The sequence below is a fragment of the Streptomyces sp. NPDC090088 genome, from assembly GCF_044747345.1.
Taxonomy (GTDB): domain Bacteria; phylum Actinomycetota; class Actinomycetes; order Streptomycetales; family Streptomycetaceae; genus Streptomyces.
This window is the reverse complement of sequence record NZ_JBIVDZ010000011.1, coordinates 112961-228303: the sequence shown is the minus strand read 5'-3', so window position 1 is coordinate 228303 and position 115343 is coordinate 112961. Positions and strand designations below refer to the sequence as shown.

The window sequence follows — 115343 nt, the reverse complement described above, 5'->3', positions numbered from 1 at the left end:
GGCCACCGCCACCAGGATCAGGGTGAGCGCCGCCGCCAGGGTGTCGAGGGCGACCACGGCGTCACTGCCGTTCACCGACTTCGTGTCGGTCGCCGTGACGTCGAGGGACTTGAGCGCCGCGTTCAGGCGGGTCACGTACGTCTTCGTGTCGGTGCCCGGCACGAGCCGCACGGCGTGCTCGGAGGGGTGCAGGTCCGGGGCGGCCGTCCGGAGGGTCGCCAGGTCCGTGAAGACCCGCATGCCCTGCTGTCCCGTGTCGAAGACCTCGCCGACGATCCGGATCCGCACCGGCGAGCCGTCCACGGTGAGGGTGACCGTGTCGCCCACGGCGGCTCCGCTCGCGGTGAGGAACGGGGTCGGCACCACCGCCTCGCCCGCGGCCCGGATCCAGCGGCCGGAGACCATCACGAAACCGCCCCAGGAGGCGTCTCCCTCGTAGGCGACCACCGGGACGCTCCCCGTCACCCCGGAGACCTTGGCCTCGGTCGTGGCGCTGCCGTACTGGTCGCGGGTGCCCGGCCGCGCGGCGATCGCGGCCCGCACGGCGGCGGCCCGGGCGGCCGTCACCCGTGGCACGCCCGGTCCGACGGGCACCGGACCCGCCGGCCGGCCGGAGCCCACGGTCACCTCGGCCGCGTTGTGGTTCTTGGCCGCGATCACCTCGCCCAGGGACGCGGCCATCCCGACGGCGAAGGTGACCGCCGCCGTGCCGAAGGCGATCGCCGCGACCATCGCGGCGGCGCGGGCGGGCCGGTGGAAGGGGCGGGCCAGACCGAGGCCGACCGGCCGGGGCACCGGCAGCCGTGCCGCCAGCCGGGCCGCGGTACGGCCCCGGCCCGGTGCCGGGGTGCGGCCCACGTTCAGCGCGTCCACCGTGCGCAGCCGCCCGGCCCGCCAGGCGCCGGCGCACGCCGTGCCCGCGACCACGCCCAGCACCCCGGCGGCGACGCCCAGATCGACCCCGGCGGAGACCCCGAGCCCGACCGAGCCGTACACGGACGAGGTCTCCGCCAGCAGCGGCGCGGCCAGCAGCTGTCCGCCGAGCACGCCCAGCCCGGTACCGATCGCGGCCGGTGCCAACGCCTGCGCCATGTAGGCCCGGACGACCTGGCCCGGGGTGCAGCCGACCGCCTTGAGCGTGCCGATCCGCCGCAGCCCGGTGCCCACCGCGCCGGCGACCACGTTCCCGACGACCAGCGCCGACATCACCAGGCCCAGCACCCCGAAGGCGACCAGGAACGGCACGTACAGCGCGGTCTCGCGCGTGGCGAACTCCCGTACGGAGAGCCAGGACCGGGCCCCCGAGAGCGCGTTCTTCGGCACGGTCGCCGTCACCGCCGCGCGGTCCCGGGCGACCTCGGCCTTCGTGGCCGCGTGGGCGAAGCGGTAGAGCATCTGGTAGCCGTCGGCGCGACCGGACCGGGTGAGCCCGGCGATCTGCGCGGGCACCACCCACGCGTCGGCGGTACGGCTCACCGAGCGGGCCGTGCCGACCACGGTGAGCGTCGGGCCGCCCGGCAGGTCCGGGAAGGCCAGCCGCTGCCCGAGCCGCACGGGCGGTCCGTCCGGGTCCGAGGCGAGCACGATCTCACCGGTCCGCCGCGGCCACCGGCCCGAGGTCACCGCGAGCCGGTCCACCGCACCGCCGGGATCCGCCCGCCCGACGACCGACAGCGCGCCCGCCTGCTCCGGCGTGACGGTCGTCGTCGGGAAGGGGCCGGACGACCCCGTCACCCCGGACGCGTGGGTGGAGGCGGCGAGTTGGGCCGTGGAGGCCCGGCGCGCGTCGAACTGCGCGGTGAGCTGGGCTCCCCGCTGGCGGGCGAACGCCTTGTCGAAGGGCGCCCGCGAGGCCACCAGCAGCGCACCGGCCAGCACGGACGCCGTCACCGCGAGCAGCGTGGCCAGCGCGATGACCAGCGTCTGGGTACGGCGCCGGGCCATGCCCGACCGCACCACCCGGACCAGGACACTCATCGGACCGCCTCCGTCGTGACATCGCTCTGCGCCGTGTGGTCGGTCTGGGTGGTGGTGTGGGGCTGCGTCGTGTGGTCGGTCTGGGCGGGGGCGTCGGTCTGCGTCGTGGCATCGGTGGTGATGCCGCCGTCGGCGAGGTGGACCGTGCGCCGGGTGCAGGCCCGGGCGAGGTCGTGGTCGTGGGTGACCAGGACCAGGGTCTGGCCGTCGGCGTTCAGCTCCCTGAGGAGCCGGGCGACCTCGGTGCCGGACGCGGAGTCCAGGGCGCCGGTCGGCTCGTCGGCCAGCAGCAGCGCGGGGCGGTTCATCAACGCCCTTGCCACCGCGACGCGTTGGCGCTGACCGCCGGAGAGCCGGCCCGGATGGGCCGCCGCCTGGGCCGCGATGCCCAGCGACTCCAGCAGCTCGTCCGCCCGGCGGCGGGCCTCACGCCGTCCCGCCCCGGCGAGCCGGGCGGGCAGCACGAGGTTGTCGGCGACGGTCAGGTCGTCCAGCAGGTGGAAGAACTGGAACACCATCCCGACCTTCGCCCGCCGGTAGCGGGCCGCGCCCGCCTCGCCCAGCCGGTCCACCCGTACGCCGTCCACGGTCACCGTGCCCTCGTCCGGCCGGTCCAGGCCCGCGACCAGGTTCAGCAGCGTCGACTTGCCACTCCCGGAAGGCCCCAGGACCGCGACGGCCTCCCCGGGCGCCACGGTCAGGGTCACGTCCAGCAGGGCGGGCGGTCCGGCGTCGTAACGCCTGGTCACGTCCCGTAGTTCGATCAGCGGTGTCGTCATGGGTGGGTCTCCGTCCCTCGGTGGCCGCCGACGCTAGGGAACGGGGCGGGGCGGGCACGACGGGCGCGGGGTGTAATCGCCGTACCGCGTCGGGGGTAAGGGCGGCCGGGTCATCCCTGAGATGTAGTCGAGGGAGGGATGCCCGAGGGCCGGGCAGCGTCGAGAATGGGGCGATGACGACGACACGGGCGCCCGGCCCGCCGGCACGACTGCGCGCGCCGGCCGGACCGGACGGTCCCGCGCCCGCGCCCACCCCGCGGTCCCGGCTCTTCGACGCCGCTCTCGCCCTGGTCGTCCTCGTCGCCGAGATCGACTACGCGGTGGACCCGGACCCGCCGACCGGGCGGCACGGCACGACGGGCCTGGTCTGTCTGGTCCTCCTCGCCTCCGTGCCGCTCGCCTGGCGCCGCCGCTACCCGCTGGCCGTGCTCTGGATCGTGCTGGCGGCCAACATGCTCACCCCCGCGGACGTCACCCGGCTCACCTTCTACGCCTGTGTCATCGCCGCCTACAGCGCGGCCGCCTTCAGCCCCCACCGGACGGCGGCGATCGCCACGCTCGCGCTGGCCGTGCTGCTCACCTTCACGATCGGGAGGGCGGTCCCGCACACCCCCTTCGGTGTCGAACCCACCGTCCCCACCCAGTACGTGCCGCTGATGATCTCCGCCCCCCTGGTGGTGGTCACCGTCGGACTGCGGACCTGGAAGGTGCGGGCGGCCGAGAGCCGGGTCCGGCTGGCGGAGGTGGAGCAGCGCCAGGCCGAGGCGCTGCGCGGTGCCGTGGCCCACGAACGGGCCCGGATCGCACGGGAGTTGCACGACGTCGTGACGCACAACGTCAGCGTGATGGTCATCCAGGCAGGAGCCGCCCGCAAGATCATGGACGCCGAGCCCGAACAGGCCCGCGAGGCGCTGCTCGCCGTGGAGGCGGGCGGCCGTACGGCGCTGGGGGAGCTGCGGCAGGTGATGGGACTGCTCACGATGGACGACGACCCGGACGACCCCGGCGAGGGCGAACTGGAGCCGCAGCCCGGTCTGGAGCGGCTCGGGCCGCTGATCGACCGCACCCGCGGCACCGGCACACCGGTCGAGCTCACGGTGTCGGGGACGGTCCGGCCGCTGCCCGCAGGAGTCGAGCTGACCGCCTACCGCGTGGTCCAGGAGGCGCTGACCAACGCCCTGAAGCACGCCGGGGGTTCGAGCGCCGTCGTGCGGGTCGACTACGGTGAGCGTGAACTGCGCGTCGAGGTCACCGACTCCGGCGGCACCCCGGGACCGGCCGCCGCGACGGGCAACGGGCGCGGACTGGTCGGGCTGCGCGAGCGACTCGCCGTGCACGGCGGCACCCTGAGCAACGGGCCACGCCCGCTGGGCGGTTACCGGGTCCGGGCCCTGATTCCCCTGGAGTGCGCGTGAGTTCACCGGACGGCTCGCCGTCGAGTCCGCCGCGGGTCGTCGTCGCCGACGACCAGGCCCTGGTGCGCACCGGCTTCCGGCTGATCCTCACCGCCGACGGCATCGAGGTCGTCGGCGAGGCCACCGACGGCCACGAGGCGGTGGACGCGGTCCGGCGCACCCGGCCCGACGTCGTCCTCATGGACATCCGGATGCCCGAACTGGACGGTCTGGAGGCCACCCGCCGGATCCTCGCCACCCCCGACCCGCCACGGGTCCTGATGCTCACCACCTTCGACCTCGACCGGTACGTGTACGCGGCGCTGTCCGCCGGTGCCAGCGGCTTCCTGCTGAAGGACGTCACACCCGAGCACCTCACCGCCGCCGTCCGCACGGTCCGGGACGGCGACGCGCTGCTGGCCCCCGCCATCACCCGACGCCTCGTGGAACGCTTCGCCCGGGCCGGCGCCGACTCCGCCGCCCTGCACCGCGACCTCGCCCACCTCACCCCGCGCGAACTCGACGTCCTGCGACTGCTCGCCCAAGGGCTCTCCAACGCCGAACTCGCCGCCCGCCTCCACCTCTCCGAGGCCACCGTCAAGACGCATGTCTCCCGCGTCCTCGGCAAACTCTCGCTGCGCGACCGTGCCCAGGCCGTGGTCGTCGCCTACGAGACCGGACTGGTCACCCCGGGCAGCCGGTAAGGGCCGTTCCTGACAAGGCAGTTGTGTCAGAAGTGTTGACCCGCCCTCTGGAAACGTTTTAACTTCCCCTCACCCAGCACCCCTTGGTGAGGAGGCTCCGTGGCAGCGATGCTGCGTGAGCGTCCGGGTAGGGCGGCCGTCGGGCAGACGCGCCGCCGCTCACCGGGCGTTCGGAACGACCGAAAAGGTTTTCAGAGACGCCGCAGCGGGATCCTGATCCTGCTCATGCTCCCGGGGCTCGCCTACTTCCTGGTGTTCCACTACGGCGCGCTGCTCGGCAACGTCATCGCCTTCAAGGAGTACGTGCCCTTCGACGGCCTCTGGGGCAGCCCCTGGGTCGGACTCGGCAACTTCCGGCGGATGTTCGGCGACCCCGCGTTCTGGGACGCGGTCCTCAACACGGTCTGGATCGCGCTGCTCCAGCTCGTCTTCTACTTCCCCGTGCCGCTCGCCCTCGCCCTGCTGCTGCACAGCCTCACCTGGTCGACCGTGCGCCGGTTCGTGCAGTCGGTGGCCTATCTGCCGCACTTCATCTCCTGGGTGATCGTCGTCGCCCTGTTCCAGCAACTCCTCGGCGACACCGGCATGCTGAACGGCTACCTCGGTGACGCCGGGCTGCACGCCGTCGACGTCATCGGCAACCCGGACGCCTTCCGGCCGCTCGTCGTCGCCCAGGTGATCTGGAAGGACGCCGGCTGGGGCACGATCATCTTCCTCGCCGCGCTCACCCAGGTCGACGAGCAGCAGTACGAGGCCGCCGCGATCGACGGCGCCGGCCCCTGGCGGCGCTTCTGGCACGTCACCCTGCCCGCCGTCCGGCCCGTGGTCGTGCTGCTGCTGATCATGCGCCTCGGCGACATCCTCTCCGTCGGCTTCGAGCAGATGCTGCTCCAGCGGGACGCGGTCGGACCGCGGGCCGCCGAGGTCCTGGACACCTTCGTCTACTACCAGGGCATCGTCGGCGGCGACTACGGATACGCGGCCGCCGCGGGCCTGTTCAAGGGCCTGATCGGCGCCCTGCTCGTCTACGCGGCCAACAAGGTCGCCCACCGGCTCGGCGAACAGGGGGTCTACATATGAGCGCCCAGGCGTACCGGCCCGGCTGGGCGGAGAAGCCGAAGCCCCTCACCCAGGCGGGCAAGGCGGTGGCCCTGACGGCCGTCGTACTGCTGGTGTGCGTGCCGTTCCTGGTCATCGTGTCGACCTCGCTGGCCTCCCAGCGCGAGGTCGTGGCGAACGGCGGCTGGGTGCTGTGGCCGGAGCACCCCACCCTCAAGGCCTACCGGGACATCCTCGACGGCGGCATCGTCACCCACGCACTCGGGGTGAGCGCCGGAGTCACCGTCGTAGGCACCCTGCTCAGCCTCGTCTGCACGGTCACCCTCGCCTACGCCCTGTCCCGGCCCGGCGCCGCCGGCGGCCGCCCGGTGCTGCTGCTCGTCCTGTTCACCTTCCTCTTCCCGCCCGGGATGATCCCGGGCTTCCTGCTGGTCAAGGACCTCGGCCTGCTCGACAACTACGGCTCGCTGGTCCTGCCGGTCCTGGTCAACGTCTTCAACCTGGTCGTCCTGCGCGGCTTCTTCCAGGGCATCCCGGCGGAGCTGTACGAGGCGGCCCGCCTGGACGGCGCCGGCGACCTGCGCATCCTGTGGTCCGTCGTGCTGCCGCTGTCGAAGGCGGCCCTCGCGGTCGTCGGCCTGTTCTACGCGGTCGCCTACTGGAACTCCTGGTTCTACGCCTCCCTCTACCTGGAGAGCGACCACTGGCCGCTGCAACAGGTGCTGCGCACCTACGTCGTGGCCGGCTCCGGGCTCACCGACCAGACCATGGGCGACGGCACGGTGAACGCCCCGCAGACCATCCAGATGGCGGTCCTGGTGATCGCCACCGTGCCGATCCTCGCCGTCTACCCCTTCCTGCAGAAGTACTTCACCAAGGGCGTGCTCACCGGCGCCGTCAAGAGCTGATCCACCGTCAACAGCGCTCCAGGAAAGGTCACTCGCCATGCCCAGCCTGTCCAGACGCGCCCTGCTGCGTACCGTGGCCGCGGGTGGCGCCGCCGCCTGTGCCCCCGGTCTGCTGACCGCCTGCTCCACCGCCCCGGACAACGGTGACGTCTCCAACGCGGGCAGGAAACTCGCCCCCTGGCCCGCCCACGTGACCGCCGCCGGACCGAAACCCGACCTCGCCCCCACCAGCGCGGGCGTCCAGGCCGGATACCTCACCTACCCCGCCGACCTGACCACCTCGGTCAAGCGCACCCCGGGCGACGGCTCCACGGTCCGCGTCATGTCGGTCACCTTCGGCACCCCGCCCAAGAGCGCCTCGCGGAACCGGTACTGGCAGGCGGTCGAGAAGGCCCTCGGCGTCAAGATCGAGTTCACGGTGATCCCGCAGGCCGACTACCAGAAGAAGATGGCCACCGTCATGGCCGGCGACCCCGACTCGCTGCCCGACATCCTCAACGTCTTCTCCGGCTTCGCGCTGCCCCGCGAGGCCCAGTTCGTCCAGCGCAGGGCCGAGGACCTCACCCCGTACCTCTCCGGCGCGGCCGTCCGCGACTACCCCAACCTGGCCGGCATCCCCACCGAGGCCTGGCGGGACATGGGCCGTATCGGCGGCCGGATCTACGGCATCCCGCTCGAACGCCCGCTGCCCGGCTCGACGCTCTGGCTCAACCAGGGGATGTTCACCGACGCCGGGATGACGGACGGCTGGACCTCCGAGGACTTCGCCGCCGTCGCCGCGAAGGCCACCCACGGCAGGACGTACGCCCTCGGCGCCGCCGCCGGCTCCCTGTTCGGCAACGCCGTGCACGCCGCCGCCCACAACGCCCCCAACACCTGGGCGGTCGACACCAAGGGCGACTTCCACCCCAGCCTCACCGACGAACGCTACAAGGCGGCCGTCGCCTACCAGGCCGCCCTGCGCAAGAGCGGCGACTACCACCCCGACGCCACCTCGATCTCCTCCGCCGACCTCGGCACCCTCTTCCTCAACGGCACCGTCGGCTCCCTCCAGGACGGCTTCGGCGCCTACCAGAGCCGCTACCCCGACTCCAAGGGCCTGCTGACCCCGGCACCCGCCCTGCCGTACAGCGTCGGCGGCACCCCCGGCGGCATCGTCGCCGCCCGCCGCTCCTTCGGCTACACGATCCTCAAGACGGCGAAGAAGGAACGCATCGAGATGCTGCTCAGGGTCCTCGACCACCTCGCCGCCCCCTTCGGCACCAAGGAGTGGGAGCTGAGCCATTACGGCCTCGAAGGCGTCCACTTCACCCGCGGCACGGACGGCTCGCCCGAGCCCACCAGGCTCGGCGAGGTCGAGAACGTCACCAACCTGCCCTTCCGCTACCTCGCCGAAGGCCCCCAGGTGCTGTTCGTACCCGGAATGCCCGACGCGGTACGGGCGCTGCACGACTGGCAGACCAAGGTCGTACCGGTCGCCGTCCGCAACGCCGCGTACGGCCTCAAGTCCGCCACCGAGACCGCCCAGGGCACCACGCTCAAGGCGCTGATGGACGACGCGATCACGGCCGTCGTCGCCGGCCGCGCCTCGATGTCCGACTACGACACCGCCGTGGCCCGATGGCGGGCCCGGGGCGGCGACAGAATGGCCGAGGAGTACGCCAGGGAGTACGCCGCCAACAGCTGAGGCGGCGGTACGACAGGGCCGGGGACGAGGGGAACGGGAGCGGCATGACGACGGCAAAGGGGCGGGTCACGATCCGCGAGGTCGCCGAACGGGCGGGGGTGTCCGTGGCCACCGTCTCGCGGGTGCTCAGCGGCAACTATCCGGTCCCGCCCGCCACCCGCGCCCGGGTGCTGCGCGCCGCCCGCGCGCTCGACTACGTCGCCAACGCGCACGCGCGGGCCCTGGTGGGCGGCGGCCGGAAGACGGTCGCCGTCGTCCTGCGTCAGGTCACCAGCCCCTTCTACGCGCAGGTCGCCGAGGGCGTCGAGGCGGAGGCCGCCGCCCACGGCTGGCTCTGCCTGGTCGGCACGACCGGCGGCGACCCGCAGCGCGAGATGGAGTTCGTGCAGCTGATGCGGGAGGAGGGGGCGCGGCTGGTGATCCTCGTCGGCGGGGTCGTCGAGGACGACGCGTACCGGGAGCGTGTGGCGCGGTACGCGGAGGCGCTGGACGCGGCGGGGTCCCGGCTGGTGCTGTGCGGCCGCCCCGCGCCGGTTCCTGAAATACCGGCCCTCGTCGTCGAGTTCGACAACGAGGCGGGGGCGCGGGCCATCACCGGGCATCTGCTGTCGGCCGGGCACCGGCGGATCGTGTTCCTCGGGGGCCTGCCCGGCAACACGGCGCTGGACGCGCGGGTCGCCGGGTACCGGGCGGCCCTTGCCGAGTACGGGCTGCCGGAGGAGGCGGCGTACGTGGTCGACTGCGGGCTGGGGCGGACCGCCGGGTTGCGGGCGATGACCGAACTCCTCAAGGGAGAGCGGAAGTTCACGGCAGTGGTCGCGGGGGACGACATGGTGGCGGCGGGGGCGCTGCGGGCGATCGCCGACGCCGGGTTGCGGGTGCCGGAGGACATGTCCGTGGTCGGGTACAACGACATACCGCTGGCCGAGGACTTCAGTCCGCCGCTGACGACGGTGCGGACACCGGCGGAGGAACTGGGGCGGGCCGCGGTGCGGTTCGCCTTGCGGGATGCGGAAGAGGTGGCCGGGGCGCGGCACTTGCTCGGTACGCACATCGTGGTGCGGGGGAGTGTCGCTGCCGTGGAGAGGCCGTTGTGAGGGTGCGGGTGGGTGGGGGCTGGTCGCGCCCACGCGGCGGAGCCGCATATTGACGCAGCCCCGCGTCCCTGAAGGGGCGCACAACAAGCCGTTGGTTGAAGGAGGAGCCCTATTGCTGCCGCCGTCTGACCATGTTCTGTCGCCTATTACCGGCTGGACCCGCGCTCACTGGGAGGCCATGGCCGATCGACTTCTGGACGGTCTGCTCCCTTACGCCTCGCCGAAGTTCGCCCAGTACCGGCTGCCCGGCCGGGCCAGTCACTCCGGGGAGTGGTCCGACGGGCTCGAAGGGTTCGCGCGGTCGTTTCTGCTCGCCGCCTTTCGGATCGCGGGGTCCGGAGGTGAGGTCGGGCCCGCGCTTGTCGAGCGGTACGCGGCAGGGCTGGGCGCCGGTACCGATCCACGGCATCCCGAGCGCTGGCCGCCGATCACCGACCGGGGGCAGCCGATGGTCGAGGCGGCCTCCGTCGCCGTGGCGCTGCACGAGTCGCGGGTGTGGGTGTGGGATCGGCTGGACGAGCGGGTGCGGGAGCAGGTCGTCGCGTGGCTGTCGGGTTTCGTGGGTGCTGTGGTCAACGACTCCAACTGGCGGCTGTTCCAGGTGATCGTCGAGGAGTTCCTCGCGTCCGTCGGCGCGCCGTACCGGCGGGGCGAGATCGATGCGGGGCTGGCGCGGCTGGACGACTGGTACCGGGGCGGGGGCTGGTACACCGACGGGGACGGGCGGAAGTTCGACTACTACAACGCCTGGGCGCTGCACCTGTATCCGGTGCTGTGGGCGCGGATCGCGGGGGAGCGGGCGGACCCGGGGACCGTGGCCCGGCATCGTGCGCGGCTGCGTGAGTTCCTCGGGGTCCATCAGTACTTCTTCGGCGGCGACGGGGCCCCGGTCCATCAGGGGCGTTCGCTCACGTACCGGTTCGCCGCCGCCGCTCCGCTGTGGGCCGGTGCCCTCGCCGACGCCACCCCGCTGCCGCCGGGGCGTACCCGACGGCTGGCCTCGGGCGCCCTGCGGCACTTCGCCGAGCGCGGGGTGCCCGACGAGCGGGGGCTGCTGACGCTCGGCTGGTACCGGCCCTTCCTCCCCGTCGCCCAGAGCTACTCGGGCCCGGCCTCCCCGTACTGGGCGAGCAAGGCCTTCCTCGGTCTTCTGCTGCCCGCCGGCCATCCCGTGTGGACGGCGCCCGAGGAGCCCGCCCCGATCGACACGGCGGACGTGTCCGTGGCCCTGCCCGCACCGGGCTGGCTGCTGCACGGCACGGCCGCCGACGGGATCGTACGGCTCGTCAACCACGGGACGGACCGGCTGCCGCCACCGCCCGCCGAGGGCGAGGACAGCCCGCACTACGCGAAGTTCGGCTACTCCAGCGCGACGGCGCCGCAGACTCCGGCGGGCCCCGACAACCACATCGCCCTGCTCGCGGGGGACGTTCCCAGCCGACGGGGGCGTATCCGTCCGCTGTACGCCGAGGGGCGGGCGGCCGCCTCCTGGCACGCGCCGGCCGGGGGCCGGGTCAGCACGGCCAGTGTGGTGCACGGTCCGTGGGAGGTGCGGGTGCATCGGGTCGAGGCGGCCGCCGGGACGGTCGTACGGGTGGGGGGCTGGGCGATCGCCGACGACACGGCGGCTCTGGAGACGGAGTGCGGGGACGACTGGGCGCTGGCCCGGCGCGCGGACGGACTGACCACGGTCCTCGCCGTCCTGCTCGGGCCGCCCGGCAGCAGCTCGGCGGTCGAGCGGGCCCGTGGCCGCGATGCCTTCGGCGAGCACTCCGCCACCCCGGTGCTCGCCGTCCCCCATCCCGGCGGCACCCTGCTGCTGGCCACGCTCGTCGTCCTCACCGCGGATCCGGCCGTCCACGGGGACCCGTACGCCCTGCGCACCGGCACCCGTGTGACGCCGACGGCCGAGGGCGGGGCGGAGATTTGCCTCCCGGACGGGACGGTATCGCTGCTCGCGCCCCTACCCTGAAACCGGGGGACGGGGGCGGGGGCCGGATGCAGTTCATCGAGGTGACCGGGCTGGCGGGGGTGCGCTCCGCCGTCATCCGGTTCCGGCGGCCGGGCTCGGGGCTGGAGTTCCTGCTCTTCCCGATGATCCATCTGGGTGAGGCCCGGTTCTACCGGGAGGTCACCTCCCGGCTGCGGGAGCGCTGCGACCTGGTGGTCGCGGAGGGGGTGGGGGAGGGGTCGCCGGGCGCGGACGCGCTGGTGGCCTCGTACGCCCGGCTGGACGGGCACGAGCGGCTCGGGCTCGTCGTCCAGGACATCGACTTCGACTCCCTCGGGGTGCCCGTGATCAACCCCGACATGAGCGGGGCGGAGTTCGAACGGGGCTTCCGGCGGCTGCCGTTGCAGGAGCGGGTGGTGCTGGCCGCGGTGGTGCCCGCGATGGTGGCCGGCATGCGGATGTTCGGCACCCGGCGCTATCTCGCCCGCCATCTGACGACCGAGGATCTGCTGACCGATGCGGAGGAGGCGGCGCAGGACGCCCTGCCCGGTCTGGACGACCTGGTGCTGCGCCGCAGGGACCGGCTGCTCACCCGGGCCCTGACCGACGCCCACCGGGCCTGGGAGGAGCGGTCCGGAGGCTTCACCGTCGGCGTCGTCTACGGCGCCGAGCACATGCGGGCCGCGTCCCGCACCCTGACCGAGCTGGGCTACCACGCGGCGGACGCCGAATGGCTCACCGTGTTCCTGGTGGAGCCGCCGGTTTCCGGGTGACCTCGGATTCCTCCCGCACACCCATTGACCTGAGCATGCCCGCATCCCTAGCCTCCGTCTCCATACGTAGATGAAGTCTCTGTATGCAGGCGTCGTTCAGGCATGTGGACGTGACGCCCAGTTCAAAGGGGAACTGGCTTGCCTCTGGTCGTCGTAGGGATCAGCGTCCTGGTCCTGCTCTTCCTCATGACGAAGCTCCGGCTGAACGGCTTCGTCGCGCTGCTGCTCGTCGCCGTCGGAGTGGCCGTGGTCCGGGGGATCTCGCTGGAGAAGATCCCGGACACCCTCTCGGAGGGCATCGGCGGTCAGATCGGTGACACGATGCTCACCATCGGCCTCGGCGCCATGCTCGGCCGGGTGATGGGCGACTCCGGCGCGGCCCAGCGCATCGCCGGCCGACTGCTCGCGCTCAGCGGCCCGCGCGGGGTGCAGGCGGCCATGGTGGTCACGGCCATGATCATCGGTGTCACGATGTTCTACGAGGCCGCGTTCGTCATCATCGTCCCGGTCGCCTTCACCCTCGTCCGGGTCACCCGGTCGAACCTGCTCTGGGTCGGCCTGCCGATGTCCATCGCCCTCTCCACCATGCACAGCTTCCTGCCCCCGCACCCGGGCCCGACCGCGGTCGCCGCCACCTTCCACGCCTCCGCCGGACTCACCCTGTTCTACGGCCTGTTCATCGCCGTCCCGGTCGGCGCGCTGATCGCCCTGGTGTGGCCCCGGCTGCCGTTCGTGCGGGCGATGAACCCCGAGGCGCCCAAGGGGCTGGTGAGCGAGCGCGTCTTCGAGGACGAGGAGATGCCCGGCACCGGCTGGTCACTGGCGATCGCCCTGCTGCCCGTCGTCCTGATCGCGGGAGCGGCGATCACCGACCTCGCCACCTCCGCCGACACCCCGGCGATCCACCTCGTCGACTTCGTGGGCTCCGCCCCGGTCGCCCTGCTGCTCACCCTGCTCGTCTCGATGTGGGCCTTCGGGCCGCGCGTCGGACGCACCATGGAGGAGGTCGCCCGCTCCTGCCGCGAGGCCGCGGCGGCGATGGCGATGATCCTGCTGGTCATCGGGGCCGGCGGCGCGTTCAAGCAGGTGCTCGTCGACGGCGGGATCTCGGACTACATCAAGGACTTCACCGACGGCTGGTCCATATCGCCGATCATCCTGGCCTGGCTGATCGCCGCCATTCTGCGGGTCGCGCTCGGTTCGGCCACCGTCGCCGTGGTCACCGCCTCCGGTGTCGTCCTGCCGCTGCTCGCGGGCAGCGGGGTCCATCCTGAACTCATGGTCCTCGCCGTCTCCTGCGGCTCGATCGCCTTCTCCCACGTCAACGACCCGGGCTTCTGGATGTTCAAGGAGTACTTCAACCTGTCGGTCCTGGACGCCATCAAGGCCCGTACCACCTACACGACCGTGCTCGCGGTCCTGGGCCTGGGCGGCGTCCTGCTCATGGAACAGATCCTCGACGCCCTCGGCGTGTAAGCCCCGTCTCCCCTCTCCGGTAAGGACGTTCGCCCATGACCCAGCCCGTCGTCACCCGCTTCTCCGTGTACCCGGTGGCGGGCCGGGACTCCATGCTGCTCAACCTCTCCGGCGCCCACGCCCCGTACTTCACCCGCAATGTGGTGGTCGTCGAGGACTCCGAGGGGCGGACGGGGCTCGGCGAGGTGCCGGGCGGGGAGGCGATCACGCGCACCCTGCGGGACGCGGAGCCCCTGGTGCTCGGTGCCCGACCGGGCGACCACAAGCGGGTGTTGCGGGCGATGGGCGAGGCGTTCGGCGGCCGGGACGCGGGCGGACGCGGCGAGCAGACCTTCGACCTGCGCACCACCGTGCACGCCGTCACCGCCGTCGAGTCCGCCCTGCTCGACCTGCTCGGGCAGCATCTGGAGGTGCCCGTCGCCGCCCTGCTCGGCGACGGCAAGCAGCGCGACTCGGTCCGCGTCCTCGGCTATCTCTTCTACGTCGGCGACCCCGACCGCACCGACCTGGACTACCTGCGCGAACCCGGCGCCGACGTGGAGTGGTACCGGATCCGTCGCGAGCAGGCGCTCACCCCGGAGGCGATCGTCCGGCAGGCGGAGGCGGCCTACGGCCACTACGGCTTCCGGGACTTCAAGCTCAAGGGCGGGGTCCTGGCCGGCGCCGAGGAGGTCAAGGCCGTACAAGCGCTGAAGGAACGGTTCCCCGAGGCCCGGATCACCCTCGACCCGAACGGCGCCTGGTCGCTGCGGGAGGCCGTCGAGCTGTGCCGGCCGCTGCTCGGCACGCTCGCCTACGCCGAGGACCCCTGCGGAGCCGAGGACGGCTACTCCGGGCGGGAGATCCTCGCCGAGTTCCGCCGGGCCACCGGGCTGCCCACCGCGACCAACATGATCGCCACCGACTGGCGGCAGCTCACCCACGCGCTCGCCCTGCAGTCGGTGTCGATCCCGCTCGCGGACCCGCACTTCTGGACCCTGAGCGGATCGGTGCGGGTGGCCCAGCTCTGCCACGAGACGGGGCTGACCTGGGGCTGCCACTCCAACAACCACTTCGACATCTCGCTGGCCATGATGGCCCACTGCGGGGCCGCCGCCCCCGGCGAGTACAACGCCCTGGACACCCACTGGATCTGGCAGGAGGGCCGGGAGCGGCTCACCGCCGAGCCCCCGAGGATCGTCGGCGGCGAGGTCGCCGTCACCGACGCCCCCGGGCTCGGCATCCGCCTCGACCGGGACCGGCTGCTCGCCGCCCATGCCCTCCACGAGGAACTCGGTCTCGGCGCGGGCCGGGACGACGCGGCCGGGATGCGGTACCTCGTGGAGGGCTGGAGCTTCGACGCCAAGCGGCCCTGTCTGGTGCGGTGAGCCGCCGGGCCGACGGCTGACCCCGTCAGGCGTCCTGTACGGCCGGGGCCTTCTCCCGGGTGGTGTGTCCCGCCGCCCTGAGGGTCGGCGTCTGCCGGGGAGCGCGCAGCAGGACCACCGCGACCAGGGCGGCCAGCAGGGTGAGGCTGCCCGCCGTGACCAGGCACAGCCGCATGCCGTCGAGGAAGGAGTCGCCCAGCGCGCCCATCGCCTGGCCGGTACGGGCCCCCAGGTCCAGGTCGGCGACCGCGCCGAGACCGTCCGACTGCGCGGTCGTGACGATACGGTCCTGGGTCGCGCCGGTGACACCCGCCTCGGTGAGGTGGCCGGGGAGCGCCTCGATCGCCCGGGTGCTGAGCAGCGCGCCCAGCACGGCCGGGCCGAGGGCGCCGCCGACCTGCCGGAAGGCGTTGTTCCCGGCCGCCGCCATGCCGGCCAGCTGGTACGGCACGGAGGCCACCGCGGTCGCCGTCATGGGCGTCATCACGAAGCCCATGCCCAGGCCGAGCAGCGCGAGCCGCCAGGCCGCCGAGGCGAAGGAGGTGTCGGCGGCAAGGCCGGTCAGCGCGAACTGGGAGGCGGCGACGAGCAGCAGCCCGCCGGTGATCATCACGCGCGCGGAGATCCGGTGCATCAGGCGTCCGGCGGGGCCGCCGACCAGCAGGGCCGCCCCGGTGACGGTCAGCAGCCGCCACCCGGCCTCCAGGGTGTCCAGCCGCTGCACCATGCCGAAGTAGAGGCTGAGGACGAAGAAGAACCCGATCATCGCCAGGAAGCTGATCATCGCGACCAGCGTGGTGGCGGTGAAGGCCGGGCTGCGGAACAGGCTCAGGTCCAGCATCGGGCTGTCGCTGCGCCGCTCCACCAGCACGAAGGCGACACCCGCGACCACGGCCGTGAACAGCGCCACCATCACCTTGACGTCGGTGAACGAGTCCGCGCCGCCCTCGATCACGCCGTACACCAGCGCGGTGACCGCGAGCGTGGCGGTGAGCTGGCCCGGCCAGTCCAGCCGGCGGCCGTGCGGAGCCCGGGAGTCGGTCAGCCGCCGGGCCGCGACGGCGACGGCGAGCAGCGCGACGGGGACGGACGGCAGATAGATCCAGCGCCAGGAGAAGTGCGCGACGACCACGCCGGCGATCATCGGCCCGACCGCCAGGGCCGCCATCAGACAGGTGGCCCATATGCCGATGTACTTGCCGCGCTCCCGGTGGTCCGGCACCGCGTGGCTGATCAGCGCCAGGGTCGTGGGCAGCAGCGCCGCCGCGCCGATCCCGGCCAGCGCCTGCCCGGCCCAGACGACCTCGATCGAGTGCGCGCACAGGGCGGTGACCGCGCCCGCCGCCGAGAACAGCAGCCCGGCCTGGAACACCTTCTTGCGCCCGTGGACGTCGCCGAAGACGCCGGCGGTCAGGATGAACGCGGCCATGGGCAGCACGAACGCGTCCTGCACCCACGACAGTTGCGCCGTCGAGGCGTTCAGCGCCGCCTGCAGGGCGGGCAGGCTCACGGAGACGGTGGTGACAGGAAGATAGGCGACGAAGACGCCCAGGCAGGCCATGACGATGGTGGCCGCCCGCCGCTCGACCGGCGCGCTCGCCGGTGTCGTCACGTTCACGGAGATTCTCCTTCGCGGCGCACCGCACCGCGGTCGAGGCCATCGGAGAACCCGGTGGCCTGTGTCGTACGGGCCGCCGAGGGGAAACCCGCCGCCACAGCATCCGGCCTGCCCGCCCGCAACCGCCAACCAAGTACCCCTCCGACTGCAAAAGCCTCCAAATACACCCGTCCTCCGTGACACACTTCCGCCATGTTCGACCACGTGGACAGAAAGATCCTCCGTGCCCTGCAGTGCGCTCCCCGGCTGCCCTTCCGGAGGATCGGCGAGGTGGCCGGCGTCTCCGAGCAGACCGCGGCCCGCCGCTACCAGGCCCTGCGCCGCAGCGGCACCCTGCGCGTGCTGGGACTCGTCAACCCGCGGGTGTACGGCTCCGCGCAGTGGGTGGCCCGGATCCGCTGCCGCCCCGACCGGGTCGGCCCGCTCGCCGACGCCCTGGCCCGCCACCCCGACATCGCCTACGCCCATCTGGCCTCGGCCGGCTCCGAGATCTTCTGCGTGATCCGCGCGCCGCTCGACACGGAACGCGACGACTTCCTGTTCCGGCAGCTGCCCAGGTCGGGCTCGGTCCTGGACGTCAGCATCGATCTGCTGCTCCACGAGTACGGCGCTCCCGGCACCGCCGAGTGGACCGGCTACGGCGACAGCCTCGACGCCGAGCAGGTACGGCGGCTCACGGCGGAACGGCCCCCGCCCGCCGCCGCACCCCCGCCGGCCCCCACCCCCGAGGACGCCCCGCTGCTCGACGCCCTCGCCCAGGACGGCCGTACCACCCACACCCGGCTCGCCGAACTCACCGGCTGGTCGCTGTCCCGGGTGGCGCGCCGGCTGGAGTCGCTGGAGAGCTCCGGAACTCTTGAGTACGAGGTGGAACTGCTCCCCGAGAACCTGGGCCACCCCCTCAACGCCACCCTCTGGCTGCGGGTGGCCCCCGCCCTTCTGGAGCGGGTCGGCGAGGAGTTCGCGGGCCACGAGGAGGTGCCGTTCGCCGGGGCCGTCACCGGCGAGTACAACGTGATGGTCAGCGTCATCACCCGCGACCCCGACGACTTCTACCGCTATCTGACCACCCGTGTCGCCGCCACCCCGGGCATCGACGCCTACAGCGTCAGCATGCGGGTCCGCCCCCTCAAGAAGGCGGTCTCCCTCATCTCCCGGGGCCGGCTGGTGCCGGTGACACCCCTGTAGGCGGAGTCCCGGCCGATCGCGACGGACCGGGGGAAGCCACCGGAATTGCTTGAGCACGCTAATCTCGTGGGGTGACCGCCGAGGAGCCGCTGACCGCCCAGGAGCAACGCCTCTGGCGCGCCCTGATGCGTCTGATCGTCGCGCTGCCGCGGTCGCTGGACGACGACCTGCTGCGGTCCACGGGGCTGACACTCACCGAGTACGTCGTCCTGATGAACCTCTCCGAGGCCGAGAACCAGGAACTCCGCATGGCGGAACTCGCCTCGGCCACCGCCCTGTCCGCGAGCCGCATCACCCGCGTCGTGGACGCGCTGCAGAGCCGCGGTCAGGTCGTCAAGCGGCGCTACGAGGGCGACGCCCGCGGCAACGTGGCGACGCTCACCCCGGAAGGGCTGAAGCGCCTTCAGGACGCGTACCCCGTACACCTGGCGAGCGCCCGAGGGCGGGTCGTGGACCTGCTGGACGGGCGGTCGGTGCCGGCCATGGTGCGGCAGCTCGAAGCGGTGGTCGAGAAGCTCGACTGAGCACCACCGCCGGCATCGGCGGCCGTGCCGCCCGTTGTCAGGCCCGGCCGGATGCCACGGGCGGCGCGAAGGAGATGGTGCCCTGGGCGACCGCGCACACGCTCTCGGTGCCGTCCGCGCCCACGTCGGACACCTCGCAGCGGCAGACGGCGAGCGCCCGGCCGCGCCGGACCACCCGGGCCCGGGCCCGTAGGAGTTCGGCGCCCGCCGGGCGGACGTAGTCGATGGTGAACCCGGCCGTGAGAGGCCGGTTGCCGGGCTCGGTGCCGGAGGCGAAGGCCATCGCGTTCTCCGCCACATAGGCGATGACCCCGCCGTGGACGTATCCGTACTGCTGGCGCAGCTCCGGCCGGTTCGCCAGCTCCAGCGTCGCCTCGCCGCCGCCGAAGGCCGTCAGCCGCGTACCCACCAGGGCGCTGAAGGGCTGGGCCGCCAGGATCTGCTGGGCGAAGGCCATGTCGGGCATGTCGTCATCGGGCGTGTCGTTCACGCTCGCCACCCCACCGAGTATGCGGTTCATTACTGAATTCACTAGTGAAGTGAGAATGGCGCGCGGCCGTGGAGTCTGTCAAGATTCCGCCCATGTCCGAGCCCGACCAGCGTCTTTTCTTCCTGCTGCAACGTGCGGCGCACCAGATGCGCACCACCGCGGACCGGCGTCTGCTGTCCGTCGCCGGGATCACCACGGCCCAGCTCGGCGCCCTGCTGGCGCTCGCCGACGAGCCCGGGATCACCCAGCAACGGCTGGCGCAGGCCCTCCAGCAGCGCGAGTCCGGTATCACCGCGCTGGTGCGGCGGCTCTCGGAGGCCGGTCTCGTCACCCGGCGCAGGCACCCGGACGAGCACCGCGCGGTCGTCCTGGAACTGACCGAGCACGGGGTCGGCGTACTCGCCCTGGCCCGCCCCGAGATCGACCGGTTCAACGCCGAACTGCGCGCCCTGCTCGGCGCCGACGGCTTCACCGAGACCTCCGCGGCCCTGCACCGCCTGGCGCACTGGGAACCCTGAGGCGATGTCGCGGGCGGGGTCAGCGCCGGCGGCGCGCCTGTGCCAGCAGGGGCAGCAGGGAGAGGACGACGATCACGCCGACCAGCGGCAGCAGGTAGTGGTCGATGCCGGAGAACGACGACCCCAGGGCGTACCCCGCGAGGACGAAGCTCTGGGACCAGAGCACCCCGCCCACGATCTGCCACAGGGTGAACGTCCGCACGGGTACCCCGAGCGCCCCGGCCGCCGGGTGCAGCACCGTCCGCAGCAGCGGTACGAAGCGGCCGATCACCAGCGCCTTGCCGTATCCGTAGCGGGCCAGCAGCAGCTCCGCCCGGACGGCCGCCGCGCGCACCCGTGGCCGGGTGGTCCGGGCCAGCAGCGGACGGCCGCCGTGCCGTCCGATGAGATAGCCCACCTGCGCGCCCACGACGGCACCGACGGCCGCGCACACCAGCACCTGCCACAGCTCCAGCCGGGGTGCGCGGTCCGCGTTCGCCGCGCACAGCACACCGGCCGGGAAGAGCAGAGTGTCACCCGGCAGGAAGAAGCCGACGACCAGCAGCCCCGACTCGGCGAAGATCACCACCAGGACGGCCAGCGCCCCGAAGGCAGCGAGCAGCGAGGCGCTGTCCGTCGGATTGACGGCGATCACCGCCCTCGCCTCCATGGTCCTCGCCGGTCGCTTCCCTCAAGTGTCACGTGACACGGGGCTGGGCGCAGGCAGGAGCGAGGCAGGGGGCGACGGCGTCAGGCCGCGCTGTACCCGAGCTGGCGTCTCATGTAGGGGGTCATGAGGGTCTTGGCCTTGGCGATGGCGGTGGTCCGGGTGCCCAGCACCGCGCTCTCGCCGAGCGGTACCGGCAGCACGGTCACGCCGTCGGCCGGGCCGAAGGGCACGATCAGCGGGGTGCGGTGGACGGCCCGGTAGGAGCGCGGCTTCTTGCTGTGCCGTCCCGAACTGCGCAGGTAGGACGTGATGTTGTGGGCGGCGACCTCGGCCTGGGCGAGCGCGGCGGGGGTGACCTTGAGCTCGCTGACGTCGTTCACGTCGCCGACCGCGAACACGTCCGGGCGGCCCTCGACCCGGAGCGTCCGGTCGACCTTCACGTGCCCCGACCCGGTCAGCCACTCGCCGTGGCCCGCCAGGCGCAGCCACAGGGTGTTGGGGGTGGTGCCGGTCGCCCAGAACGAGAGGTCGGCGGCGAGGACGGAGCCGTGGGCGTCGCGGTAGGTGCCGAAGTCGTGGCCGGGGGACATGAAGGAGTCCAGCCGTACCGCCACCTCGTGGGACTCCAGCCAGGCCCGGGCCTTGCGGCCGGCCCGGGCGCTGCCCGTGGAGTGCAGCAGCTCCTGTCCGGAGTGCGCGAGGGTGACCCGGGCGTCCGGCCGGGCCAGCCGGATCTCGGCGCTCAGCTCGACACCGGAGGGGCCGCCGCCGACGACGAGGATGTGTTCGGCGACGGCGATGTTGTGCTGGTGCTCGGCGAAGGCCTTGGCGGCCTCGTCGGGGCTGGCGCCCACGAAGCGGGCCGGTTCGGGGTAGTCGGCGCCGGTGGCGATCACCAGTACGTCGTACGGCAGCCGTTCGCCCGTGGCCAGCACGGCCTGGCGCTCGACGGTGTCGACGCGCACCGCCTTGCCCACGGCGACGCGGCCGTTGGTGAGCAGCCTGTCGTAGGGGATGAACGGGGCCCCCGTCCACTCCGGGCGCACCCCCGCCCGCAGGGACGCGATGCGGTGGAAGAAGACCTCCTTGCGGTCCACGAGCGTGACATGAGCCGTCTCGTCCAGCTTCTTCGCCAGCCGTATGCCCGCGTAACCGCCGCCTATCACCACTACATTGCCGTCCCGCACAGCGACACTCCTGAGCCAGGGTGGGGGGAATGGCCGTGAGCCTAACACTTGAAACATCAAGCGTAGGGTGGGTTGTGTGAGAGTGCTGTAAAGAGCCACCCGCGCCGGGCGCGGACCGCCCCCGGACGGCCGCGGGCCCGGCACGGCCCCGAACTCGCCCGGGATCAGGGGGTGTTGAGCGCGGCGAGCGGCGGTGGGGGTGTCGACCGGGCGGTGTACAGCCGGCGGGTGACCTCGGTCAGGTCGGCGATGAACATCCCCGCGAGTTCGGCCGTGAACCCGGTGCGTACGACGAGACGCAGGACCGACACGTCCTGGCAGGGCGCGGGAAAGGTGTACGCGGGCAGGTGCCAGCCGCGGGCGCGCATGGCCTGGGAGACGTCGAAGACCGTCGGGCCCTCGGTGCCGGGTGCCAACCGGAAGGCGAAGGCGGGCAGTTCGGAGCCGTCCGTGACCAGCTCCCAGGGCGCGATGCGCTGGATGCGGGTGGCCAGCGCACGGGCCGTCGTACGGCTCTGGGCCGCCAGGTCCCGCAGCCCGTCGAAGCCGTACCGCAGGAAGCTGTAGTACTGCGCGACGACATGGGCGCCCGGCCGGGAGAAGTTGAGGGTGAAGCTGGGGGAGCGGCCGCCGAGGTAGTCGACCTCGAAGACCAGGTCGTCGGGGAGGGCCGCGGCGTCGCGCCACAGGGCCCAGCCGAGCCCGGGGAAGACATGGCCGTACTTGTGGCCCGAGGTGTTGATGGAGGCGACGCGTTCGAGCTGGAAGTCCCAGAGGAGGCCGGGGTCGAGGAACGGGGCCACCAGGGCGCCGGACGCGCCGTCGACATGCACGGGGATGTCGGTGCCGGTGGCGGCCTGGTAGCCGTCCAGGGCCAGGCAGATGTCGGCGACGGGCTCGTAGGAGCCGTCGAACGTGGACCCCAGGACGGTCACGACCCCGATCGTGTTGTCGTCGCAGTAGGCGGTGAGCGTGTCCGGCGTGAGGTGGTAGCGCCCGGGCTCCATCGGGACGTAACGCGGTTCCACCTCGAAGTAGTTGGCGAACTTCTTCCAGCACACCTGGACGTTCGCGCCCATCACCAGGTTGGGGCGCGCGGTGTCCTTGCCCTGGGCCCGCCGGCGGTCCTGCCAGCGGCGCTTGAGGGCGAGGCCGCCGAGCATGGCCGCCTCGCTCGACCCGGTGGTGGAGCAGCCGCGGACCTGCTCCGGGTACGGCGCGTGCCAGAGCCGCGCGAGCATCCGCACACAGCGCTCCTCCATCGCGGTGATCTGCGGGTACTCGGCGCGGTCCGCGAGGTTCTTCTCGGCGGTCTCCGCCATCAACTGCCGTGCCTGCGGCTCCATCCACGTGGTCACGAAGGTGGCGAGGTTGAGCCGTGCGTTGCCGTCGAGCATCAGCTCGTCGCGCACGCGGCGGCTGACCTGTTCGGGTGGCGACGAGGACTCGGGGAGTTCGTCGACCGGCAGCAGGAGATCGTCGACGGGCGGGCGGTCGGGCCCGGGGGGAGGGGTCGGGATGTCGAACTCGACAGCGGTCATGACGTCGGTATGCGGGATGGGCATGAGTGCCTCGATGCCTTTCTGGTACGTGCGGCCCCGTGCCCTTTGAAGCTAGATCGCTTTTCCGTCCGGCATCCGTGCAGATTCCACCGATCCAGTGATCGATTTGCGGACTGATGAACTGGATTTTCCCATCCACATACTGGCCGCTCCGGCTCGGCCGCACCCCGGCCCTCCTGCCCGGCCGCGCGTCACAGACTGCGGGCGGTGATGTCGCCGTAGGAGGTGGTCGCGGTGATGCGCAGGGCCGCGTCGGCGCCGTCGGCGTTCTTGAGGCCGTTGTCGATACGGCCGTGGCCGGTACCGGCGTCCAGCGCGGCCGAGACACCGCGGGCGGCGCCGACGGAGATGTCGCCGTGCCGGGTGTCCAGCGCGACGGTGCCCCGGACGGCCTCGGTGACGGTGAGGTCGCCCTTCAGGGTGCTGATCTCCGCGGCGCCGCCGAGGCGGCCCACCGTGATGTCGCCGGCCTGGACGGTGAGACGGGCGCCCGCGGTCTCGTCGAGCTTGACGGTGGCCTGCGCGCCCTCGAAGGCGACCTCGCCGAGCCGGCCGACACCCCTCAGCTCCGCGAGGGCCGCCTTCGCCTCGACCCGGGACCCGGTGGGCAACTGGACCGTCACCTCCACGGAGCCGGAGTCGCCGAGGATCCGGTTCTTCGCCTCCGGGGCCGTGATCCGCAGGACGCCGTCCCCGTAGACGACCTCGATCCGCTCCGCCGCCTTCACATCACGGCTCCGGGCCGCGTTCGAGGGCAGGACCTCGACCGTGGTGTCGGCCCGGTCGGCGGCGATGATCCGGATGTGCCCCGCGGGGATGTCGAGGACCGCGGAGACCGGGGTGGGCGTGTCGAACTTCTGCATGGTGCGCTCCTTCGTCTCGTTGTTTCTGACATGGGAAACGCTACGTTGCGTTCATGGTTTGAGCAATTGATTCGTCGCGTCAGATCGCCATCGCTGCAGGTGAAATGCGGAAATTCGTTGCACGAGCGTGAATCTAATGCAACGCGCACCCTCCTGTTTCATTGCAATGAGCTGAGGGTGATTGCTACGACCCACCCGTCGTGCGAGGGGCGAGGGGCCGTTGACAGGCCTCCGGATCGGCGCGACGGTGAGGGTTCCGCCGTGGCCCGAGACCGGAGGTCGCCCCTTGGCCGGTTCGTCAGCACCTCGTCCGGACAGCGACCTCGTCGCACGGGTACGTGAACTCCAGCCGCTCATCCGCTCGCACGCCCTGCGCGCGGAGCAGGGGCGGCGGGTGACGGGCGAGGTCGTCGAGGCCCTCGCCGGCGCCGGCCTCCACCGCATGAACGTCCCCCGCCATTACGGGGGTTACCAGAGTTCGTTACGGACCCAGGTCGACGCGCTGAGCGAGGTCTCCGCCGCGTGCGGCTCGGCCGGGTTCATGGCGTTGATCCAGGCCGGATGCGCGTTCATCGCGGCCCTGTTCCCCGACGAGGCCCAGGACGAGATCTTCACCGGTCCCGACGTCCGGGTCGGCGGCACGCTCATCCCGGGCGCGAAGGCCGTCGCGGTGGACGGCGGGTACGTGGTGAGCGGCAACTCCCCCTTCGCGACCGGGTGTCAGGACGCCGACTGGCATCTGCTGACGGCGCTGTCCGACACCGGGGACACCGGGGGAGGCCCGCCGGAGATGCTCTGGCTGGCCGTCCCCATGAGCGATCTGAAGGTGCTGGACGACTGGAACGTCACCGGCCTGGCCGGGAGCGGCAGCAACACCGTCGTCGCCCAGGACGTACACGTGCCCGCCCACCGCGTGCTGCCGCTGGGGCCGTTGCTGGCGGGTGCCTTCCCGTCCCGGCGCAACGGCGCCGACCCCTTCTACCGGATGCCGGTGCTGCTCCTGTTCTGCGCCTGGACGGCCGCGAACGCCCTCGGTCTGGCCCGGGCGGCCCTGACCGAGTTCGGCGAGCGCATCCACCGGCGGGGCATCACGTACACCTTCTACGAGCGCCAGCACGAGGCGCCGGTGACCCATCTCCAGTACGCCGAGGCCGAGATGAAGGTCTCCTCCGCGGAACTGCTCACCGCCGACTTCGTGGAGCTGATCGAGTCCAGGGCGGCCGACGGAACGCCGTACACGGCACAGGAACGCGCCCGGATGAGGGCGCAGTGCGGCTATCTGGTGCGGCTGTGCAAGGAGGCCGCCGACCTGATCGGGTCCGCATCGGGCGCCTCCTCCCTGCACCGCGAGGTGCCCGTGCAGCGGATCGTGCGGGACCTGAACGCCCTGAGCCTGCACTCGTTCGTCAACCCCACCGCCAATCTGGAGCTCTACGGCAGGGTGCTGTCGGGGCTGGACGCCGGGACGCCGTTCCTCTGAGGCCGCCCGGGGAACGCCGTCGAAGGGCCTCGCCCGCAGGATCAGGGCGCGTGGAGGGCCGACGGCCCGCACCGGCACCGGCCGGACGTCCCTGCCCGTGGACCGGCGGCCCGGTAACCACCGGCCGGGAACCGCGCCGCGGCGGGCCGCCGACAGCCGCGCGGCCGCCGGCTGCAAGTCCCCCGCGGGGCGCGGCCGCCCGACCGGGACCACGGGGGAGGGCGGTACGAGCCGGAAGCCGACCCCGACCCGAGGTCGCCGGGGGAGTACCCGGAGGAGTACGGCGAGCGAGGGCGGGCGGGCGGACCGGCCCCGGACCGCAGGATCCGGGGTCCCGGCCGATGCGGACGCCAGCGGACCGTGGTCCCGGCCGATGCGGACGATGCCGGGCGGCTGCGACGCCGTCAGCGCGTGACCACGGTCAGCCCCGCCGGCGCGGTCACGTCCACCGTCCCGTCGGCGGCGAGCGCGATGTCCAGCCGCTCTCCGCCGACTTGGAGTCCCGCCACGGTGAGCGGGGCATACCGGGCCGCGAAGGTGGGGGCCACGGTGACGGTGCCCGCGGGGACGTCCGCGTCCAGGCCGAGGGCGGCCTGGAGCACGAGGACCGAGGCAGCGGCGGCCCATGCCTGGGGGCGGCAGGAGGCCGGGTAGGGGGCGGGCCCGGGTCCGGCCTCGCTGCCGTGGCCGGCGAAGAGTTCGGGGAGCCGGGCGTCGAAGGCCACCGACGCGGTCAGCAGCCCGTTCGCCAGCGACCCGGCGACGTCCGGGAAACCGGCTCTGACCAGGCCGTGCACGGCGATCGCCGTGTCGTGCGGCCAGATGGAGCCCACGTGGTACCCGTACGGGTTGAAGCCGACCGCGTCGCTGCTCAGCGTCCGCAGCCCGTGGCCCGCGTCGAGGTCCGGTGCCGCGAGCCGGGCCGCCAGCAGCGCGCTCTCCCGCGCGTCCAGCAGACCGGTGCCCAGGAGGTGGCCGAAGCCGGAGGTGACCGAGTCGACCGGCTTGCCGTCGCCGTCCAGCGCGACCGCCGGGTACGGGCCCCGGTCGTCGGTCACCCAGAAGCGGTCGCGGAAGCGGGCGGCGAGCCGCTCCGCCCACTCCTCCCAGGCGTCCGCGCCCGGACGGCTGAAGGCGCGCAACAGGGCCGCTCCGCCCCGGGCGGCTTCGTAGGCGTACGCCTGGACCTCGCACAGCGCGATCGGCGCGTGGGCGCGGCTGCCGTCGCGGTAGCGGATGGAGTCGTCGGAGTCCTTCCAGCCCTGGTTCGTCAGGCCCTGTCCGGTCCGGTCGACGTACTTGAGGAAGCCGTCGCCGCCGGCCTCCGCCTGGGCGCCGAGCCAGCCGAGGGCCGCCTCGGCGTGCGGCAGCAACTCCTCGACCCGCGCCGGGTCGAGTCCCCAGCGCCAGGCGTCGTGGAGCAGCGTGATCCACAGCGCGGTGGCGTCCACCGTGCCGTAGTACACCGGCGGCAGCGAGCGCCGGTCCGAGAGCTGGAGGGTGCCGCGGCGGACTTCGTGCAGGATCTTGCCCGGCTGTTCCTCGGTCGCGGGATCGGTGCCGGTGCCCTGGCGGCGCGCGAGCGTGCGCAGGGTGCCGGCGGCCAGGTCGGTGCCGAGCGGGAGGAGCATCCGGGCGGCCCACAGCGAGTCCCGGCCGAACAGGGTCAGGAACCAGGGGGCGCCGGCGGCCAGGAACTGGTCGGGGCGGTCCGCGTGCGGTGACCGCGGGTCCGCCAGGCGCAGCCGGTCCAGGTCGCCGAGGGACTGGGCCAGCCATGCGTCGAAACCGCGGTCCGTGCTGCGCAGCGCGGGGACGCGCCAGGGCAGCCGACCGGCGGGCGGAGCGGGGAACTGGTCGCCGTCCGCGTAGCGGGCCGTGCAGGTCAGCGTCACGCTCCACGACGTACCGGGCGGGAGGTCGATGTCGTACGACAGCCGGCCCGCCGGCGCTTCGAGCGTGTCCGGCGCGGGCTCGCCGGCCAGCCGGACGGTGAAGTCGTCCCCGGTCCAGGACAGCCCGATGCCGTCGGCGTCCCGGGGCGGGGTCGCCTCCAGGGCCTGCCCCGACTTGACCTGCTCCATGGTGGCCAGGTCCGTGGCGGCGGTCACCGTCAGCCGGCAACGGACGTGCTCGCCGCCCGCGTTGGTGACCTCCAGGACCTCCTCGTACCGGCCGGCGGCCGTGCCCCGGCGGCGGTGCAGGGCGACGGCCGGATCGGGGGTCAGCTCGCCGAGGCCGCGCAGGACGGACCGGAACTCCGCGCGATCCGCGCCTCGGAAGCCTCCCGCGACGGGCGCCAGCCGGATGCCCTCGACGCTGACGTCGAGCCGGGACAGTGCCCTGCGGTCGCCGTGATAGAAGCCGTCCGCACCCTCGGCGACCTGCCCGCTCGCCCGCGAGATGACGAGGCTCGGCGCGTGCAGCGTGACGACCGCGTCCTGTAGGAACGGCTGCAACCCCGCGGCCGGGGACGTGGGTGCCGTGACCGAGCCGTCGGTGTCCTGGGTCTTGACAGTGGCGTCCAAGGAAGTAGAACCTCTCAGTGTTTTAGCGTTCCAAAAAAGCTAAGTGACTCTTCAGGGTCATGGCAATGGGTTTTGGAACGCTAAAACGAAGTCCTCACGTCCTCGTCCTGTCGGAGAGCCGCATGCCCCGCTCCAGCAACACCCCCTCGGCCAAGGGCGGCCCGGTGACCCTCGCGATGGTCGCCCGGCGGGCCGGTGTCTCGTCGCAGACCGTGTCGAACGCCATCAACTCGCCCGGCATGCTGCGGCCCGAGACCCTGGAGCGGGTCCGCCGCGTGATCGACGAGATGGGCTACCGGCCCAGCCGCGCCGCACAGACACTGCGCAGCGGATCCAGCAAGCTGATCGGCTACGGCATCCAGCCCACCCCGCCCGGCACCGCGGGCGCGGTCATGGACCGGTTCCTGCACGCGCTGTCCGAGGCGGCCGACGAGGCCGGCTACCGGATCCTGCTCTTCGCCTCCCCGACCGGCGGCCCGAGCCTGGAGGGCTACGAGGAGCTGCTGGCCCAGCACGAGGTCGACGGCTTCGTGCTCAGCGGCACCGAGCGGGGTGACCCGCGACAGGCGTGGCTGGCCCAACGGGACGTGCCGTTCGTCGGGTTCGGCCGGATGTGGTCCGGGCGGCCCGTCGGGGACTGGGTCGACGTCGACGGCGCCTCGGGCACGGACGCGGCGGTCGAGCACCTGGTCGCGCTCGGGCACCGGAAGATCGCCTTCCTGGGCTGGGGACGCGGTACCTCCGGCGCCGGCGACGACCGTGCCGAGGGATGGTCGCGGGCCATGCGCCGGCACGGACTGCCGACCCGCGGGCGCCGCGCGCAGAGCGTGAACGAGATCGACGCGGCCCGGGCCGCCGTGAAACCGCTCCTGGACGGGGGCGCGACCGCGGTGGTCGCGGCGAGCGACATGCTGGCGCTCGGCTGCTACCAGACACTGCGCGAACGCGGCGCCGTACCCGGCCGTGACGTGGCTGTCGTCGGCTTCGACGACTCGCCGACCGCCGAGATCCTCTCGCCCGCGCTGACCTCCGTCGCCCAGCCGCTGGAGGACGTCGGCCGGGAGTGCGTACGGCTGCTGCTGGCGCGGATCGCCACTCCCGAGGCACCGCCCGAGCGGCTCCTGCTGGAGCCGTCCCTGATCGTGCGCGACAGCGCCACGGCCTCCCCGTCGGCCGGCACGTAGAGCCGGCGCGCGGACCCGGTCCGTAGGGCCGGTCCGTAAGGGCCGGCGCGCAGACCCCGTGCGGTGGGCCGGTCCGTACCGGCCGGCGCGCAGACCCCGTGCGGTGGGCCGGTCCGTACCGGCCGGCGCGCAGACCCCCTCCGGTGGGCCGTGCCGTTCCGCCGCCCGGCCGGTGCCACCTTCCGAAACGTTTCTCCTCCTCCATCCCCACACCCCGGGCCCACGCCTTCGTGTGCCCGGGAGGAGCCGCAGGTACCACCCCGTCACCCTCGGAGGAAGCAATGCCCAACCGTTCGGCCGTCGCGGCCCTCGCCACCTGTGCGGCGCTGCTGGCCGCCACAGGCTGCTCGTCGAACTTCGACAACGACAAGAAGACCGCGCAGGACACCAGCTCCCGGCAGCACCTCACGGTGCTCATAGCCTCCTCGGGGGACGCGGAGACGAAGGCCGTGAAGGAGGCGGCGGCCGCGTACGCCGAGCAGTCCGGCAACACGGTCACCGTGGACGTCGCCAAGGACATCAACCAGCAGCTCGCCCAGTCCTTCGCCGGGCACAAGCCGCCGGACGCCTTCTACGTCGACTCCAGCCAGTTCGCCAACTACGCCCAGGGCGGCTCCCTCTACCCGTACGGCGACCAGATCAAGGACGCCGACGACTTCTCCGCCCAGCTGCGCGCCTCCTTCACCCGGGACGGGAAGCTGGTGTGCCTGCCCAAGGACACCTCCACCCTGGCCCTGGCCGTCAACGCGGACCTGTGGAAGAAGGCCGGGCTGACCGCGCGGGACTACCCGACCACCTGGGCCCAGCTGAAGACCGTCGCCGCCAGACTGACCGAGGGCGATGTCACCGGGCTGGTCGTCAACGGCGAGTACGCGCGCCTCGGGGCCTTCATGAGAGAGGCCGGCGGCTGGATCACCGACAGCGCCCAGAGCAAGATGACCGCCGACAGCACGCAGAACACCAAGGCCCTGGAGTACGTGCGGTCGCTGCTGAAGGCCGGCTCCCTCAAGTACGCCAACCAGGTCGACACCAACTGGGGCGGCGAGGCCCTCGGCAAGGGCAAGGCCGCCATGACGATCGAGGGCAACTGGCTCACCGGCGGCATGAAGGCCGACTACCCGGACGTGAAGTACACCGTGGTCCCGCTGCCCGCCGGACCGGCCGGCCAGGGCACCCTCGCCTTCAGCCAGTGCTGGGGCGTCGCCCAGGACAGCGCCCACCGCGAGGCGGCCGTCGACCTGGTCAAGTACCTCACCACCGGCACGCAGATGCTGAAGAACGCGGACGCCTTCGGCGTGATGCCCTCCCGCACCAGCGCCCTCGCCGAGTACGCGAAGAAGTACCCGTCCGCCAAGGCGTGGGCCGACGCCACCGGTTACGCGCAGGGCCCGGTGACCGTCGCCGGATTCGACAAGGTGCTCACCCAGTTCAACACCGACCTCGCCGCACTGGCCACCGGTGACCCGAAGAAGATCCTCGCCGACCTGCAGAGCAACGGCGAACAGGCCCTCACGAAGGGCGACTGAGCCGCCATGTTCCCCCGCACCTCACCGACCCCCCGCCCGGCCGTGCGCTCCCGCGCGGGCGGGGGTCCCCGAACGGCCGTCCCGCCGGGCGCACCTGACACGCCCGGCGGGACGGTCCCGGCCGCGGCGCCCCGCGCCCCGCACGCCCCGCGCGTGGGGCGCCGCGCCGAAGGAGCCTGGGGCTGGCTCTTCGTCAGCCCCATGGTGATCATCCTCGGGCTGTTCCTGGTGCTGCCGACCCTGATGGCCCTGTGGGTGAGCCTGCTGCACTGGGACGGCCAGTCCAACCCCTTCGGCGGCCAGGCGGACTTCGTCGGACTCGACAACTACCGCGCCCTGCTCACCCGCCCCGGCCTCGACCGCACCCTCTTCGCGACCTCCCTGCGCAACAACCTCTACTACGTCCTGCTGACCGTGCCGCTGCAGACGATCCTCGCGCTGGCCCTGGCGCTCATCGTCAACCAGCGGATGCTGCGCGGCCGCGGCGCCCTGCGCACCGCGTTCTTCTTCCCCTCGGTCACCAGCTCGATCGCGGTCTCCACGGTCTTCCTCTTCCTGTTCCAGGGCAGCGGCGCCGTCAACACCGCGCTCTCCTGGATCGGGATCAAGGGCCCGAACTGGTTCAACGACCCCCGGGGCGTGCTCTCCCTCGTCCTCGGCGGCCTCGGCGTCGTCGACACGAACCACCCCACGGGCGCCCTCGCCGACCACTCCTTCATGGGGCTGTCCTGGTTCGAGTGGCTGTCCGGACCGTCCGTCGCGATGTGCACGATCATCCTGCTCGCCGTGTGGACCACCTCCGGCACCTTCATGCTGATCTTCCTCGCCGCCCTCCAGGACATCCCGCGCGAGCTGGAGGAAGCCGCCGCCATCGAGGGCGTCAGCCGCTCCCAGATGCTCCGTCATGTGACCCTGCCCGCGCTGCGGCCGGTGCTCTTCCTCGTCCTCACCCTCGGCCTGATCGGCACCTGGCAGGTCTTCGACCAGGTCTACGTCATGAGCCAGGGCGCCCCCGGCAACACCACCCTCACCCCGGCCTTCCTCTCCTACTCCTCCGCCTTCGACGACGCCGACTTCGGGCAGGGCGCGGCCATCGCCTTCATCCTGCTCACGCTGATCCTGACCATGACCGCCGTACAGCGCTTCCTCTTCCGGGAGCGCGGCCCCCGCACCCGGAGGACCCGATGAGCGCCGACACCCAGGCCGCCGCCCGGTCGCAGGGACGCCCCGTGCTCGGCCGCTTCGCCCTGCCGCTGCGCGTCCTCGGCTACACGGCCGTGGCCGCGCTCGGCCTCCTGTACCTCGTGCCGTTCCTGATCCAGCTGGTCACCGGCTTCAAAACCGACCCGGACGCGGCCGCCCACCCCCTCGGCCTGCTCCCCACCACCCCCACGACAGCCGCCTACCAACGCCTGTTCGGCCTGGGCCAGGCGGACGACGGCGTCCCCTTCCTGCGCTGGCTCGGCAACTCGGCCTTCGTCGCCGTCGTGGTCACCGCCGCACGCGTCCTGTTCGACTCGATGGCCGGCTACGCGCTGGCCCGGCTGCGCTTCCCCGGCCGCACCCTGCTGTTCGGCTTCGTCCTCGCCGTGCTGGCGGTGCCGAACGTGGCCCTGCTGATCCCGCGCTTCCTGGTGCTCAACACCTTCGGGCTCTTCGACACCTACACCGGCATGATCCTGCCGCTCATGGTGGACGCGGCCGGCGTCTTCATCATGAAGCAGTTCTTCGAGTCCATCCCCAGGGAAGTGGAGGAGGCCGCACGCGTCGACGGCGCCGGCATCCTGCGCACCTTCTGGTCCGTCGTCCTGCCCATGGCCCGGCCCGCCCTGCTCACCCTGACCATCCTGTCCTTCCAGGGCTCGTGGAACGAGTTCACCCACTTCCTCGTGGCCACCCAGTCGAGCCAGTACGAGACCCTCACCACGGGCCTCGCCCGCCTCGTCTCCGGCGGCCTCGGCGGCGGCACCCAGTACCCCCTCAAACTGGCGGCGGCCCTGCTGGCGACCCTCCCCGTCGCCGCACTCTTCTTCTGCTTCCAGCGTTACTTCGTCCAGGGCGCCAACGCCGGGGCCGTCAAGGAGTAGACCGGCGCGCCGACGCACACATCCAGGCCCAACTACTGCTCCTCAGCAGGCAATTGACGCGATGGTCGGGGGCTGCTTCACTGGTCCGGTGGCTCAGCCACTGGACCAGTGAAGCAGCCGAACCACTCACCGAAGCCTGGGAGACCCTCCGTGGCCGTCGAGAGCATTCCGCGCCGAACCGTGGTCGACCTGCTGGAAGCACGGCTGCGTGACGACATCCTGAGCGGCACGCACGAGCCCGGATCCCTGCTGCCCCCCGAGCGGGAACTGGCCGCCGGGTACGGGGTCACCCGCACGACGTTGAAGCACGCGCTGACCCGGCTGGAACAGGCGGGACTGCTCAGCACCCGGCACGGCATCGGCACCCGCATCCTGGACTACCTGCGGGTCGGCGGCGCCGACCTGCTCCCGATGCTGGCCGCGCAGGACCCCACGTGGCTGCGGGAGGTCTTCGAGGTACGGCGCCAGATCGGCACCCTGATCGCCGGCCGCGCGGCCGACCGGCGCACGCAACGCCAGGCCCGGCGGCTGGAACACCTGCTGCGCCAGGTCGCGGACGGCCCGGACGCGGACGCGGTCCAGCTCGCCGACGTGGAAGTGCATCGCGAACTGGCGCGGGCCACCGGGAACCGGGTCTATCTGCTCCTCACGAACACGCTGTTCAACGCCTACCTTCCGGTACGGGCCGCACTGCGCGCGCCGTTCGAGGACGCGGCGCACGCGGCGGACCGGCTCGCGCCGGTGGTCCGCGCCGTCGTCGACAAGGACGCCGACGCGGCCCGGCGCGCTGCGGAGACGTACCTGGCCGGCACCGAGAAGATCATGCTCGGTTCGCTGGGCCGTCCGCGCGGGCGGGCGGCCGCCGACAGCTCCCGGTAGCGGGGCTTCCCGGCGCCCTCGACCCGATTCCTGTCTTGTCATGACTGTCTTGTCATGACTATGCCAAACCCCAGTGTCGAACCACAAGGAGCATGGTGAGCAGATCAAGGAAGAGACGCGGCCTCCTCATCGGCGTGATGCTGTCGGCGGTCATCGGCGGCACCGTCCAGCCCGCGATCGCCGCGCCCGTACGGGACGCGGGGGACCAGGTCACACCGTTCGGGCGGTCTCCGGTGCGGTCGGCCGAGCAGGAGATCGCACGGGCGCTGTCCGCCTCGCTGGCCGACCCGCGGTGGCGCGAGCAGGTCCGCGCCGCCGCGCTCGGCACCGGGGACGTGGACCTTCAGGCACTGACGGGCAGCACCGCCGCCGCGGAGGGCAGGAACCTGTTCGCCTCCGTCTCGGCCGCGGACCGCCGTATCGCGGGCCTCAAGGGCCTGCCCGCCTCGACCGGATCGCTGCTGCGCGTACGGCTGGCCGCACCGTCCATGCGGTCGCACCTGAACGCCGACGTCACCCCCTGGATCGCCGTCGCCGCGGCCGACGACGACGCCAGGAGCATCACGGCGTACGACCGCCAGGGCCGTGCCCACTCCGTGGACACCGCCCGCGTCCCCGACCGCCCGCTGTACATCCTGGACATCGACGTCACCAAGGCGCACCGGGCCGGTCTGAAGGTGCTGCGGAAGGCCTTCGCCGACAAGGGCCTGACCCCGCTTGTGAACTCTGCGAGCGCGGCGGGCTGGTGGGCGACCAAGGTCACGGCCGTCGAGGTCAACGACGACCAGGAGCCCTGGTTCAAGGGCGCCGCCGAGATGTTCTCCCTGGTGACCGGTTTCGGCCAGGACGGCACGGCGCGCGTCGACTCGGTGGACATGCCCTACCTGGACTACGACGGGACCGTCTACTACCCGAACCAGATCCTGGTCAACTGGTCGAACTACAAGTACAACCTGGCCGACGTCGTCATGATGGAGGACGACGACGGCACCAACTACCGTGCGCTGGCGCAGGCGATCACCACGGCGCTGCTCACCGTGACCGACCAGGGCGCCTACATCCCGCTGGTGAACGCGGTCCTGAGCGCGATCCCCGACAGCTGGTTCACCGACGACCCCGACTACGTGGAGTCCTGGTACACCCTCGCCCGGAATTCCTCGGGCCGGCTGAACGGGGCCTCGGGCAACGGCTGGATGACCGTCGAGCCCTACTTCGTCGAGGAGTTCTAGGCGAGGGGGTTCCGGACGAGGGGTTCCAGACCCCGCGGCGGACCGTCCGCATGCCCCGGCACCACGGCGCAGGGGGTGTCACGGGGAGCCTTCCGCGGGGCCGGTGCGCTGGTCGTGGGCCAGGGCGTGGGTGATCGCCGCGGTGCTCTCGTACAGGTCCCGGTACTGGGTGAACCGGCGGTCGTGGACCTCCGAGGTGGCGGGATCCGGCCGGACCACGGATTCGGCCGGATTCCAGACCGTGATGTCCGGCCGGCCGATCAGTCCGGCCGCTAGGAAGGCGGCACCGTAGCTCGCGCCGATCGTCGTGCGGGCGACGATCTGTTCGAGACCGGTGACATCGCTGACGATCTGGGGCCACAGCCCGCCCCGGGTGCCGCCGCCGACCGCGACGATCCGCCGGATGTCGGCACCGGCCGCGAGCATCGTCTCGACGTTGTGCCGGACACCGTGGGCGGTGGCCTCCAGCGCCGCCCGCATCAGATCGCCCCGGGTGTGACCCAGCGTCAGGCCGGCGATCACACCCCGGGCGTCCGGGTCCATGACGGGGGTGCGCTCCCCGGCGAAGTACGGCAGCATCACCAGGCCGTTCGCACCCGGGGGCGAGCCGGCCGCCTCGTCGAACAGCGTGCCGGGGCCGACGCCGCCGAAGAGACGGCCCAGCCAGTCGGTGACGGCTCCGGAGGTGGCCATGCCGCCGGCCAGGCAGCGGGTGCCGGGCAGGGCGCCGACCGTGGCCCACATCGAGGGGCTGGTCACGAGCCGGTCGACGGTGTTCACCAGGAACATCGTGGTGCCGTACATCAGCATCAGGTCGCCGACGCCGTGGCCGCCGACGCTGACGGCCTCGCTCCAGGCGTCGATCGTCCCCACGATGACCGGCGTCCCGGCCGGGATGCCCGCGACGGGCGCGTTCACTCGCCCGGCCTCCTCGCCCGGCCAGCGCAGCGGGGGGAGTTCGATGCCGGGGGCGACGCACTCGGCCCATTCGGGGATCCAGCGCTGCTCGTGGATGTCGAACAGCGGGGTGCACTGGCTGGCGGAATGCAGGTCCAGCACGTACGCGCCGGTCAGCCGGTGGGCGAGCCAGGAGGCGGGCATGAGGAGGCGGCGGGCGCGGGCCCACGCCTCGGGCTCCCGCTCGCGGATCCAGGCGAGTTTCGGCCCGACGGCCTGCGACGACAGGGCCGACCCGCACCTGAGGAAGATCGTCTCCGGCCCCAACTCCCGGTTCAGCCGCGCGATCTGCTCCTCGGCGCGGGTGTCCACGCCGTACAGCACCGCCGGACGCACCGGATCTCCCGCGTCGTCGACCAGGAGGGTGCACGGGCCCATGCCGCTGACGCCGACGGCCCGGACGGCGATGTCCTCGCGGTCGAGCAGTTCGGCCGCGAGCGAGACGAACTCGTCCCACCACGCCCGCGCGTCCATCTCCACATGCCCCGGCCGGGGGCGGTCGACCACGTGACCGCGTACGGCCTCGCCCAGGATGCGGCCGGCGGTGTCCACCACCACGCCCTTGGTGCTGGAGGTGCCGACGTCAACTCCGAAGACGACATCGATCATGTGCTGCCTCCTTCGGCGCCGGGTGCGCCACCGTGGGTTGTCGCTCACATCTGTACCGCGGACGAGGTTGCGGCAGTCGTTGACATGCCCCTGCCCTGTGGCTAGCTTCACCCACAGTTCCCGCTCTGCTCCCCGGGTGTCCGCGGCCCGGGGTCCCATCGAAGCGTTCGTATCTCAGGCACCTCGTCTCCACGGTTGGACAACGTTGTCAGTCTTTGGTGATCAAGACATCCGGGCGCGTCGTCCATCACCCGGGTTCGCGTCCTCGACGCCGGGACAACGTTGTCGGACCTCCACTTCCGAGTAGAGGAGCAAACCCCGTGATCACACGACTGTCGAGACCGCCCGGAACCATGGCGATCGGTCTCCTCGCGGCCGCGGCGCTCGCCGCGGCCGGGCTGTGCACCCCCGCCTGGGCGGCCGGGAAGGCCGCGCTCGTCACCTCACCGGCCACGCTGGTCAATCCGTTCATCGGGACGTCGAACCAGGCCGACGACTTCCCGGGCGCCGATGTCCCGTTCGGCATGGTGCAGTGGAGCCCGGACACACCGTCGCGTCCCGACGGCGGGGGCTACGAGTACAACGACTCGTCGATCACCGGTTTCAGCCTGACCCACATCGCCGGACCCGGTTGCGGCGCGGCCGGTGACATACCGGTGCTGCCCACGGTGGGAGCCGTGAACACCGGCGCCACGGACGCGTTCTCGCACGCGGACGAATCGGCGTCCGCCGGGTCGTACAAGGTCGCGCTGAACAACCAGGTGACCACCGAGCTGACCACCACGACCCGCAGCGGCATGGCCCGCTTCACCTTCCCCTCGACCAGCCAGGCCAACCTGATCTTCAAGTTGACGGGCAGTCAGAACGGCGCCAGTTCCACGCAGTTCACCAAGGTGTCGAGCACCGAGGTGAGCGGACAGGTGACCAGCGGCCGCTTCTGCGGCGCCGCGAACACCTACACCGTCTACTTCGACATGGTCTTCGACCAGCCGTTCGCCGCACAGGGCAGCTCGGTCGCCAAGGCGTCGAGCGCCGCCTCCTCGCCGTCGGCCAAGGCGTCGAAGAACGCCGCCGAGAAGCCCAACGCGCCCGTGCTGCACGGCAGGAGCCCCAGCGCCTCCGCCGCCCCCGCTGCCGCCGCCTCGAACGGCTACGTCACCTTCAACACCACGTCCAACCCGGTCGTCCAGGCCAAGGTCGGCATCTCCTACGTCTCGGTCGCGGGCGCCGTCGCCAACCGGAGCGCGGAGAACACCGGTTGGGACTTCGACGCGACCCGCACCGCCGCGCAGAACGCGTGGAACAGCGCGCTCGGCAAGGTGCAGATCGCCGGCGGGACGGCCGCCCAGCAGCAGACCTTCTACACCGCGCTCTACCACTCGCTGCTGCACCCGAACGTGATCAGTGACACCGACGGCCGGTACTACGGCTTCGACGGCAGGACCCACACCGTGGACGCCGGCCACAGCGCCGTCTACGCGAACTACTCCGGCTGGGACATCTACCGCTCGCAGGCCCAGCTCGAAGCCCTGGTCGCCCCCCAGGTCGCCTCGGACACCGCGCAGTCGATGGTCGACGACTACACGCAGACCGGGATCTTCCCCAAGTGGTCCGAGAACAACGGCGAGTCGTACGTCATGGTCGGCGACCCGGCGGACGCCATCCTCGCCGACTACTACGCCTTCGGCGCCCGCGACTTCGACACCGCGACCGCCCTGGCCGACATGGTCAAGCAGGCGAGCACGGCCAACAACGACCGCCCCGGCCTCGCCTATCTCAACTCGCCCGGATACATGCCGCACGACGGCAGCTACGGCTGCTGCAACTTCTACGGCCCGGTGGCCACCACCCTGGAGTACGACACGGCCGACTTCGCGATCTCCGCGCTGGCCGGGGCGCTCGGCGACACCGCGAACCAGAAGACCTACGCCAACCGCGCGCAGGACTGGCGCAACGTGCTCAACCCCGCCTCCGGATTCGTGGAGCCCCGCAATGCCAACGGCTCATGGACCGGCGGCTTCGATCCCACCAGCGGCACCGACATGGTCGAGGCCGACTCGTGGATCTACACCGGAATGGTCCCCTTCGACATCGGCGGCCTGGCGCACGCCAAGGGCGGCAACACCGCGATGAGCCACTACCTGGACATCGTGCTGCGCAGCTACACCGGCGCGAACGGCTACGCCTGGGTCGGCAACGAACCGAGCATCGAACTGCCCTGGGAGTACGACTACACGGGCCAGCCCTACAAGACGCAGGGCACCGTCCGGGCGATCCAGGACCAGATCTGGTCGAACACCCCGGGCGGCCTCGCCGACGGCAACGACGACCTCGGCGCGATGAGCGCCTGGTACGTGTGGTCGGCGCTCGGCATGTTCCCCGAGACACCCGGAACCTCCGATCTCGCCCTCGGCTCACCGCTGTTCACCCAGGCCGTGGTCACCCTCCCCTCGGGCAGGACACTCACGGTCAACGGCAACGGCGCCGCCGACAACGCGCCCTACGTCCAGTCGGCCGCGTGGAACGGCACGGCGTGGAACAACGCCTACGCCCCCACCACGGCGATCACGGCCGGCGGCACACTGGACTTCACCCTGGGCACCACCGCCAACACCTCATGGGCGACGGCGGCCGGCGCGGCACCGCCCTCGTACGCGGGGGACACCACGGCACCGGCCTCGCCCCGGATCGGTCCGCTCACCTCCGCGGTCGCCGCCACCCTGTGCGCCGACGACGCGTCCTCCGGCACCGCCGACGGCACCCATGTCCAGATCTGGGGCTGCAACAACACCTACGCCCAGGACTGGATCGTCGCCGGCGACGGAACGATCCGCGCCCTCGGCAAATGCCTGGACGCCGACCACAGCGGGACCACCAACGGCACACTGATCCAGCTGTGGACCTGCAACGGCACCGGCGCCCAGCAGTGGACCGCCGGCGTCAACGGATCCCTCGTCAACCCCCAGTCGAACCTGTGCCTCGACGACCCCAACTCCTCCACCACGAACGGCACCCAGCTCCAGCTGTACACCTGCAACGGCACGGCGGCCCAGAACTGGAAACTGCCGAGCTGAGCCGTCGGCGGGGGAGTGGACGCCCCCGCCGGAGGGTTCCCGTGGGCCCGGAGCGAGGCGGCCGGGACCCACGGGAACCTACAGAACCTTCCACAGCCGAGCGAGCCTGCTGCCGGATCCGTCAAGGACGGCCCCACCGGCACCGGCTCCTGGACCTTCGACGGCGGCGGCCGACGGGTTCGTAGGTCGCCGGGAGTAGGTCCCGCGCCTCAGGCGCGCCGCGCGCCGCCTGGCTAGGGTCGGTCGTCATGGAGACCACGGGAATCGTCCGTCGCCCGGCGCCGGAACGGATACGCGACGCGCTGGAGCGGCTCGTCACCGAGCGGGACGTATGGCTGTCGACGGCCCACCCCGATCACGGGCCGCACCAGGTGCCGCTGTGGTTCCTCTGGGACGGGCGGGCGGTGTGGCTGTGCACCGGCGCCACCTCGGTGACGGTGCGGAACCTCCGCACGGAGCCGCGGGTGCGCCTGGCCCTCCCGGACACCTTCGACGTGGTGCTGCTCCAGGGCGACGCCGAGTGCTTCCCGGACCAGGAGGTCCCCGCAGCCGCGGCGGCGGCCTTCGCCGACAAGTTCGGCTGGGACCCACGCGCGGAGGAGGGCTCCTTCGTCTACGTACGCGTGCTCCCGAGCACCGTGCGCGCATGGCGCGGCGAGCCGGAGCTGCGCGGGAGAGTCATCATGCGCGACGGAACCTGGCTGGACTGACGGCGGTACCGCGCCGACGGCACGCAAGCCGCGGCCGTTTCCGTGTGTCACCGCGAGCCGGTGGCCACCAGGGTCGCGGTGATGGGTTCGAGTTCGGTGATCAGTTCGTCGAGTTCGGCGGGGGACAGGGCGTCGTAGGGCGGGGTGGCGAGTTCGTCGGTGAGGGTCTCGACGCGTTGTCCGGTCGCGCGGCCGGCGTCGGTGAAGTGGCCCTCGGTGTCGATGAGTCCGCGTTCGCGCATGCCGTCCATGACCGCGGCCAGGCGCTCCTTCGGCAGGTGATGGATGCGTCCGAACGACTCCGGCGGGTGGATGCCCTGCCGCAGCGCGGAGAGCACGTGGGCCTCCGTGCCGCCGATCCGCGCGCCGACGAGAGCGGCGATGTGCCCGTCGCCGCGGTGCTCGCGCAGCATGGTGGCGGAATGCCACAGCCGGGCGACCGGGTCGCCCGGCACCGCGAGGGTGCGCATCCCCGCGTACATGACCCGGCCTTCGGTGGGGGCGCTCGTCGCGGCCTTGGTGGTCAGGTCGGCGGCGCGCACCAGGCCCGGGGAGCCGGCCAGTTCGTCGCCGAGGATGCGCCGCAGGGAGGCCGCGCTGCCCCGCTCCCGCGCGGCGACGGAGGCCTCGGGCGCAATCGTCTCCCAGGCGCTGGGGATGTGCCGTGCGGCTTCCCCGTCGGCGAAGTTGTAGAAGGCCGCGTGCACGACCTGCGCCGGTACCCGCCCCAGCGGCGCGGCACGGCTGGCGAAGTAGCCGTCCCAGTAGGTGCGGTGGCCGAGTGCGGCCAGTTCCTCGTTGCACTCGTCGGCGAGGAACGTGACCAGGCAGATCGGCTCCAGGAGCTCGAACATGCGACGGGCGATGTGAGTCGTCGGACGCGAGCGTGTCTTGTCCATCGGGTTCTCCCTTTGTCCGGTGTGCCGACTCGGACCGTCCGGCACACCGAAACTCATCGGCGGCCGGAAGTGGCTCGACGACGTGAGAGCGTCCCGGCCGCGACCGTCGGGGAGCATCCGGAGCATGGCGAGGCCGGGCGCCTGACCGGGGTTCGTCGGTCAGGCGCCCGGGTTGTCCGGACGGGTGGGGGCTACTTCTTGGTGACCGTCGCCACCCAGGTGATGAAGTTGGTCGTCGAGTCGCCGGTGCGCTCGGCCTGGGTGTGGCCCTGGGCCCAGACGGTGGCGAAGTCGACGTCGCGGATGCCGTAGTTCCGCAGGGCCAGCGCGATGTTGATCTCGGTGGTATTGGCGGTGTCGCCCTGCATGATGCCGGTGCGGATGCGCCAGTGGCGCGCCGGCTGCGAGCGGCGGTAGCCGTCGAAGGCGGGCGAGAGGAAGTACAGGGGGTTGTACGCGTCGGCCCGCCAGGCCATGTCCTTGCCGACGCTGTCCTTCTTGGCGAAGTCGCTGTCGTATGCCGAGGAGCCGTAGCCGGAGTCCCAGTCGGAGTACGTGGCGTACGTCGACTCGTTCGCCTTGATGACGTCACGGGTGAGCGGCGCGAAGTGCGCCGGGGCGTTCAGCCCCATGGCGAAGACACCGTTCTCGGTCTGCCCGCGGGAGTACCCGTCGAACGCGCCGACCGGCTTGTTCGCGTTCTTCTGGCTCTTGGCGAAGCCCGCCAGACCGGACACCGTGGCGGTGTTGGTCGTGGCGTCGTAGGTGACCCAGGTGCTGTCGGTGTTGAGGTAGGCGATGTAGTCGCCGACCGTCTCGTACGTGGTGGAGGATCCCGTCTGGCCCGATCCGGGCGGGCCGCCCATCGTGGTGATGGTGTACGGGAAGGTGTTGTCGGACAGGAAGTTGTTCAGCGAGGTGGTGATCACCTCGATCAGGTGGTCGTAGTAACTGCCGGCCAGGTGGATGCCGTCGCCGGACTCGGTCAGCTTCAGGTGCCTGCCGTGCTCGTCGCGCAGCCCCAGCCGGTTGACGTACGCGGGCCAGGCCTTCGCGAGGTCCGCCGAGTAGGCGCTGGTCCAGGTGCCGGACGCGCGCGTGCCGGTCGAGGCGAACTGGCCCATGTTCCACTCGTAGGACAGGTTGGCCTCGTGCAGGCTGGTGATCGGGCACCACGCCATGACGCCGGCGACCGCGTCGCTGAGGGGGCGGCCCTTGGCGTCCTCCATCGCCGCGCCGATCGTGCGCAGGTAGGGGTGGTACAGGGGACTGTCGCCGGACGCGCCCGCCACGGTGTCCTGGGCGCCGCCGCCGCTCATGCCGAACAGGACGATGTCGTCCGTGCTTCCGGGCAGCACGCCCCGGTTGTACCGGAGGAAGCGGACCGCGGCCTTGAGGTCGGTCACGCCCCAGGGGGCCGCGTCGGAGCGGGTGCTGGTCGAGGTGTCCCGGCCGCGCAGGCCCGGCCACACGTAGATGTGCCCGGCCTGCAGATACTGCGACACGCTGCTGTAGTTGTACGACGTGGCAGGCTTCTGCGCGGCGTAGCCGGGGGTGTTGACGGGGATCACGATCGGCGCCGTGCGGCCCGAGTACTCGCCGACGGTGCCCTTCGGGTCGACCGTCGCGGTGTACGTGGTCCCGTCGCTGTTCGCCGTGGCCCTCAGGTACGCGCCCGGCACGTAGATCGACAGGCTCTCGATGTCCGTCGCGGCCGGGGCGGTGACGTACACCTTCCCGATCTGGTAGTACACGTCGTTGGTCGCGTCGTACGACCAGGCGGTGGAATCGAACTCCAGCGAGTACGCCGAGGACGCGCTCGACGAACTGCTCGACGACGAGGTGTCGGCGACAGCCGCGCCTGCCGTGCCCTCGGCGATGCCGAACGCGGCTATGGCCGCGGCGCCTCGGACAACGGTTCTGCGGTTGATCTCCACCCGTGGACCTCCTTGTGCAGCGGGGTTATGTGGATCACAGCTGTGCCTGCGCACCGCCCGGGCGGCGCCGGGGGCAGGTCCGGCTGTGCGGCTCGTCCGAGTCCCCGACTGTAGGCGAGGCGCCGCATGATTGTTAACAATTTAGATGATGATTTTGTTAGAAGCTTGTCCCGGCTCTCGCTGGGCGGGCCGAGGATGTCCACGGCCCGCCCTGGCGTCAGCCGGTCATGTCGACCTCCTGGGCTGTGAGATGCGGTGCCTGTGCGGAGGGTTCGGGGTACGGGATCTTCTGGGCGAGTTTGTCGCCCTCGACGTCCAGGTCGGGCAGTAGCCGATCGAGCGGGCCGGGGATCCACCAGGCCCGCTCTCCGGCCAGGGCCATCGTGGCCGGGATGAAGGTCATGCGGATGACGAAGGCGTCGATGAGGATGCCCGCGGCCAGGGCGAATCCGGCCTGCTTGATCATGGGCTGGGCGTTGAAGACGAACCCGGCGAAGACCGAGACCATGATGGTGGCCGCGGCGACGACCACGGTTCCGGCCCGCGCGAAGCCGGTGACGGTGGCGTCGGACGGCGTGGCCCCGTGGAGGTGTGCCTCGCGCATCGAGGTGACCAGGAACATCTGGTAGTCCATGGCGAGCCCGTACAGAACACCCGTCACGATGATCGGCAGCAGACTGACGACGGGTGCGGTGGCGTCCAGTCCGATGAGGCTCTGCAGCCGGCCCCACTGGAAGACGGCCGTGGTGAGGCCGAAGGTGGCGCCGATGGTCAGCAGGAAGCCGAGCGTGGCCGTCACGGGGACCAGGAGGGAGCGGAAGACCAGAAGCAGGACGATCAGGGAGAGTCCCAGGACGGTCGCCACGTAGAGGGGCAGGACGTCGGCGAGCCGGTCGGAGACGTCGATCGCGAGCGCGGTGAAGCCGGTGATGCCCAGAACGGTCCCGGTGCTCTCGCCGATCCGGGCGCTCCTGTCCCGTACGGCCGTGACGAGGGCCTTGGTCGCTTCGTCGTTCGGACCGCTGTGCGGGACGAGCGTGAGGACGGCCGTGGTGCCGGAGCCGTTCATCCCGGCGAGTGACACCGAGGTCGCGCCGTCGGTGTCGCGCAGTGCGGAGGCGATCGTGGCGAGCGTGCCCGGAGACAGCGGGCGCCCTGCGACGGAGGAGTCGACGGCGATCATGAGCGGGCCGTTGTAGCCGGGGCCGAACGCGTCACTGACGAGCTCGTAGCTCTGGCGCTGAGCGGTGCCGGTGTTGTAGCTGGCCCCGGAAGGCAGCCCCATCCTCATGTCGGTGGCGGGGACCGCCAGGACCGCGGGGACGAGGAACGCCGCCGCCAGCGCCGGCCACCGGTGGCGGACCAGACGTGCTCCCCAACGGGCCGTCCGGGTCCGAGGGGCGGCGTCGGCGGCTTCCTCGGACGATCGCCGCTGCGCCCGGCGTCGTACCCGAGAGGGACAGATACGCTGCTTGACCAGCCCCAACAGCGCCGGCAGCAGGGTCAGGACCAACAGGACGGCGACCGCGATCGTGGCGGCCGCGACGATCGCCATCGTGCTGAGCAGGGTGATCCCGACGACCAGAAGTCCGGCGAGGGCGATGATGACGGTGCTGCCGGCGAAGAACACCGCGCTGCCCGCGGTGCCGATGGCGCGGCCGGTCGCTTCGTGCGGATCCAGGCCGTGTTCGAGGATCAGCCGGCGCTCCCGGCTGATGATGAACAGGGCGTAATCGATACCGACGGCCAGTCCCAGCATCAGTGCGAGGACCGCGGCGAGTGAGTGGATCTCGAAGACGGTGGAGAGGGTGAAGGCGCCGCCGACGCCCACCACGACCCCGATCAGGGCTATGACCAGAGGCAGGCCCGCCGCGGCGATCGACCCGAGGGTGATGAGCAGGACGACGGCGGCGACGCCGACGCCGACGATCTCTCCGGCCCCGATGATCTCCGGGATCTCCATCATCGAAGCCGACGGCAGGACCCGCAGACCACCGCGCGCGGCCTGCCGCTCGGCGGCCGCGACGGTGCTGTCGATGGTCCCGGAAGGCAGTTCGTAGGTCTGCTCGTCGAACTGGAACTGCATCAGGGCCGTCCTTCCGTCCGCGGAGACGGCGACTCCGGGCACTGCCCGACCCTGCACGGTCAGGGGCACGGGGGCCTTGCCGGACGCCGGCCCTCCCGCCGCCCCGGCCACTGCCCGCTGGGCCCGCAGAAGAGGGCTTTTCGCGCCCTTGGCCGCCTCCGCGGCGAGAGCCTTCCGGACGTCGATCACATGGTCATGGCGGTAGACGGAATCCACGGCCGCCAGGAGGGCGGCCTGGACGCGGCGGTCGTCGATCCGGGCGCCGTCGGCGGGCTCGAAGACCAGCATTCCCTGGCCCCCGGACGCTTCCGGCAGGGACCTGGCCAGATCGTCGATGACCTTCTGGGCCGGGGTGCCGTCGATGCGTACGTCGTTGCTCAGCCGGACCGGGCTGGTCGCGAGCACCCCCAGGACCACGGCGATCACGGTCAGCCAGCCCCCGATGAAGTACCAGGGCCTGCCGTAGGCGAGCCTTCCCAGCCGGTATAGCAGCACGGACATGCGTCTCTCCCATCCACACGTCTCCCGGACGGCCTCGGTGAGGCCGCGGAGTGTGTCGAGAGGGTACTATCAAAGCGATAGGTAACTATCAAAGCGAGGGGGTGCTACCGACGGAGGCGGAGACGGATAGCCTTCGTTCAGGGCAGGAAGGAGCCGTAGATGCGAGCAACCGAAGGCCGCGTTCCGAGGCGCAGGGTCGACGCTCGCTCCACCGCGGAGCGCATCACCGTCGCCGGGCGGGTCGTCCTCGGTGCGGGCGAGGGGTCACTGGAGCAGATCGCGGCCGAGGCCGGGGTGGGCATCGCCACGCTCTACCGGCACTTCCCCAACCGGGAGGCGATCGTTCGCGCCGTCCTGGAGGACATCCTCGAAACCGATCTGCTTCCCCTCATCGAGCGCGCCGCCGACTCCCCGCATCCCCGGCAGTCCCTCCATGGCATCGCCACCCGCCTGCTCGACCTGATCGCCGAGGAGAAAGGGCTGGTCACCTTCGCCAGCAACTTCACCGACGTGGCGGTGGACATCCTCCAGCGCTTCAGCGAGTCGTTGTACCCGCTGCTCCTGCGTGCGCAGGAGCAGGGTGAGGTCCGCCGCGACCTCACCCAGGACGACATCCCGCGCTTCCTCGTCATGGCCGTCGCCGGGCTCGCGATCCCCGGCTCCACGCCCGCGCTGCGGGCCCGCTTCACCGCCCTGCTCTTCGACTCCCTCAATCCCGCCAACGCGACCCCTCTTCCCCCGGTGGTTCCCGAGGAGGGCGACCTGCGCACCGCGGTCGGCAACATCGCACGCACCTGACCGGACGCGGCGGGAACCGGTCGTCGAGGCGTCAGCGCCCGGGTTCAGAGGCTGGTGAGCAGGTGCAGGCGCTCGGCGCTGGGTGAGCCCTGGTCGGCGTGGTAGACGACGAGGAGTTGCTGTGCCTCTGGCCTGAGGAGCTTCTCGTAGCGCAGTTCCAGCTGTCCGACCACGGGATGGTCGAACCGCGTGTAGCCGGCGGCGCGGCGGCGCACTTCCCGTCTGGCCCACAGCGTGCGGAAGCGTTCGCTGGCGACCGTCAGCTCGCCGATGGTCTCCAGGAGTTCGGGATCGGCGTCGTCGATGCCGAGGGTCGAGCGAAGTCCGGAGACGGCCTTGGCGGTCACGTCGTCCCACTGGGGATAGAGGCTGCGCATCTCGGGTTCGAGGAACACGGCTCGCAGGGGGTTGCTCCCCACGGCGAAGAACGGACACAGGGCCACGGCCAGGCGGTTGGCGGCGACGACGCGGCCGGCTGCCCCCTGGGCATAGGCGGGTGTGAGGGGCCAGCCGTCGAGCAGGGGCTGGAGGTCGGCCCGGCCCGTCGGGGAGCGGGGCCGGCGCCGCCGGGCCGGGGGCGTGGGGTGGGCGAGGCGGTGCAGGTAGGCGACGGCGTCGTCGTCGAGTTGCAGCGCCGCGGCCAGGCTTTCGAGGATCTGGTCGGAGGGGTGCTGGTTGCGGCCCTGCTCCAGGCGCAGGTAGTACTCGGGGCTGATGCCGGCGAGGTGGGCCACCTCCTCCCGGCGCAGCCCCGGGACACGGCGGCGCTCGCCGGCGGGCAGGCCGGCCTCCTGGGGGCTGAGCCGTTCCCGCCGGGCCCGCAGGAAGCCACCGAGGGTGTCCGCCACGTCGTTCATTCCTCGACGTTAGTCGGCGAGCAGGCCGAGCCGCACCAGACTGCGCGCACTCGCGACCACACTCTCCTCGTTCGAACGCGGTGCCCAGCCCAGCTGCTCACGGGCCTTGGCGTTGTCGGCCCGGCGGACCACGCCCAGCTGCGGCACCGTCTCGCGCAACCGCGGGCTGACCGTGGACAGCAGCCGCAGCAGCCACGCGGGGGCCGACCGGGTGGGGGCCTGCGCAGCCGCTTCGCCCAGCTCGGAGCGGAGGGCGAGCGCGATCTGCCCGAAGGAGACCGGCTCGCCTGCCAGCGCCAGGTACCGCTGCCCGGCGGCAGCCGGCGAGGTCATCGCCTTGATGTGCAGGTCGGCGACGTCCCGGACGTCGACGGTGTTGGTCCAGATCGGCGGCGCGGCGCGCATGGCACCGGTGAGCATCGCGTGGATGACGCGGATCGAGCTGGAGTAGTCGGGACCGAGGACCGGACCGAAGATCCCGACCGGGTTGACCGTGGTGAGTTCCAGACCGTTGCCCTCGGCGGCGATGAAATCCCACGCCGCGCGCTCGGCGACGGCCTTCGACTTGACGTACGGGGTCAGGTCGGGCCCGTCCGGGTTCGTCCAGTCGGCTTCCGTGAAGACCCGGTCCGTCGGGCCGTGGCCGTAGCCGACCGCGGCGAACGAGGACGTCAGGACCACTCGCCCGACGCCGGCGTCCCGCGCGGCCCGCAGCACCCGCAGCGCACCGTCGCGGGCCGGGACGATCAGTTCGTTCTCGTCCTTCGGACGGGAGCCGGGGAACGGCGAGGCGATGTGCAGAACATAGTCGGCCCCCGCCGCGGCCCGGTCCCAGCCGGCGTCGGACGCCAGGTCCGCCTCGACGTAGGAGACCCCCTCCCGCCCCGGCGCCTCGGCCGCGGAGAGCATCCTCTCGACGTCGGGCTGCCGCTTCGACGAGCGCAGCGTGGTCGTGACCTTGTGCCCCGACATCAGGAGCCGCGCGATCGTGTGGGAGCCCAGGAAGCCGGTCCCACCAGTGACGAGTACGTGTGCCATGACGGCAGGATCACCCTGCACGACCGCCCGGTTCCAGATCCCGCCGTTACTGGTACCCGCAGGGACAGGCATGACCGCCGTGTCGTCAGCGCCCCCGGCCGGCCATGCGGCCAAGCGGCACCGCGGCCGGCCTACTCTCACGGATCACCGACACGGCCGGGCTGGGGCATCAGGTCCGGATGCCGGGTCCCGCCGTTTCGCGCGGACTGGGGTGGCTGCCCGCGGTGGGGGTGCGGCCGAGTGGCCGGTGTGGCCGGTGTGGCCGGTGGCTCCCGACTGGCTGTGGCGGAACTCGCCGGGGGTGGTGCCGGTGTGGCGGGTGAAGAACTTGCCGAAGTTGGTGGGTTCGGAGAAGCCGAGGCGGCGGGCGATGACGGCGACGGGCTCGTCGGTGTGGGCGAGGAGCCGCTGGGCCTGGAGGGCGACCCGGGCGTCGATGGCCTCCTTGACGGACTGCCCGGTGGCGGCGCGGCAGGCGCGGGTGAGCGTCTTGACGGTGTAGCCCAGACGGTCGGCGTAGTCCTCGGCGCGCCGGGTGGTCGCGTAGGAGCGCTCCAGTTCGGCGCGGAAACGGGCGTGGACCTCGCCGCCGGTGTGCGGGTCGGCGCGCGTCCCCGGGTGGGGGAGCCGGTCGATGTGCAGCAGGAGTGCGGCGAGCAGCAGGCGCAGGATGTCGCGGGAGGATCCCCCGGGGCGGGTGTATTCGGCGTTCAGCCGGCTGAGGAGCGCGGCGGTGGTGGCGTGGTCGGCGCTGGTGCCCAGCTGGCGGCAGACGGGTCCGGACCAGTCGTCAGTGAGGTGGGCCGTGGCCGGGTTCGGCTCGGGGAAGGCCGGGGTGAACAGCACGTGGGTGCCGTTCATGCGGCCGGGCGCGGGGAACCGCTGCACCTGGCCGGGGCGGACCCAGAGCAGCGTGCCGGGCCGGCAGGGGTGGCTGACGAAGTCGACGGTGTGCTCGGCGCCGCCCTCGGTGATCAGGGTGAGGGAGTGGAAGTCGGCGCGGTGCACCCGTTGCAGGGTGCCGTCGGTGACCCGGCCGTGCAGCGCGGCCAGGTCGGTGATCTCGATACCGGGTACGGGAGCGTGCGGCGGATTGAACCCGAACCCGGGGATGGCCGATCCCGACGCCGGGGCGCCACTCCCGTCGCGCGCACTCATGTCCGACTTTGACCATGACACGTCTGCACCGTACCTCGTCTGCCAGCGGCTACGCGCGGACAGTGGAGTGCGGGGCGGTACAGCGGCCCCGTCCCACCACCAGGAGGCAGGAACACCATGAACGGCACGGTCACCGTCATCGACAAGGGCGCGGTGCGCGTCCACAGCTACATGGCCGGCGACGACAGCCTGAACGTCACCACCCAGCTGATCGAGACCCCCGCCCGCGTGATCGCGGTCGACGCCCAGTACGCCCTCGCCCACGCCGACGAGGTCGTCGCCTACGCCAGGGGCCTGGGCAAGCCGCTGGACCGGCTGATCATCACCCATGCCCATCCGGACCACTTCCACGGCGCCGCCCGGTTCGGCGTCCCGGTGCACGCGCTGGCCGCGGTGCGCGACCGGATCGCGGCCCAGGGCGACGGCCAGGACCCGGCGGGCACGCTCATCCCGGTCGCCGACATGACCCCCACCGTGGAGATCGTGCCGGGCACGGAGGTCATCGACGGCGTCCCGTTCGTCTTCGAGGACCGGCACGGCGGCGAGGCGGCCGACGAACTCGTGATCCGGTTGCCGGAACAGGGGGTGCTGGTCGCCCAGGACCTCGTCTACCACGCCACGCACCTGTTCCTCGGCAACAACGACATCGCCGGCTGGGCCAAGGCCGTGGACGCGCTCGCCGCCGACCCGTCGTACGACACCGTCCTGGCCGGTCACGGTCTGCCCGCCGGGCCCGAGGTCTTCGACGACATGCGCCGCTACCTCGCGGACGCGGCCGAACTGCTCGGCGACGACGGCGCGGCGTACAAGCGGGCCATGGTGGAGCGGTACCCCGCGTGGGGCGGCCCCTTCCTGATCGACATCGGCAACCAGTACCTCTTCGGCGCCACCGGCGCCTGACCCCGGCACCCGCAACGCCACGGAAACAGAGAGAGACCACGTGATGAGCAGGATCGTCGTGTTCGGAGCCGCGGGCAAGGCCGGCTCCCGGATCGTCGCCGAGGCCGCCGCCCGCGGCCACCGGGTCACCGCCGTGGCCCGCGACGTCGGCGCGCTGACCGCGCTTCCCGACGGGGTCCGCGCGGTCGCGGGCGACATCACCGACCGCCCCGCGGTCGCCGCCCTCGCCAAGGACGCCGACGTCCTGGTACTCACCGTCGGCGGCCCGGACGCCACCCTCTACACCGACGCCGTCGACGCCGCCACCTCCGCCGCCCGCGCCCTCGGCCCGGCCGGCCCGCGCATCATCCACATGGGCGGCGGCGCCAGCCTCCTCGACGACGACGGGGTGCGGTTCTACGACGGCCCCGGCTTCCCCGAGGAGTTCAAGCCGTACGCCATCGGCCAGATCCGCGCCCTGGACGCCTACCTCGCCCTCGACCAGTCGGTGACCTGGACGTATCTCTCCCCGCCCCCGGTCCACTTCGCCCCGGGCGAGCGCACCGGCAACTACCGCACCGGCCTCGACGCCCCCGTCACGGGAGACGACGGCCAGGCCCGCATCTCCTACGAGGACTACGCCGCCGCCCTCGTCGACGAGATCGACCACCCGCGCCACCTCAACCGCCGCTTCACGGTCGGCTACTGAGCCCCGCGCACGGTGCCGACGGGCAACGGCACGATCGACGGAGTTCCGCCGAGCACACCGGCACCGCCCAGCAGGCTCTCGCGGCAGGAGAGCAGCGCCCCGGATCCGTCGAGCGCGGGGCCGCCCTCGAAGGCGTCGGGGGACCGGACGGACACGGCAGTGCGGGCCGGGGTGCTCCCGGCCCGCGTTGCGTGGACGGACGTCAGCCGAGCAGCTTGCTCGCGAGAGTCGCGGCGTTGTACGAGCCCCAGCCGGTGGTGAAGTCCCAGCCGGTGGCCGCGGAGTAGGCGCCGTTGCTGCCACTGGTGATGTCGTGGAAGCCGGTGCCCGAGGCCGCGTAGAGGGCGGGGTTGGCGAAGCCGAGGTTGGCCTTGCCGGCCGCCGCGGCCTGCTGGTTGTAGAGGGCCGCGAACGCCGCCCACTCGGGCGCGGCGGCGCTGGTGCCGCCCACCGAGGACCACGAGCCCTGCGAGTAGATGGAGACGCCGGGGCTGGGGTTGGCGTGCGCCGAGACGTCCGGGACCTGGCGGTAGCCGCCGCCGGCGCTCTTCTGGACCGCGGTCTGCCAGCTCGGGATCTTGAAGACGGAGGACTTGCCGCCACCGCCGCCGGACCAGGCCACCTCCTTGCTGAAGGCGTTCGCGGAGGTGACGGTCAGCTTGGTGCCGCCGACGCCGGTCACGTAGGGGTCGCTGGCCGGGTAGTCGACGGAGGTGCCGCCGTCGCCCGCGTCGTCGGAGCCGTCGTCGCCGGAGGCCGCGTAGAAGCCGAGGCCCTGGGCCGCGCCCGCCTTGAAGACGGCGTCCACCGCGTTGATGTTGGAGGTGGTGCGGGCGCTCTCGGCGGCACCCCAGCTGATCGAGGTGGTCGCGATGCCGCTGTCGACGATGGCCTGGTAGGTGTCGACCTCGCCGGCGTCGGAGTTCGGGCCCTCGAAGACGGTCACGTTCGCCTTCGGGGCGATCGCGTGCAGGACCTCGATGTCCAGCTCCACCTCGACCTGGCCGTCACCGAGCGAGCCGGAACCGCCGTCGACCTTCTGCACGGTCGGGGTGGGCGAGCCCAGGCTGTAGTTGGTGTCGTACTTGGTGATGTTCGACTGCTGGAATCCGTCGAACTCCAGCAGCGCGATCTTCTGGCCGCTGCCGGTGTACGTGCCGGAGACGTTGTAACCGCCCTTGAGCTGGGCCGGGGTGTAGCCGCCGCCGGGGCCGTTGTGCGGGGAGACGGTCCGCGAGACGGCCTGGTGGTGCAGCTGGACCCGGTTGTTGAGACCGGCCACGTCGCTGACCAGGGAGGCGAGGGCGGCCGGCAGCGTCGGCGCGCTGTCGTTGGCGTAGAAGGAACGGCCCGACGCGGTGTCCTTCCAGGTCGACAGCTTGGTGCCGAAGGCCTTCTCCAGCTGTGCGGCGGTGCCGTTGGCGTCGACCAGCAGGTTGCCCGAGTGGACCTTGCCGACGGTGAGGCCCTGCGCGCGCAGGTAGTCCTTGAGCCGCTTCACCTCCGCGTCGGTCCGGCCGAACCGTGCCGCGAACTGGCTCTTCGTCAGGTAGTGGCCGTAGGAGGCCGAGTGCGGGTCGCTCACCTTCGCGACGAAGGTGTCGAGTGCCGAACCGCCTCTGGGGGTGAGGCTGATCGCCACGGCTATGCGCTTGCCGGCCGCGACCCTGCCGGTGCGGGCCGCGGACTGCTTCAGGCCGGGCAGGACGTCTCCGGCGACCGCGGCGCGGGCGGTGTGCGGGGCGTCGGACGCGTAGGCGGCGGGCACGGCCGCCGTGATCAGGGCCGGCACGGCGACCAGGCCGAGCAGCTTCAGGCGTGACTTCACTGAGGTCCTCCGGACCGTGGGGGGTGGGGAGTTGTCCCGGAAACGGGACGGCTTCACCGTAGGAACTCCGGCCCCGCCCCCATAAGCGGGGGAACCCTTGCGTCACGTGTTAACGGCTGATGACTCGTCAACGGCGTATGTCGAGAGCGCGACGGCTCTGCGTACGGCCGGCCGGAGCGACGGCCACCGCCTGCTCCGGCGCCTTGGCCTGGCCGTCGTCGCCGGAGTCGACGGCCGCCCCGGAGGCGATGACGGCGACCGCCATCGCGTGCGCGAGCGCGGTGCGGGAGCGGACGCCGATCTTGCGGTAGACCCGCGACAGGGTGCCCTCCACCGTCTTGACGCTGATGAACAGCTCGGCCGCGACCTCCCGGTTGGTGGCCCCGCCGCCGACCAGCTCGGCGATCCTGGCCTCGGCCGGGGTGAGTTCGGGCCCCGCCTCGCCGCTGCCGGAGTCGAGCCGGGCGAGTTCGTCACGCGCCCGCGCCGCCAGGGGAGTGGCACCGATCCGGGTGGCCGTCTCCAGCGCCTCGCCGAGGACCGTGCGGGCCGCGCTCCGGCGACGTGAGCGCCGCTCGACCGTGCCGAGCGCGATGAGGGTGCGCGACAGATCGACGGGGAGGGGGAGTCGGCGGAGCCGGTCGACGGCCGCCCGGAGCCGCTCCGCCCCCTCCTTCGCCCGGCCCGCCCCCGCCTCCAGCAGCCCCTGCGCCCGCTCCAGGGCCGCCACCGCACCGCCCGGCGTGTCACGGGACACCCGGTCACGGGCCTCGCGGAGCACCACCTCCGCCTCGTCCGTCTCGCCCAGCACGACGAGGGCCTCCGCCAGGTCGGCGTACCAGTGCAGCAAGGGCGGATCGGCGGCGCACATGGCCGTGCCCAGCTCCCTGACCCGCCGCAACGCCTCGACTGCGGCCGCCGCCCCGCGCCCGTCGCCGCCCAGCAGCTCCGCCTGCCCGAGCACCGCCAGCGCGCGCAGCAGGAACAGCCGGTCGCCGTCGGCCTCCGAGGCGCGTACCGCCTGCCCGGCCAGGTGCCGGGCCTCCTCGGCGGTGCCGCCCGCGGTCGCCGCGAGCGCCGCCGCGTACAGCGCCGGGGCCGACTCGGCCATCGTGTGCGAGCAGCGGGCCGCGGTGCGCAGGGCCTCGCGGCACAGCCCGGCGCGCACCTGGATGCGGGTCAGTGACACCAGGGTCGCCAGCAGCTCCTCGACCCCGGCGAACTCCCCGATGGCGGCCAGGAGTTCAGTGGTCTGCTGGTGGGCCTCGGTCACCCGGTCGGCGTCCAGGGCGAGGATCGCCCGCATCCGGATCAGCCGCCAGCTCTGCGGACCGCCGCCGGCGCCACCGGCCAGGGCGAGCGCCTCCTCCAACGCGGCGTCGGCGTCAACCGGTTCGCCCGCCAGGGACCGCACCCGGGCGAGCGTGGCGAGCGCCCCGATCCGGGTCTCCGTGTCACCCGCCACCGCCGCCTGCCGGACTGCCCGCCGGGCCCGTCGGGCCGCCTCGTCCAACTCCCCGCACAACAGGCCGCGTACGGCCGCCCAGTGGTGCAGCCACGCCTCGGCCTCCGGATCGCCGTCGGCGTCCCGCAGCCCGTCCTCGATCAGGGCCCGGGTGCCCTCCAGCGCCTGCCCCGCGTTCCGCAGCAGGACCAGCCGGGCCCGCACCCGTCGGCGCGCCGAGTCCGACTTCGCGAGGACGGTCGCGGCGGCCTCGCCCGCCTCCGCCGACTGCCCGGCGTCGCAGGCGAACTCGGCCGCCACCAGCAGTCGTTCGGCACGGTCCGCGGGCCGGTCGCCGGGGGTGCGGCGGGCGGCGAGCCCGGCCAGTTCACCGGCCGCCGCGAGGGCGCCGTCGCGGCGCGCGGACTCCGCCGCGGACATCAGGGTGCGGGCCGTCTCCTCGTCCTCGTGCGGGCGGGCGTAGGCGAGATGACGGGCCCGCTCCACGGGCTCGGTGACCACGCGGGCCAGCAGGGTGTGCGCCTGCCGGCGGCCGCTTTCGGGGGCGTCGGCGTGGACGGCGGCCCGCATGAGCGGATGCCGGAAGCGTACGGTCCCGTCGGTGTCGGCCGTCGCGACACCGAGCCGTTCGGCCTCCGCGAGGTGCGCGGCCGGGTCGGGGAGACCCGCGGCGCGCAGCAGGGTGAGCGTGGGGCGGTCGGCGGCGCTCGCGACGAGGAGGGTGTGCCGGACCGGCTCGGGCAGCGCGCGGGCCCGGTCCAGCAGCGGGGCGCGCAATCTCCGGGGTATGCGCAGCGCGCGGCCGGAGTCCGACGGTGGCGGGCCGAGCAGGGCGGCTCGGGCCAACTCCAGTGCGTACCACGGGTTTCCGGCAGCGGTGTCCTGGATCGCACGGAGGACCGCGGGCGGCAGGTCGGCGTCGACGCCGGTGCGCACGAGCCGGGCCACCTCGGCGTCCGTCAGCGGCGGCACCGGCAGTTCGACGGTGCCCGGCGGGCAGCTGCGCAGCCGCTGCGGCTGCTCGCCGTCGGCCACCCGTTCGGAGGCCACCGTCCGGACGTCCGGACCGTCCAGGCGGCGCAGGGCGAAGGCGAGGGCCTCGGCGGTCGGGTCGTCGAGCGCCTGGAGCCCGTCGACGACGAGCAGGAGCGGACCGGCGGCGGCCAGCGCGCGCAGCACCTCCAGGACGGCGAGCCGCACCGCGAGCAGGCTCCGGCCGTCCTCCGGTTCCGCGCCGCGCAGCAGGGCGGCCCGCAGCGCCGCCCTGGGCTCGGGTGCCAGGGCGTCGAGGCGGCTGTCCGGGACCCGTGAGAACAGGTCGACGAGTCCGGCGAACGGGAGCCGGGCGTCCTCGTCGGCGGGCGAGCAGCGCAGCACGGTGCCGGTCGCGTCGGCGGTCAGGGCCGCCACCAGCGTGGACTTGCCGATCCCGGCGGGACCGTGGAGGAGGACTCCCGGCCGGGACCGCAACTCGGCCCGGGCGGCGTCGAGCAGTTCGGGGCGCAAGGTCAGCGACCGCGCTCCCACGGCAGCCGCTCACCCTCTGCCCGGCGGTTTCCAGGACGTGCCTTCATGTGCTCATGACAACCTTGGCGGATTCCGGTTGTCAATGACCTTTGTCACGCCGGTGGGCCCTCGGCCCTCAGCCCTCGCCTCTAAGGGCTTGACCGACCGCTGGTCCGGGGAGTCAGGGCGGCGGTCCGGCATCCGGGCGTTGCTTGACGAACAGCGCGACCGACTGCTGAATTGGTCGCATGAACGCCCAGCAGCGCTTGGTCTCGCGCCCCCACATCGACCTCGGTCGGGTGTGGTCCGCGGCGTGTTGCGTCTGACTCGGCGACGGGCCGGCTGACCGGCCCCACCCTCCAGCGGCCCCCCGACGTGGGCCGCGTTCCCGCTTCGTGCGCTGTCGCCGCCCTGCCCGCACCGACCCGTCCGTGCGGCGAACCCGTCACTCACCCGTCCCGCGCGCACGGTCCCCTTGCCCTGCCCCGCGTGCGGTCTCCCGTGAAAGGCCACTCCCGTGCCCGTGGAATTCCTCGGCATCGCCGCCACCAACGACGGCTCAGAAACCACCGCCCGCTCCGGCGCCGCCTTCGACAAGGAGTACACGCTCCGCCTCGCACGCGCGCACGAGGACCACGGCTGGGACCGGGTGCTGTTCGCCTACGGCTCCGGATCCCCGGATCCCGCACCGGCCGCCGCGTACATCGCGAGCCGGTTGGACCGCCTCCAGATCCTCCTCGCCCACCGGCCGAACGTCTCCTACCCCACCTTCGCCGCCAAGACCTTCGCCACCCTCGACCAGATCAGCGAGGGCCGGCTGACGGTGCACTTCATCACCGGCGGGAACGACCACGAGCAGGGCCGCGAGGGTGACACCCTGACCAAGGACGAGCGCTACGCCCGGACCCTGGAGTACATCCGGATCGTCAAGAAGATCTGGACCACCCGCGAGCCCTTCGACCACGAGGGCGAGCACTACCGCTTCCACGACTTCGTCAGCGACGTCTTCCCTGTCCAACAGCCGCGCCCCGACGTCTCGTTCGGCGGCTCCTCACCGGCCGCCAACGCGGCCGGGGGCGCCGAGGCCGACATCTACTGCCTGTGGGGCGAGCCGCTGGCGAAGACCGCCGAGCAGATCGAGGTCGTGAAGGCCGCGGCGAAGGCGGCGGGGCGCACCGACGTACCGCGCTTCCAGGTGGCGTTCCGGCCGATCATCGCTCCGACGGAGGAACTGGCCTGGGAGAAGGCCCACCGCACGGTGGGCGCGATCAAGGCCCGCAAGGAGAAGGGCGAAGCGGTCGGCAAGCGCCACAACGGGCACGCCCAGCCGCAGAACACGGGCTCGCAGCGGCTGATCGCCATCGCCGAGGCGGGGGAGCGCTACGACCGTGCCCTGTGGACCCCGACCGCCGCGGCCACCGGCGGCGCGGGCAACTCCAACGCCCTGGTCGGCACCCCGGAGACCGTGGCCCGGGCGCTCCTCGACTACTACGACCTGGGCGTCGACATCCTCTCCGCCCGTGGCTACGACCTGCTGGGCGACGCGATCGACTTCGGCCGGTACGTGATCCCCATCGTCCGCGAGGAGGTCGCCAAGCGTGACGCCGGGCGCGCCGCCGACGTCACGCGGGATCTCGCGGCGGTGGACGGATGACCTCGGTCGTACCGCGGGCCTCGACCGAGCTGACGGTCGTTCACGTCACCGTCGGCGACCCACGGGTGGAACCGCTGCTGCGCGAGCTGGGCGAGGAGTACGCGGCCCGCTACGGCAGCGAAGCCCGTGCCGAACTCGCCCGGTACCCCGGCGAGGAGTTCACGACGTCCTACGGCGGCCTCCTGCTCCTGCTGCTCGAACGCGGTGAGCCGGTCGCGGGCGGCGCGTTCCGCCGGTACGACGAGGCCACCGCCGAACTCAAGCGGATCTGGACGCACTCCGCACACCGGCGGCGGGGTCTGGCCGGCCGTGTCGTCGCGGAACTGGAGAGCGAGGCGGGCCTCCGCGGCTACCGGCGGATCTACCTGACCACCGGGCCGCGCCAGCCGGAGGCCCGCGGCCTGTACCTCGCCACCGGCTACACCCCCCTGTTCGACACGGAGGCCGACCCGGAAACCATCGGCCCGCTCCCGTTCGAGAAGCACCTGAAGGCCGAACCCGACACCGGGTCAGGAGCGGGCCCCTGTTCCGTGGATGCCGTACCGGTCGCCGGCCACCCGGGACTGCCACAGGACCCACTCCAGAGCCAGTCGCGCCAGTGACCGGCCCTCGGCGCCGTGCGAGGTCGTCGAGGGCCCGTTGCGCGTGCGCGTGGCCGAGGAACACGGGTGGGGCGGCGCACCTGGCTGGTCGGCTCCGCCGCCGATGTCGTCGCCGCGCCGACCGTCAGGCGGTGGTCAGCCCCGGGTGGTGCCTGCTGACCACCGCGGGGTGGGCGCGGACCCAGCCCTTGAGCTCGTTCCAGCCGAACTCCGCGAACAGGGGGTTGTCCGGGTCGTCCGTCACACCGGCCGCGTCCGACGCGCCGGGGAAGGGGAGCGGGGCGATCCGGGCGTCGAGCCGGGGGTTGTAGAAAAACGGTGCGGAGAAGCGCTCGCGTGCTCCCGGAGGGGAGACCACACGGTGGTTGGTCGCCTTCAGGTAGCCGTTCGTCGCGACCTCCAGCAGCTCGCCCAGGTTCACCACGAACGCCCCCGGCAGATACGGCACGTCGATGAAGCCCTGCCCGTCCGGTGTCTCCACCTGGAGTCCGGGCACCTCGTCCGTGAGCAGCAGAGTCAGGAAGCCGTAGTCCTTGTGCACCCCGACACCCTGGTCGTCCCCCACCGGGGCCCGCCCCGGGTAGCGGATCAGTTTCAGGTGGTTGCGCGGGTGGCCGGAGAAGGCGTCGTCGTAGAAGTCCTCGGGACCGCCGACGGCCGCGAGCAGCTCGTGCAGCAGCCGGTGGGCGACCGCGCCGATCCGGTCCATCCACTCCAGCGCGACCTCCCGCAGCGCGGGCAGGGACTCGGGCCACTGGTTCGGCCCCTCCAGCCACCAGTAGGGCGGCTCGCCCGGGGCGGGCACGTGAGGGGGCAGCTCGTTGCTGATGTCGAGTTGGTCGCGCCAGTCGCGACGACCCTGGGTGTGCTCGTTGCCGATCCGCGTGTAGCCGCGGAAGTGCGGCGAGTTGAGGTTGTCGAGCGCGTGCCGGTCGGCCTCGGGCAGGGCGAAGAAGCCCTGGGCGGTAGCGAGCAGCCGGGCCTGTTCGGCGGAGGTGACGCCGTGCCCGACCAGCTGGAAGAAGCCGACGTCACGGGCGGCCCGGTGGAGCGCGTCACGGTCGGGGGCGGAGAGGTCGATCACCGGGAGGGCGGTGGGCTGGGGCATGGGCGGCGTTCCTTGCGTGTCGTGCGGGTACGGGGGAGGGGCCGGCGGTCGGTCTCGCGACGGCTCCTCGGCGGTCTGCCGTGGCGGCTCAGCGGTCTGCTGCGGCAGCTCAGTCGTCTGCCGCGGCGGCGGCGAGGCGGTCGGCCAGCTCCTTGATCTCGGCCGGGCCGACCCGGCAGCAGCCGCCGACGAGCACCGCGCCGGCGCGCAGCCAGGAGGGTGCCAGATCCGCGATCTCGTCCTGGGCGCCCCGCCAGCTCCGGGTTCCGGGGTCCCAGACGCCGCCGCCGTTCGGATAGACGACGCCGGGCAGCGCGGTGTTCAGGGCCAGCGCGGGGGCCGTGTCGGCGGCGGGGGCGCAGTTCACCCCCGTGGCGACGACGGCGTCGCTGCTCCGGGCGAGCGCGAAGGCCTCGGTCAGCGGCTGGCCCGCGCTGGTGGTCGTCCCGCGGATGCTGTACGAGAGCCAGGCGGGGATGCCCAGGCCGTCGAGGGCGTTCAGTACCGCCTCGGCCTCGCGCAGGTCCGGAATGGTCTCGACGGCGAAGACGTCGGGGGCGGCCTCCGCCAGGGCCTCCAGCCGGGGGCGGTGGAAGCGGGTCAGCTCGGCCACGGTGAGGCCGTAGCCGCCGCGGTATTCCGAGCCGTCGGCCAGCATCGCGCCGTACGGGCCCACGGACGCCGCGACCCAGGCCGTTCCGGCGGCGTTCTCGGCGGCCTCGCGGGCCAGGTGCACGCTGCGTCGCAGCAGGGCCGTGGTCTCGGTGCGGGAGATGCCCAGCCGGGCGAAACCGTCGTAGGTGGCCTGGTAGGAGGCCGTGATGGCGACCTGGGCGCCCGCGGCGAAGTAGGCGCGGTGGACGGCCGCGATCGCCTCGGGGTCGTCGCGCAGCAGGCGGGCGGACCAGAGGGCGCCGCTCAGGTCGTGGCCCTGGGCCTCCAACTCGTTGGACATGCCGCCGTCCAGAACGAGGGGGCCGGCGGACACGGCGTCGCGAAAGGTGGTCACAGCCGTCACAGCACTCACAGCACTCACAGCACTTTCGTCACGAAGTCGCGGGTTCGGGGGTGGTCGGGGGCCGACAGGACGCGGGCGGGCGGTCCGGACTCCAGGATCCGGCCGTCGTCGAAGAAGACGACCTCGTCGGCGACCTCGCGGGCGAAGCCCAGTTCGTGGGTGACGACGAGCATCGTCATGCCGTCGGCGGCGAGGCCCCGCATGACGTCCAGCACCTCCCCGACCAGCTCCGGGTCGAGCGCCGAGGTCGGCTCGTCGAACAGCATGAGCTTCGGTCGCATGGCCAGCGCGCGGGCGATGGCGACCCGTTGCTGCTGGCCGCCGGAGAGCTGGGCGGGATAGGCGTCGCGCCGGTCGGCCAGACCGACCCGGTCGAGGAGCGCCAGCGCCCCCTCGGTCACCTCGGCGCGGGGGCGGCCCGCGCCGACCGGTCCCTCGACGACGTTGGCGAGTGCCGTCAGGTGCGGGAAGAGATGGAAGCGCTGGAAGACCATGCCGATGTCACGGCGCTGCCGGGCCAGGTCACGGCGGCGCAGTGCGCGCAGCCCGTCCCGGTACGGCTCGTACCCGATCGGTGCGCCGTCCACCAGGATCCGGCCGCCGTCGGGCCGCTCCAGATGGTTCACGCACCGCAGGAAGGTCGACTTGCCCGACCCGGAGGGTCCGATCACGCAGGTGACCGTCCCGCGCGGCACGGACAGGTCGATCCCGCGCAGCACCTCCCGCCCGGCGAAGGACTTGCGGACACCGGTGGCCTCGATCATCATCGGCTGCCGCCCTTCGCGAAGTGACGTTCGAGGTAGTGCTGGCCGACGTTGAGCAGGGTCGTGACGGCCAGGTACCAGATGCTGGCGACGATCAGCAGCGGGATCGTCTGGTAGGTGCGGGCGTACACGATCTGCACGGAGTACAGGAGTTCGGCGTAGGCCAGCACGCTCACCAGGGAGGTCGTCTTGAGCATGGAGATGGTCTCGTTGCCGACCGGCGGGATGATCACCCGCATCGCCTGGGGCAGGACGATCCGGCGCAGCGTCCGGGCCCTGGACAGGCCCAGCGCGTCCGCCGCCTCCGTCTGCCCGTGGTCGACCGAGACGATCCCGGCCCGGATGATCTCGGCGAGGTAGGCCGCCTCGTTGAGACCGAGTCCGAGCAGGGCCGCGGCGAAGGTCGTGATGACGGAGTTCGCCGGGACGCTGCCGATCGCCGGCAGCAGGGGCAGGTGCAGCGACAGCGTCGGGTATAGCGCGGAGATGAACCCCCAGAACAGCAGCTGGACGAGCAGCGGCGTGCCCCGGAAGAGCCAGATGTACGCCCAACTGACGCTCCGCGCCACGGGGTTGTCCGACAGCCGCATGAGCGCCAGCGCGATACCGAGCACGAGCCCGATCGCCATGGCGGCGGCGGTGAGTTCCAGCGTGGTCAGCAGGCCGGTCATCACGGTCCGGCTGAACAGCCAGGCGCCGACCGTGTCCCAGCCGAAGCGCCGGTTGGTGATCAGCGACTGGACCAGGCTCGCGGCCAGGACCACGACGACGAGGGTCAGGACCCACCGGCCCGGCCTGCGGCGGCGGTAGACCGGCAACTCCTCGCTCATGAGGCCGCGTTGATCTCGAACGTGTCCAGGGCGCCGGACTCCAGGCCCCACTTGGCGAGGATCTGCTCGTAACCGCCGCTCGCCTTCAGGTCCTCCAACGCCGACTTGAGCAGCCCGGTCAGCTCGCTGTTCTTCGGTACGGCGATGCCGAAGGGCGCGTTGCCGTAGGAGTCGCCGGTGACCTCCAGCTTGCCGCCGGACCGCTTGGCGGCGTAGGCGGCGACCGGCGAGTCGGCCAGGGCGGCGTCGGCACGGCCGCTGGTGACGGCGAGGTTCACCCCGGTGCCGTCCGGGAAGGTGCTGACCTTGATCGGCGTCTTGCAGGTCTTGGCGCGGGCCGGCAGGTCCACGAGGGCCTGCGTGGACCCCTTGGCCACGGCGACGGTACGACCGCACAGCGAGTCGCCTCCGGGCTTGAGCGCCTTCGGATTGCCGGCCGGGACGATCAGGGACGTACCCGCGTCGAAGTAGGTGACGAAGTCGACGACCTTCTCCCGCTCGGCGGTGTCCGTGAAGGAGGAGACGCCGAGCTGGTACTTGCCCGACTGCAGGCCCGGCAGGATCGAGTCGAAGGGCACGTTCACGATGGTGACCTTGACGCCGAGGACCGTGCCGAGGGCCTTGTCGAGGTCGGCCTCGGCGCCGACGACCGTCTTGTTGTCGGAGGCGAAGAAGTCCATCGGCGGGTAGCTGACGTCACTGGCGACCGTGATCCCGCTCGCCTTCAACGCGGCCGGGACCTTGGCGGCGAGCGTGGCGTTCCTCGCGATCGGGGCGGCCGAGGACGAGGCACCGGACGGGGTGCCGGCGGAGGCGCCCGTCGGCTCGGAGGGGTCGGCGCAGCCCGCCAGAAGCAGCGTCGCGGAACCGAGGAGTACTAGCGGGCGCAGAGCGGACAAGACGAACTCCAGATGAGCCTGATATGCGAGGGATGGCTGGAGACTACCCGGCGATGCGTAATAGGCAAGTCCAGTTGCTCATCATGCACGCGCCTTGCAATGAACCTGCAATGTGCGCGCAACGACGGCGCGCGGCGATGCCGCGGCCCGGCGCTATGCTCGGCCCGCGATGACCACCGACAGCAGCCTCAAACGCGGCCTGGCCGTGCTCCGACTCTTCGCCGAGCACCCGTCGCAGGACCCGCGCGGCCACACCGCCGCCGAGGTCGCCGTGCTCCTGGGCCGCGAACGCAGCCAGGTCTCCCGCATCCTGCGGAGCCTGGAGACGGCCCGGTTCCTGCGCCGGGATCCCGCGTCGCTGCGCTACACCGTCGCCTGGGAGCTGTACGCCCGCGCCCAGCAGATCACCGAGGCACGGCTGCGCCGGGACGGCCGTACCGCGCTGGAGGGCGTCGCCGCCGACACGGGGGAGTGCGCCTACCTGGGCGTCCTGCGCGGTGCCAGTTCGGTGACGATCCTGGAGTCGATGCCGCCGGCGCTGTCCTCGTTCGTCTCCTGGGTGGGCCGCGCCTATCCCGCCTACTGCAGCGACGCCGGCCAGGCCCTGCTGTTCGACGCCGACGACACGGAGGTCGCGGCCGTCCTCGCCCGCACCGCCTTCGTCCGGCACGGCCCCAACACCCCGGCCGACCTGACCGACTTCCTGGCCCGGCTGGACGCGGCCCGCAAGCGGGGCTACTCGATCGTCGACCAGGAGGCCGAGCCCGGCCTGTACTCGCTGGCCGCTCCGGTCAGGGACTTCCGCGGGGAGATCGTCGCCGCCGTACAGGTCGTCGGCCCCCGCCACCGCCTGGAGCCGACGACGGCCGCCTGCGCGGACTCCGTGCTCCGCTGGAGCACCTGGCTGACCGCCGCGTTGTGCTCGACGGAGGCGGAGGCGGAGGCGGAGAGGGGGAGGGAGACGGAGGCGGAGACGGAGAGGGGGAGGGACACGGAGACGGACCAGGACTGAGCGTCCCTGGTTCAGCCGGGGCCCGCCGAGGTTCGCCGGGATCCACCGCGACCCGCCGGATCCCGCCGAGTTCGCCGGGATCCGCCGGTTCCCGCCGAGTTGGCCGGGGCCCGCCGCGACCCTGCCGGGCCCCCGTGGCCCGCCGGGAACCCCGGTTCCCGCCGAGTTCGCCGGTTCCCGCCGCGACCCGCCGGGCCCCTGGGACGTCCCCCGGGGTTCGCCGAGCCCCGTCGAGGCTCAGCCGAGAAGCGAGGCGAGTCGGGTCGCCGCGTCACCGATCGCGGTGATGATCTCGTCCCGGTCGTCCCTGGCCGCCGCGTGCGGCACGACCGCGCTGACCGCCGCCACGACGTCCCCGTGCGGATCCCGCACCGGCGCGGACACCTCCAGCACGTCCTCGTCGTACTCGCTCTCGCAGACCGCGACCCCGCGCCCGGCGTCCGCGGTGACCCGCGCCAGCAGATCGTCCACGGTCCGCGGCGCGTAGGGGCCGCCCGCCCCGATGAAGTCCTCGCCGCCGAGGAGCCGCGTGACCTCCTCGCGCGAGTGGTCGAAGAGCAGCGCCCGCCCCGCCCCGGTGCACCAGACCGGCGTCAGCCGCCCCGCCCGCGCCCAGGAGAACTCGGCCCAGGCCGCCAGCTCGGCCCGCACCGAGAGCACCATCGCCCCACAGAGCACGTCCACGTACGCGCACGCCCCGAACCGGACCACCAGCCCCCGCAACAGCGCCCGGCTCTCCACCCCCCACGGACCGGCCTCGGCCGCGACGGCCAGCAGATCCGCCCCGGCGCGGAACTCGTGCCCGTCCCGGGCGAGTGTTCCGGTGTCGACCAGATCCCGCAGCAGCCGCGACGCCTGTCCCTTGTCCAGCCCGCTCTCCTCCGCCAGCCGGACCACACCGGGCCCGCCTCGGCTGTCGAGCTCCCCGCGAACCACCCGCTCCACCAGCCCGAGCCCCCGGGGCAGTGCTCCCGTCGCCACGTCCATGCGCCGGATGCTACCGACGAAAGATCGTCGCCGCCCACGTCGTAGCCCTTCCCAGGCCGTCCCGTTCGCGACGCGAAGCAGCCGCCTGGCCGCCCGAAGGCCGGGACCGGGGAAGGTCCGCCGGGGACATCGCCGAGTCCCGCTTCCACGGCGGTGTGGGCCTGCTCTACGCCTCGATCGCCATCGGTTCTCTCACGGCCGGACTGTTCAGCGGGTGGATCGCGAAGGTACGCCGTCAGGGCGTCGCCCTGACGACGGCCGTGGCCGGCTGGGCGGCAGCGGTCGGCTTCGCGGGAACCACCCACTCGCTGTGGTGCACCGTCGTCCTGCTGGCCTGCGCCGGTGCCGCCGATCTCGTCAGCGCGGTCTACAGGGAGACCATCCTGCAGACCTGTGCTCCCGACTCCATGCGGGGGCGCCTGCAAGGCGTCTTCACCGTCGTCGTCGCGGGCGGCCCCCGGCTGGGCGATCTGCGCGCAGGAGCGATGGCCGCCACCGCGGGTCTGGGCACGGCCTGGTCGGGCAGTGCCTTCGTGTGCCTGGTCCTGGTCCTGGCCGTCGCAGTCCTGATGCGACCGTTCTGGCGCTATGACGCGACCTCGAAACGACGTTGCTCGTCGCCCTAGACCTCTGCAGCCGAGGAGGCTCGGCACGACGCTGGGACGCCACGGTGCCGGGGGACAGGCCCTTGGCGTGCCGGACGTTCCCGGCCGTCTGCCTTCCGGCCGCGGGATCGGTCCGCCCGGCGTCCCGAATGGCGAGACTCGCTTCAAGCGACGCCGGTCACAGGTAAGTCGAGTGCTTGGTGAAGGGCGTGCCTGGTTCCGCGCCGCCCGACTCGACGGGCGGGTGAAACCTCGCGGCAACAACCTATTGACATGACATTTGCCTGACGGCATGGTTCTCGACTTAGGGATACTTTTAAAGCGCTCTAAATCCAACCGCCGCCATCTGCGCCGGCCTCCACGACGGGGGCTTCGGCGCGCAGGGGAGCCAGCCTGATGTCATTCGAAGTGCTGACCATGGGCCGTGTGGGCGTGGATGTGTATCCGCTCCAGACCGGTGTGGGGCTGGCGGAGGTCACGTCGTTCGGCAAGTACCTGGGCGGGAGCCCCACCAACGTGGCGGTGGCTGCCGCCCGCTACGGCCGTTCGGCGGCGGTGATCACGAAGACGGGCCGGGACCCCTTCGGCGACTTCGTCCGCAGGGCCCTCGACGGCTACGGCGTGGACGCGCGGTTCGTCGGCACGTCGGACATCGCGCCGACCCCGGTGACGTTCTGCGAGATCTTCCCGCCGGACGACTTCCCGCTGTACTTCTACCGCCTGCCGAAGGCCCCGGACCTGGACATCCAGCCGGACGAGCTGGACCTGGCGGCGGTGCGCGAGGCTTCCGTGTTCTGGATGACGGGGACAGGGCTGAGCGAGGAGCCGAGCCGCGCGGCGACGCTCGCCGCGCTGGAGCACCGGGCCAAGTCCCGGACGACGGTCTTCGACCTGGACTGGCGGCCGATGCTGCTGGTCGGCCAACTCGGCACCATCGCGGCCCAGTTGCTGATCGGCGTGTTCTCGCTGGTGCTGCCCGCCGGCGATGGCCGCGCCTACGCCGTCCTCGCCATGACCGTCGTCTTCCTCGCCTTCCAGCAGGGCGCGATCTCCCCGGTGACCTGGCTGATGCTGTCCGAGATCTTCCCGCTGAAGCTGCGCGGCTTCGGACTCGGCATCGCGGCGTTCGCCCTGTGGATCACCAACTTCTGCATCGGGCTGGTGTTTCCCGTGCTGGTCGACGCGGTGGGTGTGTCCAGCACGTTCTTCCTGTTCGTGGCCGTGGGCCTCGTCGCCGTGGCCTTCGTGAAGCGGTGCGTGCCCGAGACGCGCGGACGCACGCTCGAAAACCTCGAACACGAGCTCAAAGCCCGCTACTCCTGATCCGTCCCTGTCCCCGCCCCCGCCTCCACCAGGAGTCGGGGGCTCTCGTCTCAAGAGTGAGGAACACCCATGACTGTGCGCGTAGGAGTGATCGGGGCCGGCTGGATCGGCCAGGAGCACATCCGCCGGCTCACCGAGTCCGTGACCGGCGCCCAGGTCACCGCCGTCACCGACATCGACGCGGCCCGGGCCGGGGAAGCAGCGGCGAGGGTCGGTGCCCAGGTGTTCGCGAGTGGCGCCGAGCTGATCGCGGCGGACGACGTGGACGCCGTACTCGTCACTTCCTGGGGGCCCACCCATGCCGAGCACGTGCTGAACGCGATCGCCGCCGGGAAGCCGGTGTTCTGCGAGAAGCCGCTCGCGACGACGGCGGAGGACTGTCTGCGCATCGTCGAGGCCGAGCAGGCGCACGGCCGGCGGCTGGTCCAGGTCGGTTTCATGCGCCGCTACGACGCCGGCTACCGCCGGATGAAGCAGGTCATCGAGGCGGGGACGATCGGCGAGCCGCTGGTCGTGCACTGCGCGCACCGCAATCCCACCGTGCCCGAGTCGTACCACACCGACATGGCCGCGCTCGATTCGGCGGTCCACGAGATCGATGTACTGCGCTGGCTTCTCGACGACGAGATCGTCTCGGCCCAGGTGGTCCTGCCGCGTTCCACGAGCAAGCGGTTCGAGCACCTGAAGGACCCGCAGATCATGCTCTTCGAGACCGCCAAGGGCGTCCGCATCAACCTGGAGGTCTTCGTCAACTGCCAGTACGGGTACGACATCCAGTGCGAGACGGTGGGCGAGGAGGGGCTCGTACGGCTGCCCGACCCGGCCGCGGTCGGCGTCCGCACCGCCGGTCGGCACAGCACCGGGGTGCTGACGGACTGGGTGGGCCGCTTCGTGGACGCCTTCGACACGGAGTTCCGCGAGTGGGTCGCGAACATCGCCGCCGGCCAGGAGCCCACCGGCCCCTCCGCATGGGACGGCTACGCCGCCACCGTCATCTCCAACGCGACGGTCGAGGCACGGCGATCGGGCGGCATCGTCACCACGGACATGAAGCCCCGGCCCGCTTTCTACGGTGGCACCGAGTAAGGCGGGTCCTCGGCCAGCCACCTCCGGTCGGCCGCCCGCTCGTGAGAGCGGGCGGCCGACCTTTGTGCTGCTCTGCCCTGTGCTGCTTTGCGGGTTCACACGCAGAGACGCGACGAGCAGGGGCCGGCCCCTGCTCGTCGCGTGCGGACGGACATGGTGTGAGGCACGGTCCGCGAACCGTGCCTCACACACTCAGACCTCGGCGTCGGCCTGGAGTTGCTCCAGTTCGGCTTCGAGCTCCGCCATGGCCTCGCCGCCGGCCATGAGGTCGGTGATCTGTTCGCGGGTGCGTTCGCCCTTGCGGAAGTCGTCGGCCTTCTGACCGCGGATGAGGACGGCGAAGTGGTCGCCGACCATCATGGCGTGGCGGACGTTGTGGGTGACGAGGATGACCGCGACGCCCTTGGCACGGGCCTGCATGACGATCCGCAGGACGTGCGCGGCCTCCTTGACGCCGAGGGCCGCGGTGGGTTCGTCGAGGATCAGCACGTTCGCGCCGAAGTACACGGCGCGGGCGATGGCCAGGGCCTGCCGCTCACCGCCGGACAGGCTGCCGACGAGGCGGTTGCCGTCGGTGACCCGCGTGATGCCCAGGGACTGCATCTCGCGGACGGCGATCTCGCCCGCGAGCTTCTTGTCGAAGAGCTTGAACGGGCCGAATCCCTTGGTGGGTTCGGCTCCGACGAAGAAGCAGCGGCCCACGCCCATCAGCGGGAAGGTGCCGCCGAACTGGTGCACCGTGGCGATGCCCTGGGCGCTCGCGTCGCGCGGGCTGTCGAACTCGACGGGCTTGCCGTCGATCTCGATGGTCCCGGAGGTCGGCTTGTGGAAGCCGGAGAGGATCTTGATGAGGGTCGACTTGCCGGCGCCGTTGTCGCCGAGCAGGCACAGCACCTTGCCGGCCTCGACTTCGAGGGAGATGTCCTGCAGCGCGTGCGTGCCCAGGAACGACTTGTCGACGTCGGTCAGGCGCAGAAGCGGGGTCGTCATGGTCAGGCCTTCTTCGCGGCGCGGGGCTTGTAGGACAGGGCGAGGCGGCGGAACGTGTTGTTCATCAGGACCGCGGCGAGGATGAGGATGCCGAGGATCAGGCTGGCCCAGTCCGAGTTCCAGCCGGTGTAGTAGATGCCCTGGTTGACGATCGCGAACGTCAGCGTGCCCAGGACGACGCCGAAGACGGAGCCGTAGCCGCCGGTGAGCAGGACGCCGCCGACGACCACGGCGATGATGGAGTTGAAGACGAAGGACTGGCCGTTGGCGACCTGCGCGCCGTTGTAGAGGACGGTCTGGATCACGCCGACGAGCGCGGCGCCGAAGCCGGACGCCATGTACAGGGCGATCTTGACGCGGTCGACGGGGATGCCGGTGGCGCGGGCGGACTCCTTGTCGCCGCCGATGGCGAAGATCCAGTTGCCGTACTTCATCAGCTGGAGGAGCACCGTGACCACGGCGGCGATGCCCAGCCACCAGAAGATCGCGACCTCGAACTGCCCGGCGACGAGCGTGCCGAACAGTGCCTTCGACAGCGGGTCGGGGCTGATCGGAACGCTGGTGGTACCGGTCGTCACCCGGGACAGGCCCAGAGTCAGGCCCGCCATGCCGGAGAGCGTGGCCAGGGTGATCACCAGGGAGGGCACGTTGGTGCGGGTGACCAGGATTCCGTTGAGGAGACCGACCAGCACGCCGAGTCCGAGCGCGAGGATGATCCCCACGATCATCGGGGCGCCCCAGTGACCGGAGACGATGGCCAGCGTCATCGAGCTGCCGGCGAGCACCGAGCCGACGGACACGTCGAGTTCGCCGGCGATCATCAGCAGCCCGACCGGGATGGCGATGATGCCGAGTTCGGCGGCGATGTTCAGCCAGCTGGCCGCGCCCGCCGGGGCGAGGAACTTCTCCCCGCCGAAGATCGCGAAGAAGACGAAGACGGTGATCGTTCCGATGAGCGCGCCCGCCTCGGGACGGTGCCGCAACTGCCCCAGCACGCTCTCGGACTGCTTCGGTGGGGCGACGGCGGGCTCTTTCGCGGCCGTCGTGTCAGGAAGTGAGGTTGTCATCGGAAGAAGTCACCTTCGGGAATCCGGTTGTGCTGCGGAGCAGGTTCGGGGGAGGGGTGCCGGGCCCGGGGAGAGGCCCGGCACCAGTGGGTGGGTCAGCGGACACCGGCCTTGGCGCCTGCGATCGCCTTGCCCACGTTGTCCTTGGTGACCAGCAGCGGGCCGGTCAGGATCGGGTTCTGGGGCGGGAGGACGCCGTAGGACAGGTACTGGTTGGCCATCGAGACGACGTAGAAGCCCTGGAGATAGGGCTGTTGGTCGATGGCGAACAGCTGGGTGCCGGCCTTGATCCGGTCGAGCTGGCTCTGCGAGAGGTCGAAGGTGCCCAGCTTGACCTTGCCGCCGACGTTGGCCTGCTTGATCGCGGAGGCCGCGCTGTCGGCGTCGCCGACGCCGATCGTGACCACGGCGTCGATGCTGCCGTCCTTCAGCAGCGCGCCCTTGATCGCCTGGGTGACGGCGGACGGGTTGCCGAAGTTGGAGGAGGGCAGGGGCAGTTGCTTCGACGAGGAGCCCTTGCTGGTCGCGCCGTCCTTGATGCCCTTGCAGCGGGCCTCCTGGTTGGCGGAGCCGGGCACGGTGTTGACGCAGAGGATGTTCTTGGCACCCTCCTCGGCGAACTTCACACCGCCGGCCTTGCCGGCCTCGTAGTCGTCCGAGCCGACGTACTTCACGGCGCCGACCTTGTTCGCCGCGGCGACGCCGCCCGAGTTGTAGATGAAGACCGTGATGCCCTTGGCGATGGCCTGCTTGATCGCGGAGTCCTGGTTCTCGGGCACCCAGTCCGGTACGAGGATCGCCGTCGGGTTCTGCGAGATCGCGGTCTGGGTGAGCTTGGCGACGTCGGGGCCGAGGTTGTCGTAGTTGGCCGGGCCGAGGTAAGTCACCGTGCCGCCACCGGCCTTGACCAGCTTCGTGGCGTCCTCGACGCCGCGCTTGACGGTGGAGAAGAACGGGTCGTCGGACTTGCCGCCGATGACGACGATGGAGACCTTGCCGGTCTTCGCGGTGGAGGTCGTGCCGCCGGCGGAGGCCGTCGCGTCTCCGGCGTCGCTCCCCGTGGCCTTGCCGCTGGCGCACCCGGTCAGCGCGGTGGCCGCCAGGGCGAGCAGGCTCACCGCGGTCAGACCACTTCTGGAGAGACGGCGGCCGGAGGGCCGCCTGGTCTGCGTGAGTTCCATGTGCGGGGGTGCTCCTTCGTGTGGTGCCGGGCGGTGCGTGAGCGGGGCCGGGCAAGGCAGGGCTCGGAGAGGTCCCGGCGTGCGAAGCGGCTCGCACGCGGGCCCGGGGAAGACCGGAAAGTCCGCGATACCTGGTGTTCTGCCTGGTCGGGCCGGACATGTCGGCAGTCCGTGCAAACGGCTCGTCGCGGGACGGGTGACGGATCCGCGATGTTTTAAATCGCTTTAAGCGGTGGCCAGAGCATGCTGGTGTTTCAGGCACGTGTCAAGGCTCTGCTCGCGAATGCGCGTCGTCCCGTTGTCCGGTCGGGAAAAGCTGTATTTGCCACATATTTCTGCCCCGGGCGCTCGCGGCGCACGGCTGCGAGGCGTACCGCATGCCGTCCTGCGTGGAGCGGGTCGGCGGGGTCAGCGAGGCTGTGCCGTCGTCCCGCGGACGACGAGTGAGGGGGCGAGGACGATCTCGCGCGGCTCGGTGCGTCCGTGATCGAGGCGCTCGACGGCGGCTCGGACGGCGTGGCGGGCCTGTTCCTCGGCCTCCTGGCTGACCGTGGTCAGATCGAAGCAGGTCAGCCGGGACAGCGGGCTGTCGTCGTAACCCACGACGGAGACGTCGCCGGGGACGGAGACTCCCGCCTGCCAGAGGGCGGTGAGCACGCCGATGGCGCTCCGGTCGTTGAAGGTCACCACGGCGGTCGGCAGGTCGCCGCCGTGCAGCAGGAGCCGGCCGGCCTTGTTGCCGGCTTCCTCGGTGACGTCTCCGTGGAGGACCCTGATCTGCGCGTCGAGACCGTGATGGCGCATCGCGTTGCGGTATCCGCGGCGGCGGTCCGTGGCGATGACGCCCCTGCCGCCGTCGACGTACGCGATCGACCGGTGCCCGAGGCCCACCAGGTGGTCGACGATCTGGCCGACGCCGTCGTCGTCGGCGCTGCGCACGACGTCGAGCCCCGCCCCGACGACACGACGTCCCACCGAGACGACGGGAGCCTTGCGGTCGAGCTCGGCGAGCGTGGCGACGGGGGCCACCGGTCCGATGAGGACCAGTGCCTCGCAGCTGTAGGCCAGGAGGGTGTCGATCGCCGTGTTCTCGTCACGGGTCCTGGTCTGAGTGCTCAGGACGAGGTCGTAGCCGACCTCCTCGGCGGCCGTGTGCAGGTGCTCGACCAGTTCGGCCTGGAAGGCGCTGTGGATGTCGATCATGACCCCGAGCAGCCGGCTGCGCTTGCTGGCCAGGGCGCTGGCGGTGCGGTTCGGGCGGTAGCCGAGCTCGGCCGCCGCCTTCAGGACCCGCTGCCGGGTGTTCCGGCTGGGCCCCGGTACGCCGCGGAGCACCAGGGACACCGATGCCGTGGACAGGCCGACGCGTGCGGCGACGTCCTCCAGGCGGGGGCGCGGTGCCGCACCGTTGCCGCGCTCGGGGACGTCGGAGCCGAACTCGTCCACGCGACCTCCAGCGGCTTCGGGGCAACACCCTTGACATCTGCTTGTGACGCCACCGATAGTACCAGGACTTAAAACGCTTTAAACGAACCCTGGGCCGCTTCGTCCGGAACACACCCGGATCCACGACTGCCGGTCTCCACGCTCTTAGCCACGGCGCGGCGTCGCGCCGGAGAGGAACCACGATGAGCACAAGGCCGATCGGGGTCGCGGTCATCGGAGCCGGTATGGCGGGCCGCGCCCACCTCAACGGCTACCGGCAGGCGGCGACCCTGTACGCCGAGGGCCTGCCCGAGGTCCGGCTGGTCGCCGTGGCCGACGCCCACGAGCCCTTCGCCCGGGACGCCGCCCGCCGCTACGGCTACGAGCGGGCCGAGACCGACTGGCGGGCGATCGTCGAGGCCGACGACGTCGACGCGGTGAGCGTGGTGGTCGCCAACCACCTGCACCGCGAGATCGTCGAGGCGCTGCTCGCGGCGGGCAAGCACGTGCTGTGCGAGAAGCCGCTCGCCCCGTCCGTGGCCGACGCCGAGGCGATGGTGAAGGCTGCCGAGGGCACCGGCCTCGTGACGGCGACCGGGTTCACCTTCCGCCGGGCGCCCGCGATCAACGCCGTACGGCAGCAGGTGCTGGAGGGCTCGCTCGGTCCGGTCCAGCACTTCAACGGCCACTACTGGTGCGACTACGGGCACAACCCGGACGCGCCCATGAGCTGGCGCTACCGGGGCGGCCCCGGCTCCGGCGCGCTGTCCGACATCGGCAGCCACCTCATCGACCTGGGCGAGTACTTCTGCGGGCCGGTGCGGACCGTGCAGGGCGCGGTGCTCTCCACGCAGGTGCGCGAGCGGCCCGTCCCGCTGGGCACCGCGGTCGGGCACTCGGCGGACGTGGCGGTGGGCCAGGAGCGCGAGCGGGTCGAGAACGACGACATCGCCACCTTCACCGCGACCTTCGCCTCCGGTGCCGTCGGCACGTTCTCCGTCTCGCGGATCGCCCGGGGACTCGCCAACTCGCTGGGCTTCGAGGTGTTCACGCGGGGCGGCGCGGCGACCTTCGAGCTGTCGCGCGCCGCGGAGTTCACCCTCGCCGACGCGGCGGCCACCGACCCCGTGGACGGCTACCGGCGCGTGGTGGTCGGCCCCGGCCACCCCTACATCGCGGGCGGTCTGCCGATGGACTTCCCGAGCGTCGGGCACGGCCAGCACGAGTTCTTCGTCTGGCAGGCCCGCGCCTTCCTGGAGCAGATCGCGGGCCTGGACCGGCTGCCGCCCTGCCCGACCCTCGCCGAGGGCCTGCACAACCTGCGCGTCATCGACGCGATCGTCGCCTCCGCCGCGGCCGGCGGTGCGGCGGTCGCCGTCCCGTGACCCGAGCCTTTCGCCCCACCTCCACCCCCGAGAAGGACCGAGGAAACACACGATGAAGCTGGGCCTCTACAACGCGATCCTGCACGACCGGCCGCTGCCGGAAGCGATCAAGGTCGTGGCCGACCTGGGCCTGACCGGCCTGGAGATCAACACCGGCGGCTTCCTCCCGCCGGTACACGTCCCGGCGTTCGACGACATCCTCGTCAGCGACACCGCCCGGGACGACTTCCTCGGCCTGTTCGAGGGCACCGGCGTCTCGATCGCCGGCCTGAACGCCAACGGCAACCCACTGCATCCCAACCCGGTCATCGGCGAGAAGCACGCCGAGGACATCCGTCGCTCGATCCGCCTGGCCGAACGCCTCGGCCAGCACCGGCTCGTGACGATGTCCGGGCTCCCCGGCGGCGAGCCGGGTGCCTCCCGCCCCAACTGGGTCGTCAACGCGTGGAACTCCGCGGCCCTGGACGTGCTGGACCATCAGTGGAAGGTCGCGGCGGAGTTCTGGCGCGAGACCGACCGGCTCGCCCGTGACCACGACGTCAAGGTCGCGCTCGAACTCCACCCGCAGAACCTGATCTTCAACTCCGCCGACGTGCACAAGCTCCTCGACCTCACCGCCGCGACGCACGTCGGTGTCGAGCTGGACGCCTCCCACCTGTTCTGGCAGCAGATGGACCCGGTCGCCGTCGTCCGCCACCTCGGCGAGCTCGTCTTCCACGCGGCGGCCAAGGACGTCCGGATCAACCCCGAGTACGCCGCCCTCAACGGGGTGCTGGACAACAGCTTCCGGCGTCTGTCGCCGGACGAGCCGCGCACCAACCTCGGCGGTGACGAGTGGGCCAACGAGTGGCCGAAGGAGTCCGCCTGGGACTTCGTCGCCCTCGGCAAGGGGCATGACGTCGCCTACTGGACCGAGTTCCTGCGCGCCCTGCACGAGGTCGACCCCGACATGCTCGTCAACATCGAGCACGAGGACACCGAACTCGGCCGCGTCGAGGGCGTCGCGGTCGCCGCCGGGGTGCTCAAGGCGGCCGACGCGGCACTCCAGGAGTCCCTGCGGTCATGATCGCCTGGGCCCGGTATCCGTACCAGGGGCGGGTCGTCCTGGTCACCGGGGCGGGGACCGGGATCGGCCGGGCGACCGCGCGCGCCTTCCTGGAACAGGGGGCGAGCGTGGCGGTGCTCGGCCGCCACCCGGAACCGCTGCGGGAGGCGGTGACCGGCTTCGACGCCGAGCGCGTACAGGTCCTTCGCGCCGACGTGACGGACGCCGGCGCGCTGGAGCGTGCGGTGGCCGCGGTCGCCGAGCGCTTCGGCCGGCTGGACGTGGTGGTCGCCAACGCCGGTACCAGCGAACCGAGCCGCATCGACACCTTCGACGACTCCGCCTGGGAGCGGCTGCGTTCGGTCAACCTCGACTCGGTCCTCGGCCTCGCCCGGCTGACCGTGCCACTGCTGCGTGCCACCCGCGGCAACTTCGTGGCGGTGTCCTCCATCGCCGGACTGCGGGGCGACTGGGGCCAGTTCGCCTACAACGCCACCAAGGCGGCGGTCAACGCGTTCGTGCAGAGCCTCGCTCTCGACGTCGGGGCCGACGGGGTACGGGTGAACGCGGTCGCGCCCGCCTTCACGATCTCCCGGCTCACGCGACAGCGCCTCGACGACCCGGAGTTCAGGGCACGGCTCCTCGACCGGGTCGCGCTCGACCGGGTCGCCGAGCCGGAGGACATCGCGCGTGCCGTGCTGTTCCTCGCCGGCCCCGACGCCGGCTACATCACGGGAGCCGTGCTCCCGGTCGACGGCGGCACCAGCGCCTCCAGCGGCACGCCCCGACCTCTATGACACCAAGGAGTACCCAGCCATGAAGATCGCCCTCGACCCGTACATGATCCGTGACGTTCCCCTGCTCGAACTCCCCGCGGTGGTGGCCGAGCTGGGCTACGAGTGGATCGAACTCTCTCCCCGTGAGGACTTCATCCCCTTCTTCCGGCATCCGCGTGTCGACGACGCCACCGTGCGCAAGTTCCGCAAGGAGCTGGGCGCGGCCGGCGTCGGCATCTCCTCCATGCTGCCCCTGTTCCGCTGGTCGGGCCCGGACGAGGATGCCCGTCAGGCAGCGGTGCGCTACTGGAAGCGGTCCATCCAGATCGCCGCCGACCTCGGCGTCACCAGCATGATCTCCGAGTTCAACGGCCGTCCCGAGGACGCCGACCGCAGCGAGGCGCAGTTCTGGAAGTCGATGGACGAACTGCTCCCGCTCTTCGAGCAGGAAGGCATCAAGCTCGCCCTGGAGCCGCACCCCGACGACTTCGTCGAGAACGGCTACGACGCGGTCAACCTCATCCGCGGCATCAACCACCCCGACGTCACCTTCCTCTACTGCGCCCCGCACACCTTCCACATCGGCAACGACGCCCCCGGCATCATCGAGTACGCGGGCGACCTCCTCACCCATGTCCACCTCGCCGACGCCTTCGACCACACCGCGTCCTCCGGCAACCGCTACATCCTCAACCCGCCCGGCACCCAGGCGCGCATCCACCAGCACCTCAACATGGGGGAGGGCGAGGTCGACTTCGACGAGCTGTTCCGCGCGCTGAAGACGAACGGTTTCGACGGCACCCTCACCGCCTGCGTGTTCGCCTGGGAGGAGAAGGCGAAGGAGTCCTCCGTCCTCATGCGCGAGAAGATCAAGGAACGCCTGGCCACCTGGAAGTGACCTCCGCCGGTCGAGCGGCCCCACCCTGACGCCGACTGCCTCACCGAGACGGAGGAGGCGACGCCATCAGTGCCGAGTCTGTGGGCGGGGGCGGCCGGCCTGACAGCTTGACGTCTCAGCCCCCCGTACCTGCGCGGGCATCGAGGACGGTGGCGCGGGCTGAGCGGGCAGGACGCGCAGCCGCCCCGGCGGTCATGCCGCCGGGGCGGGACAGCGGGGAGGCGCTGTCTCAGTCGAAGACGAACGGGCCGGGGGCCTGCGCCGAGGTGGCGGTGCAGGAGGCCGTCCGGCCGAAGACGGTGACGGACAGTTCGCCGGCGCTGAGGCTGTCGCCGGACGCGACGGTACCGGTGAGAGGGCCGGTGGACACGGGGTCGCCTGCCGCGACGTCCGGGTTGGAGCTTCCGGTGAACGTCGTGGTGGCCGAGCCGTCGGTGAGGGTCAGCGTGGAGGTGACGGAGCCGGCGGGGATGTCGACCGGACTGGTGAGCGCGGGCTGCGTCACCGTGATCGTCGCGGACGTGCCGTCCTGGGCGGCGGTCAACGACGCCGTGCCCGACCCGTAGGAACCGCAGTCGAAGTCGACCGTGGCGGTGGTGGGGGTGACAGCCGCCGCGGACGGCGCCAGCACCGCGCTGCCCGCGACGAGCGCCCCTGTCAACAGGGCCATGACCATGCCTGGCGTCACGCGTTTCATGAGATCTCCTTCAATGGGGGGTGTGGAGCGCACCCGGGACTGCCGACGGGGACACCTTGGACGTGGGCGGCTCTTGGCGGCGTCCCCGTCGGGGTCCGTGGGGGCCACTCATTCACTCGTGGGTCACACGGGGGCCACCCGGGATGCTCCCGATGAGCGGGATCGTGCGGGGGAGCGCTGTCGGCGGCAGCCCCGGCCGACCGGCCCGGAACCCGGCCCGAACGGCTCCGTACGACCGGTCCTAGTGGCCGGGACCGCCCCGAGCCTCCCGTACCGAACCTCAGGACCATGGTGGGCATTTCCCACCGGGCTCCATCGGGCCCTACGGGGTGGGCGAAGGGAGACACACATGGCCATCGGGCCCGCGAGCGTCACGGAGCCGACCGAAGAGGTCGACACCGGGCGTCTGGAGGACGCGTCACCACGTCGCGTCCTGATGATCGTCCTGGCGATCGTCGCCGCGACCGAGATCGTCCCGTTCCACTATTCGTTCATCAGCATGTCCGTGCGCCTCATCGGGCCGGACTTTCCCTCTGCGGGCAGCCAGCTGGCCTGGCTGAACACGCTGTACGCGCTGGTCGGCGGAGTCGCCGTACCCGTCGCCGGCAAGCTGTCCGACATGGTCGGCAAGAAGCGGGTCATCCTCGTGTGCCTGCTGCTGTCGACGATCGGCTCCGCGGTGGACGCCCTGACCCATTCCTGGACGGTGCTGCTCGTGGGCCGCGCCCTGCAGGGGCTGGCGTTCCCGGTGCTCGCGATCTCGTACGGTCTGATCCGCGACCTGGTGCCGCGCCGGATGGTCGCCGTCGCCATCGCCGTCGCGGGCGGCGGCACCGGGGTGGGCGCGGTCCTCGGCCCGCTCGCGGGCGGCGCGCTGACCGACCACTACAGCTGGCGGTCCCTGTTCTGGTTCTGCACGCTGTACAGCGTGGTGACGGGGCTGCTGATGCTTCTGCTCGTGCCGGAGACCCGGTTGCGGGTGCGGTCCCGGCTCGACTACCTGGGTACGGTGCTGCTCGGCGCCGGCATCGCGCTGGTGCTGGTCTATCTCAGCCGGGGCAGCGACTGGGGCTGGGGCCGCGGCACCAGCCTGGCCTGGCTGATCGGCGGCCTGGTGCTGCTCGTGCTCTTCTACGCCTGGGAGACCCGGGCACCGGACCCGATCATGAGCCCCGCCCTGCTGCGTTCCTCGCGGCTGGGATCCCTGCTGGTGTGGGCGTTCCTGCTCAACGTCTGTACGCAGGGTCTGAGTTACCTGCTGGGCTACCTCGCCGAGGGACCCGGCGGTGCCCAGGGGGAGGCGCTCAAGCAGCAGGTCGCGGTCGGCGCCGCCCAGCAGGCGGCCCAGCAGTCCGGCGCACCCCTCGCCAGTATCCAGCAGTTCTTCACGGTCCACGGTGAGCTGCCGGGTCTGAACCTGACGCTGTTCCAGTTCACGGTACGCATCCTGCTTGTCATGTCCGTGCTGTACGTGCTGGTGGCGCCGCTCACCGGCTGGTCGGCCACCCGGTTCGGACTGCGGCTGCCGGCCGCCGCGTGCGCCTTCTTCTTCGGCCTCGGCAGCCTGCTGCTGTACTACTTCCACGGCAGCACGCTGCAACTCGCCCTCTGCGCCCTCCCCTTGGGCGTGGGCGCGGGTATCTTCCTGGGCACCGTCCCCAACATGCTCATCGAGGCGGTACCCCAGGAACAGCAAGGGGCGGGCGCCGGGATGTACGGGGTGTTCGGCAGCTTCGGCAGCGCCACCGCGACGGCCGTCGCGGCCGCGGTCATGGCCGCCCATCCGCTGGTGCTGCACGTCAGCACACCCGGCCACGAATCGGACACCAAGCTGCAAAGCGGTGCGCTGGCACAGCTGTCCACGGAAACCGCCTACACCCGGTTGTTCCTCATCTTCGCCGGTGTCGCGCTGGTCGGCCTGGTGGTCGGCCTGCTGATGCGGCAGTACCGGAAACCGGCCACGGGCGGCCTGCAGAGCTGACTGTCCCCGCGCCGGACACGGCGCGGGAAGAGTCATGGGAACAAAGACGAATTCCGCCCGCGGGTGCCGGTCACCCGCGGGCGGAATTCGCCACGACGTCGTTCAGCCGGTCGGCTCTGTCCTGCTCAACTCCGCGGTGATGTCCCGGCGCAGCACCTTTCCGGTCGCGGTGCGGGGTATCTCGGCCCATACGACGATCCGGTCAGGCGTCTTCGAGCCGCGCAGCCGGCGTCGGACCTCGGCCCGCAGTTCCTCGGCGTCGAGCGCGGCCCGGGGGGCGGGGACGACGACGGCTTCGATGCGCTGTCCCCATTCCTCGTCGGGTACGCCGACCACGACCGCGTCCGCCACTCCGGGCCGGCGCAGCAGGACGTCCTCGATCTCGGCGGGCGCGATGTTCTCGCCGCCCCGGATGATGGTGTCGTCCTGTCGGCCCAGCACGAACAGGAACCCCTTCCGGTCGAGGCGGCCCAGGTCACGGGTGTCGAACCACTCGTCGCCCGCCTCCGGCGTCCCCGGCGCGGTCCCGGCGTACCTTCCGGAGACCTGCGCGCCGCGCACCCACACCCGCCCGGCCGTCCCCGTCGGCACGGCCGCCCCGGAGGCGTCGCGGATCTGTAGGTCGACGCCGGGGATCGGGCGCCCGGCGGAGTGCAGTCGCGCCCGTACCTCGGGGTCCTCGGACGCGGCGGCCTCGCGATGGTCGTCCGGGCCGAGGACGGAGATGGTGGAACTGGTCTCGGTGAGCCCGTACGCGTTGACGAACCCGACGTGCGGCCAGGCGCGCAGCGCCCGTTCGATCACGCGAGGGGGCATGGCGGCCCCGCCGTACGCCAGGGTCCGCAGCGTCGGCACCTCGTGTTCGGGCTCCTCCATGAGGCGGGCCAGCATGGTCGGCACCACCATGGCGTTGGTGACACGTTCGGTCCGTACGAGCTCCAGCCAGCGGTCCGCCGAGAACGTGTCGAGCACGACCAGCCGGCGGCCGGCGTAGACGTTCGTCAGGACGTTGGACACGGCGGCGATGTGATACGGCGGTACGCACATCAGCGACGCCTCGTCCGGCGGCGCGCTGCCGAACTCGACGCCGCCGATGACGTAGGAGACGAGGTTGTCGTGGCGCAGGAGCACGCCTTTGGGGGCGGAGGTGGTTCCGCTGGTGTAGATGATGACGGCCGGGTCCCGTGGGACGCGATCCGGCGGTGACAGTGTCCGGGAGGCCGTCGACTCCAGCCACGACCGCGGGGAGTGCCGTGCGGAGACCAGCGGGGCGTGCCGGTCGTCGGCGATGACCCAGGCCCCGGGGTGCTGTGCGAGCACGGCTGCCAACTGGTCCGTTCCCAGCCGGTAGTTGAGCGGTACGAACGGTAGCCCCGCCGCCGCGGCCGCGAACAGGGCCACGGGGAAGGCGGGGCCGTTCACCGCGAGGTACACGACGGACGGGGCGTTCGCTTCCGCCATGAGGCCGGCGCCGGTTCTCGCCGCGGTGCGCAGCTCCCGGGCCGTGAGCGTGCCGACCAGGGTGCGGTCGGGAAATCCTTCGGCCGCCATGCCGAGCAGCATCGTGAGATCCACGGGAGTCAGTCCGAGGCCGGCAGCGGCTTGGCGCTCTTGACGACGAGCGGCACACCGCCCACCGCGAGGGTGCCCTGCCCGGGCTTGGTGCAGAGCAGTTCGACGGTGCCGTCCTCGGTGGCATAGCGCTTGCCGAGCAGTGTTCCGACCGACTGGTCCGGGTCCAGGGGCCGTTGGGGCGCCGGGTCCGTCCGCGTGGTGTCGACCATCGGCGCGCCCCCGCAGGTCACCTCCTGGTCACCGGCCGCCCAGCGGACCACCACCACGCTGGTGTGGTCCACGGTGCTCGTGAGCATCATCCCGATGCGCGGTGTCATCGCGACTCGTTCCTCTCTTCTTTTCTGCTGCGGGGTCTGCTGCGGGGTCTGCTGCGCGGTCTCTGCCGGGTCTGCAGTCGGGTCTTCTATCGGGCCGGTGCCCGGCCGATGACCCCGTCCGCTTCCAGGGCGGCGATCTCGGCCTCCGTCAGTCCGAGTCCGGACAGCAGTTCGTGGTTGTGCTCGCCCAGCAGCGGAGCGGGCCGGACATGAAGGCGTTCGGGTCCCCGTGAGAAGCGCGCCGGCCAAGTGCTGTAGCGGGCCGTTCCGTTGACGGGGTGGTCGAGTTCCTCGAAGAAGCCGCGGTGACGCAGCTGCTCCAGTTCGCCCTGGCGGTGCGGCTGCAGGACCTTGGCCACCGGGACGCCCGCGGACCAGAGACGGTCGACGATCTCGTCCGCGCCGCGCTCCCGGCACCAGCCGGCCAGCCGCTCGTCGATGCCGTCGTGGTGCGCGCGCCGCCCGTCGGCGGTCGACAGGTCCGGGTCCGTCGCCCAGTCGGGCCGGCCGAGTGCCTCGCGCAGCGCCTCCCACTGCTCGTCGCCGGCCACGGCGATCGCCACCCAGGAGTCGGTGCCGCCGAACTCGTCGGTGTCGGCGGTGCGGTAGAGGTTCTGCGGGGCCGCGGCCGGTCCCCGGTTCCCGGTGCGTTCCAGGAGCTTGCCGTACGCCGAGTACTCGATGACCTGTTCGGCGGCCACGTTGAGCGCCGCGTCGACCATGGCAGCCTCCACCTGAACGCCCTCGCCGGTGCGGCGCCGGTGCTCCAGCGCGAGCAGCAGGCCGTTGAGGGCATGGACGCCCGCGTTGGGGTCGCCGATCGAGTAGGGCTCGACGGGGTTCTGGTCCGGATGACCGGTGAGCCAGGTCAGTCCCGACGCGTCCTCGATGACGAAGGCGAAGGCGGCGTGGTCGCGCCAGGGTCCGTCGAGGCCGAAGCCGGGCATCCGGACCATGATCGCGTCCGGGCGGAGGTCCTTCACCGCCGCGTAGTCCAGGCCGAGTTGGTCCAGGACCCGGGGCGTGTAGTTCTCGACGACCACATCGCAGGTCGCGATCAGCCTGCGAAGCAGTTCCCGCCCGCGCTCGGTGCCGAAGTCCAGGGTGAGGCTCTTCTTGCCGGTGTTGAGGCCGGCGAAGATCGGTGACATCTCCCACCACTGGTCCACGGTCGGTGGGACGCCCGCGATCAGCCGCGTTCCGTCGGGCCGGGTGGTGGACTCCAGGTGGATGACCTCGGCACCGAGCATGGCGAGGAGGTGCGTGCACGACGGACCGGCCCAGAAGGCGGTCATGTCCAGGACGCGCAGACCACCGAAGGGCAGCGGATCCCGCCGCTGTGGTGCACGGCTGATGCTGGAGTGTTCCCCGAGCCGCGGGGCGGGTCCGGGCGGCCGCAGCGGAGCGGGCGCCAGCCGGTAGGGAGGAGCCGGTTGGAGGAAGCCGTCGCGGGGATTCGCCAGGAAGGCGTGCCGCTCGGTGAAGTGGTCCAGAGCGGGGGCGTTGGCGCCGTTGACCACCGCCGCGTTGGGGATCCGGAAGGCCGTGGCCAGTTCACGGATCTCGGCGACCGTCCGGCCCGCGATCCAGTCCTGGATCACCGGGGCCACCTCAGTGGCCCGCTGGATGATCGAGAAAGGATTCGCCTCGTCGATCCACTCCGGGTGGCCGACCATGGCGCAGAGGTCGAAGAACTGCTGGGCCGTCGCGCACCCGAGAGCGACGAGACCGTCCTTGGCCGTGGCCACGCCCGGCATGTTCAGTCTGCGGGTCGCCTGCCACGGCCGGTCCAGCATGTCGAAGAACGTGACCGGGTGGTAGGTCAGCGCCAGGATGTGCGCCTCCAGCATCGACAGGTCGACCAGCTCGCCCGGCCCGCGCAGCCGGGCGGCCAGCGTCGCGGCGGCGGCGTACGCCCCCGACACCCAGTCCCCGGCCTGTCCGCCTACGCACACCGGTGGCCGGCCCGGGTCACCGCGGCCCAGGCCGATGATGCCGCCGGACCAGGCCTGGAGGGTGAACTCGGTGGCGGGCCGGTCGCTCCAGGGGCCGACCATGCCGAACGGGGTGATGGAGGTGACGACGAGGTGCGGATGGTCGCGGTGGATCTCCCGGGGCGACAGGCCGGCGACCGGAGAGCCCGACGACCACACCACCACATCGGCGGATTCCAGCAGGTCACGCACCATGTCCAGGTCGCCGGGGCCGATGACGACGCTCTCCTTCGAGCAGGCCAGGAAGCTGAACAGCGCGCCGTCGCCGTCGGGTGGGACGGCTGCCCCGGAGGCCGACCAGCGGCGCAGCGGATCGCCCTGCGGCGCTTCGACCTTGACGACCTGGGCTCCGCCGTCGGCCAGGAGCTTGGTGCAGTAGGCGCCGGGGATTCCCGTGGTCAGGTCCAGCACGACCCAGTCGTCCAGCGGAGTCGGGCTCATGTGTCCCGCTCCTTCCGCTCCCGGCCCGACTTGCTGAGACGGAACTCCGGGGGGAAACGGTCGTCGTTGCCCCGGACCGCGTTGGCGATTCCGCCGCCGACCGTGTCCTCGTCGAGCATCAGGTCGTCGGTGTCGGCCCGGGCGATGCCCCCGATCGACTCGAAGAGGCCGGTGAGCAGCGAGCCCATGTACTCGCCCTGGTGCTGCTTGAAGATCTCGAAGAAGACCTTCTGCATGAACACCGTGTCGGTGGGCCGGGTGCGGGCGCAGGCCAGCGCGTACTTCTCCACCTCGGCCTCCAGCTCGTCCCGGGGGACCACGCTGTTGACGAACCCGCACGAGTCCATCTCCTGGGCGGTGAACGGCCTGCCGGTGAAGACCATCTCCTGGAACTTCCTGAGGCCCATCGTCTGCGCCCAGGTCCACATCCGGGGAGCCCAGCCGATGTAGCGCCAGGAAGGGTGGCCGAAGAGGGCGTCGTCGGACGAGATGACCAGGTCGGCGTCGGCGGCCTGGTAGAAGTGCCAGCCGTAGCAGTAGCCCTTGACCTCCAGGATGCTGATCTTCTTGAAGTCCTGGAGGCTGCGGCAGCCGCCCTGGGGGTGCGCGTACCACTGGGAGGGCACTCCGCCGTAGCGGTACGAGCCCTTGGGGGGATAACGGACGTCCTCGTCCGCGCCGATGCCCTGCTCCGCCAGGAGCGGTCCGGCAGTCGGCGCGCCGTGCATCTCCATGGTCTCCTCGATGTCGGCGCCCGAGCCGAGGTCGTCGCCGACCCCGCGGATCACGAGCACCTTCACCTCGTCGTCGACGTTCGCCCGGTGCAGCAGGTCCGCGAAGCGCAGCCGGGCTGCCGCGGTGGGTGCGTTGAGGGCGTCGGGGCGGTCCAGGGTGAGGGTGGCGATCTTCGTCCGGGAGTCCTTCTCGTAGCGGATGATCTCCTGCGCCGAGGGACGCTTGCTGTCAGCCATGTGCGGGGTCCTTTCCCCGGCCGGGTACGGGAGCGAGAGGCGGGTCGGGGGCGCGGGGCAACGGCCCCGACCCGCCGGTCTACGGTGTCCGGACGGGACTCGACGTGAGCGGTTCGGGTCCGTCGGCGGTGATGAGCACCGCCTCGCGGACCAGGACGGCGCCCACGCCCTCCTGCCAGACGTAGCCGGTCACGGCCAGCGCCATGCCGGGTTCGAGGCGTTCCTCGGTCGCGGTGAGCGGCAGCCCGGCGGTGACCACGGGCGGGTCGAAGCCCAGGCCCAGTCCGCGGGCGACGGGCATGGGGGGCAGCGGTTCCCCGGCCGTGTCGTACGCGGCGAGCAGGTCACTGGCCTGCGCCCCCGGCCGGCAGGCGTCGAGGAGCAGCGACCACAGCTCGTCCGCACGCCGGTACAGGGCACGGGTGCCGGCCGTGTCCCCGCCGTCGACCGCCCGGGTACGCGCGACCTCGCCGATGTATCCGCGGGCGACGACTCCGGAGGTGAAGGCCACGAGGTCACCTGGGCCCGCCGGCGCGTCCCCGCGCACCTTGCGCCACGGGTGCTCCCGTGAGGTCACCCAGGCCACTTCCTGGGTGGCCGGAGTGCTCACGCCGCCGGCCGCCGCGGCCTCCAGCAGGACGCCGGACAGATGCCGTTCCGTGACGCCCGGCCGCAGCTCGGCAACCGCCTTGGCCAGGCTGTCCTCGGCGACCGCGAGGGCCTGCCGGAGAGCGGCCAGTTCGTCCGCCGTCTTGACCCGGCGGGCGGCCCGCATCGCCGGTTCGCCGTCGACCAGTTCGGCCGCCGGGAACGCCATCGGCAGCAGCTGGAGGAAGAGCGGCGAGATGGTGTCCGTACCCACCCGCCGGGCCTGGGCCGTCCCCTCGATGCCCTGCAGGGCCGTGACCCAGTTCATCGGGTTCCAGGTCAGGCCGTAGAGGTGCGTCCGGGGAATGTCGTCGGGTACCCCCTCGTCCCAGGTCATCAGCGCGTGGACGGCGCCGGTGGCACGGACCAGCACGGCGGCGGGGGCGAAGGGACGGGTCCCCGCGGTCCACAGCCCCGGGGTTCCGGTGACATAGCGGACGTTGGCCTCCCGGCCGAGGACGAGGACATCCAGGTCATGGGCTGTCATGTGGGCCAGCGCGCGCTCCCGCCGCCCGACGCGGAGAGCACGGTCGTCCGGCAGGACCTCAGTCGCCATAGGGGGTGTAGGGGTAGTCGGTCAGGGCGGTGAAGCCCTCTTCCTCGATCACGAGGACCTCCTCGCTGCGGTAGCCGCCGGTGCCGTCCTCCCAGACGACCGGTTCGAGGACGAGCACCATGCCGGTCTCCAGGACCAGCTGCTCGTCGAACTCCTCGCCCAGGTCGGTGCCGACGAAGGGCATCTCGGCGGGGTCCACGCCCATGCCGTGGGCCAGGTAGAAATGGGGGAGCCAGGGTTTGGAACCGCCGTTGGCGCGGATGGCGGCCCTGGTCAGGTCGGCGGCGGTGACGCCCGCCCGCAGCACGTCCTTCACCGCGGAATGGATCTCCCACCACCTGCCGAACTGCGCCCGCTGGCGCGGGTCCGGGTCCTGCCCGACGACCCAGGTGCGCCCGAAGTCGGAGCAGTAGCCGGCGTAGGTGATGCTCACGTCGGTCCACAGCACGTCGCCCTTGACCAGCTCCCGTTCGGTGGTCAGCAGCGGGAGGGCCAGGTCGCCGTGGGTGGTCCACACCCCGGCCGCCCGGGAGGCGGGCATCACCTGCCAGATCGGGTCGAGGACGTTGGCCTGGGCGCCGTGTTCGAAGGCCTGGCGCACGAAGCCGGCCGACAGGTCGATCTGGCGCATGCCCGGTGCCAGCGACCGCTCGACGTCGGCCATGGCCCGCTCGGTGATGCGCAGCGCCGTACGGACGCAGGCCAGTTCGTCGGGGGTCTTGATCAGCTTGGCCACGGCCAGGACCATGGCGGCGTCGCCGGGCGGCCCGCCCGGGAACAGCTCCTTGTGCGCGCGGCGCATGGCGCCGGTCAACTCGTCGGCCGCCACCCTGGCCCCGGCGGGTACGAGGTCGGCGAGCACGGCGGAGAAGGTCCGCACTCCCTCGTCGTACTCCAGGTAGACGGGCGGGTGAAGGTGGTCGTGGGGCAGCGGGGAGTCCGCTGTGGCGCCCTCACGGAACGGCATGAACAGATGCGGCCACGGATCCTCCGCCAGCACCACGGCGACGGGACGGTCCACGTGGGCCAGACCGGAGTCGCCGAGCGGCCAGCTCACCCCGGTCGCGTAGCCGACCGCGGTGTTGCCGAGCAGGATCAGGGCGTCGACGCCCTGATCCGTCATGGCCGTGCGCAGCCGCGCGCCGCGTTCCCGGCCCATGCGCGCGAGATCCGGTTCGGCCGGGATGTCGATGACGGTCATGGCCGCCTCTTCGCTGATGTCATGGCGCCACGCTCCTGTCCGTCGTCACAGACCGAGGTATTCCTTGATGTTGCCGCTGACGATGCGGGCGGCCTTCTCGGGGCCCACCGCGTCCACGACCATGCCGATGGACTTCTCCGAGTAGCCGAAGGTGCTCTCGTTGTGCGGGTAGTCGGCGGCCCACATGACCCGGTCCACCCCGATGTCGTCCAGCTGCCGCAGACCGAGCGGGTCGACCATGAAGGACGCGTACATGTGGTGGTCCCAGTAGTGCCGGACGTCGTGGTCCAACGGCCGGTCCAGCATGTGCCGGTAGGAGGCGTGCAGGTGCTCGGCGTCCTGGAGGGCGGAGGCGACCCAGTTCACGCCGCCCTCGAACCAGCCGACGCGCAGGCCCGGGTGCCGGTCGATGATGCCGCTGAAGACGTACTTGCCGAACATCTCCCGGTACGGCGCCACGTTGACCATCATGCCGACGGTGATGGAGTTGACCTCGCAGGGCGCTTTCAAGGGGGTCTCACCGATGTGGTGGGAGACCGGGATCCCCGATTCCTCGATCGCGTCCCAGACGGGGATCATCGCGGTGCTCGCGTAGTCGATGGGGTTGCCGTCGTGGTCCGTGCCCGGTGACAGCGGCATGAGGAACGTCCTGATGCCCAGGCCTTTCAGCTCCTCAAGGGTCGTCCGAGCACCCTTTGCGTCCCACCAGTTGATCAGCCCGACGGCGTGGAAGCGGCCGTCCGAGCGCTCCTGCACCCCGGCGATGTACTCGTTGTAGATCCGGAAGCAGAGCTCGCGGATCGTCTTGTCGGGGTAGGGCAGCAGGGCCAGCATCGCGTTGGGGAACGCCAGCTCCTTCGCGATGCCGTCCGAGGCCAGTTCCCGGATGCGGCCCTCGATGTTGTCGGTGCCGGCGCCCTCCAGGGGGTCGTACTGCATGAGTACGGCGCTGAACTCGCCGGGCAGGAAGGACTGTCCGCCCACACCGAGCTCGTAGGCCTCGTCCTTGTACCAGACCCGCGGGGCGTGGTCCTTGAGGTGCTCGGGGAACTTGTCGTGGAAGATGTCCTCCGCGAGCGAGATGTGGTTGTCGGCGGAGAACACCTCGGTGCCGGGCGGCAGGCCCAGGGACGAGACGTCGGCGTGACCGCGCCGCTCCTTGGGCGGGCCGAAGCCCTCGGCGGGGTAGAGAGTGGACTGCTGGGTGGACATCGGTGTCCTCCGTTCATCGGTGGTGCGGGATCGTTCGTAGTTCCTTGACCACGGGGGTCCAGAGTTCGTCGTCGGTCTCGTAGGCGGTGTAGAAGGAGATCCGGTCCACCAGCGCGCCGTAGCGCCGGTGGATCTCGGCGGCCAGCCGGTCGGGTTCGGCCACCACCGCGAAGGCGTTCAGGACCTCGTCGTCGATGAGCGCGCCCATGACTTCCCATCGGCCGTCCCGTGACAACGAGGTGAGTTCGGTGCCGAGTTCGCCCCAGCCGTGCAGATCGAGGACGCCCCGGTAGGACGGGGTGCTGCCGTAGAAGGCGATCTGCCGCCGGGTTTCCGCCACCGCGTGGGCCAGCTCCTCCTCCGTGCGGCCGGTCGCGGTGAGCAGGAGATGACTGACGCAGAAGTCGTCGCGGGTCTTGCCGGCGGACCGCAGGCCGCGTTCGACCGCGGGCAGGGTGACCTCGCGCAGGTAGCGCGCGGTGGTGAAGGCGTGGGGCAGCAGGCCGTCCGCCGTCGCGCCCGCCACGGTCGTCATCGCCTCGCCGACCGCGGCGACCAGGATCCTCGGCGGCCCGGACGGCACCGGCGCCGGGGTGAAGAACGGGGGCATCAGGGTGTGGGTGTAGAAGTCCCCGCGGAAGTCCAGCTTCGTTCCGTCGTTCCAGGCGGACCAGATCGCGCGCAGTGCGGTGACGTACTCCCGCATCCGGGCCGCCGGCCTGCTCCAGGGCATCGAGTAGCGCCGCTCGACATGAGGTCTCACCTGGCTGCCCAGGCCCAGCAGGAAGCGGCCTCCGGAGTAGGACTGCAAGTCGTGGGCGGTGTAGGCGAGTTGCATGGGGGAGCGGGCGAAGGCCACCGCGACGGCCGTGCCCACCTCCAGGCGCTCGGTGTGCTCGGCCGCCAACAGCAGGGGGAGGAAGGGATCGTGGCCCGCCTCCGAGGCCCACAGCCCGTCGTAGCCCTCCTGTTCGAGGTGCCTGGCCTGCGCTACGACGTCGGAGCCGCCCCAGGCGCCGTCGACCTTCATGGCACGCGTGCCGGACGCAGGGGCTTCTGGCCCGCGGTGGCGCCGCCGTCGATCGTGAGCACGGTGCCGGTGAGGTGCAGGGAACGGTCGCCGCCCAGATAGGCGACGGCTTCCGCGACGTCCTGAGGGGTGCCCACCCGGGGCAGGGGCTGGGTGGCCGCCATGTGGGCGCGGATCCTCTTCGCCATCTCGTCGTCGGCGGTCGCGGAGGCGAGCAACCGGGTCGGAATGCCGCCGGGCGCCAGGCAGTTGACCCGGATGCCGTACTCGGCGAGGTCGAGCGCCGCGCACTTGGTGAAGTGGATGACCGCGGCCTTCGAGGCGCGGTAGGACAGCACCCCGGGACCGGCCTGGACACCCCCGACGGAACTGATGTTGACGATCGCGCCGCCGCCGTTCTCCGCCATGTGCCGGGCGGCCTCCCTGGTGCCCGTCATCACGCCGAGCAGGTTGACCGCGAAGACGCGCTGGAAGTCCGCGAAGTCCTCGTCCAGGATGCTCATCCTCATGCTCCCCGAGACGCCGGCGTTGTTGACCATGAGGCGCAGCCCGCCGAACTCGGCCACCGTGAAGCCGACGAGGCTCCGGACCTGCTCCGCGACCGCGACGTCCGTGTGCCGGAAGCGGACGTCCGGCCCGCACTCCTTGGCCAGGGACTCACCCGAGTCCCGGTCCAGGTCGGCGACGACGACCCGGAAACCGTCCTCCAGCAGCCGCTCGACCGTCGCGCGGCCCAGGCCCGCGGCACCGCCGGTGACGACGGCGACCCTTCCCGGCGGTTCCTCCGTCATCATCATGCTCACTCCCACGTGACCGGCAGCGCGTAGACCCCGTACGCGAGCCGGTCGTGCTTGAACTCGATCCGGTCGACCGGTACGGCAAGGGCCAGCGTGGGGACGCGGCGGAAGAGCGTGCCGAAGACGATCTGGAGTTCCACCCGGGCCAGTTGCTGACCGACGCACTGGTGGATGCCGAAGCCGAACGCGTTGTGGTGACGGGCGTTGGCGCGGTGCAGGTCCAGCCGGTCGGGATCGGGGAACACAGCGGCGTCCCGGTTGGCGCTGAAGAGCTCGACGATGATGCCCTCGCCGGCGCGGATGGTCTCCCCGGCGATCTCGATGTCGTCCTTGGCGATCCGCCGCTGTCCGCCGTGGATGATCCCGAGGTGGCGCAGCAGTTCCTCCACCGCGCCCGCGACGACCTGCGGATCGTCGGTCTCGCGCAGGACCGCCAGCTGTTCGGGGTGTTCGAGGAGCGCGACCGTGCCCAGCCCGATCATGTTGGCGCTGGTCTCGTGCCCGGCGATCAGCAGCCCCAGGCCCATCATCGCCGCCTCGGGCACCGTGATGTCACCGGCGGTGACACGGGCCGCGATGTCGGACAGCGCGTCGTCGGCGGGTTCGGCGGCCTTCTTCTCGACCAGGCGCATCAGGTACTCGTTGAGTGCGCCGAACGTCCGCATGCTCTCCTCGGCGGACACGTGGTGGGAGATCCCGCGGGCGGCGTTCTCCTGGAAGAAGGCGTGGTCCTCGTACGGCACGCCCAGCAGCTCACTGATCATCAGTGTGGGCAGCGGAAGCGCCAGGGCCTCCACGAGATCGGCGGGGGCCGGACCGGCCAGCATCGTGTCGATGAGGTCGTCGGTGATCTTCTGGATGGCGGGCCGGAGCGCCTGCACCCGTTTCATGGTGAACGGGCCGGTCATGATCCGCCGGTAGCGACTGTGCTCGGGGGCGTCCGAGTTGAACACGGACCGTGGGCGGTACGCGACCGCGGCCGCCATGCCCTCGTTCCAGTGCGGGAAGCCCGGCAGCCGTTCGTCGACGCTGACCCGGGGATCGGCGAGCAACTCCCGCTGCGCGGCGTGACCGGTGACGATCCAGGGGGTGCTGCCGTCCCAGATCCGCACTCTTGCCAGCGGTTTCTCGGCGGTCAGTGACCGCAGGGCCGGGGGCGGGTCGAAGGGGCAACCCGCCGCGCGCGGCAACGGCCACGCGGGGACCTGCGCCTCCGTGCCGGTCGGGACGTCTGACAGTGCGTCGGACATGTCCATCCTTAAGGTGTCTGCGGGGTTGTCAGTCCTCGACGTGGATCGCCAGCGCGGGGCAGACGGCGGCCGCTTGACGGACGTCGTCGACGCGGTCGGCTGCCGGGGCGTCGGTCAGCAGGACGACGACGCCGTCCTCGTCACGCTGGTCGAACACGTCGGGCGCGGTGGCCGCGCACTGGCCGGCCGCAACGCACCTGTCCTGGTCGACGGTCACTTTCACTGGCTGCTCCTCGTCGCCCTCAGGCCGAACGGCGCTGTGAGAAGGGTGGTTGTGTGGTGCGCGGCCGCCGATCCCGGCGGAGGGGAGCCATGACGAACTGACGCTCCGTCAAGAATCGTCCGGGCAAGGGAAGGACCGACTGGGATCGGTCCCGCGGCCGCCATCACCCGGGTGCCGGAACCGGCGATCGGGTGGCGTGCACGCGACCGCCGGGCCCGTCCGCATCGGGTTCCGTCGACCGCGCCTCTGAGTGAACTCCCGCTCCGTTGCTAAGTCAATCGATTGATTCAAATTCTCTTGAGGGGGCGTCATGGACGTCCGCCGGAGCTGTCGTGGCCGCGGACGTGGATGCGTACATGGACGCGGACGTGGACGCGGACAAGGGCGCGGACGTGGATGCGTACGTGGACGCGGTCAGGATCCGCTGGTGACCGGCGCCGTCCACACCCCGACGATCGCGTCGACGATCCCCGTGGCGGCCTCGTGCCAACCGGCCCCGGGGGTGGCGGTGCCCAGGGCGAGAGCGCGCTCGCGGTGGGCGCACATGTGGAGGATCACATGCCTGGTCATGGCGGTGCGTTCGGCGCGGACCTCGTCCGGCAGCTCCGGCAGGCATCGGTGCAGTCCGACGAGAATCTGCTGCCACGCGGGCGCGGTGAGGATCTCGGCGACCAGGATCTCGTGGAGTACCGGATCGGCCATCACCTGGACGCAGAACCGCGCGAACCACGTCGGACTGCCCAGGTCGGCCAGGTACTCGGGAGTGGACCGCACCAGGCACGCCACCCAGTCCCGGAGTTCGGCCGAGTCACCGGTCTCGGCCAGCAGCCGTCGGCTCACCCGCTCCAGCCGCTCGGCGTGATGGTGCGTGATCGCCCGCACCAGGTCGGCCTTCGAGCCGAAGTGGTAGCTCACCACGGCGGTGTTGCCCTGTCCCGCGGCCTCGCTGATCCGGCGGTTCGACACGGCGTACATGCCGTATTCCGCGAACAGCCGCTCCGCCGTGCTCCGGATGACTTCCCGGGTCGCGCGGACCTGCTCGTGCCGGGCGCCCCTGGCCGTCATGTCCCTCACCGTAGCGGCACCGGACCCCGGGGGGCCCTGGACGGAAATCAATGCGGTGATTTAACTTTTGGGCGCGATGGTCTTCTCGGACAGGCCGCCGCGAGGCGGCGCGAGGCCCCGACTTGGTGGTGACAAATGGCAAGCGGAACACGGCGGGACGAGCAGGTGCGGGCGACCCGGAAGGCACTTCTGGACGCGGCCGAACGGCTGTTCGCCGAGTACGGCGTGTACGCGATCGCCAACCGCCAGATCAGCGAAGCCGCAGGCCAGGGCAACAACACAGCCGTCATCTACCACTTCGGCACCAAAGCCGACCTCGTACGGGCCCTCGTCCGCAGACACGCGGAACGGATCGAGGTCATTCGCGTGGGCATGCTGGCCGACATCGGCGACTCGCGTGACCTGCGGGACTGGGTGGACTGCTCGGTGCGGCCCGTCACCCGGCACCTGGCGGAACTGGGCCGTCCGAGCTGGTACGCGCGGTTCATCGCCCAGGTCACGGCGGACCCCGCCCTCTACGCCATCGCCGAGGAGGAGTTCTACGCGGCCTCCCCGTCGCTGACCGGCCTTGAGGAGGGGCTCACCCGCTGTGTGCCCGAACTTCCCGAGCAGGTACGGGCCGAACGGGCCCTGATGACCATGCACCTGATCGTCCAGATGTCCGTCGACAGGGAACGCGCCCTCGCCGACACCACCCACACCCCCAGGGCCACCTGGCACGACGCAGCCACCGGCCTCGTCGACGCGATCGTCGCGCTGTGGCAGGCACCGGTGACCCGGCACCCCTGACCCGGCTGCCGCCACGGGGCAGGCGCAGCGAAGCCGACGGGCCCGTCCGGGCCCGTGCCAAGAAGGTAGGACACGCATGCCCGCGGAACAACGGAACCGGATCGTGGTCGTGGGCGCCTCCGCCGCCGGCCTCATGGCGGCCGAGACGCTGCGTCGCGAGGGGTACGACGGCACGCTCACCCTCATCGGAGCGGAACCGCATCCCCCGTACGACCGCCCGCCCCTGTCCAAGCAGTTCCTCACCGGCCGATGGGAGGCGGACCGGCTCACCCTCCGCTCCCCGCGCGACCTCGCCGCACTCCGCCTCGACCTCCGCCAAGAAGCCTCGGCCACCGGCCTGGACCTGACCGACCGCGAGGTGTGCCTGGCGGACGGCACCCGGGTGCCGTACGACGGTCTGGTCATCGCCACCGGAGTACGCCCCCGGCGTCTCCCCGGCGACGGCGCCCACGTCCTGCGCACCCTCGACGACGCCCTGGCCCTGCGTGGACGGCTGGCGCCGGGACGCCGGCTGATCGTCGTCGGTGCCGGGTTCCTCGGCGCGGAGGCCGCCGCCGTCGCCCGGTCCCACGGCTGCGAGGTGGTGCTCCTCGAACCGGCACGGGTCCCGCTGGCCCACGCGGTGGGGGAGCCGGTCGGGATGGTGCTCGCCCAACTGCACCTGGACCAGGGGGTGACGCTGCGCTGCGGGGTCACCGTCACCGAGACGACGGCCGGCGCGGTACGGCTGGCGGACGGGGAGACGGTCGAAGGCGACACGGTGCTGGTCGCGATCGGCTCCGTACCCAACACCGAGTGGCTGGCGGACAGCGGCCTGGCCCTCGACGACGGCGTGGTGTGCGACCAGCACTGCCAGGCCGGGCGCGGGGTGTACGCCGCCGGGGACGTGGCCCGCTGGCACAACCCGCTGTTCGACACCTCCATGCGGATCGAACACCGCACCAACGCCGCCGAGCAGGCCATGGCCGCGGCCCGCAATCTGCTCCACCCCGAGAGCGCGAAACCGTTCGCCCCGGTGCCCTACTTCTGGTCCGACCAGTACGACGTCCGCGTCCAGGCGTACGGCTGGCTGCGCGGCCACGACGAGGTCGCCGTCGCGGACGGGGACCTGGCGGAACGCCGGTTCGTGGCCGTCTACCGCGCCGGCGACCGGCTCGTCGGCGCCGTCGCGGTAGGGATGCCGCCCAAGACGATTCACCGGTGGCGGCAGGCCATCGCGGCACGGGCACCGTGGCGGGAGGCGGTGGCCACGGGGCCGTGACCACAGGGCTGTGACCACAGAGCCGTGACCACAGAGCTGTGACCACAGCGCCGTGACCGGGACCGCTCCGGCGATCGCGGACGCCCGAACCGCCCGCCCGCACCACCCCGTTCCACTCACTGGGAGCGCGGCGGCGACGCGCTCGATCTCCGAACCTACGGTGGGCGTCTGCTGGCCCCCGGGACCCAGCTGCCACACCGACGAGCGAAGGAGACGGGTCGATGACCGGCTGGGACCACACGACCGACTTCCTGGTGGTGGGGAGCGGCGCGGGTGTCGTGGGAGCGCTGCGGGCCCGCGCGCTCGGCAAGGACGTGCTCGTCGTCGAGAAGTCCGACCTGTTCGGCGGCTCGACCTGCATGTCGGGCGGTGTGCTGTGGCTGCCCCACAACCCGCTCATGCGGCGCGAAGGCGTCCCCGACTCCTTCGACGCGGCGCTCCGCTACTTCGACACCGTCGTCGGCAACGCGGGCCCGGCGTCGTCGCCCGCCCGCAGACTGGCCTACCTCCACGCCGGTTCCGAGATGGTCGGGTTCCTGGAGTCCGAGGGACTGGAGTTCCGGCGCTGTGAGGGCTACAGCGACTACTACTCCGGTGTCCGCGGGTGCGAGGGCGGTTCGCCGCGCGGCAGATCGATAGAGACGAAGGCCTTCGACAAGAAGCGCCTGGGGCCCTGGCAGGATCGCATCCGCCTCGGCTTCGCCGGCGGCCTCAACGCCTACACCGGTGAGGCCGGACCCCTGATGCTGATGAGGACCCGGACCGGGCTCGCCACCCTCGCCAGGGTGGGGCTGCGCACCCTGGTCGGCCGGCTCCGCGGGCAGCGCCTGGTCACCAACGGGGCGGCCCTCAGCGCCCGCCTGCTCCAGGCACTGCTGCGGCGAGGCGTGCCCGTGTGGCTGGAGTCCGCGCTGACCGACCTCGTCGTGGACGACGGCCGCGTCGTCGGCGCCGTCGTCAGACTGGGCGGACGTGACATACGGGTCCGGGCGCGCGACGGCGTGCTCCTCGCCGCCGGGGGCTTCGCCCGGAACGAGGAGATGCGCGAGGAGTACGCCCAGGGCCGGCCCACGGGCACCCTGTGGACCTCGGCGAACCCGGGCGACACGGGGGAGGCGATCCGGATCGCCATGGCACACGGCGCGGCGACGGACATGCTCGACGAGGCGTGGTGGATGCCCTCGTGGATCATGCCCGACGGCACCCCCGGCATGTGCCTGTCCGAACGCAGCAAACCAGGCGCGATCGTCGTCGACGCGAGGGGCCGCAGATACTTCAACGAGGCGGTCGCCTACCAGGAGGCCGGACAGTGGATGTACGCCCACGAGCGTGATTCCGGCGGCGCCGTGCCCTCCTGGCTCGTCATCGACTCCCGGCACCGCAGCCACTATCCGTTCGCGATGTCCCCGCCCGGCCGGACACCGAAGGAATGGATCACCGGCGGCACCCTGAAACGCGCCGACACCCTGGCGGAACTCGCCCGCCAGTGCGGGATCGACTCCGACGGACTCCTCAAGACGGTCGAACGCTTCAACCGGTTCGCCCGGGAGGGCTACGACGAGGACTTCCACCGGGGAGAGGGCGACCACGAGAAGTACTACGGCGACCTCACCCACAAGCCGAACCCCTGTCTGGGACCCCTCCTGAAGCCGCCGTTCTACGCGGTCGCCCTGTATCCCGGGGACATCGGCACCAGCGGGGGAGTGCTCTGCGACGAGTTCTCCCGGGTCCTCGACACCACCGGGAACCCGATCGCCGGCCTCTACGGAACGGGCAACTGCACGGCATCCGTGATGGGCCGCAGATATCCGGGTGCGGGAGCGAGCATCGCCGCCTCGGCGGTGTTCGGATACGCGGCGGCCAACCACGCCTGCGCACCGGCCACCGCCTGAGACGACGTCCCGACCGGACGTCGGCCACGGCGGACTGTGAACCATTCCGCGAGAAACATCCCGTCACGGAAGACGGGACAGCACATGCGCGCTTCGCGCATGCCTTCCTGAGCGCACGACCCGCTCGTAGGCGGATCCCCCCACCATGCAGTTTCACCGTTCATTCGGAGAACCCTCATGTCTGCTGTACGCGCCGAAGACTTGATCATCGGAATCACCCCGTTCCGTGAACCCGACGCCAGGCTGGCCGCCGCGGTCAGCCGCGCCGGCGGCCTCGGAGTGCTCGACCTGGGAGACGGCGGCCGACAGGCCCGCGACGCGCTCGGTCGGCTGAGGAGCTGGGCGCCGAGCGGCTTCGGGGTCCGGTTGGCGGGAGACTGCCGCATCGACCTCGGAGAACTCGCGCGAGGCGCCGCCGCGCGAGGCGGCGACGGCCCCCACACCGTCGTCCTGGGCGCCGAATCGGCATGGCAGGTCGGTGACGTGGCCGCCTGTCACCGGGTACTCGTGGAGATCACGGACCTGGAACAGGCGCTCACGGCGGCCCGCGCCGGGGCGGACGGGCTGATCGCCCGGGGCGCCGAGAGCGGCGGCCGGGTCGGCGAGCTGAGCACCTTCGTCCTGCTCCAGCAGCTGCTTGACGCACCGGAGTTGGATGTCCCGGTGTGGGCCTGCGGTGGCATCGGGCCGCGTACGGCGGCCGCGGCTGTGGCGGGCGGCGCGGCCGGCGTGGTCCTCGACAGCCAACTGGCCCTGCTCGCCGAGTCAACGCTGCTGCCGGAGCCGACTGCGGCGGCATTGCGCGCGATGGACGGCTCGGAGACGACGGTCGTGGCAGGACACCGAGTACTGCGCCCCTCGAAGGGACGCGGGGCTGAGCCATCGGCCGACCGACTCCTGCCGGTCGGCCAGGACGGCTTCCTCGCCGCACGGTTCGCCGAGCGATGGCACGACGTCGGCGGCGTCGTCCGCGCACTCACGGGCGCCGTCGAAGAAGCCCTGACCGGCCAGGACGCGGGCCGCGCCCTGCACCCCGGTTCCCCCATGGGCACGGCCCTCGGCACCGCGCTCCCCGTCGCACAGGGACCCATGACCCGGGTCAGTGACCAGGCACGGTTCGCGGTCGCGGTCGCCGATGACGGGGCGTTGCCCTTCCTGGCGCTGGCCCTGGCGGACGCTACCCGCACCCGCGAGATGCTGACCGAGGCCCGGGCCGTGCTCGACGGCCGGCCCTGGGGCGTGGGTGTGCTCGGCTTCGCCCCCGAGGAGCTCAGGAACGCCCAGCTCGAAGAGGTCCGGGAGCTGCGGCCCAGCCACGCGATCGTCGCGGGTGGCCGGCCGGCCCAGGCGGAGGCGTTGGAGCGGGCCGGGATCAGCACCTTCCTGCATGTGCCCTCGCCGGGGCTGCTGCGGCAGTTCCTGGAGGCGGGGGCCCGGAAGTTCGTCTTCGAGGGGTCCGAGTGCGGCGGCCACGTGGGGCCGCGTGCGAGCTTCCCGCTGTGGGAGGCCCAGCTTGCCGTGCTGGAGGATTTCCCGGACGTCGAGGGTCTGGAGGTGTTCTTCGCGGGCGGTGTCCATGACGCGCGCTCGGCCGCGATGGTTGCCGCGCTCGCCGCGCCCCTCACCGCTCGGGGTGCGGCCGTCGGCCTGCTCATGGGCACCGCCTACCTCTTCACCGAGGAAGCCGTGACCTGCGGCGCGGTGCAACCGACCTTCCAGGAACAGGTCGTACGCGCCCGCCGGACCACGCTGCTGGAGACCGCGCCCGGCCATGCCACCCGCTGTGTGCCCAGCCCCTTCAGCGACGGCTACCGGCGGATCGAGGCCGGACTGCGTTCCCAGGGTGTGCCGGACCGCCAGCGGTGGGAGGAACTGGAACGGCTCAACATCGGCCGGCTGCGCATCGCCAGCAAGGGCCTTGAGCGTGACGCCACCGGAGCGCTGACCGAGGTCGACGCCGAACGCCAGCTTGCCGAAGGCATGTTCATGGCCGGAGAGGTGGCGGTACTCCGCTCGGCGACCACGACCGTCGGCGCCCTGCACCACTCGGTGACCGAGGGTGCCGCGGAGTTTCTCGCCGCCCGCGCGGAGACAGTACGTGCATGCCTGGGGGGAGAGGACGAGTCAGGGCCCGAGGACGCCCCTGCCCCGTTGGACATCGCGATCGTGGGTATGGCGTGCATGTTCCCGCAGGCTCCCGATCTGGCCACGTTCTGGGCGAACGTGGTGGCAGGGCATGATGCGGTCACGGAGGTCCCGCCCGAGCGCTGGGATCCGGCTGTCCATCACGCCGAGGGCGGCACCACTTCGAAGTGGGGTGGTTTCTTGCCGCCGATTCCCTTCGACGCGTTGAGCTATGGCATTCCGCCCGCGTCCCTGGGGCATATCGAGCCGGTTCAGCTGCTGGCCCTGGAGGCGGCGCGGCGGGCGCTGGATGATGCCGGATACGGAGAGCGGGGGCGGGGGTTCGACCGCTCGCGCACCTCCGTGGTCTTCGGTGCGGAGGCGGGCAGCGATCTGTCGAACGCGGGCACGCTGCGGGCGGTGCTGCCCTCTTATTTCGGGAGGGTGCCGGAGGGGTTGGAGGAGCAGCTGCCCCGGCTGACGGAGGATTCGTTCCCGGGGATGCTGGCCAATGTCATCTCGGGGCGGATCGCGAACCGGCTGGATCTGGGCGGTGCCAACTTCACCGTGGACGCGGCGTGTGCGTCCTCGTTGGCGGCGGTGGATGTGGCGTGCAAGGAGCTGGCTGCCGGGACGAGTGATGTCGTGTTGTGCGGTGGCGCGGATCTGCACAACGGGATCAACGACTATGTGCTGTTCTCTTCGGTGCATGCGCTGTCGCCGACGGGGCGTTCGCGGGCTTTTGACGGGTCCGCGGACGGTATCGCGCTGGGTGAGGGTGTGGCGTGTGTCGTGCTGAAGCGGCTGGCCGATGCCGAGCGGGACGGTGACCGGGTCTACGGGGTGATCAAGGGGCTGGGTTCGTCGAGTGACGGCCGTTCCCTGGGGTTGACCGCGCCTCGTCCCGAGGGGCAGCGGGCGGCGTTGCTGCGTGCGTACCGCAGCGCCGGTATCTCCCCGGCGCGGGTGGGGCTGGTCGAGGCGCACGGCACCGGGACCGTCGTCGGTGACCGCACCGAACTGACCATCCTCAGTGAGGTGTTCGCGGAGGCGGGTGCGGTGAGCGGGGGTTGTGTGCTGGGGTCGGTGAAGTCGCAGATCGGGCACACCAAGTGTGCTGCCGGACTCGCCGGTCTGATCAAGACCACCCTCGCCCTGCACACCGGCGTCAAGCCGCCCACCCTGCACCTGGAGCGGCCCAACCCGGCCTGGACCGAGGACGACAGCCCGTTCGCCTTCCACACCGAGGCCCGGCCCTGGGCGGCTCCGGCCGCTGAACGGGTGGCGGGGGTCAGTGCGTTCGGGTTCGGTGGCACCAACTTTCATGTGGTGTTGGAGGCGTATGACGGCGCGGTGCCGCCGGAGCAGGGGCTGGATGTCTGGCCTGCTGAGTTGTTCGTGTTCCGGGGCCGGGACGAGAAGGCCGCCCGCCGGGGCGTCGAGGAACTGCTGCGGGTGGCCGAGACGGGTTCCTGGCGGTTGCGGGATCTGGCGTTGGCGGCGGCTCGTCGTGCGGACGCCTCGCCCGAGCCGGTGCGGGCGGCGGTGGTGGCGGGCGATGTCACCGAGTTGGCCGGGCAGCTGCGGCGGGTCCTGGCGGGGGAGCGGGACCCGCGGGCCGGGATCCACTTGGCCGGCGCGTCCCAAGACGCGGACGCCAAGGTCGCGTTCCTCTTTCCCGGTCAGGGCAGTCAGCGCCCCGGCATGCTGGCCGACGTTCTGATCGCCTTCCCCGAGCTGCAGCACTACCTGCAACTGGGCCGGGTCCACGCCGACGCCCTCTATCCGCCCGCCGCCTTCGACGACACCACCAGGGAGCGCCGTCGGGCGGCCCTCACCGACACCCGGGCCGCCCAGCCCGCCCTCGGCATCACCGGCCTCGCCGCCCACGCCCTGCTCACCTCCGTCGGTGTAAGGCCGGACATGGCGGCGGGGCACAGCTACGGCGAGCTGGTCGCTCTGTCCGCGGCTGGCGCGTTCGACCCGGAAGCTCTGTTGGTGCTGAGCGCCGAACGCGCGGCGGCGATCCTCGCGGCCACGGGAACCGACGACCCGGGCAGCATGGCCGCCGTGTCCGCCGGTGCCGAGGACGTCGAGCGCGCACTGCGAGAGACCGGTGCACCCGTCCCCGTCGTGGTTGCCAACCACAACTCGCCCCAGCAGACGGTGATCTCGGGTCCGACCGAGGGCGTGACCGAAGCCGTACGGCTGTTGCGCGGGGCCGGTCTCGGTGCCAAGCGGATCCCGGTGGCCTGCGCCTTCCACAGCCCCCTGGTCGCAGGGGCCGGGCAGCGCTTCGCGGAGACACTCACCCAGCAGGTGGTGCGGGCTCCGGAATTCCCGGTGTGGTCCAACCGGACGGCGGCTCCCTATGGCGACGACGCGGAGGCGGTGCGTGCCGGACTCGCGGCCCAGATCGGCTCGCCCGTCGTCTTCGCCGCTCAGATCGAGGCGATGTACGAGGCCGGGGCCCGGGTCTTCGTCGAGGCCGGACCCGGCAGCGTGCTCACCCGGCTCGTCGGGCAGATCCTGGGCGACCGCCCGCACACCACCGTGGCCTGCGAGCCCCGGGCTGACAGCGGACTGCGCGGCTGGCTCGACGCGCTCGCCCAATTGGCCGTCGCCGGGGCATCCGTGCGCGTCGGGCGGCTGCTCCTGGGACGCGACGCTCTTGACGCGGTCCGGGCCCCTGCGCCCACGCGACCTGGGTGGACGGTGGATGGACAGCTTGTCCGTACCGCCGCCGGTGACCTCCTGCCCGGTGCTCTGGCGCCGGCCCGACGAGTCGTGGAGACGATGACGGTGACGACTAATCAGCCGCACGGTGCCCCGGCCGACCGGGACGCGCTGATCTCCGAGTTCCTGCGCACCAGCCGGGAGATGATCGCCGCCCAGCGAGACGTGCTGCTCACCTACTTCGGGGCAGCACCGGGGACGGCGCCCGCCGTACCGGCGGCTCCGATTCCACAGGCGTCCGTCGAAAACCTGGTGCCGCAGCCAGAGTTGGAGGCCAACCCGGTCCTGGAGTCGTCTCCGGAGACCGACGTCGAGCGGGTCGTCCTGGAGATCATCAGCGAGCGCACCGGCTATCCCGTCGACATGATCGAGCCCGATCTCGATCTGGAGGCGGACCTGAGTATCGACTCGATCAAACGGGCCGAGATCGCGGGGGAGTTGGCGAAGCGGCTCGGGATCGCGGGCGGGGCGGAGACCCTGGACGACAGCGAGTTGGAGGAGCTGGCCAAGGCACGGACAGCGGCCGCCGTGACGAAATGGCTCACGGTACGGCTGACGGGACCGGGCGAGAGCAGTACGCCTGACGCGCGGGCCGTGCCACAGGAAGCGCCGACCGTTACCGGTGAGGCCCCGAGGCGGTTCCGGTCGCAGGCGATGCTTTTGGCGCACCAGGATTCTGACGCCCCCGCGGATCCGTCGGTCCTCCTGACCGACCGGCGGTTCGTCCTAGTCGGTGAAGGCCACGGCTGGGACGTGTACCACGAGGTCCTGGCCCGGCTCACCTCGTACGGCGCCCATGCGCGGCACCTTGCCCCCACGGACCCGCTCAACGAAGTCGACGGCCCCGTGCACGGCATCCTCTACATGGACTCGCTCTCCCCCTCCGGCCCGCCCGTGCTGCCCGGCGCCCTCCCGGTCCTTCAGGCCGCGCTGCGACGCACCCCACGCCTGCTGCTGGCCGTACGGTCGGCGAAAGGCTCACATGCGGCCGGCCTGCACGGCCTGTTCCGTACCGTCGCCCGGGAATATCCGGACACGGTCGCCCGGGTCGTCGACCTTGAGGACATCTCGCCCGTGGGAGTCGCCGACGCGCTGATCGCTGAGTTGCTAGCGCCCGAGACCGACACTCCCGTGGTCCTGCGCACGGCGGCCGGCAGGCATGGAGTCGAGCTGGTTGAGGCCCCGCTCGGCCCGCTGGCCACCAGTGGTGCTGGTCCGGCGGGGGAGGGGGCCGCCGAGGCCGCCGCGCTCGGTCTGGACCGGGATTCGGTGGTGCTGCTGGTCGGTGGGGCGCGGGGGATCACCGCGACGTTCGCGGCCGGTCTGGCCGCTGCTTGCCGTTGCCGGATCGAGTTGCTGGGCCGGACCCCGGCGCCCGCCGGCCCCGAGGCTCCGGACATCGCCGGTGCCCGGACCCCGGCGGAGCTACGTGCCGTGCTCGCTGCGCGGGCAGACGTGGGCCCCGCCGAGATCAACCGTTCTTCGGAGCTCATCCTGGCTCAGCGGGAGATTTCCGCGACTCTGGACGAACTCGCCGCCCTCGGCAGTGAGGCTCGCTACCGGGCTGTGGACTTCCGTGACCGGGAGGCCGCGCTCCAGGCCGTCAAGGAGATCCACGCCGATCACGGCCGTCTGGACGGGGTCGTGTTCGCCGCCGGGGTGATCGAGGACCGGCTGATCGCCGAGAAGACCCCAGAGTCCTTCCAGCACGTGTACGACACCAAGGTGAGCGGCGCCAAGAATTTGTTGACGGCCCTTGACGAACTGCCCGACAAACCTGACCTCGTGGTGTTGTTCGGCAGTATCTCGGCTGTGCTGGGCAACCGTGGCCAGGCCGACTACGCGGCGGCGAATGACGCGTTGGAGAGTCTGGGTGCGCAGTGGGCGGAGCGCGCTGGGGGCCGGGTGCTGACCGTGCATTGGGGGCCCTGGGCGCCTGTCGGCGGTCACACCGGGATGGTCAGTCCCGAGCTGGGGCGCGAGTACGCGCGGCGCGGGGTGCGGCTGATCGATCCCGCCGAGGGCGCCGCCGCGCTGCTGCGGGAGCTGGCCTGGGGCGAGCCGTCCGTGCGGGCCGTCGTCTACACCGCTTCGGGCTGGTGACATGAGCGACGACCGTCAGACACCGGTCGCGATCGTGGGCATGGCGGTGCTGCTCCCCGGCGCCGCGGGCCTCGACGCGTACTGGCGCAATCTGCGCGACGGCGTGGACGCCATCGGCGAGGTGCCGGCAGGGCGCTGGGACGCGGACTACTACCGTCCCGGCTCCGCGACCGGGCCCGCCGTCCCCGACCAGGTCTACTGCCGGCGCGGCGGCTTCGTCGACGACCTCGCCGAGGTCGAGGTCACCCGGTACGGGATCATGCCGAACTCCGTCGACGGCACCGAACCCGACCAGCTGATCGCCCTCGACGTGGCGGCCGCCGCGATCGCGGACGCGGGCGGCGAGGAGCGGCTGCCCGAGCGGCACCGGATCGGGGTGGTGCTGGGCCGGGGCGGCTACCTCACCCCCGGTCTGGTCCGGCTCGACCAGCGGGTCCGCACCGCCGGACAACTCGTGCGCACCCTGGGCGAGTTGGTGCCCGACCTCACCCCGGGCCAGCTGGCCCGGGTGCGGGAGGCGTTCACCGAGCGGCTCGGCCCGGCCAGCCCCGAGTCGGCGATCGGCCTGGTGCCCAACCTCGCCGCCTCCCGGATCGCCAACCGCCTCGACCTGCGCGGCCCCGCCTACACCGTGGACGCGGCCTGCGCCTCCTCGCTGGTCGCTGTCGACCAGGCCGTCACCGAACTGGCCGCCGGGCGCTGCGATGTGATGCTCGCCGGGGGAGTGCACCACTGCCACGACATCACCCTGTGGAGCGTGTTCTCCCAGCTGCGCGCGCTCTCCCCGAGCGAACGCATCCGCCCCTTCCACCGCGACGCCGACGGCATCCTGATCGGCGAGGGCACCGGAGTCGTCGTCCTCAAACGCCTCGCGGACGCCGAACGGGACGGCGACCGCGTCTACGCCGTGATCCGGGGCACCGGCGTGGCCAGCGACGGCCGTACCGCCGGGCTGGTCAACCCCGATCCCGGCGGTCAGGCCCACGCCGTACGCCAGGCCTGGCGGGCCGCCGGACTCGATCCCGCCGCATCGTCCTCGGTGGGTCTGCTGGAGGCGCACGGCACCGCGACCCCGGCTGGTGACACGGCCGAACTGGCCACCCTCACTGCGGTGTTCGGGCCGGGTGTCGACCGTGAGCGGGCTGTGCTGGGCTCGGTGAAGTCGATGATCGGTCACACCATGCCGGCCGCCGGAGTCGCGGGTCTGGTGAAGGCGGCCCTCGCGCTGCACCACGCCACCCTGCTGCCCACCCTGCACTGCGACGACCCGCACCCGGCCCTGGCGGCCACCCGCTTTCGTACCCTGGACCGGGCCGAACCCTGGCGGACCACCCGCGAGCAGCCGGTCCGCAGGGCCGGGGTGAACGCCTTCGGGTTCGGCGGGATCAACGCACACGTGGTCCTGGAGGAAGCACCCCGCAGACGGCAGATCATCCGAGTGGCCGAACCCGAGCGCATCCTCCTCCTCGCCGCCGCCACCCCCGACCGCCTCGCCGAGATGCTGAACGCGTCCGACTCCACCGTGCTGGCCTCGGGTCTCGACACCGGTCGGGTGCACCCGGAGGCCGGCCCCGCCCGGCTCGGTGTCGTTGCCCCGACCGCCCGGAAACTGGCGGTCGCACGCCGGGCGGTCGCCAAGGGACGCATCTGGCAGGGGCGGAGCGACGTCTGGTTCGCACCGGATCGGCTCGGCGGACGACTGGCGTTTGTCTTCCCGGGGCTGGAGGCCGCCTTCGAACCCCAAGTGGACGATGTCGCCGCCCATTTCGGCCTACCCGGCATCCGCGCCGGTGCGCAGGTGGCGGACCTGGGTCGGCACGGCCTGCAGGTCGTCGCCGTCGGCCGCCTCCTGGACGCCGTACTGCGCCGGATGGGCGTCGTGCCGGACGCGGTCGCCGGGCACAGCGTCGGCGAGTGGACGGCGATGATGGCGGCGGGGGTGTACTCCGCCGACGAGGCCGGCGACTTCATGGCGACGTTCGACCCCGACAGTCTGGTCGTTCCCGGCTTGGCCTTCGGTGCCGTCGGAGCCCCCGCGGAACGTGTGCTGGCCGACCTGGCCAAGGAGGGCGGGGCGGCAGCGGGAGTCGTGCTCTCCCACGACAACTCGCCGAACCAGTCCATGGTGTGCGGCCCGGACGAGGCAGTGACGGCGTTTCTCCGATCGCTGCGGGCGCGGGGCGTGGTGTGCCAGGTGCTGCCGTTCCGGTCCGGCTTCCACACACCGATGCTGAAGCCGTACCTCGCTCCCATCGAGGAGGCCGCACACCGTTTCCGGCTGCACCGGCCCACCGTCCCGCTGTGGTCTGCGACGACCGCATCGCCGTACCCCCACGACGAGCCGTCGGTACGGGAGTTGTTCGTCCGGCACCTGCTGGAGCCCGTCCGCTTCCGGCAGCTGATCGAGGCCCTCTACACCGCCGGGCACCGCACCTTCGTACAGACCGGCCCCGGCCAACTCGCCTCCCTCATCGGCGACATCCTCGGCGACCGCGACCACCTCGCCGTCGCCGCCAACTCCCCGCACCGCTCCGGCATGGCCCAACTCCGGCGCGTGGCCACCGCGTTGTGGACCGCGGGGGCCGGGGTGCAGGTCGCGCCTGTGCTGCCCAGCCGTACCGCGGCAGTGAAGCAGAACCGGTCACCCGTCCGGCTGGATCTCGGCGGAGCACTGGTGTCACTCGGCGATCAGGCGACGCTCACCGAACTCCGGGCGGATCTGCGCCCCACCCCGGGCCGGGCCGCCGAGGCCCCCTGGGACGCGTTCGCGACGAGCTCACCGGCAGCCGCCGAACTCTCCGCATTGTTACGGGACACCGCGTACACGGCGGCGGAGCTGATCAGGGCGGACGGCCGAGGCCCGGCAACCGCCCACGCCGAAGCAGGCCGGCTCCGGATCCGTACCGCCGTCCCGGCTGCTCCCACCCTGCTCGCTCCCTCCCGGCGTCCCGTTGCCGCCGCTCCCCGGGTTGTCCCCGCGCCACGACGCACCACGCTCCGCGTCTCCGTCGACACGATGCCCTACCTGCTCGATCACTGCTTCTTCCCGCAGCGCCCCGACTGGCCGGACATCGGCGACCGTTTCCCGGTCGTACCGGCGACGACGATCGTCCATCACATGATGGCGGCGGCTGAACAGGCGGCTCCCGGCAAGCGGGCCGTCGCCGTGCACCAGGCGCGGTTCGACCAGTGGCTCACGGTCACCCCACCGGTCGATGTGCCGGTCGTGACGACTGCCGACGGCCCTGATCGTGTCGTCGTCTCCTTCGGCCACTGGGCCCGGGCCGTGGTCGAACTCGCCGCCCGGCCCCCTGCCTTCGCCCCCACCCCCTGGCGGCCGGATCCCGCCCCCGAACGCACCCCCGACCACACCGCCGCCCAGCTCTACTCCGAGCGCTGGATGTTCCACGGCCCGGCGTTCCAGGGCGTCACCGAGCTTGCTGCGATCGGCGACCGGCACGTTCGTGGAGTGATCACCACGCCCGCCGCCCCGGGCGCGCTCCTCGACAACGTCGGCCAGATTCTCGGCTACTGGATCATGGCCACCCGTACCGAGCGGACCGTCGTCTTCCCGGTGCAGATGCGGGAGGTGCGTTTCCACGGCCCGCACCCGGCCCCCGGCACCGAGGTCGGCTGCCTGGTGCGGATCACCTCGCTCACCGACACCGTCCTGGAGGCGGACGTCCAGCTGACGGTGGACGGCCGGGTGTGGGCGAGCATCGGCGGCTGGCAGGACCGGCGCTTCGACAACGACCCGAAAACCCGGCCGGCCGAGCGCTTCCCGGAGTGCAATACGTTCTCCGAGGCCCGTCCCGGTGGCTGGGTCCTCCTGCACGAGCGGTGGCCCGATCTGGCCTCCCGCGAGCTGATCATGCGCAACTCGCTGGGCAGCGGAGAGCGTGCCGAGTACGCCGCGCATCCGCCGCGCGGCCGCCGGCAGTGGCTGCTCGGCCGGATCGCCGTCAAAGACGCCGTACGGCAGTGGCTCTGGCGGGATGGAGAGGATCCGATCTACCCGGCGGAGCTGCGCGTGCTCTGCGACTGGGCGGGCCGCCCCTACGTCACCGGCCTGCACGGCCGCAGGCTGCCACCGCTGGACGTCTCCCTCGCCCACCGGGCCGAGGCGGCCGTGGCGATCGTACGGCCGCACACCCCAGGACCCGGCCCGGGCATCGACCTCGAAGAAGTCACCGCACCGGACCGGGCGACCTTGGCCGTCGCCCTCGGCGCGGACGAGATCCGGCTGCTGCACGACCTCTCCACCGACGACTCCCAGGCGTTGTGGTTCACCCGGTTCTGGGCCGCGAAGGAGGCGGTCGCCAAGGCGGAGGGCAGCGGATTCGGCGGCCGGCCGCGCGACTTCCGGGTCCGTGAGGCCGCGGCCGACCGGCTCGTGGTCTCCGGACGCCTGGCGGACGCGTACCCGGTGCGCTGTGAGCGGACGACCAACCCCGACGGGCTGCCGGAACGCGACTACGTCGTGGCCTGGACGACCGGACCCACCCCCGAGAAGGAGTACGACCGATGACCACCAGCCAGCCACCGCTGATCCGCGCGGACGAGGGACCGGTGTTCGCCGACATCACCGACATGCTCGCCTGCCTCCTGGAGGACGAGTACGGCCTGGACGACGTCGACATCGACATGACCAGCACCTTCCACCGCGACCTGGAGCTGGAGAGCATCGACCTGGTCACCCTCGCCGGACTGCTGGAGCAGCGGTACGGGACGCGGGTCAACTTCGCCGAGTTCCTGGCCGGGATGGAGTTCGACGAGATCATCGAGCTGACCGTCGGCCGGCTCGTCGAGTACGTCGTGTGGAGCCTGAAGGCCACGGAGGCGGGCTGAGCCATGCCCATGGTCGACACCGGAGACGTCCGGCTGCACGTACAACGGATGGGCCCCCGAGACGGCCACCCGGCCGTCGGCACCGTTCTTCTCGTGCACGGGCTGCTCACCGACAGCCTGGCCAGCTACTACTTCACCGTCGCCCCGGCCTTCGCCGCCGCCGGGCTCGACGTGGTCATGTACGACCTGCGCGGCCACGGCCGCAGCGGCCGCCCGCCGACCGGCTACACCCTCGACGACGCCGTCGACGACCTGGCGGCCCTGCTCGACCGGCTGGCGGTGACCGGCCCGGTGCATCTCGTCGGCAACTCCTACGGCGGAACCGTCGCCTTCGGGTACGCGGCGCGCCACCCCGAGCGGGCGGCCTCCGTCTCCCTGATCGAGTCGGAACCGGCGACCGCGGCCTGGGCGGCGAAACTGGACGGCATCCTGCGGCGTGTGCAGCGCGAACTGGCGTACAACGAGACCGACGCGCTCGCCTGGATCACCGTCAACCGTGGCCACAACACGGCGCGTCTGGCCAGGGGCGCCGCCCGGCTGGCTCGCGAGACCACCCTTGTCCGGGACATCCCGGCCAGCAGCGTGCTGACCGAGGACGGGATGAGAGCCGTGGGCTGTCCGGTGCTGGGTGTCTACGGCGGTGACTCCGACCTGGCCGCACTCGTGCCGTGGCTGGAGGCGTCCCTGCCGGACTGCCGGACGGTCGTGGTACCGGGCCACGAGCACTCCGTGCTGGTGGAGGCGGCCGGAACGGTCGGCGGTCATGTCCTGGCGCTGATCGAGGGGAGCGGCGGGCGTGGCCCGGGACGGGCATCGATCCCCGGCGGCGGCGGTCGGGCGTCGGGCGCGGCAGGGCCGGCGGTCCGGTGAGCCGGTTCCTGTTCGTCGCACCGCCGTTGGCCGGGCACATCAACCCGGCCGTCGGCGTCGCCGCTGAACTCACCGCGCGCGGGCATGCGGTGGCGTGGGTCTGCGCCGCCCCCGCGCTCGTGCGGCGGCCCGCGGGTGTCGACGCCGTGGTGTACCCGTGCGCCGGACCGATGCCGGGCACGGGCGACCGGGTACGGCCGCCGGAGCTGCGCGGGCCGGAGGCGATGAGGTTCCTCTGGGAGCGGTTCCTGGTGCCGCTCGCCGACGCGATGGCACCCGGAGTCGTGGCTGCCGTCGGGGACTTCCGGCCCGACGCCGTCGTCGCCGATCAACAGGCGTTCGCCGGCGCCCTGGTGGCCGAACGGCTCGGCGTGCCCTGGGCCACCTCCGCCACCACGTCGGCCGAATTCACCGACCCGCTGGCCGGGATGCCGAAGGTCGCGCTCTGGCTGGACGGGATGCTGCGCGAACTGCGCAACCGGATCGGGGATCCGGCGGGCACCGCCGACCCCCGCTTCTCCCCGCACCTGGTACTGGCGTTCACCATCGAGGAGTTGGCCGGTCCGGTGGTCCGGGAGGGCGTCCGGATCAGCTATGTGGGGCCCTCGATCGCGCACCGGGCCGCCGTGTCCGGATTCCCCTGGGAACGGCTCGACCCCGGCCGCCAACGCGTCCTGGTGACGCTGGGCACGGTCAACGCCGATGCCGGGGCCCGCTTCCTCGACGTGTGTCTGGCCGCGGCACGCGAGCGGGCACACCGGCTGCAGACGGTGATCGTCGACCCCGGCCGGGCGCTGGGTGCCGAAGACCCCCGGGACAGGGACGTGCTCGTGCTGTCCTCGGTGCCTCAACTCGCCCTGCTGGAAAGGGTGGACGCGGTCGTCTGCCACGCCGGTCACAACACGGTCTGTGAGGCCCTGTGGCACGGTGTCCCCCTTGTCGTGGCCCCCATCCGGGACGACCAGCCGGTGGTGGCCGGACAGGTGACCGGCGCCGGGGCGGGCGTCCGGATCCGCTTCGGCCGGGTCACCGCGCGACGGCTGGGGGCCGCCCTCGACGTCGTACTGCGCGATCCGGGCCCTCGTGCGGCGGCCGGACGGATCCGTACGGCGCTTCGCGCCGCCGGGGGCGGCGGAGCCGCCGCGACCCACCTGGAGCGGCTGGCCGACGGCGTGGTGCCGAAGGAGGACGAGTGAGCGACACGTACCACCACCCGGCACCGAGCCGCGACGAGCGGGTCGCCGGACCGCGCGACGCCTACCGGGCCGAACTCGCCGAGGGCGTCGACCGGTTCTTCGAACCACGGCGCACCACCTGCCCCTGGTGCGGCTCCGACCGGCTGACCACCCGTCTGCGCACCAAGGACCTCATCCAGCACAAGCCCGGCCGGTTCGTCCTGGACCGGTGCGAGCGGTGCCGGCACACCTTCCAGAACCCGCGGCTCAGCAACGCCGGGCTGGAGTTCTACCACCGGGACCTCTACGACGGCCCGGGGGAGAAACAGGTGGGAAGCATCTTCGCGGACCGCACGCGGAGGTACGTACGGCGTGCCGAATCCGTGCTGCCCTTCGCGCCCGCGCCCGGTAACTGGCTGGATGTCGGCACCGGCCGCGGCCACTTCTGCGAGGCCGCCCGCACGGTCCACCCCGGCACCGTCTTCGACGGCACGGACATCACCGACGGCGTCGACTCGCCGCGCGTGCCGGACGCGTGCGGCACGGTCACCGCGGTCATCTCACCGAACTGGTCGGGAACTCGGCGATCCCTATGACGTCGTCAGTATGTTCCACTACCTGGAGCACAGCACCGAACCGGCCGCTGAACTGATGGCGGCCCGGCGGGCCGTGCGCCCCGGCGGCCATCTGCTGGTCGAGGTCCCCGCCCCCGACAGCCGCTACGCCCGCCTCCTCGGCCGCTGGTGGCTGCCTTGGCTGCAACCGCAGCACCTGCACTTCATGCCGATCGAGAACCTCCGCCGCGAGCTGCGGAACCTCGGCTTCACGGTGGTGGCGGAGCGGCACGCCGATCCGCACGACCCCGTCGACCTGCTGGCCGCCGGGGTCCCGGCCCTCCTCGCGGGCACCGTGCTGGACCGGTTCGTCGTAGGACCGCTGGCTCGTCCGCTGGGTCTGTCCAACGCCTACCGGCTGGTGGCCCGCAGGGACTGAGCACACGACCGTAGGTGTGTGGCCCGTCCCGGCCGGGACGGGCCACACACGGCCGGGCCTTCGCCGGCCCGAAGGAGCCTCAGAAGACGCTGCCGAGGTCCTTGCGGACGATGGTCGCCATGCTGTGCTCGGCGAGTGCGGCGATCGTGTAGGACGGGTTGCAGGCTCCGGTGGAGCCGGGAATGCGGGCGCCGTCCAGGACGTAGAGACCGGTGTGGCCGAGGACGCGGCCGTAGAGGTCGACGGCGTCACCCATCGGCACACCGCCCAGCGCATGCCAGGTGGAGGGCGCCGTGGCGTTGGTGTCGATCATGAGGCCGCCACCCACCGCGGCGATGGCCTCCACCCGCGCCGTGATCAGCGCCTGGAGTACCGCGTCCGCGGTGCTCGGCCAGGTCAGCACGGCGTCGTCCTTGGCGGCGTCGTAGGCCCAGGTGCCCTTGCCCTCGACGATGCCGTAGCCGACGACGGTCACCAGGGTGGTGCCCGAGACCTGGGCCGGCGACCCCGCGTGGACGAGGGTGAAGGGAACCAGCGCGTTCGAGTCGGTGGCGCCGATGCAGGCCGGGCCGCCCTGCTGGGTGCCGGCGTCCCCGTTCGGGTTGAGCCACGCCCAGATCCGGTCACCGTTGTTGCCCCACTGGGTGCCGACGGCGTCCGGCAGGTCCGGCACCAGGCCCTTGGCGCGGGACTTGACCAGCAGCCGGGTGGTGCCGGGCGAACCGGCGTTCAGGAACACCGCGTCGGCGGTGACCTGGATCCTCTCCTGGACGGCTCCGCCGGTGTCGATGCGGTCCACGGACAGCACCCAGCGCTTCTTCGCGTCCATCGACAGATCCCGTACGACGTGCAGGGGCGCCACCTCGACCAGACCGGTCGCCTCCGCCTGGGCGAGATACGTGACGTCGATGGAGTGTTTGCCGCCGTTGTCGACCCCGAACGCGATGTCGCTCGTCGTGTACGTCGGCTCGTACGTGCCGGTCAACTCCTTGCGGGCGTAGCCCCAGTCGATGGGCAGGGGCACCCGGAACGGCTGCATGCCCACCTTCGGCAGCACGCTCCGGAAGAGGCGGGAGGACTTGTAGGCATCGGACGCCAGCAGGTCGTCGGGGATGGGGGAGACGCCCAGCGTCCGGGAGACCGTGGGGTAGGCCACCTTGTCCAGGTAGTCGTAGAAGTCCGCGGCCAGCGGGATGGAGCGGGCGAAGTTCTCCTCGGTGGGCTGCAGGGTCATGCCGTGGTACGTGATCGAGCCACCGCCGACCGCGGCGCCGACGTTGGCCGTCATGCCGTTGCCCTCGACGGCCTCGATGACGCCGGTGTAGGGCGTCCAGGTCTTGTCGACGCCGGGCACGATGGAGTGGTCGGTGAGCCAGGCGGAGCGGTTGTCCATGTTCGCGAAGCGGCAGAACGTGGTCGCGTTCGGGCCGGTGACCCAGCGCCGGCCGCGCTCCAGGACCAGGGTCCTCACCCCGGCCTGCGCGAGGCGGAGCGCCGTGACCCCGCCGCCGAAGCCCGTGCCCACAACGACGGCACGGGCCGTCAGTTCGGTCACGTCCGCCTTGGTGCCGGCAGCGGTCGTAGCCGCTCCCGCCGTACCCGCACGGGTCAGCGCGGCCGTGGCTCCCAGCGCGGCCGTCGTGCCCAGCAGTTTGCGACGGCTGATGCGGTGCGGTGGGGGTTGGGGGACGGAGGAAGGAGCAGTGCGGGACATGGGGGACTCCCGTCGGGAAGGGGTGAATGGTGGGCCACGCGCCCACGAGGGCTGGACCGGGTCGGGTCGGGCGGTCCGTCTCAGTTGCGGCGAAGCCGGGTACCGAGCCGTCTGGCCGCGGCCCTTGCCTGTGTTCCGCACCGGGTGATCCGGTATTCCGAGACCGCGGGGCGACCACAGTCGTGCGCGAGGCTCACTGGTTCCATGACCGGTGGATTCAACCCCTGCCGAAGGACGGCGGCGCGGGTCCGTTCCCAGTGACCGGGACCGCCGCTCCGACTGTCGGGACCTGCGCGGCAGGTCTGGCTCAGGAAGACCCGCCTTGGCAAGGAGGGTCTCGACGTACCGGCAGAAGGATGGCGGAAGGGTGTTCCGGGTCGTGGTGGACCGTCTGGTCTGCGGGGAGCAGGCGGGTCGCCGTGGCATGCGGTTCGCCGGTGCCGGGGTTGCGGGCATAGCGGGGGAAGGCACCGCTGGAGACCTGGACACGGACCCGGTGCCCGCGCCGGAACCGATGTGCGGTCGGCCACAGCCGGACGGCCGCGCAGGCGAGTTCGTCGGCCCCACTGAGACCGACCAGCCCGTCGCAGACGTTGACGGATCTGCCGCGGGGGTCGACATCGCAGAGACGGACGAACACGTCGGCGTACGGCAAGCTGGAGCGGAACCAGATCTCGGCGCCGACCTCACCGATCACCTCGACGTCCCGGTCCAGTACGGGCGTGGTGTAGGTCAGCACGTCCCTCCGGGCCTCGAGCCCGGTGTTGTCGACAGGGCCGCCACCCGCGGCGCGTATGCCGCCGACCGCGGGGGTGGGGTCGTTCGGGTCGTACCGGTACCGGTCGGGAGCGGACTCGGCGGGCATGTCTGCGGAGAGCGCGGCGCCCTGGTGCAGATGAAGTCGGCGGGGCGGGTATCCGGCCGGTGGCCAGGTGTCGAAGTCACGCCATCTCTCCTCGCCCGTTACATACAGCCGCACCGGTGCGCGAGGCGCCGGGCGCGCACCGCGCGCGTACGGGAGACCGAATTCGACGGCCTCCCGGAACGGCACGCCGGTGAGGGCTTGGTGCACCCATGGCCCGACGGTCAGCCGGGCCGGAACCCCGGCCTCCTGAAGGATGCGGAAGTCGCGCAGCTGGCCGGGGAGAAAGATGTCGTACCAGCCGGCGACGGAACTGACCGGCACCTTCACCCGGCCCACCCGGTGCCGGTGGTCGACGCCGGCCCAGCGCGGAGCGTCCGCGGGATGGAGGAGAACGTCCTGGGCATAGCCGATGTGGTGCCCGGTGGCGGCCAGGTCGGCGTCGCGCAGCGGCACGGTGCGCAACGCCCTGCTTGTCCGGCGGATCCGGAGCAGCCCGCCGAGCACCCCGCGCGGCTGCGGGCCGGCGTTGGTGACACCCCAGACGAACGGCGTCTCCAGCGCGAGGCCGTCGCGGCGCAGGAACTCCAGGGTCAGTGCCGACTCGGTCACCTGCGGGATCAGCGCCTTGACCTGGATCGGCAGCTGATCGGCGACGGCCCAGTGCGCGTACCCGAGGTAGCTGGCGCCGACCAGCACCACGGAGTCGCCGCACCAGGGTTGACCGACCAGCCAGTCGAGGGTGGCGAGGCCGTCCGCACGCTCCTGCCGGGCCGGGTCGAAGACACCACCCGAGCCGTGCGTGCCCCGCACGCTCTGGATCAGCACCCGGTATCCGCGCTCGGCCAGCGGCCTGACGCCGGCGGCGCCGACCAGTCCACGTCGGCCGTACGGGCTGCGCATCAGGGCGACCGGCCAGGACGCGCCCCCGGAGCGCGGTTCCCACAGGTCCGCCAGCAGCTCGACACCGTCGGGCATGGGCACCGGCAGATCCCGCCGGACGACCAGGTCCCGAGTGACGGGCGGGTCCAGGTCCAGAACGCGCTCGAGAACGCGGCTGCCCAGCCTCACCGGGACCCCCGTCCCACGGTCTTGGTCCGCAGGTATCCGTCGAGCCGGAATCCGCCCCGCTGGTTCACTCCCGCGCCGCCGCCGACGGCGGCGATCCCTTGGAAGCAGCGCACACCCATCGGCTCTGCCCTCCCGAGCGTCAGGCCGTCGCGAACGTGGCCGGGCCGACTGGTCCGCTTCCGCACGGTCCCACAGGCAGAGGGTCGGTGAGGGGCCCACTCCTGCTGGGCGGGACGGGCGACCGGCACGGATCCGGGTCCCCGGCTCCGCATGACGGTACGCCGGCGAGGTGCGGGCCTTCGCCCTGCTCCGACAGCCGATCCGGACCACACTTCTCAGGAGCAACGCGCACACGCTGCTAACGTGGGGCGACGAGCCGCGCCAGGCAGCACGGGGAGCGTGACTCCGGCGTTCCTGATCCGGCCCGGAGCATGGCGCGTGGATGGGCGAACCCGACCGCTTGGGGGAGACGTGGGGAGAGGCGCCGAGCCGCGACAGCCGGCCGCGCCCGTCTCGCGCGGGCAGGCCGCCCGGCGCGTCCGCATCCTTCGGGCGGCTTCGGAACTCGCCGCCCGCGGCGGGCTCGCCAACGTCCAG

89 protein-coding genes and 1 pseudogene (2 of these 90 running past the window's edge) are annotated in these 115343 nt (G+C 71.9%); 46 read left to right on the top strand and 44 right to left on the bottom strand.

All coding sequences use genetic code 11. The features are described 5' to 3' along the window. Both ACIPSJ_RS43240 and ACIPSJ_RS43235 read right to left on the bottom strand, forming a co-directional pair. Positions 1-1977 carry the 5' portion of an FtsX-like permease family protein gene (locus ACIPSJ_RS43240; RefSeq protein ID WP_401354412.1) on the bottom strand. Its footprint begins 366 nt before the window's first position, so only the first 1977 of its 2343 coding nucleotides appear in the window; its start codon is at positions 1975-1977; its stop codon lies off the left edge, out of view. Further along, on the bottom strand, positions 1974-2756 hold the full coding sequence (locus ACIPSJ_RS43235) for an ABC transporter ATP-binding protein (RefSeq protein WP_401354409.1): 783 nt from the start codon (positions 2754-2756) through the stop codon (positions 1974-1976). Before ACIPSJ_RS43235 ends, ACIPSJ_RS43240 begins: the two co-directional genes overlap by 4 nt. A gap of 173 nt (positions 2757-2929) precedes the next feature. Here ACIPSJ_RS43235 and ACIPSJ_RS43230 point away from each other — a divergent pair, with 173 nt between their 5' ends. The 10 genes from ACIPSJ_RS43230 (at position 2930) to ACIPSJ_RS43185 (ending at position 15172) form a co-directional block, all read left to right on the top strand. Then, positions 2930-4171, top strand: coding sequence for a sensor histidine kinase (locus ACIPSJ_RS43230; protein ID WP_401354407.1), 1242 nt, complete (start codon positions 2930-2932; stop codon positions 4169-4171). Next, a complete protein-coding gene (locus ACIPSJ_RS43225) occupies positions 4162-4854 on the top strand; it encodes a response regulator (RefSeq protein WP_401354404.1) in 693 nt (230 codons plus the stop codon). The genes ACIPSJ_RS43230 and ACIPSJ_RS43225 overlap by 10 nt, the downstream gene beginning before the upstream one ends. 225 nt (positions 4855-5079) lie before the next feature. Continuing rightward, a complete protein-coding gene (locus ACIPSJ_RS43220) occupies positions 5080-5934 on the top strand; it encodes an ABC transporter permease (protein WP_401354401.1) in 855 nt (284 codons plus the stop codon). Further along, positions 5931-6821: a carbohydrate ABC transporter permease gene (locus ACIPSJ_RS43215; RefSeq protein ID WP_401354398.1), complete on the top strand. Its 891-nt coding sequence runs from the start codon at positions 5931-5933 to the stop codon at positions 6819-6821. Before ACIPSJ_RS43220 ends, ACIPSJ_RS43215 begins: the two co-directional genes overlap by 4 nt. Before the next feature lie 37 nt (positions 6822-6858). Continuing rightward, entirely contained in the window at positions 6859-8508 is a 1650-nt protein-coding gene (locus ACIPSJ_RS43210) for an extracellular solute-binding protein (RefSeq protein WP_401354396.1), read from the top strand. Positions 8509-8552: 44 nt separating this feature from the next. Then, positions 8553-9605 carry a LacI family DNA-binding transcriptional regulator gene (locus ACIPSJ_RS43205; protein WP_401354393.1) on the top strand — a complete coding sequence of 351 codons (1053 nt, stop codon included), beginning with the start codon at positions 8553-8555 and terminating at the stop codon, positions 9603-9605. 178 nt (positions 9606-9783) lie between these two features. Next, on the top strand, positions 9784-11577 hold the full coding sequence (locus tag ACIPSJ_RS43200) for a DUF2264 domain-containing protein (protein WP_401354391.1): 1794 nt from the start codon (positions 9784-9786) through the stop codon (positions 11575-11577). A 26-nt stretch (positions 11578-11603) separates the two neighbouring features. Then, entirely contained in the window at positions 11604-12329 is a 726-nt protein-coding gene (locus tag ACIPSJ_RS43195) for a hypothetical protein (RefSeq protein WP_401354389.1), read from the top strand. Between the two features lie 138 nt (positions 12330-12467). After that, entirely contained in the window at positions 12468-13805 is a 1338-nt protein-coding gene (locus ACIPSJ_RS43190) for a gluconate:H+ symporter (protein WP_401354386.1), read from the top strand. A gap of 35 nt (positions 13806-13840) precedes the next feature. Then, a complete protein-coding gene (locus ACIPSJ_RS43185) occupies positions 13841-15172 on the top strand; it encodes an enolase C-terminal domain-like protein (protein ID WP_401354384.1) in 1332 nt (443 codons plus the stop codon). A gap of 25 nt (positions 15173-15197) precedes the next feature. Here ACIPSJ_RS43185 and ACIPSJ_RS43180 read toward each other — a convergent pair whose 3' ends face one another. Next, a complete protein-coding gene (locus ACIPSJ_RS43180; protein WP_401354382.1) occupies positions 15198-16790 on the bottom strand; it encodes an MFS transporter in 1593 nt (530 codons plus the stop codon). Between the two features lie 192 nt (positions 16791-16982). Between ACIPSJ_RS43180 and ACIPSJ_RS43175 the strand changes: the two genes are divergently transcribed. Next, positions 16983-17978: an Lrp/AsnC family transcriptional regulator gene (locus ACIPSJ_RS43175; protein WP_401354380.1), complete on the top strand. Its 996-nt coding sequence runs from the start codon at positions 16983-16985 to the stop codon at positions 17976-17978. 71 nt (positions 17979-18049) lie between these two features. Next, positions 18050-18502 (top strand): MarR family transcriptional regulator, encoded by a 453-nt coding sequence (locus tag ACIPSJ_RS43170; protein ID WP_355726911.1) that lies wholly within the window; start codon positions 18050-18052, stop codon positions 18500-18502. A 37-nt stretch (positions 18503-18539) separates the two neighbouring features. Here ACIPSJ_RS43170 and ACIPSJ_RS43165 read toward each other — a convergent pair whose 3' ends face one another. Beyond that, on the bottom strand, positions 18540-18968 hold the full coding sequence (locus tag ACIPSJ_RS43165) for a PaaI family thioesterase (RefSeq protein WP_359222404.1): 429 nt from the start codon (positions 18966-18968) through the stop codon (positions 18540-18542). Positions 18969-19084: 116 nt separating this feature from the next. On the opposite strand from ACIPSJ_RS43165, the gene ACIPSJ_RS43160 reads away from it, so the two are divergent. After that, positions 19085-19510 (top strand): MarR family winged helix-turn-helix transcriptional regulator, encoded by a 426-nt coding sequence (locus ACIPSJ_RS43160; protein ID WP_365687911.1) that lies wholly within the window; start codon positions 19085-19087, stop codon positions 19508-19510. A 19-nt stretch (positions 19511-19529) separates the two neighbouring features. On the opposite strand, the gene ACIPSJ_RS43155 is transcribed toward ACIPSJ_RS43160, so the two are convergent. From ACIPSJ_RS43155 to ACIPSJ_RS43140, 4 genes are all read right to left on the bottom strand, one after another. Beyond that, a complete protein-coding gene (locus ACIPSJ_RS43155; RefSeq protein ID WP_359222367.1) occupies positions 19530-20144 on the bottom strand; it encodes a DedA family protein in 615 nt (204 codons plus the stop codon). Between the two features lie 95 nt (positions 20145-20239). Then, positions 20240-21346, bottom strand: a complete 1107-nt coding sequence (locus ACIPSJ_RS43150; RefSeq protein ID WP_401354376.1) for an NAD(P)/FAD-dependent oxidoreductase — start codon at positions 21344-21346, stop codon at positions 20240-20242. 164 nt (positions 21347-21510) lie between these two features. Then, positions 21511-22911, bottom strand: a complete 1401-nt coding sequence (locus ACIPSJ_RS43145; RefSeq protein WP_401354373.1) for a glutamate decarboxylase — start codon at positions 22909-22911, stop codon at positions 21511-21513. A gap of 188 nt (positions 22912-23099) precedes the next feature. Continuing rightward, positions 23100-23771, bottom strand: a complete 672-nt coding sequence (locus tag ACIPSJ_RS43140) for a DUF4097 family beta strand repeat-containing protein (protein WP_401354371.1) — start codon at positions 23769-23771, stop codon at positions 23100-23102. Positions 23772-24057: 286 nt separating this feature from the next. On the opposite strand from ACIPSJ_RS43140, the gene ACIPSJ_RS43135 reads away from it, so the two are divergent. Next, positions 24058-25251 carry an acyl-CoA dehydrogenase family protein gene (locus ACIPSJ_RS43135; RefSeq protein WP_401354369.1) on the top strand — a complete coding sequence of 398 codons (1194 nt, stop codon included), beginning with the start codon at positions 24058-24060 and terminating at the stop codon, positions 25249-25251. A 404-nt stretch (positions 25252-25655) separates the two neighbouring features. Here ACIPSJ_RS43135 and ACIPSJ_RS43130 read toward each other — a convergent pair whose 3' ends face one another. Next, positions 25656-27779 (bottom strand): glycogen debranching N-terminal domain-containing protein, encoded by a 2124-nt coding sequence (locus ACIPSJ_RS43130; protein ID WP_401354367.1) that lies wholly within the window; start codon positions 27777-27779, stop codon positions 25656-25658. Between the two features lie 122 nt (positions 27780-27901). Between ACIPSJ_RS43130 and ACIPSJ_RS43125 the strand changes: the two genes are divergently transcribed. From ACIPSJ_RS43125 to ACIPSJ_RS43100, 6 genes are all read left to right on the top strand, one after another. Further along, positions 27902-28963: a LacI family DNA-binding transcriptional regulator gene (locus ACIPSJ_RS43125; protein ID WP_401354364.1), complete on the top strand. Its 1062-nt coding sequence runs from the start codon at positions 27902-27904 to the stop codon at positions 28961-28963. A gap of 281 nt (positions 28964-29244) precedes the next feature. After that, positions 29245-30489: an extracellular solute-binding protein gene (locus ACIPSJ_RS43120; protein ID WP_401354362.1), complete on the top strand. Its 1245-nt coding sequence runs from the start codon at positions 29245-29247 to the stop codon at positions 30487-30489. A gap of 201 nt (positions 30490-30690) precedes the next feature. Further along, positions 30691-31677: a carbohydrate ABC transporter permease gene (locus tag ACIPSJ_RS43115; RefSeq protein ID WP_401354851.1), complete on the top strand. Its 987-nt coding sequence runs from the start codon at positions 30691-30693 to the stop codon at positions 31675-31677. Beyond that, positions 31674-32576 (top strand): carbohydrate ABC transporter permease, encoded by a 903-nt coding sequence (locus ACIPSJ_RS43110; protein WP_401354360.1) that lies wholly within the window; start codon positions 31674-31676, stop codon positions 32574-32576. Before ACIPSJ_RS43115 ends, ACIPSJ_RS43110 begins: the two co-directional genes overlap by 4 nt. 150 nt (positions 32577-32726) lie before the next feature. Further along, on the top strand, positions 32727-33455 hold the full coding sequence (locus ACIPSJ_RS43105) for a FadR/GntR family transcriptional regulator (RefSeq protein WP_401354357.1): 729 nt from the start codon (positions 32727-32729) through the stop codon (positions 33453-33455). Positions 33456-33547: 92 nt separating this feature from the next. Further along, positions 33548-34684 carry a DUF3103 family protein gene (locus ACIPSJ_RS43100; protein ID WP_401354355.1) on the top strand — a complete coding sequence of 379 codons (1137 nt, stop codon included), beginning with the start codon at positions 33548-33550 and terminating at the stop codon, positions 34682-34684. Positions 34685-34762: 78 nt separating this feature from the next. Here ACIPSJ_RS43100 and ACIPSJ_RS43095 read toward each other — a convergent pair whose 3' ends face one another. Continuing rightward, a complete protein-coding gene (locus tag ACIPSJ_RS43095) occupies positions 34763-36250 on the bottom strand; it encodes an FGGY-family carbohydrate kinase (RefSeq protein WP_401354352.1) in 1488 nt (495 codons plus the stop codon). A gap of 320 nt (positions 36251-36570) precedes the next feature. On the opposite strand from ACIPSJ_RS43095, the gene ACIPSJ_RS43090 reads away from it, so the two are divergent. Continuing rightward, positions 36571-39324, top strand: a complete 2754-nt coding sequence (locus ACIPSJ_RS43090) for a lectin (RefSeq protein ID WP_401354350.1) — start codon at positions 36571-36573, stop codon at positions 39322-39324. 248 nt (positions 39325-39572) lie between these two features. Next, on the top strand, positions 39573-40034 hold the full coding sequence (locus tag ACIPSJ_RS43085) for a pyridoxamine 5'-phosphate oxidase family protein (protein ID WP_401354347.1): 462 nt from the start codon (positions 39573-39575) through the stop codon (positions 40032-40034). A 47-nt stretch (positions 40035-40081) separates the two neighbouring features. Here ACIPSJ_RS43085 and ACIPSJ_RS43080 read toward each other — a convergent pair whose 3' ends face one another. From ACIPSJ_RS43080 to ACIPSJ_RS43070, 3 genes are all read right to left on the bottom strand, one after another. Then, positions 40082-40933 (bottom strand): MarR family transcriptional regulator, encoded by an 852-nt coding sequence (locus ACIPSJ_RS43080; protein WP_401354345.1) that lies wholly within the window; start codon positions 40931-40933, stop codon positions 40082-40084. A 191-nt stretch (positions 40934-41124) separates the two neighbouring features. Then, positions 41125-42870, bottom strand: coding sequence for an esterase (locus ACIPSJ_RS43075; protein ID WP_401354343.1), 1746 nt, complete (start codon positions 42868-42870; stop codon positions 41125-41127). 217 nt (positions 42871-43087) lie between these two features. Continuing rightward, positions 43088-45457, bottom strand: coding sequence for an MMPL family transporter (locus tag ACIPSJ_RS43070; RefSeq protein ID WP_401354340.1), 2370 nt, complete (start codon positions 45455-45457; stop codon positions 43088-43090). A gap of 159 nt (positions 45458-45616) precedes the next feature. On the opposite strand from ACIPSJ_RS43070, the gene ACIPSJ_RS43065 reads away from it, so the two are divergent. Beyond that, positions 45617-46255 (top strand): TetR/AcrR family transcriptional regulator, encoded by a 639-nt coding sequence (locus ACIPSJ_RS43065; RefSeq protein WP_359222332.1) that lies wholly within the window; start codon positions 45617-45619, stop codon positions 46253-46255. Between the two features lie 44 nt (positions 46256-46299). Here the strand turns inward: ACIPSJ_RS43065 and ACIPSJ_RS43060 are convergent, their stop codons facing one another. The 3 genes from ACIPSJ_RS43060 to ACIPSJ_RS43050 form a co-directional block, all read right to left on the bottom strand. Continuing rightward, positions 46300-47112, bottom strand: coding sequence for a helix-turn-helix domain-containing protein (locus ACIPSJ_RS43060; RefSeq protein WP_401354338.1), 813 nt, complete (start codon positions 47110-47112; stop codon positions 46300-46302). A gap of 9 nt (positions 47113-47121) precedes the next feature. After that, positions 47122-48150, bottom strand: coding sequence for an SDR family oxidoreductase (locus tag ACIPSJ_RS43055; protein WP_401354336.1), 1029 nt, complete (start codon positions 48148-48150; stop codon positions 47122-47124). Between the two features lie 144 nt (positions 48151-48294). Then, positions 48295-49308, bottom strand: a complete 1014-nt coding sequence (locus tag ACIPSJ_RS43050) for an AraC family transcriptional regulator (RefSeq protein WP_401354333.1) — start codon at positions 49306-49308, stop codon at positions 48295-48297. Between the two features lie 117 nt (positions 49309-49425). Between ACIPSJ_RS43050 and ACIPSJ_RS43045 the strand changes: the two genes are divergently transcribed. Both ACIPSJ_RS43045 and ACIPSJ_RS43040 read left to right on the top strand, forming a co-directional pair. Beyond that, positions 49426-50208 (top strand): MBL fold metallo-hydrolase, encoded by a 783-nt coding sequence (locus ACIPSJ_RS43045; protein WP_401354331.1) that lies wholly within the window; start codon positions 49426-49428, stop codon positions 50206-50208. A 43-nt stretch (positions 50209-50251) separates the two neighbouring features. After that, the gene (locus tag ACIPSJ_RS43040) at positions 50252-50896 is read left to right on the top strand and encodes an NAD(P)-dependent oxidoreductase (protein WP_401354329.1); all 645 of its coding nucleotides are present in this window, start codon (positions 50252-50254) and stop codon (positions 50894-50896) included. On the opposite strand, the gene ACIPSJ_RS43035 is transcribed toward ACIPSJ_RS43040, so the two are convergent. The 3 genes from ACIPSJ_RS43035 to ACIPSJ_RS43025 all read right to left on the bottom strand — a co-directional run bounded on the left by ACIPSJ_RS43035 (position 50890) and on the right by ACIPSJ_RS43025 (position 55716). Beyond that, the gene (locus ACIPSJ_RS43035; RefSeq protein ID WP_401354326.1) at positions 50890-51051 is read right to left on the bottom strand and encodes a hypothetical protein; all 162 of its coding nucleotides are present in this window, start codon (positions 51049-51051) and stop codon (positions 50890-50892) included. The two genes, ACIPSJ_RS43040 and ACIPSJ_RS43035, sit on opposite strands and share 7 nt — an antisense overlap. A gap of 47 nt (positions 51052-51098) precedes the next feature. Further along, positions 51099-52724 carry a S53 family peptidase gene (locus ACIPSJ_RS43030; RefSeq protein ID WP_359222326.1) on the bottom strand — a complete coding sequence of 542 codons (1626 nt, stop codon included), beginning with the start codon at positions 52722-52724 and terminating at the stop codon, positions 51099-51101. 127 nt (positions 52725-52851) lie between these two features. Beyond that, on the bottom strand, positions 52852-55716 hold the full coding sequence (locus ACIPSJ_RS43025; RefSeq protein ID WP_401354323.1) for an AAA family ATPase: 2865 nt from the start codon (positions 55714-55716) through the stop codon (positions 52852-52854). 496 nt (positions 55717-56212) lie between these two features. On the opposite strand from ACIPSJ_RS43025, the gene ACIPSJ_RS43020 reads away from it, so the two are divergent. Next, entirely contained in the window at positions 56213-57349 is a 1137-nt protein-coding gene (locus ACIPSJ_RS43020) for an LLM class flavin-dependent oxidoreductase (RefSeq protein ID WP_401354321.1), read from the top strand. After that, positions 57346-57951 carry a GNAT family N-acetyltransferase gene (locus tag ACIPSJ_RS43015; RefSeq protein ID WP_401354318.1) on the top strand — a complete coding sequence of 202 codons (606 nt, stop codon included), beginning with the start codon at positions 57346-57348 and terminating at the stop codon, positions 57949-57951. The genes ACIPSJ_RS43020 and ACIPSJ_RS43015 overlap by 4 nt, the downstream gene beginning before the upstream one ends. A 124-nt stretch (positions 57952-58075) precedes the next feature. Here ACIPSJ_RS43015 and ACIPSJ_RS43010 read toward each other — a convergent pair whose 3' ends face one another. The 5 genes from ACIPSJ_RS43010 to ACIPSJ_RS42990 all read right to left on the bottom strand — a co-directional run bounded on the left by ACIPSJ_RS43010 (position 58076) and on the right by ACIPSJ_RS42990 (position 62570). Beyond that, complete coding sequence (locus ACIPSJ_RS43010; RefSeq protein WP_401354316.1) at positions 58076-59059, bottom strand: isopenicillin N synthase family dioxygenase; 984 nt, start codon at positions 59057-59059, stop codon at positions 58076-58078. Between the two features lie 109 nt (positions 59060-59168). Further along, on the bottom strand, positions 59169-60068 hold the full coding sequence (gene mmuM / locus ACIPSJ_RS43005) for a homocysteine S-methyltransferase (RefSeq protein WP_401354314.1): 900 nt from the start codon (positions 60066-60068) through the stop codon (positions 59169-59171). Positions 60069-60091: 23 nt separating this feature from the next. After that, positions 60092-60841, bottom strand: a complete 750-nt coding sequence (locus tag ACIPSJ_RS43000) for an amino acid ABC transporter ATP-binding protein (RefSeq protein ID WP_401354849.1) — start codon at positions 60839-60841, stop codon at positions 60092-60094. Further along, positions 60841-61671, bottom strand: a complete 831-nt coding sequence (locus ACIPSJ_RS42995; protein ID WP_393798675.1) for an amino acid ABC transporter permease — start codon at positions 61669-61671, stop codon at positions 60841-60843. The genes ACIPSJ_RS43000 and ACIPSJ_RS42995 overlap by 1 nt, the downstream gene beginning before the upstream one ends. Continuing rightward, positions 61668-62570, bottom strand: a complete 903-nt coding sequence (locus ACIPSJ_RS42990) for an ABC transporter substrate-binding protein (RefSeq protein WP_401354312.1) — start codon at positions 62568-62570, stop codon at positions 61668-61670. Before ACIPSJ_RS42990 ends, ACIPSJ_RS42995 begins: the two co-directional genes overlap by 4 nt. 169 nt (positions 62571-62739) lie before the next feature. On the opposite strand from ACIPSJ_RS42990, the gene ACIPSJ_RS42985 reads away from it, so the two are divergent. Continuing rightward, entirely contained in the window at positions 62740-63582 is an 843-nt protein-coding gene (locus tag ACIPSJ_RS42985; RefSeq protein ID WP_401354309.1) for an IclR family transcriptional regulator, read from the top strand. A 237-nt stretch (positions 63583-63819) separates the two neighbouring features. On the opposite strand, the gene ACIPSJ_RS42980 is transcribed toward ACIPSJ_RS42985, so the two are convergent. After that, a complete protein-coding gene (locus ACIPSJ_RS42980) occupies positions 63820-64569 on the bottom strand; it encodes an IclR family transcriptional regulator C-terminal domain-containing protein (RefSeq protein WP_401354307.1) in 750 nt (249 codons plus the stop codon). A gap of 155 nt (positions 64570-64724) precedes the next feature. On the opposite strand from ACIPSJ_RS42980, the gene ACIPSJ_RS42975 reads away from it, so the two are divergent. The 3 genes from ACIPSJ_RS42975 to ACIPSJ_RS42965 all read left to right on the top strand — a co-directional run bounded on the left by ACIPSJ_RS42975 (position 64725) and on the right by ACIPSJ_RS42965 (position 67583). Beyond that, on the top strand, positions 64725-65195 hold the full coding sequence (locus ACIPSJ_RS42975; protein WP_401354304.1) for an MFS transporter: 471 nt from the start codon (positions 64725-64727) through the stop codon (positions 65193-65195). A gap of 375 nt (positions 65196-65570) precedes the next feature. After that, positions 65571-66497: a PfkB family carbohydrate kinase gene (locus ACIPSJ_RS42970; RefSeq protein ID WP_401354301.1), complete on the top strand. Its 927-nt coding sequence runs from the start codon at positions 65571-65573 to the stop codon at positions 66495-66497. Positions 66498-66566: 69 nt separating this feature from the next. After that, positions 66567-67583 (top strand): Gfo/Idh/MocA family protein, encoded by a 1017-nt coding sequence (locus ACIPSJ_RS42965; protein WP_401354299.1) that lies wholly within the window; start codon positions 66567-66569, stop codon positions 67581-67583. 192 nt (positions 67584-67775) lie between these two features. Here the strand turns inward: ACIPSJ_RS42965 and ACIPSJ_RS42960 are convergent, their stop codons facing one another. The 4 genes from ACIPSJ_RS42960 to ACIPSJ_RS42945 form a co-directional block, all read right to left on the bottom strand. Beyond that, positions 67776-68573: an ATP-binding cassette domain-containing protein gene (locus ACIPSJ_RS42960; RefSeq protein ID WP_401354297.1), complete on the bottom strand. Its 798-nt coding sequence runs from the start codon at positions 68571-68573 to the stop codon at positions 67776-67778. A 2-nt stretch (positions 68574-68575) separates the two neighbouring features. Continuing rightward, positions 68576-69640 carry an ABC transporter permease gene (locus ACIPSJ_RS42955; RefSeq protein ID WP_401354295.1) on the bottom strand — a complete coding sequence of 355 codons (1065 nt, stop codon included), beginning with the start codon at positions 69638-69640 and terminating at the stop codon, positions 68576-68578. Between the two features lie 95 nt (positions 69641-69735). Continuing rightward, positions 69736-70821, bottom strand: coding sequence for a sugar ABC transporter substrate-binding protein (locus ACIPSJ_RS42950; protein ID WP_401354293.1), 1086 nt, complete (start codon positions 70819-70821; stop codon positions 69736-69738). 408 nt (positions 70822-71229) lie between these two features. Further along, positions 71230-72267, bottom strand: a complete 1038-nt coding sequence (locus tag ACIPSJ_RS42945; RefSeq protein ID WP_401354291.1) for a LacI family DNA-binding transcriptional regulator — start codon at positions 72265-72267, stop codon at positions 71230-71232. Between the two features lie 182 nt (positions 72268-72449). On the opposite strand from ACIPSJ_RS42945, the gene ACIPSJ_RS42940 reads away from it, so the two are divergent. Genes ACIPSJ_RS42940 through ACIPSJ_RS42925 form a run of 4 tightly spaced genes read left to right on the top strand, consistent with a single transcriptional unit; the run spans position 72450 to position 76350 of the window. Next, positions 72450-73631, top strand: coding sequence for a Gfo/Idh/MocA family protein (locus ACIPSJ_RS42940; RefSeq protein ID WP_401354288.1), 1182 nt, complete (start codon positions 72450-72452; stop codon positions 73629-73631). Between the two features lie 52 nt (positions 73632-73683). Then, positions 73684-74697 (top strand): sugar phosphate isomerase/epimerase family protein, encoded by a 1014-nt coding sequence (locus tag ACIPSJ_RS42935; protein WP_401354286.1) that lies wholly within the window; start codon positions 73684-73686, stop codon positions 74695-74697. Continuing rightward, complete coding sequence (locus tag ACIPSJ_RS42930) at positions 74694-75473, top strand: SDR family NAD(P)-dependent oxidoreductase (RefSeq protein ID WP_401354284.1); 780 nt, start codon at positions 74694-74696, stop codon at positions 75471-75473. Before ACIPSJ_RS42935 ends, ACIPSJ_RS42930 begins: the two co-directional genes overlap by 4 nt. Before the next feature lie 19 nt (positions 75474-75492). Then, positions 75493-76350, top strand: coding sequence for a sugar phosphate isomerase/epimerase family protein (locus ACIPSJ_RS42925; protein ID WP_401354281.1), 858 nt, complete (start codon positions 75493-75495; stop codon positions 76348-76350). A gap of 229 nt (positions 76351-76579) precedes the next feature. Here ACIPSJ_RS42925 and ACIPSJ_RS42920 read toward each other — a convergent pair whose 3' ends face one another. Continuing rightward, positions 76580-77047, bottom strand: coding sequence for a hypothetical protein (locus tag ACIPSJ_RS42920; RefSeq protein ID WP_401354279.1), 468 nt, complete (start codon positions 77045-77047; stop codon positions 76580-76582). 349 nt (positions 77048-77396) lie between these two features. Here ACIPSJ_RS42920 and ACIPSJ_RS42915 point away from each other — a divergent pair, with 349 nt between their 5' ends. Beyond that, complete coding sequence (locus ACIPSJ_RS42915; protein WP_401354276.1) at positions 77397-79028, top strand: MFS transporter; 1632 nt, start codon at positions 77397-77399, stop codon at positions 79026-79028. Between the two features lie 102 nt (positions 79029-79130). Here the strand turns inward: ACIPSJ_RS42915 and ACIPSJ_RS42910 are convergent, their stop codons facing one another. The 12 genes from ACIPSJ_RS42910 to ACIPSJ_RS42855 all read right to left on the bottom strand — a co-directional run bounded on the left by ACIPSJ_RS42910 (position 79131) and on the right by ACIPSJ_RS42855 (position 92308). Next, positions 79131-80603 (bottom strand): class I adenylate-forming enzyme family protein, encoded by a 1473-nt coding sequence (locus ACIPSJ_RS42910; protein WP_401354273.1) that lies wholly within the window; start codon positions 80601-80603, stop codon positions 79131-79133. Between the two features lie 5 nt (positions 80604-80608). After that, positions 80609-80920, bottom strand: a complete 312-nt coding sequence (locus ACIPSJ_RS42905) for a hypothetical protein (RefSeq protein ID WP_401354270.1) — start codon at positions 80918-80920, stop codon at positions 80609-80611. 86 nt (positions 80921-81006) lie between these two features. Beyond that, entirely contained in the window at positions 81007-83355 is a 2349-nt protein-coding gene (locus ACIPSJ_RS42900; RefSeq protein WP_401354268.1) for a CoA transferase, read from the bottom strand. Beyond that, entirely contained in the window at positions 83352-84326 is a 975-nt protein-coding gene (locus tag ACIPSJ_RS42895) for an enoyl-CoA hydratase/isomerase family protein (protein ID WP_401354265.1), read from the bottom strand. Before ACIPSJ_RS42895 ends, ACIPSJ_RS42900 begins: the two co-directional genes overlap by 4 nt. Positions 84327-84405: 79 nt before the next feature. Then, positions 84406-85530, bottom strand: a complete 1125-nt coding sequence (locus ACIPSJ_RS42890) for a M24 family metallopeptidase (RefSeq protein ID WP_401354262.1) — start codon at positions 85528-85530, stop codon at positions 84406-84408. Then, positions 85520-86731: a M24 family metallopeptidase gene (locus ACIPSJ_RS42885; protein ID WP_401354259.1), complete on the bottom strand. Its 1212-nt coding sequence runs from the start codon at positions 86729-86731 to the stop codon at positions 85520-85522. The genes ACIPSJ_RS42890 and ACIPSJ_RS42885 overlap by 11 nt, the downstream gene beginning before the upstream one ends. 45 nt (positions 86732-86776) lie before the next feature. Continuing rightward, positions 86777-87943, bottom strand: a complete 1167-nt coding sequence (locus ACIPSJ_RS42880; protein WP_401354256.1) for an amidohydrolase family protein — start codon at positions 87941-87943, stop codon at positions 86777-86779. Positions 87944-87956: 13 nt separating this feature from the next. Next, positions 87957-88973, bottom strand: a complete 1017-nt coding sequence (locus ACIPSJ_RS42875) for an LLM class F420-dependent oxidoreductase (protein ID WP_401354254.1) — start codon at positions 88971-88973, stop codon at positions 87957-87959. After that, positions 88970-89770: an SDR family NAD(P)-dependent oxidoreductase gene (locus tag ACIPSJ_RS42870; protein WP_401354251.1), complete on the bottom strand. Its 801-nt coding sequence runs from the start codon at positions 89768-89770 to the stop codon at positions 88970-88972. Before ACIPSJ_RS42870 ends, ACIPSJ_RS42875 begins: the two co-directional genes overlap by 4 nt. A 2-nt stretch (positions 89771-89772) precedes the next feature. Continuing rightward, on the bottom strand, positions 89773-91020 hold the full coding sequence (locus ACIPSJ_RS42865; RefSeq protein WP_401354249.1) for a cytochrome P450: 1248 nt from the start codon (positions 91018-91020) through the stop codon (positions 89773-89775). 28 nt (positions 91021-91048) lie between these two features. Further along, entirely contained in the window at positions 91049-91243 is a 195-nt protein-coding gene (locus tag ACIPSJ_RS42860; protein ID WP_359222292.1) for a ferredoxin, read from the bottom strand. Between the two features lie 414 nt (positions 91244-91657). Further along, positions 91658-92308 carry a TetR/AcrR family transcriptional regulator gene (locus ACIPSJ_RS42855; RefSeq protein WP_401354246.1) on the bottom strand — a complete coding sequence of 217 codons (651 nt, stop codon included), beginning with the start codon at positions 92306-92308 and terminating at the stop codon, positions 91658-91660. Positions 92309-92443: 135 nt separating this feature from the next. On the opposite strand from ACIPSJ_RS42855, the gene ACIPSJ_RS42850 reads away from it, so the two are divergent. The 9 genes and pseudogenes from ACIPSJ_RS42850 (at position 92444) to ACIPSJ_RS42810 (ending at position 111099) form a co-directional block, all read left to right on the top strand. Continuing rightward, positions 92444-93097, top strand: coding sequence for a TetR family transcriptional regulator (locus ACIPSJ_RS42850; RefSeq protein WP_359222290.1), 654 nt, complete (start codon positions 92444-92446; stop codon positions 93095-93097). A gap of 76 nt (positions 93098-93173) precedes the next feature. Continuing rightward, complete coding sequence (locus tag ACIPSJ_RS42845; protein ID WP_359222289.1) at positions 93174-94358, top strand: FAD-dependent oxidoreductase; 1185 nt, start codon at positions 93174-93176, stop codon at positions 94356-94358. A gap of 221 nt (positions 94359-94579) precedes the next feature. Next, positions 94580-96250 (top strand): FAD-binding protein, encoded by a 1671-nt coding sequence (locus ACIPSJ_RS42840; RefSeq protein ID WP_359222288.1) that lies wholly within the window; start codon positions 94580-94582, stop codon positions 96248-96250. A gap of 177 nt (positions 96251-96427) precedes the next feature. Then, positions 96428-103213, top strand: coding sequence for an SDR family NAD(P)-dependent oxidoreductase (locus ACIPSJ_RS42835; RefSeq protein ID WP_401354242.1), 6786 nt, complete (start codon positions 96428-96430; stop codon positions 103211-103213). Between the two features lies 1 nt (position 103214). Next, complete coding sequence (locus ACIPSJ_RS42830; protein WP_401354239.1) at positions 103215-107741, top strand: type I polyketide synthase; 4527 nt, start codon at positions 103215-103217, stop codon at positions 107739-107741. Then, on the top strand, positions 107738-108061 hold the full coding sequence (locus ACIPSJ_RS42825) for an acyl carrier protein (RefSeq protein WP_401354237.1): 324 nt from the start codon (positions 107738-107740) through the stop codon (positions 108059-108061). Before ACIPSJ_RS42830 ends, ACIPSJ_RS42825 begins: the two co-directional genes overlap by 4 nt. A 3-nt stretch (positions 108062-108064) precedes the next feature. Further along, a complete protein-coding gene (locus tag ACIPSJ_RS42820; protein ID WP_401354234.1) occupies positions 108065-108931 on the top strand; it encodes an alpha/beta fold hydrolase in 867 nt (288 codons plus the stop codon). Next, complete coding sequence (locus tag ACIPSJ_RS42815) at positions 108928-110127, top strand: glycosyltransferase (protein WP_401354232.1); 1200 nt, start codon at positions 108928-108930, stop codon at positions 110125-110127. The genes ACIPSJ_RS42820 and ACIPSJ_RS42815 overlap by 4 nt, the downstream gene beginning before the upstream one ends. Continuing rightward, a pseudogene (locus tag ACIPSJ_RS42810) lies at positions 110124-111099 on the top strand (class I SAM-dependent methyltransferase). The gene ACIPSJ_RS42815 and the pseudogene ACIPSJ_RS42810 overlap by 4 nt, the downstream one beginning before the upstream one ends. 79 nt (positions 111100-111178) lie before the next feature. Here ACIPSJ_RS42810 and ACIPSJ_RS42805 read toward each other — a convergent pair. Further along, complete coding sequence (locus ACIPSJ_RS42805; RefSeq protein ID WP_359219648.1) at positions 111179-112813, bottom strand: GMC oxidoreductase; 1635 nt, start codon at positions 112811-112813, stop codon at positions 111179-111181. A gap of 307 nt (positions 112814-113120) precedes the next feature. Next, positions 113121-114746 (bottom strand): CocE/NonD family hydrolase, encoded by a 1626-nt coding sequence (locus ACIPSJ_RS42800; protein WP_401354229.1) that lies wholly within the window; start codon positions 114744-114746, stop codon positions 113121-113123. 471 nt (positions 114747-115217) lie between these two features. Between ACIPSJ_RS42800 and ACIPSJ_RS42795 the strand changes: the two genes are divergently transcribed. Then, positions 115218-115343: the 5' end (the start) of a TetR/AcrR family transcriptional regulator gene (locus ACIPSJ_RS42795; protein WP_359219652.1), read on the top strand. Its footprint extends 504 nt past the window's final position; 126 of the gene's 630 nt are visible here — the first part of the coding sequence; it begins with the start codon at positions 115218-115220; its stop codon lies off the right edge, out of view.

What these genes read in the sequence shown, in the direction of transcription:
- ACIPSJ_RS43185 (WP_401354384.1), top strand. Translation starts at nt 13,841, where the DNA reads ATGACCCAGCCCGTCGTCACCCGCTTCTCCGTGTACCCGGTGGCGGGC.
- ACIPSJ_RS43065 (WP_359222332.1), top strand. Translation starts at nt 45,617, where the DNA reads ATGCGAGCAACCGAAGGCCGCGTTCCGAGGCGCAGGGTCGACGCTCGC.
- ACIPSJ_RS42865 (WP_401354249.1), bottom strand. Translation starts at nt 91,020, where the DNA reads ATGTCCGACGCACTGTCAGACGTCCCGACCGGCACGGAGGCGCAGGTC.
- ACIPSJ_RS43055 (WP_401354336.1), bottom strand. Translation starts at nt 48,150, where the DNA reads ATGGCACACGTACTCGTCACTGGTGGGACCGGCTTCCTGGGCTCCCAC.
- ACIPSJ_RS42940 (WP_401354288.1), top strand. Translation starts at nt 72,450, where the DNA reads ATGAGCACAAGGCCGATCGGGGTCGCGGTCATCGGAGCCGGTATGGCG.
- ACIPSJ_RS43080 (WP_401354345.1), bottom strand. Translation starts at nt 40,933, where the DNA reads ATGGACAAGACACGCTCGCGTCCGACGACTCACATCGCCCGTCGCATG.
- ACIPSJ_RS43195 (WP_401354389.1), top strand. Translation starts at nt 11,604, where the DNA reads ATGCAGTTCATCGAGGTGACCGGGCTGGCGGGGGTGCGCTCCGCCGTC.
- ACIPSJ_RS42890 (WP_401354262.1), bottom strand. Translation starts at nt 85,530, where the DNA reads ATGGCGACTGAGGTCCTGCCGGACGACCGTGCTCTCCGCGTCGGGCGG.
- ACIPSJ_RS43120 (WP_401354362.1), top strand. Translation starts at nt 29,245, where the DNA reads ATGCCCAACCGTTCGGCCGTCGCGGCCCTCGCCACCTGTGCGGCGCTG.
- ACIPSJ_RS42995 (WP_393798675.1), bottom strand. Translation starts at nt 61,671, where the DNA reads ATGAGCGAGGAGTTGCCGGTCTACCGCCGCCGCAGGCCGGGCCGGTGG.
- ACIPSJ_RS43125 (WP_401354364.1), top strand. Translation starts at nt 27,902, where the DNA reads ATGCCCCGCTCCAGCAACACCCCCTCGGCCAAGGGCGGCCCGGTGACC.
- ACIPSJ_RS42880 (WP_401354256.1), bottom strand. Translation starts at nt 87,943, where the DNA reads ATGTCCACCCAGCAGTCCACTCTCTACCCCGCCGAGGGCTTCGGCCCG.
- ACIPSJ_RS42905 (WP_401354270.1), bottom strand. Translation starts at nt 80,920, where the DNA reads ATGACACCGCGCATCGGGATGATGCTCACGAGCACCGTGGACCACACC.
- ACIPSJ_RS42930 (WP_401354284.1), top strand. Translation starts at nt 74,694, where the DNA reads ATGATCGCCTGGGCCCGGTATCCGTACCAGGGGCGGGTCGTCCTGGTC.
- ACIPSJ_RS43115 (WP_401354851.1), top strand. Translation starts at nt 30,691, where the DNA reads ATGGTGATCATCCTCGGGCTGTTCCTGGTGCTGCCGACCCTGATGGCC.
- ACIPSJ_RS43040 (WP_401354329.1), top strand. Translation starts at nt 50,252, where the DNA reads ATGAGCAGGATCGTCGTGTTCGGAGCCGCGGGCAAGGCCGGCTCCCGG.
- ACIPSJ_RS42875 (WP_401354254.1), bottom strand. Translation starts at nt 88,973, where the DNA reads ATGAAGGTCGACGGCGCCTGGGGCGGCTCCGACGTCGTAGCGCAGGCC.
- ACIPSJ_RS43015 (WP_401354318.1), top strand. Translation starts at nt 57,346, where the DNA reads ATGACCTCGGTCGTACCGCGGGCCTCGACCGAGCTGACGGTCGTTCAC.
- ACIPSJ_RS42820 (WP_401354234.1), top strand. Translation starts at nt 108,065, where the DNA reads ATGCCCATGGTCGACACCGGAGACGTCCGGCTGCACGTACAACGGATG.
- ACIPSJ_RS42955 (WP_401354295.1), bottom strand. Translation starts at nt 69,640, where the DNA reads ATGACAACCTCACTTCCTGACACGACGGCCGCGAAAGAGCCCGCCGTC.
- ACIPSJ_RS42970 (WP_401354301.1), top strand. Translation starts at nt 65,571, where the DNA reads ATGTCATTCGAAGTGCTGACCATGGGCCGTGTGGGCGTGGATGTGTAT.
- ACIPSJ_RS43200 (WP_401354391.1), top strand. Translation starts at nt 9,784, where the DNA reads ATGGCCGATCGACTTCTGGACGGTCTGCTCCCTTACGCCTCGCCGAAG.
- ACIPSJ_RS43210 (WP_401354396.1), top strand. Translation starts at nt 6,859, where the DNA reads ATGCCCAGCCTGTCCAGACGCGCCCTGCTGCGTACCGTGGCCGCGGGT.
- ACIPSJ_RS42960 (WP_401354297.1), bottom strand. Translation starts at nt 68,573, where the DNA reads ATGACGACCCCGCTTCTGCGCCTGACCGACGTCGACAAGTCGTTCCTG.
- ACIPSJ_RS42870 (WP_401354251.1), bottom strand. Translation starts at nt 89,770, where the DNA reads ATGATGATGACGGAGGAACCGCCGGGAAGGGTCGCCGTCGTCACCGGC.
- ACIPSJ_RS43165 (WP_359222404.1), bottom strand. Translation starts at nt 18,968, where the DNA reads ATGCCCGACATGGCCTTCGCCCAGCAGATCCTGGCGGCCCAGCCCTTC.
- ACIPSJ_RS43070 (WP_401354340.1), bottom strand. Translation starts at nt 45,457, where the DNA reads ATGTCCGTGCTGCTATACCGGCTGGGAAGGCTCGCCTACGGCAGGCCC.
- ACIPSJ_RS43230 (WP_401354407.1), top strand. Translation starts at nt 2,930, where the DNA reads ATGACGACGACACGGGCGCCCGGCCCGCCGGCACGACTGCGCGCGCCG.
- ACIPSJ_RS43100 (WP_401354355.1), top strand. Translation starts at nt 33,548, where the DNA reads ATGGTGAGCAGATCAAGGAAGAGACGCGGCCTCCTCATCGGCGTGATG.
- ACIPSJ_RS42895 (WP_401354265.1), bottom strand. Translation starts at nt 84,326, where the DNA reads ATGGCTGACAGCAAGCGTCCCTCGGCGCAGGAGATCATCCGCTACGAG.
- ACIPSJ_RS42845 (WP_359222289.1), top strand. Translation starts at nt 93,174, where the DNA reads ATGCCCGCGGAACAACGGAACCGGATCGTGGTCGTGGGCGCCTCCGCC.
- ACIPSJ_RS43235 (WP_401354409.1), bottom strand. Translation starts at nt 2,756, where the DNA reads ATGACGACACCGCTGATCGAACTACGGGACGTGACCAGGCGTTACGAC.
- ACIPSJ_RS42840 (WP_359222288.1), top strand. Translation starts at nt 94,580, where the DNA reads ATGACCGGCTGGGACCACACGACCGACTTCCTGGTGGTGGGGAGCGGC.
- ACIPSJ_RS43175 (WP_401354380.1), top strand. Translation starts at nt 16,983, where the DNA reads ATGTTCGACCACGTGGACAGAAAGATCCTCCGTGCCCTGCAGTGCGCT.
- ACIPSJ_RS43050 (WP_401354333.1), bottom strand. Translation starts at nt 49,308, where the DNA reads ATGAGTGCGCGCGACGGGAGTGGCGCCCCGGCGTCGGGATCGGCCATC.
- ACIPSJ_RS43010 (WP_401354316.1), bottom strand. Translation starts at nt 59,059, where the DNA reads ATGCCCCAGCCCACCGCCCTCCCGGTGATCGACCTCTCCGCCCCCGAC.
- ACIPSJ_RS43145 (WP_401354373.1), bottom strand. Translation starts at nt 22,911, where the DNA reads ATGCCCATCCCGCATACCGACGTCATGACCGCTGTCGAGTTCGACATC.
- ACIPSJ_RS43000 (WP_401354849.1), bottom strand. Translation starts at nt 60,841, where the DNA reads ATGATCGAGGCCACCGGTGTCCGCAAGTCCTTCGCCGGGCGGGAGGTG.
- ACIPSJ_RS43160 (WP_365687911.1), top strand. Translation starts at nt 19,085, where the DNA reads ATGTCCGAGCCCGACCAGCGTCTTTTCTTCCTGCTGCAACGTGCGGCG.
- ACIPSJ_RS42855 (WP_401354246.1), bottom strand. Translation starts at nt 92,308, where the DNA reads ATGACGGCCAGGGGCGCCCGGCACGAGCAGGTCCGCGCGACCCGGGAA.
- ACIPSJ_RS43205 (WP_401354393.1), top strand. Translation starts at nt 8,553, where the DNA reads ATGACGACGGCAAAGGGGCGGGTCACGATCCGCGAGGTCGCCGAACGG.
- ACIPSJ_RS42985 (WP_401354309.1), top strand. Translation starts at nt 62,740, where the DNA reads ATGACCACCGACAGCAGCCTCAAACGCGGCCTGGCCGTGCTCCGACTC.
- ACIPSJ_RS42950 (WP_401354293.1), bottom strand. Translation starts at nt 70,821, where the DNA reads ATGGAACTCACGCAGACCAGGCGGCCCTCCGGCCGCCGTCTCTCCAGA.
- ACIPSJ_RS42885 (WP_401354259.1), bottom strand. Translation starts at nt 86,731, where the DNA reads ATGACCGTCATCGACATCCCGGCCGAACCGGATCTCGCGCGCATGGGC.
- ACIPSJ_RS43140 (WP_401354371.1), bottom strand. Translation starts at nt 23,771, where the DNA reads ATGCAGAAGTTCGACACGCCCACCCCGGTCTCCGCGGTCCTCGACATC.
- ACIPSJ_RS42825 (WP_401354237.1), top strand. Translation starts at nt 107,738, where the DNA reads ATGACCACCAGCCAGCCACCGCTGATCCGCGCGGACGAGGGACCGGTG.
- ACIPSJ_RS42915 (WP_401354276.1), top strand. Translation starts at nt 77,397, where the DNA reads ATGGCCATCGGGCCCGCGAGCGTCACGGAGCCGACCGAAGAGGTCGAC.
- ACIPSJ_RS42925 (WP_401354281.1), top strand. Translation starts at nt 75,493, where the DNA reads ATGAAGATCGCCCTCGACCCGTACATGATCCGTGACGTTCCCCTGCTC.
- ACIPSJ_RS43085 (WP_401354347.1), top strand. Translation starts at nt 39,573, where the DNA reads ATGGAGACCACGGGAATCGTCCGTCGCCCGGCGCCGGAACGGATACGC.
- ACIPSJ_RS43060 (WP_401354338.1), bottom strand. Translation starts at nt 47,112, where the DNA reads ATGAACGACGTGGCGGACACCCTCGGTGGCTTCCTGCGGGCCCGGCGG.
- ACIPSJ_RS42850 (WP_359222290.1), top strand. Translation starts at nt 92,444, where the DNA reads ATGGCAAGCGGAACACGGCGGGACGAGCAGGTGCGGGCGACCCGGAAG.
- ACIPSJ_RS42935 (WP_401354286.1), top strand. Translation starts at nt 73,684, where the DNA reads ATGAAGCTGGGCCTCTACAACGCGATCCTGCACGACCGGCCGCTGCCG.
- ACIPSJ_RS43220 (WP_401354401.1), top strand. Translation starts at nt 5,080, where the DNA reads ATGCTCCCGGGGCTCGCCTACTTCCTGGTGTTCCACTACGGCGCGCTG.
- ACIPSJ_RS42965 (WP_401354299.1), top strand. Translation starts at nt 66,567, where the DNA reads ATGACTGTGCGCGTAGGAGTGATCGGGGCCGGCTGGATCGGCCAGGAG.
- ACIPSJ_RS42980 (WP_401354307.1), bottom strand. Translation starts at nt 64,569, where the DNA reads ATGGACGTGGCGACGGGAGCACTGCCCCGGGGGCTCGGGCTGGTGGAG.
- ACIPSJ_RS42805 (WP_359219648.1), bottom strand. Translation starts at nt 112,813, where the DNA reads ATGTCCCGCACTGCTCCTTCCTCCGTCCCCCAACCCCCACCGCACCGC.
- ACIPSJ_RS43215 (WP_401354398.1), top strand. Translation starts at nt 5,931, where the DNA reads ATGAGCGCCCAGGCGTACCGGCCCGGCTGGGCGGAGAAGCCGAAGCCC.
- ACIPSJ_RS42835 (WP_401354242.1), top strand. Translation starts at nt 96,428, where the DNA reads ATGTCTGCTGTACGCGCCGAAGACTTGATCATCGGAATCACCCCGTTC.
- ACIPSJ_RS43110 (WP_401354360.1), top strand. Translation starts at nt 31,674, where the DNA reads ATGAGCGCCGACACCCAGGCCGCCGCCCGGTCGCAGGGACGCCCCGTG.
- ACIPSJ_RS43095 (WP_401354352.1), bottom strand. Translation starts at nt 36,250, where the DNA reads ATGATCGATGTCGTCTTCGGAGTTGACGTCGGCACCTCCAGCACCAAG.
- ACIPSJ_RS42900 (WP_401354268.1), bottom strand. Translation starts at nt 83,355, where the DNA reads ATGAGCCCGACTCCGCTGGACGACTGGGTCGTGCTGGACCTGACCACG.
- ACIPSJ_RS42830 (WP_401354239.1), top strand. Translation starts at nt 103,215, where the DNA reads ATGAGCGACGACCGTCAGACACCGGTCGCGATCGTGGGCATGGCGGTG.
- ACIPSJ_RS42920 (WP_401354279.1), bottom strand. Translation starts at nt 77,047, where the DNA reads ATGAAACGCGTGACGCCAGGCATGGTCATGGCCCTGTTGACAGGGGCG.
- ACIPSJ_RS43045 (WP_401354331.1), top strand. Translation starts at nt 49,426, where the DNA reads ATGAACGGCACGGTCACCGTCATCGACAAGGGCGCGGTGCGCGTCCAC.